This window comes from Paenibacillus chitinolyticus NBRC 15660, from assembly GCF_000739915.1.
Taxonomy (GTDB): Bacteria; Bacillota; Bacilli; order Paenibacillales; family NBRC-103111; genus Paenibacillus_F; species Paenibacillus_F chitinolyticus.
Map to the genome: position 1 here is coordinate 223,957 of NZ_BBJT01000006.1, position 115,343 is coordinate 339,299.

At 50.6% G+C, this 115,343-nt stretch carries 104 protein-coding genes, 1 pseudogene and 1 riboswitch (1 of these 106 running past the window's edge); of the genes and pseudogenes, 16 read left to right on the top strand and 89 right to left on the bottom strand.

Annotated elements, in window-relative coordinates:
* Nucleotides 1-223: 223 nt before the first annotated feature.
* A complete protein-coding gene (locus tag PCH01S_RS16490; protein WP_042230991.1) occupies nt 224-1,120 on the bottom strand; it encodes a phosphate ABC transporter substrate-binding protein in 897 nt (298 codons plus the stop codon).
* Nucleotides 1,121-1,395: 275 nt separating this feature from the next.
* On the opposite strand from PCH01S_RS16490, the gene PCH01S_RS16495 reads away from it, so the two are divergent.
* Nucleotides 1,396-3,123 carry a methyl-accepting chemotaxis protein gene (locus PCH01S_RS16495; protein ID WP_042230992.1) on the top strand — a complete coding sequence of 576 codons (1,728 nt, stop codon included), beginning with the start codon at nt 1,396-1,398 and terminating at the stop codon, nt 3,121-3,123.
* A gap of 518 nt (nt 3,124-3,641) precedes the next feature.
* The gene (locus PCH01S_RS16500; protein WP_042230993.1) at nt 3,642-7,625 is read left to right on the top strand and encodes a glycosyl hydrolase family 18 protein; all 3,984 of its coding nucleotides are present in this window, start codon (nt 3,642-3,644) and stop codon (nt 7,623-7,625) included.
* Nucleotides 7,626-7,708: 83 nt separating this feature from the next.
* Here the strand turns inward: PCH01S_RS16500 and PCH01S_RS16505 are convergent, their stop codons facing one another.
* Both PCH01S_RS16505 and PCH01S_RS16510 read right to left on the bottom strand, forming a co-directional pair.
* A complete protein-coding gene (locus PCH01S_RS16505) occupies nt 7,709-9,037 on the bottom strand; it encodes an ABC transporter substrate-binding protein (RefSeq protein ID WP_042230995.1) in 1,329 nt (442 codons plus the stop codon).
* 24 nt (nt 9,038-9,061) lie between these two features.
* Nucleotides 9,062-11,749 carry an EAL domain-containing protein gene (locus PCH01S_RS16510; protein ID WP_042230996.1) on the bottom strand — a complete coding sequence of 896 codons (2,688 nt, stop codon included), beginning with the start codon at nt 11,747-11,749 and terminating at the stop codon, nt 9,062-9,064.
* 129 nt (nt 11,750-11,878) lie between these two features.
* Nucleotides 11,879-11,960: riboswitch (cyclic di-GMP riboswitch) on the bottom strand.
* 397 nt (nt 11,961-12,357) lie between these two features.
* On the opposite strand from PCH01S_RS16510, the gene PCH01S_RS16515 reads away from it, so the two are divergent.
* The 6 genes from PCH01S_RS16515 to PCH01S_RS16540 all read left to right on the top strand — a co-directional run bounded on the left by PCH01S_RS16515 (nt 12,358) and on the right by PCH01S_RS16540 (nt 18,395).
* Nucleotides 12,358-13,986 (top strand): catalase, encoded by a 1,629-nt coding sequence (locus tag PCH01S_RS16515; RefSeq protein WP_042230997.1) that lies wholly within the window; start codon nt 12,358-12,360, stop codon nt 13,984-13,986.
* Between the two features lie 316 nt (nt 13,987-14,302).
* A complete protein-coding gene (gene trhO, locus PCH01S_RS16520; protein ID WP_042230998.1) occupies nt 14,303-15,202 on the top strand; it encodes an oxygen-dependent tRNA uridine(34) hydroxylase TrhO in 900 nt (299 codons plus the stop codon).
* A 169-nt stretch (nt 15,203-15,371) separates the two neighbouring features.
* Nucleotides 15,372-16,295 (top strand): Gfo/Idh/MocA family protein, encoded by a 924-nt coding sequence (locus PCH01S_RS16525; RefSeq protein WP_042230999.1) that lies wholly within the window; start codon nt 15,372-15,374, stop codon nt 16,293-16,295.
* 212 nt (nt 16,296-16,507) lie between these two features.
* A complete protein-coding gene (locus PCH01S_RS16530; protein WP_042231000.1) occupies nt 16,508-17,059 on the top strand; it encodes a GNAT family N-acetyltransferase in 552 nt (183 codons plus the stop codon).
* 126 nt (nt 17,060-17,185) lie between these two features.
* Nucleotides 17,186-18,193: a TIR domain-containing protein gene (locus tag PCH01S_RS16535; RefSeq protein ID WP_042231001.1), complete on the top strand. Its 1,008-nt coding sequence runs from the start codon at nt 17,186-17,188 to the stop codon at nt 18,191-18,193.
* 1 nt (nt 18,194) lies between these two features.
* A complete protein-coding gene (locus tag PCH01S_RS16540; RefSeq protein ID WP_042231002.1) occupies nt 18,195-18,395 on the top strand; it encodes a hypothetical protein in 201 nt (66 codons plus the stop codon).
* 262 nt (nt 18,396-18,657) lie between these two features.
* Here PCH01S_RS16540 and PCH01S_RS16545 read toward each other — a convergent pair whose 3' ends face one another.
* The 6 genes from PCH01S_RS16545 to fucU form a co-directional block, all read right to left on the bottom strand.
* Nucleotides 18,658-19,188, bottom strand: coding sequence for a DinB family protein (locus PCH01S_RS16545; protein WP_042231003.1), 531 nt, complete (start codon nt 19,186-19,188; stop codon nt 18,658-18,660).
* A gap of 163 nt (nt 19,189-19,351) precedes the next feature.
* A complete protein-coding gene (locus tag PCH01S_RS16550; protein WP_042231004.1) occupies nt 19,352-22,414 on the bottom strand; it encodes a glycosyl hydrolase in 3,063 nt (1,020 codons plus the stop codon).
* 362 nt (nt 22,415-22,776) lie between these two features.
* Nucleotides 22,777-23,439, bottom strand: a complete 663-nt coding sequence (locus PCH01S_RS16555; RefSeq protein ID WP_042231005.1) for a class II aldolase/adducin family protein — start codon at nt 23,437-23,439, stop codon at nt 22,777-22,779.
* On the bottom strand, nt 23,432-24,958 hold the full coding sequence (locus PCH01S_RS16560; protein ID WP_042231006.1) for a rhamnulokinase: 1,527 nt from the start codon (nt 24,956-24,958) through the stop codon (nt 23,432-23,434). The genes PCH01S_RS16555 and PCH01S_RS16560 overlap by 8 nt, the downstream gene beginning before the upstream one ends.
* 26 nt (nt 24,959-24,984) lie before the next feature.
* Nucleotides 24,985-26,775 carry an L-fucose isomerase gene (locus PCH01S_RS16565; protein ID WP_042231008.1) on the bottom strand — a complete coding sequence of 597 codons (1,791 nt, stop codon included), beginning with the start codon at nt 26,773-26,775 and terminating at the stop codon, nt 24,985-24,987.
* 59 nt (nt 26,776-26,834) lie between these two features.
* A complete protein-coding gene (fucU, locus tag PCH01S_RS16570; protein WP_042231009.1) occupies nt 26,835-27,260 on the bottom strand; it encodes an L-fucose mutarotase in 426 nt (141 codons plus the stop codon).
* A 138-nt stretch (nt 27,261-27,398) separates the two neighbouring features.
* On the opposite strand from fucU, the gene PCH01S_RS16575 reads away from it, so the two are divergent.
* Nucleotides 27,399-28,409 (top strand): LacI family DNA-binding transcriptional regulator, encoded by a 1,011-nt coding sequence (locus tag PCH01S_RS16575; protein WP_042231010.1) that lies wholly within the window; start codon nt 27,399-27,401, stop codon nt 28,407-28,409.
* 14 nt (nt 28,410-28,423) lie between these two features.
* Here the strand turns inward: PCH01S_RS16575 and PCH01S_RS16580 are convergent, their stop codons facing one another.
* From PCH01S_RS16580 to PCH01S_RS16600, 5 genes are all read right to left on the bottom strand, one after another.
* Nucleotides 28,424-29,479, bottom strand: coding sequence for a CotH kinase family protein (locus tag PCH01S_RS16580; protein ID WP_042231011.1), 1,056 nt, complete (start codon nt 29,477-29,479; stop codon nt 28,424-28,426).
* Nucleotides 29,480-29,599: 120 nt separating this feature from the next.
* A complete protein-coding gene (locus PCH01S_RS16585; RefSeq protein WP_042231012.1) occupies nt 29,600-30,085 on the bottom strand; it encodes a hypothetical protein in 486 nt (161 codons plus the stop codon).
* Between the two features lie 378 nt (nt 30,086-30,463).
* Nucleotides 30,464-31,330, bottom strand: a complete 867-nt coding sequence (locus PCH01S_RS16590) for a MetQ/NlpA family ABC transporter substrate-binding protein (RefSeq protein ID WP_042231013.1) — start codon at nt 31,328-31,330, stop codon at nt 30,464-30,466.
* Between the two features lie 56 nt (nt 31,331-31,386).
* Nucleotides 31,387-32,055 carry a methionine ABC transporter permease gene (locus PCH01S_RS16595; RefSeq protein ID WP_042231014.1) on the bottom strand — a complete coding sequence of 223 codons (669 nt, stop codon included), beginning with the start codon at nt 32,053-32,055 and terminating at the stop codon, nt 31,387-31,389.
* The gene (locus PCH01S_RS16600) at nt 32,052-32,837 is read right to left on the bottom strand and encodes a methionine ABC transporter ATP-binding protein (RefSeq protein ID WP_042231015.1); all 786 of its coding nucleotides are present in this window, start codon (nt 32,835-32,837) and stop codon (nt 32,052-32,054) included. Before PCH01S_RS16600 ends, PCH01S_RS16595 begins: the two co-directional genes overlap by 4 nt.
* Nucleotides 32,838-33,112: 275 nt before the next feature.
* Here PCH01S_RS16600 and PCH01S_RS16605 point away from each other — a divergent pair, with 275 nt between their 5' ends.
* A complete protein-coding gene (locus tag PCH01S_RS16605) occupies nt 33,113-34,459 on the top strand; it encodes an LLM class flavin-dependent oxidoreductase (RefSeq protein ID WP_042231017.1) in 1,347 nt (448 codons plus the stop codon).
* 252 nt (nt 34,460-34,711) lie between these two features.
* Here PCH01S_RS16605 and cysK read toward each other — a convergent pair whose 3' ends face one another.
* The 15 genes from cysK to PCH01S_RS16680 form a co-directional block, all read right to left on the bottom strand.
* Nucleotides 34,712-35,677 (bottom strand): cysteine synthase A, encoded by a 966-nt coding sequence (gene cysK / locus PCH01S_RS16610; protein WP_042231018.1) that lies wholly within the window; start codon nt 35,675-35,677, stop codon nt 34,712-34,714.
* A gap of 35 nt (nt 35,678-35,712) precedes the next feature.
* Nucleotides 35,713-36,276 (bottom strand): OsmC family protein, encoded by a 564-nt coding sequence (locus tag PCH01S_RS16615; protein WP_042231020.1) that lies wholly within the window; start codon nt 36,274-36,276, stop codon nt 35,713-35,715.
* 192 nt (nt 36,277-36,468) lie between these two features.
* A complete protein-coding gene (locus PCH01S_RS16620) occupies nt 36,469-37,794 on the bottom strand; it encodes an LLM class flavin-dependent oxidoreductase (RefSeq protein ID WP_042231021.1) in 1,326 nt (441 codons plus the stop codon).
* A gap of 24 nt (nt 37,795-37,818) precedes the next feature.
* A complete protein-coding gene (locus PCH01S_RS16625; protein ID WP_042231022.1) occupies nt 37,819-38,301 on the bottom strand; it encodes a DinB family protein in 483 nt (160 codons plus the stop codon).
* Between the two features lie 20 nt (nt 38,302-38,321).
* Nucleotides 38,322-39,482, bottom strand: coding sequence for an N-methyl-L-tryptophan oxidase (solA, locus tag PCH01S_RS16630; RefSeq protein ID WP_042231023.1), 1,161 nt, complete (start codon nt 39,480-39,482; stop codon nt 38,322-38,324).
* A complete protein-coding gene (locus tag PCH01S_RS16635) occupies nt 39,479-40,672 on the bottom strand; it encodes an amidohydrolase (protein ID WP_042231024.1) in 1,194 nt (397 codons plus the stop codon). Before PCH01S_RS16635 ends, solA begins: the two co-directional genes overlap by 4 nt.
* A gap of 99 nt (nt 40,673-40,771) precedes the next feature.
* Nucleotides 40,772-41,833 carry an LLM class flavin-dependent oxidoreductase gene (locus PCH01S_RS16640; protein ID WP_042231025.1) on the bottom strand — a complete coding sequence of 354 codons (1,062 nt, stop codon included), beginning with the start codon at nt 41,831-41,833 and terminating at the stop codon, nt 40,772-40,774.
* Nucleotides 41,834-41,963: 130 nt separating this feature from the next.
* Nucleotides 41,964-42,716, bottom strand: coding sequence for an amino acid ABC transporter ATP-binding protein (locus PCH01S_RS16645; RefSeq protein WP_042231026.1), 753 nt, complete (start codon nt 42,714-42,716; stop codon nt 41,964-41,966).
* On the bottom strand, nt 42,713-43,423 hold the full coding sequence (locus PCH01S_RS16650) for an amino acid ABC transporter permease (RefSeq protein ID WP_042231027.1): 711 nt from the start codon (nt 43,421-43,423) through the stop codon (nt 42,713-42,715). The genes PCH01S_RS16645 and PCH01S_RS16650 overlap by 4 nt, the downstream gene beginning before the upstream one ends.
* Entirely contained in the window at nt 43,413-44,195 is a 783-nt protein-coding gene (locus PCH01S_RS16655; protein ID WP_042231028.1) for an amino acid ABC transporter permease, read from the bottom strand. The genes PCH01S_RS16650 and PCH01S_RS16655 overlap by 11 nt, the downstream gene beginning before the upstream one ends.
* 33 nt (nt 44,196-44,228) lie before the next feature.
* Nucleotides 44,229-45,098, bottom strand: a complete 870-nt coding sequence (locus PCH01S_RS16660; protein WP_042231029.1) for a transporter substrate-binding domain-containing protein — start codon at nt 45,096-45,098, stop codon at nt 44,229-44,231.
* A 101-nt stretch (nt 45,099-45,199) separates the two neighbouring features.
* Nucleotides 45,200-45,739, bottom strand: coding sequence for a GNAT family N-acetyltransferase (locus tag PCH01S_RS16665; RefSeq protein WP_042231030.1), 540 nt, complete (start codon nt 45,737-45,739; stop codon nt 45,200-45,202).
* A 297-nt stretch (nt 45,740-46,036) separates the two neighbouring features.
* Nucleotides 46,037-46,561 (bottom strand): GNAT family N-acetyltransferase, encoded by a 525-nt coding sequence (locus PCH01S_RS16670; RefSeq protein WP_042231031.1) that lies wholly within the window; start codon nt 46,559-46,561, stop codon nt 46,037-46,039.
* Nucleotides 46,562-46,602: 41 nt separating this feature from the next.
* Nucleotides 46,603-47,394, bottom strand: coding sequence for a phosphotransferase enzyme family protein (locus PCH01S_RS16675; RefSeq protein WP_042231032.1), 792 nt, complete (start codon nt 47,392-47,394; stop codon nt 46,603-46,605).
* Nucleotides 47,395-47,558: 164 nt separating this feature from the next.
* Nucleotides 47,559-48,119: an AAA family ATPase gene (locus PCH01S_RS16680; protein WP_042231033.1), complete on the bottom strand. Its 561-nt coding sequence runs from the start codon at nt 48,117-48,119 to the stop codon at nt 47,559-47,561.
* 202 nt (nt 48,120-48,321) lie between these two features.
* On the opposite strand from PCH01S_RS16680, the gene PCH01S_RS16685 reads away from it, so the two are divergent.
* Nucleotides 48,322-48,996 (top strand): SIMPL domain-containing protein, encoded by a 675-nt coding sequence (locus PCH01S_RS16685; protein WP_042231035.1) that lies wholly within the window; start codon nt 48,322-48,324, stop codon nt 48,994-48,996.
* 379 nt (nt 48,997-49,375) lie between these two features.
* On the opposite strand, the gene PCH01S_RS16690 is transcribed toward PCH01S_RS16685, so the two are convergent.
* The 4 genes from PCH01S_RS16690 to PCH01S_RS16705 form a co-directional block, all read right to left on the bottom strand.
* Nucleotides 49,376-50,293, bottom strand: a complete 918-nt coding sequence (locus PCH01S_RS16690; protein ID WP_042231037.1) for a TauD/TfdA dioxygenase family protein — start codon at nt 50,291-50,293, stop codon at nt 49,376-49,378.
* 78 nt (nt 50,294-50,371) lie between these two features.
* Complete coding sequence (locus PCH01S_RS16695) at nt 50,372-51,127, bottom strand: ABC transporter permease (RefSeq protein ID WP_241688886.1); 756 nt, start codon at nt 51,125-51,127, stop codon at nt 50,372-50,374.
* A gap of 130 nt (nt 51,128-51,257) precedes the next feature.
* Entirely contained in the window at nt 51,258-52,274 is a 1,017-nt protein-coding gene (locus tag PCH01S_RS16700) for an aliphatic sulfonate ABC transporter substrate-binding protein (protein ID WP_042231039.1), read from the bottom strand.
* Nucleotides 52,275-52,568: 294 nt separating this feature from the next.
* Entirely contained in the window at nt 52,569-53,162 is a 594-nt protein-coding gene (locus PCH01S_RS16705; RefSeq protein ID WP_042231040.1) for a TetR/AcrR family transcriptional regulator, read from the bottom strand.
* Nucleotides 53,163-53,334: 172 nt separating this feature from the next.
* Here PCH01S_RS16705 and PCH01S_RS16710 point away from each other — a divergent pair, with 172 nt between their 5' ends.
* Nucleotides 53,335-54,603: an ATP-binding protein gene (locus PCH01S_RS16710; RefSeq protein WP_042231041.1), complete on the top strand. Its 1,269-nt coding sequence runs from the start codon at nt 53,335-53,337 to the stop codon at nt 54,601-54,603.
* 123 nt (nt 54,604-54,726) lie between these two features.
* Here PCH01S_RS16710 and PCH01S_RS16715 read toward each other — a convergent pair whose 3' ends face one another.
* The 19 genes from PCH01S_RS16715 to PCH01S_RS16815 form a co-directional block, all read right to left on the bottom strand.
* Nucleotides 54,727-55,674: an aminopeptidase gene (locus PCH01S_RS16715; RefSeq protein WP_042231042.1), complete on the bottom strand. Its 948-nt coding sequence runs from the start codon at nt 55,672-55,674 to the stop codon at nt 54,727-54,729.
* Nucleotides 55,675-55,703: 29 nt separating this feature from the next.
* Entirely contained in the window at nt 55,704-56,375 is a 672-nt protein-coding gene (locus tag PCH01S_RS16720) for an AroM family protein (protein WP_241688832.1), read from the bottom strand.
* An 86-nt stretch (nt 56,376-56,461) separates the two neighbouring features.
* Entirely contained in the window at nt 56,462-57,394 is a 933-nt protein-coding gene (locus PCH01S_RS16725; protein ID WP_042231044.1) for a DUF1177 domain-containing protein, read from the bottom strand.
* A gap of 53 nt (nt 57,395-57,447) precedes the next feature.
* Nucleotides 57,448-58,509 carry a DUF917 domain-containing protein gene (locus PCH01S_RS16730; RefSeq protein WP_042231045.1) on the bottom strand — a complete coding sequence of 354 codons (1,062 nt, stop codon included), beginning with the start codon at nt 58,507-58,509 and terminating at the stop codon, nt 57,448-57,450.
* A gap of 10 nt (nt 58,510-58,519) precedes the next feature.
* A complete protein-coding gene (locus tag PCH01S_RS16735; protein WP_042231046.1) occupies nt 58,520-60,130 on the bottom strand; it encodes an OPT/YSL family transporter in 1,611 nt (536 codons plus the stop codon).
* Nucleotides 60,131-60,523: 393 nt separating this feature from the next.
* Nucleotides 60,524-61,447, bottom strand: a complete 924-nt coding sequence (locus tag PCH01S_RS16740) for a DMT family transporter (protein WP_042231047.1) — start codon at nt 61,445-61,447, stop codon at nt 60,524-60,526.
* A 9-nt stretch (nt 61,448-61,456) separates the two neighbouring features.
* Nucleotides 61,457-62,116: an aspartate/glutamate racemase family protein gene (locus PCH01S_RS16745; protein ID WP_042231190.1), complete on the bottom strand. Its 660-nt coding sequence runs from the start codon at nt 62,114-62,116 to the stop codon at nt 61,457-61,459.
* A gap of 161 nt (nt 62,117-62,277) precedes the next feature.
* A complete protein-coding gene (locus PCH01S_RS16750; RefSeq protein WP_042231048.1) occupies nt 62,278-63,822 on the bottom strand; it encodes a PucR family transcriptional regulator in 1,545 nt (514 codons plus the stop codon).
* A gap of 620 nt (nt 63,823-64,442) precedes the next feature.
* On the bottom strand, nt 64,443-64,898 hold the full coding sequence (locus PCH01S_RS16760; protein WP_042231050.1) for a hypothetical protein: 456 nt from the start codon (nt 64,896-64,898) through the stop codon (nt 64,443-64,445).
* 24 nt (nt 64,899-64,922) lie between these two features.
* Entirely contained in the window at nt 64,923-65,294 is a 372-nt protein-coding gene (locus PCH01S_RS31410) for a hypothetical protein (protein WP_241688831.1), read from the bottom strand.
* Nucleotides 65,295-65,351: 57 nt separating this feature from the next.
* On the bottom strand, nt 65,352-65,636 hold the full coding sequence (locus PCH01S_RS16770; protein WP_042231051.1) for a hypothetical protein: 285 nt from the start codon (nt 65,634-65,636) through the stop codon (nt 65,352-65,354).
* Nucleotides 65,637-65,666: 30 nt separating this feature from the next.
* Entirely contained in the window at nt 65,667-66,008 is a 342-nt protein-coding gene (locus PCH01S_RS16775) for a hypothetical protein (RefSeq protein WP_042231052.1), read from the bottom strand.
* Nucleotides 66,005-66,430, bottom strand: a complete 426-nt coding sequence (locus tag PCH01S_RS16780) for a hypothetical protein (RefSeq protein WP_129112466.1) — start codon at nt 66,428-66,430, stop codon at nt 66,005-66,007. Before PCH01S_RS16780 ends, PCH01S_RS16775 begins: the two co-directional genes overlap by 4 nt.
* A gap of 19 nt (nt 66,431-66,449) precedes the next feature.
* Nucleotides 66,450-66,983: a hypothetical protein gene (locus PCH01S_RS16785; protein WP_053228733.1), complete on the bottom strand. Its 534-nt coding sequence runs from the start codon at nt 66,981-66,983 to the stop codon at nt 66,450-66,452.
* A gap of 1,075 nt (nt 66,984-68,058) precedes the next feature.
* Entirely contained in the window at nt 68,059-68,745 is a 687-nt protein-coding gene (locus PCH01S_RS30495; protein ID WP_129112465.1) for an RHS repeat-associated core domain-containing protein, read from the bottom strand.
* Between the two features lie 93 nt (nt 68,746-68,838).
* On the bottom strand, nt 68,839-69,117 hold the full coding sequence (locus PCH01S_RS16800) for a type II toxin-antitoxin system RelE/ParE family toxin (RefSeq protein ID WP_042231056.1): 279 nt from the start codon (nt 69,115-69,117) through the stop codon (nt 68,839-68,841).
* Nucleotides 69,114-69,395, bottom strand: coding sequence for a hypothetical protein (locus PCH01S_RS16805; protein WP_042231057.1), 282 nt, complete (start codon nt 69,393-69,395; stop codon nt 69,114-69,116). Before PCH01S_RS16805 ends, PCH01S_RS16800 begins: the two co-directional genes overlap by 4 nt.
* Before the next feature lie 36 nt (nt 69,396-69,431).
* Entirely contained in the window at nt 69,432-70,673 is a 1,242-nt protein-coding gene (locus PCH01S_RS16810) for an IS110 family RNA-guided transposase (protein ID WP_241688830.1), read from the bottom strand.
* 187 nt (nt 70,674-70,860) lie between these two features.
* A complete protein-coding gene (locus PCH01S_RS16815) occupies nt 70,861-71,082 on the bottom strand; it encodes a hypothetical protein (RefSeq protein WP_042231058.1) in 222 nt (73 codons plus the stop codon).
* 310 nt (nt 71,083-71,392) lie between these two features.
* Between PCH01S_RS16815 and PCH01S_RS16820 the strand changes: the two genes are divergently transcribed.
* Nucleotides 71,393-71,602, top strand: coding sequence for a helix-turn-helix domain-containing protein (locus tag PCH01S_RS16820; RefSeq protein ID WP_042231060.1), 210 nt, complete (start codon nt 71,393-71,395; stop codon nt 71,600-71,602).
* A 308-nt stretch (nt 71,603-71,910) separates the two neighbouring features.
* Here the strand turns inward: PCH01S_RS16820 and PCH01S_RS16825 are convergent, their stop codons facing one another.
* From PCH01S_RS16825 to PCH01S_RS29860, 15 genes are all read right to left on the bottom strand, one after another.
* Nucleotides 71,911-72,390: a hypothetical protein gene (locus PCH01S_RS16825; protein WP_042231061.1), complete on the bottom strand. Its 480-nt coding sequence runs from the start codon at nt 72,388-72,390 to the stop codon at nt 71,911-71,913.
* Between the two features lie 77 nt (nt 72,391-72,467).
* Nucleotides 72,468-72,779, bottom strand: a complete 312-nt coding sequence (locus tag PCH01S_RS16830) for a hypothetical protein (RefSeq protein ID WP_042231062.1) — start codon at nt 72,777-72,779, stop codon at nt 72,468-72,470.
* A 70-nt stretch (nt 72,780-72,849) separates the two neighbouring features.
* Complete coding sequence (locus PCH01S_RS29350) at nt 72,850-73,464, bottom strand: hypothetical protein (RefSeq protein ID WP_053228734.1); 615 nt, start codon at nt 73,462-73,464, stop codon at nt 72,850-72,852.
* A gap of 724 nt (nt 73,465-74,188) precedes the next feature.
* A complete protein-coding gene (locus PCH01S_RS16845) occupies nt 74,189-79,417 on the bottom strand; it encodes an RHS repeat-associated core domain-containing protein (protein ID WP_053228735.1) in 5,229 nt (1,742 codons plus the stop codon).
* Nucleotides 79,418-79,526: 109 nt separating this feature from the next.
* Nucleotides 79,527-79,910, bottom strand: coding sequence for a hypothetical protein (locus PCH01S_RS30500; protein WP_129112464.1), 384 nt, complete (start codon nt 79,908-79,910; stop codon nt 79,527-79,529).
* A gap of 112 nt (nt 79,911-80,022) precedes the next feature.
* Nucleotides 80,023-80,778 carry a GBS Bsp-like repeat-containing protein gene (locus tag PCH01S_RS16850; protein WP_053228736.1) on the bottom strand — a complete coding sequence of 252 codons (756 nt, stop codon included), beginning with the start codon at nt 80,776-80,778 and terminating at the stop codon, nt 80,023-80,025.
* A 420-nt stretch (nt 80,779-81,198) separates the two neighbouring features.
* Complete coding sequence (locus PCH01S_RS16855; protein WP_084706626.1) at nt 81,199-83,469, bottom strand: LamG-like jellyroll fold domain-containing protein; 2,271 nt, start codon at nt 83,467-83,469, stop codon at nt 81,199-81,201.
* Nucleotides 83,470-83,700: 231 nt separating this feature from the next.
* Nucleotides 83,701-84,075 carry a hypothetical protein gene (locus PCH01S_RS16860; RefSeq protein WP_053228737.1) on the bottom strand — a complete coding sequence of 125 codons (375 nt, stop codon included), beginning with the start codon at nt 84,073-84,075 and terminating at the stop codon, nt 83,701-83,703.
* A gap of 265 nt (nt 84,076-84,340) precedes the next feature.
* Nucleotides 84,341-86,653: a M4 family metallopeptidase gene (locus tag PCH01S_RS16865; RefSeq protein ID WP_042231066.1), complete on the bottom strand. Its 2,313-nt coding sequence runs from the start codon at nt 86,651-86,653 to the stop codon at nt 84,341-84,343.
* Nucleotides 86,654-87,031: 378 nt separating this feature from the next.
* Entirely contained in the window at nt 87,032-87,289 is a 258-nt protein-coding gene (locus tag PCH01S_RS16870) for a hypothetical protein (RefSeq protein ID WP_042231067.1), read from the bottom strand.
* Nucleotides 87,290-87,452: 163 nt separating this feature from the next.
* On the bottom strand, nt 87,453-88,112 hold the full coding sequence (locus PCH01S_RS16875; protein WP_042231068.1) for a hypothetical protein: 660 nt from the start codon (nt 88,110-88,112) through the stop codon (nt 87,453-87,455).
* A 27-nt stretch (nt 88,113-88,139) separates the two neighbouring features.
* The gene (locus PCH01S_RS16880; RefSeq protein WP_042231069.1) at nt 88,140-88,502 is read right to left on the bottom strand and encodes a hypothetical protein; all 363 of its coding nucleotides are present in this window, start codon (nt 88,500-88,502) and stop codon (nt 88,140-88,142) included.
* A gap of 40 nt (nt 88,503-88,542) precedes the next feature.
* Nucleotides 88,543-89,004, bottom strand: coding sequence for a hypothetical protein (locus PCH01S_RS16885; RefSeq protein WP_042231070.1), 462 nt, complete (start codon nt 89,002-89,004; stop codon nt 88,543-88,545).
* 21 nt (nt 89,005-89,025) lie between these two features.
* Nucleotides 89,026-89,379 (bottom strand): Imm64 family immunity protein, encoded by a 354-nt coding sequence (locus tag PCH01S_RS16890; protein ID WP_241688829.1) that lies wholly within the window; start codon nt 89,377-89,379, stop codon nt 89,026-89,028.
* 27 nt (nt 89,380-89,406) lie between these two features.
* On the bottom strand, nt 89,407-89,697 hold the full coding sequence (locus PCH01S_RS29860; protein ID WP_084706627.1) for an immunity 53 family protein: 291 nt from the start codon (nt 89,695-89,697) through the stop codon (nt 89,407-89,409).
* Between the two features lie 377 nt (nt 89,698-90,074).
* On the opposite strand from PCH01S_RS29860, the gene PCH01S_RS16895 reads away from it, so the two are divergent.
* A complete protein-coding gene (locus tag PCH01S_RS16895) occupies nt 90,075-90,440 on the top strand; it encodes a hypothetical protein (protein WP_042231071.1) in 366 nt (121 codons plus the stop codon).
* A gap of 176 nt (nt 90,441-90,616) precedes the next feature.
* Here the strand turns inward: PCH01S_RS16895 and PCH01S_RS16900 are convergent, their stop codons facing one another.
* From PCH01S_RS16900 to PCH01S_RS31420, 17 genes and pseudogenes are all read right to left on the bottom strand, one after another.
* Nucleotides 90,617-90,997, bottom strand: coding sequence for an Imm8 family immunity protein (locus PCH01S_RS16900; protein ID WP_042231072.1), 381 nt, complete (start codon nt 90,995-90,997; stop codon nt 90,617-90,619).
* 380 nt (nt 90,998-91,377) lie between these two features.
* A complete protein-coding gene (locus tag PCH01S_RS16905) occupies nt 91,378-92,094 on the bottom strand; it encodes a hypothetical protein (RefSeq protein WP_042231073.1) in 717 nt (238 codons plus the stop codon).
* A gap of 319 nt (nt 92,095-92,413) precedes the next feature.
* On the bottom strand, nt 92,414-92,641 hold the full coding sequence (locus PCH01S_RS16910; protein ID WP_042231075.1) for a DUF7336 domain-containing protein: 228 nt from the start codon (nt 92,639-92,641) through the stop codon (nt 92,414-92,416).
* Between the two features lie 23 nt (nt 92,642-92,664).
* Nucleotides 92,665-92,997, bottom strand: coding sequence for a putative toxin (locus PCH01S_RS31750; protein ID WP_407670216.1), 333 nt, complete (start codon nt 92,995-92,997; stop codon nt 92,665-92,667).
* 798 nt (nt 92,998-93,795) lie between these two features.
* Complete coding sequence (locus tag PCH01S_RS16925) at nt 93,796-94,122, bottom strand: RHS repeat-associated core domain-containing protein (protein ID WP_042231078.1); 327 nt, start codon at nt 94,120-94,122, stop codon at nt 93,796-93,798.
* Nucleotides 94,123-94,362: 240 nt separating this feature from the next.
* Nucleotides 94,363-94,629, bottom strand: a complete 267-nt coding sequence (locus tag PCH01S_RS16930) for a hypothetical protein (protein ID WP_042231079.1) — start codon at nt 94,627-94,629, stop codon at nt 94,363-94,365.
* A 47-nt stretch (nt 94,630-94,676) separates the two neighbouring features.
* Nucleotides 94,677-94,859, bottom strand: a complete 183-nt coding sequence (locus PCH01S_RS30505; RefSeq protein WP_129112463.1) for a hypothetical protein — start codon at nt 94,857-94,859, stop codon at nt 94,677-94,679.
* A 177-nt stretch (nt 94,860-95,036) separates the two neighbouring features.
* Complete coding sequence (locus PCH01S_RS16935) at nt 95,037-95,318, bottom strand: hypothetical protein (protein WP_042231080.1); 282 nt, start codon at nt 95,316-95,318, stop codon at nt 95,037-95,039.
* Between the two features lie 61 nt (nt 95,319-95,379).
* Nucleotides 95,380-95,526, bottom strand: coding sequence for a hypothetical protein (locus PCH01S_RS30510; RefSeq protein WP_156972829.1), 147 nt, complete (start codon nt 95,524-95,526; stop codon nt 95,380-95,382).
* Nucleotides 95,527-95,568: 42 nt separating this feature from the next.
* Nucleotides 95,569-95,946 carry a hypothetical protein gene (locus PCH01S_RS16940; protein ID WP_042231081.1) on the bottom strand — a complete coding sequence of 126 codons (378 nt, stop codon included), beginning with the start codon at nt 95,944-95,946 and terminating at the stop codon, nt 95,569-95,571.
* Between the two features lie 182 nt (nt 95,947-96,128).
* Nucleotides 96,129-96,773 (bottom strand): hypothetical protein, encoded by a 645-nt coding sequence (locus PCH01S_RS16945; protein ID WP_129112462.1) that lies wholly within the window; start codon nt 96,771-96,773, stop codon nt 96,129-96,131.
* A 549-nt stretch (nt 96,774-97,322) separates the two neighbouring features.
* Nucleotides 97,323-97,703, bottom strand: a complete 381-nt coding sequence (locus PCH01S_RS16950) for an Imm8 family immunity protein (protein WP_042231202.1) — start codon at nt 97,701-97,703, stop codon at nt 97,323-97,325.
* Between the two features lie 26 nt (nt 97,704-97,729).
* Nucleotides 97,730-98,764: pseudogene (locus PCH01S_RS31415) on the bottom strand (polymorphic toxin-type HINT domain-containing protein).
* Nucleotides 98,765-99,148: 384 nt separating this feature from the next.
* Nucleotides 99,149-99,685: a hypothetical protein gene (locus PCH01S_RS16965; RefSeq protein ID WP_042231085.1), complete on the bottom strand. Its 537-nt coding sequence runs from the start codon at nt 99,683-99,685 to the stop codon at nt 99,149-99,151.
* A 9-nt stretch (nt 99,686-99,694) separates the two neighbouring features.
* Nucleotides 99,695-104,794, bottom strand: coding sequence for a polymorphic toxin-type HINT domain-containing protein (locus PCH01S_RS16970; protein WP_053228739.1), 5,100 nt, complete (start codon nt 104,792-104,794; stop codon nt 99,695-99,697).
* A 32-nt stretch (nt 104,795-104,826) separates the two neighbouring features.
* The gene (locus PCH01S_RS29875) at nt 104,827-107,301 is read right to left on the bottom strand and encodes a Kelch repeat-containing protein (protein WP_164977115.1); all 2,475 of its coding nucleotides are present in this window, start codon (nt 107,299-107,301) and stop codon (nt 104,827-104,829) included.
* 390 nt (nt 107,302-107,691) lie between these two features.
* The gene (locus tag PCH01S_RS31420) at nt 107,692-107,817 is read right to left on the bottom strand and encodes a hypothetical protein (protein WP_255246844.1); all 126 of its coding nucleotides are present in this window, start codon (nt 107,815-107,817) and stop codon (nt 107,692-107,694) included.
* 476 nt (nt 107,818-108,293) lie between these two features.
* Between PCH01S_RS31420 and PCH01S_RS16990 the strand changes: the two genes are divergently transcribed.
* Nucleotides 108,294-109,115 carry an SDR family NAD(P)-dependent oxidoreductase gene (locus PCH01S_RS16990; protein WP_042231094.1) on the top strand — a complete coding sequence of 274 codons (822 nt, stop codon included), beginning with the start codon at nt 108,294-108,296 and terminating at the stop codon, nt 109,113-109,115.
* A 104-nt stretch (nt 109,116-109,219) separates the two neighbouring features.
* Here PCH01S_RS16990 and PCH01S_RS16995 read toward each other — a convergent pair whose 3' ends face one another.
* Nucleotides 109,220-109,909 (bottom strand): GNAT family N-acetyltransferase, encoded by a 690-nt coding sequence (locus PCH01S_RS16995; RefSeq protein ID WP_241688828.1) that lies wholly within the window; start codon nt 109,907-109,909, stop codon nt 109,220-109,222.
* Nucleotides 109,910-109,991: 82 nt separating this feature from the next.
* Nucleotides 109,992-111,440 (bottom strand): MocR-like pyridoxine biosynthesis transcription factor PdxR, encoded by a 1,449-nt coding sequence (gene pdxR / locus PCH01S_RS17000; protein ID WP_042231098.1) that lies wholly within the window; start codon nt 111,438-111,440, stop codon nt 109,992-109,994.
* 110 nt (nt 111,441-111,550) lie between these two features.
* Between pdxR and PCH01S_RS17005 the strand changes: the two genes are divergently transcribed.
* Nucleotides 111,551-112,729 carry a DUF4272 domain-containing protein gene (locus PCH01S_RS17005; RefSeq protein ID WP_042231100.1) on the top strand — a complete coding sequence of 393 codons (1,179 nt, stop codon included), beginning with the start codon at nt 111,551-111,553 and terminating at the stop codon, nt 112,727-112,729.
* Nucleotides 112,730-112,992: 263 nt separating this feature from the next.
* Here PCH01S_RS17005 and PCH01S_RS17010 read toward each other — a convergent pair whose 3' ends face one another.
* From PCH01S_RS17010 to lepB, 3 genes are all read right to left on the bottom strand, one after another.
* Entirely contained in the window at nt 112,993-113,571 is a 579-nt protein-coding gene (locus tag PCH01S_RS17010) for a DinB family protein (protein ID WP_042231103.1), read from the bottom strand.
* Nucleotides 113,572-113,636: 65 nt separating this feature from the next.
* The gene (locus tag PCH01S_RS17015) at nt 113,637-114,584 is read right to left on the bottom strand and encodes a helix-turn-helix transcriptional regulator (RefSeq protein ID WP_042231107.1); all 948 of its coding nucleotides are present in this window, start codon (nt 114,582-114,584) and stop codon (nt 113,637-113,639) included.
* Nucleotides 114,585-114,860: 276 nt separating this feature from the next.
* Nucleotides 114,861-115,343: the 3' portion of a signal peptidase I gene (gene lepB / locus PCH01S_RS17020; protein ID WP_042231109.1), read on the bottom strand. The gene runs 750 nt beyond the window's last position; 483 of the gene's 1,233 nt are visible here — the last part of the coding sequence; the start codon falls outside the window, past its right edge; it ends in the stop codon at nt 114,861-114,863.

A 115,343-nucleotide genomic window follows, 5' to 3' on the forward strand; every position in this document is an offset into this window, starting at 1 on the left:
CTTCGTTGTTTGCTGAGCGTAAGTGTTCACAAACGGGAAGCCCCCTTCAATCGGAATGCGTGCATAGTCGGTAAGCACAAAGTACTAAATGATTCTTCTTAATCATAGGCCCTGTTTGTAAATACAAAATTAATCAATTGTAAAGCCCGTGTAAATTTTGCGGCAAAAAAAAAGATGCCCCGAAGTTAATAAGCTTCAGGACATCCCACGGAAGTAACGCTTTTTATTTTTTCAGAAGGTCAGCCGGAAGGAACTTCAGCTCTTCAACTTTTTTCGATTGGAAATCAGGGCTCATGATGTAGTCAAGGAAAGCCTTGGTCGCGCCGGTAGGCTCGCCTTTCGTATACATGCGCTCGGTTCCGAACAGCTTGTAGCTGCCGTTTTTGATCGTCTCTTTGGAGAAAGCGACGTTGTCGAATTTCAGAGCTTTAACCGTGTTGTCCAGGTACGGCGTATCAATGTAACCGATGGAGCCGGATTGGCTGCCTACGGCTGTTTTAACGGCACCCGTGCTTTCTTGAACGACGCCTTCTTTTGTGAAGTCTTTGCCTTCAAGAACGATTTGCTGGACAAGCTTGCGGGAACCGGAGGAATCCGGACGGTGAACGACGTTAATCGGAGCGTCCTTGCCGCCTACTTCTTTCCAGTTCTTGATTTTACCCATGAAAATATCGGCTGCTTGTTGTTTCGTCAAACCTTCGATATTCACATCAGGATTTACGATAAGTGCGAATGGAGCGATTGCAACCACGTGTTCTTTCAGGTTTTTGTCTTTGTATTCATCGCCAGCGGCAACGTCGGAGTTCCCGATATTCGAAATGCCGTCCGCTACGTCTTTAAGACCTTTGCCGGAACCGCCGGCCGTCGGGTTGATCGTAACTTTCGGATTCTTTTCCATGAACAGCTTCGCCGCTTCTTTCACGAGCGGGAGAAGAGCGCTGGAGCCGGAAGCCGTAACCGTTCCGGAAATTTCTTGAGCCGCCGTTGTTTCGGCAGGCTTGTTCGATGTTGCGGGGCTGCTTGCGTTTGTGTCTGTCTTTCCGCAGCCAGCCAATACCCCCAGAGTAAGTACTGCAGCTAGCGAGATGGATAATCCTTTTTTCGACATGAACTTAAACATGTTGTACATGTCCTCCTTTGACGTTTCTTTCTTTGTTTTGTGTTTCCTAGGACATCGTAACAAGCGAATGTAAACTGCAAGTCGTCCAAACGTAAATTTCATGTAAAACTTTCACGAACCGTCCGGAAACGTTCCATCCCCCTTCGAAATGAGCCTTTTTTACATTACCTTTACAAAACCCTTCACCTCATCTAATACTTTAGACTTACAATCAAGGAGACTATAGACCTATTTATAAGTCGTTTTCTAAACAAAGAACCTATCGGAGGGTGAACATGGGGAAATTCTTCTATTTGAGCACAATGAAACGTAAATTGATCGCCAGCTTCGGGGTTCTGATTCTGCTGTTTGTGGCCATGGCTTTTTTTCTAGTACATCAAATCAGTAAGATCAGCTCGCAGATCGCGCTGCAAAACGAGCGGGTCGCCATGAAAACGACTGCGCTGGAGCTGAAAGAAACGGTTCAGGAACTCAGCATTATCGCTTCCGGCCTCGAGCTTTCCAAAGATCCTTCCTATATAGAAGGTTACGAGCAGACGAGAAAGGTCTACAGCCGTCTTCTCGACGTCATCAAGGAAACTGCCCGGACCGAAGAGGAAAAAGCGTGGCGCGGGGAGCTTATCGTCGCTTCCGCGGATTACATAAACAATTTCGACGCGGCCGCCAAGCTCGTCCAGGAGAAGAAAGTCAGCCCCAAAGAGATGGAGCTGAGCATGCTTCATTATTACGGCGAAGGGCAAATATTGCGCGAAACGATTTTTAAGCTGGTCGACAAGTTTTATATCGCCTTCTCGGCCGATGCGCAGGCGGCTGTCGAGGACTCCCGGAAAGTCATTGCGCAGACCGTGACCGTCACCGTCGCCGCGGCGGTCCTCGTCCTTCTCGCTTCCGCGGTTGTCGCCGTCCTGCTGATCCGCTCCTTCCTCATTCCGGTGCGCAAGCTCCAGGAAGCGGTCGCGCGCATGGCGTCCGGCGATCTGCGGCATGAAATCGGAAGCCGCACGCAGGACGAGCTGGGCGAGCTCAGCCGCAGCTTCGACCGGATGACCGCCCAGGTCCGCGGCATGCTCGAGCATACGAGCGGCATCGCGACGGCGCTGGCCGGGCAGTCGGTCACGTTCCGCCGGGTGTCCACCGACACGGCGGCGGCCAACGCGGACATCGTCCAGGCGATGTCCGCCATTGCGCACGGCGCATTCGAGCAGGCGGCGGACTCCGAGCATGCGTCCACCTCCGTCGCCGGGCTCGAAAGCGAGACGCGCGAGATCGCCGAGTATGCGGCGGTGATGAGCCAGGCGAGCCGTGAAGCGGCGGAGGTCACCGTGCAGGGTTCCCGCTCCGTGCACTCGCTGGAGGAAGCCAGCGGCGCTACGCGGCGGGTGCTCGGGCAGGTGCAGGAAGCGATGGCGACGCTCGCGGGCGATTCCCGCCGCATCGGAGCGATCCTGGACGCGATTACCGAGATCGCGTCCAGAACCCACCTGCTGGCGCTGAACGCCGCCATCGAGGCGGCCGCCGCCGGCTCCAGCGGGCGCGGCTTCGCCGTCATCGCCGCGGAAGTGCGTCAGCTCGCTCAGCAGTCGAGCGACGAAGCCCGCCGCGCCGCGGGTACGATCGCATCCGTCGAAAGCCGGATGCTCGAGATGCAGGCCCGCGTCACGGACGCGAGGCGCCATGCGGACGCCCAGGAGCTGACCGTCCGCGAATCGCTCGGCTCGTTCGAGGCGATCGAACGTGCGATGGAAGTCGTGACGAATCAGATTCAATTCGTCAACGGCCGCATCGAGCGTTCCCTGCACAGCAGCGCGCAGCTCGTCGGCACCATCCGCCACATGGCGGAAATTGCCGAACAGACGTCCGCGGGCGTGCAGGAAGTCACCTCGGCTTCGACCGAGAACGACGCCTCCATCCGGAGCATCGCCGTGCAGGCCGACGAGATGAACGGACTCGCGGAAAGCCTGTACCGCGAAATCAACAAGTTCAAAATCGGCGAAGCTTCGTAAACGCCGGTAATAACCGAAAGAGCACCCCGTCATGGCGGTGCTTTTTTGCATGTCGAGAAGACATTTTTGTACGGCTCCCGCGGCTTTTATCCAGACACGGCTTTTCGCTCATGAGGCACTCCGTTTTAATTGACCTTCGTTCAGGTTTCGTGTCAGTTCCGTGTAAGAAAAGGGCGGAAAATAGAGAAAATTCTCCCTTATCGTCAAATGTTATCCCTTTTGCTTCCCACCATTTTCCTTGATACTGAAATTAGTTAACCGCTGCATCACGAGAGAAGAATCTTGCGCTTTCGCTTTTTCAAGCTCGTTCGCCTGTCGCTTATATCCAAGCCTGTCAAGGTTGGGCGTTCAACCTATCACCCTTCTTCTCCCATTCTGACGGTTATCTCATAAAGGAGGTGCATGCAGCCAGGAACCGCAACCCATGCGGAACACTCCGGATGCTGTTAAAGTTCTGTGGACTCTTATTAATGAAAGCGTTACCATAATTTCCCTATCCGAAAAGGAGGCATTACTTAATGAATCTGAAATCCCGGCAAACCGCCAAAATCCGGCGTTCCCACTCACCGGCCCGGGTCGCGCTCCGCATCCTGCTGATCGTAACCCTCATTGTGTCTTTATTCCCGTTCCTGGGCTTAAGCGCGCAGAAAGCGTCGGCGGCTGAATCTTATAAAATCGTCGGCTATTACCCTTCGTGGGCGGCTTACGGCCGCAATTACAACGTAGCCGATGTCGATGCCTCGAAAGTTACGCACATCAACTACGCTTTCGCCGACATCTGCTGGAACGGCAAACACGGCAACCCGGACCCGACCGGTCCGAATCCGCAAACGTGGGCCTGCCAAGATGCTGCGGGCGCCAACATTAACGTTCCGAACGGCACGATCGTTCTGGGCGATCCTTGGATCGACACGCAGAAAAGCTTCCCCGGCGATACTTGGGACGAGCCTCTCCGCGGTAACCTGAAACAACTGATCAAGCTGAAACAGGCCAACCCGAACCTCAAAACGATCATCTCCGTAGGCGGCTGGTCCTGGTCCAACCGTTTCTCCGATGTAGCGGCAAGCGCTGCGACACGTGAAGTGTTCGCAAACTCCGCGGTCGACTTCATCCGCAAATATCAGTTCGACGGCGTCGACCTCGACTGGGAGTATCCGGTTGGCGGCGGCCTTGCAGGCAACTCCGCTCGTCCGGAAGATAAGCAGAACTACACGCTGCTTCTTCAAAAAATCCGTGAGAAGCTGGATGCCGCAGGCACAGCGGACAACAAGAAATATTTCCTGACCATCGCTTCCGGCGCAGGTCCGACTTACGCGGCCAACACCGAGCTCGGCAATATGGCCAAGTATCTCGATTGGATCAACATCATGACGTACGACTTTAGCGGCGGCTGGCAGACGATCAGCGCTCACAACGCTCCACTCTATACCGATCCGGCCGCAATTGCCGCAGGCGTACCGAATGCGGACACGTTCAATGTGGAAAAAGGCGTACAAGGGCACCTCGACGCCGGCGTACCGGCAAGCAAAATCGTTCTCGGCCTCGCTTTCTACGGACGCGGCTGGAGCGGCTGTAAGAACACGGCTAACGGCGAATACCAGCAGTGCGCCGGGCTGGCGACTACCGGAACGTGGGAGAAAGGCTCTTACGACTTCTACGATCTGGAAGCCAACTATATCAACAAAAACGGATACACCCGCTACTGGAATAACACGGCGAAAGTTCCGTTCCTGTACAACGCTACGAACGGCACGTTCATCTCTTACGACGATGCCGAATCCATCGGGCATAAAACAAGCTTCATCAAGTCCAAAGGTCTTGGCGGCGGCATGCTCTGGGAATTCAGCGGCGACCGCAACAAGACGCTTCTGAAGAAAGTCACGACCGATCTGGCAGGTTCCGCACCGGTCGGCGATACGATCGCACCTTCCGTACCGGCCAACCTGACAGCAACGGCTAAAACGTCCACAAGCGTTACGCTTTCTTGGAGCGCTTCGACGGACAATGTCGGCGTGACCGGCTACACCGTCACTTACGGTACCAAAACGGTAGACGTTTCGGCGACCACCGCGACAATCACGGGTCTTACGCCAAGCACGGCCTACTCCTTCACGGTAAAAGCGAAGGATGCGGCGGGCAACGTATCCGCGGCAAGCTCCGCCGTATCCGTCACCACCGATGCGAACTCGGGCGGCGGAACAGATACGACGGCACCGACGGTTCCGGCTAATCTGGCCGTAACGGCCAAAACGTCGACCAGCGTAACACTCGGTTGGACGGCTTCCACCGACAACGTGGGCGTAACCGGCTACACCGTATCTTACGGCAGCACGAGCGTCAACGTCACCGGTACAACCGCAACGATCAGCGGCCTTACGGCCGGCACCGCTTATACGTTCAGCGTAAAAGCGAAGGACGCGGCGGGCAACCTTTCCGCAGCGGCGACCGTTTCGGCTACGACGGACAGCGGCTCCGGCGGCGCCGGTTGCCCGGCGGCATGGGACACAAGCAAATCGTATACGGGCGGACAGCGCGTCTCCTACAACGGCAAAATCTATGAAGCAAAATGGTGGACGCAGGGCGAACGCCCGGATTCTTCCAACCAATACGGCGTGTGGAAATTAATCAGCGATTGCGGAGCGGGAGCGGGTTCTCCCGCTTCTGTTTCTTCCGGCGGCGCGGCGCTTGCCTCTAATCTGATCGCAGGTGCTGGCGCGGCTTTACCCGCCATCGCTCCGGGCAGCTCCGCTGCAAGCACATCTTCGGCCCTGGCTCCGAGCACCAAAGTGCTCGTCGGCTACTGGCACAACTTCGACAACGGTTCCGGTTTTATTCGTCTGCGCGACATCTCCCCCAAGTTCGATGTCATTAACGTTTCCTTCGCCGAGCCTGTAGGCGGATCGACGACAGGAACGATCGGATTCACACCTTACAACTACACAGATGCGGATTTTAAAGCCGATGTCGCTTATCTGCAAAGCCAAGGCAAGAAAGTCATTATTTCCATCGGCGGCGCGAACGGCCAGGTTCAGTTAACTACAGCCGGCGCGCGCAATAATTTCGTAAGCTCCATGAAATCCATCATTTCCAAATACGGCTTCGACGGCCTGGATATCGACTTCGAGGGCCATTCCCTGTACCTGAACCCGGGCGATGCCGATTTCAAAAATCCGACCACACCGGTCATTACGAACCTGATTTCCGCTATCCGCGAGCTGCATGATTCGTTTGGCGACAAATTCATGCTGACTATGGCTCCGGAAACGTTTTTCGTCCAGCTCGGCTACGCCTTCTACGGCGGCACTTGCAGCGGCTGCGATACGCGTGCCGGTGCTTACCTGCCGGTGATTTACGGCGTACGCGATATTTTGGACTGGCTGCAGGTTCAGCTCTATAACTCGGGCCCTATCACGGGACTGGACGATCAGTACCACACGATGGGCGTAGCCGATTTCCACGTGGCTATGACCGACATGCTGCTTACGGGCTTCCCGATCGCCAAAAATCCGAACTCCTTCTTCCCGGCCCTCCGTCCGGATCAAGTCGTGGTCGGCCTTCCGGCTAACGGCAACGCGGGCGGCGGCTTCACAAGCGTCTCCGAAGTGCATAAAGCGCTGGACTATCTGATGAAAGGCAAAGCTTTCGGCTCCTATACTCTCCGCGGTTCCGTTCAACCTGGACTGAGAGGTCTGATGACCTGGTCCATCAACTGGGATAAATTCAACAACTTCGAGTTCTCGAACAGCCACCGCGCCTATTTGGACAGCTTCGGCCCGGGAACTCCCGTAGATACTCAGGCTCCTTCCGTTCCGGGGAATCTCCGTTCATCCAACGTAACGGCTACAGGCGTCACGCTTACGTGGAACGCATCCACGGATAATGTCGGCGTAGCTGGTTACGAAGTCTATCAGGGATCGGTCAAAATTGCCGATACGGCAAGCACGACCTACAACGTCGGCAATCTAACGGCAAACACCTCCTACACGTTTACCGTAAAAGCGAAAGACGCGGCCGGCAACGTATCCGCGGCAAGCACGCCGCTGGCCGTCACAACCGCTAACGGCGGCGGCTCCGGCGACACGACGGCACCTACGGCGCCAACGGCCTTGAAAGTAACGGCGAAATCTTCGAGCAGTGTAAGCCTCGGCTGGACCGCTTCAACGGATAATGTCGGCGTAACGGGCTACACCGTTTCGTACGGCGCCAATACGGTGAATGTCACAGGTACGACCGCCGTCATCACGGGACTGACCGCGAACACGGCTTATACGTTCACCGTAAAAGCCCTGGATGCGGCGGGCAACGTATCCGCAGCCGCTTCCATCCAGGCAACGACGGACCCGGCATCTCCCGGAGGTCCTGCCGCATGGGCAGCCGGCGTCAGCTACAAGCTTAACGACGAAGTCACATACAACGGCTCGACTTATATTTGCCGGCAGCCGCACACCTCCCTGCAGGGATGGGAGCCTTCCAACGTGCCGGCGCTCTGGACTAAAAAATAAGGACTGATTAGGCAGTCATGCCGATCGGACCGAAACAAAAAAACAGCAGCTCCGCCCCGTATTGACGGGCGGGCTGCTGTTTTTTATTTTTTCTTCATGGTATTCAGTAAAATCTGCTTTTCTTTCGCAAGGGACTGTTCGATTTTATCTCGTGCGTCCGCGATAATCTGTTTGGTAGCCAGTCTTTTCTCAATGCCGCTTGCGATCTCACTCTCCCAGATTTCCTGGGCCTTGACGTCCAGCGGCGTGGTAGGAAATTCTCTCACCCGGGTCATCAAATCCTCATGAAGCGCATAGGTTTTCTGTCCCCCCAGGAACTGATTCGTGGCCGCCAATTCCTTCGCGTTGCCCCGGGCGGGCAAATACGCCGGAACCGCTCCGCTGAGACCTTCCTTGCTGTATTCGGTAACGGCGAATTCAATGAATTTCCAGCCCATCTCCTTGTTGGCACCGTCCGAAGGGAGAAGGAAATTGGTGCTGTTTTGCCAGCCGTACAAACCGAAGGGAAGTCTCGTTTCTCGCCATTTGCCGGCCGTCTCGGGCGCCCATTCTTTAATCTGTTCGACTCCCCATGTCCCAAAATACATCATGGCGATCGTTCCGTCTTGGACCGCCTTCCGGCCCATATCGCCCCATACGTCCAGGTGGGCCTCCAAGCCGAAATCGTTCACTTTCTTGGCGATCTCGACCGCTTTGTGGAACGCTTCATTGTAGCGCATAAAGTTCAGCTTGCGGTCGAAAATGCCTTCCGAACGCTCGAAGAGCTGGACCGTTTCGTTCACCCACTGCGTCAAATAAATGTTGTGCTCGCGAAGCTCCTTGGCCATATGCAGCCAATTTGCGGGATCTTCCATATACTTGGCAAGCTCCTCGGGCTCCGAAGGGAACCCGTACTGCCTCATAATGTCCTCCCGGTAATAGGTGACGGTAGGCGTCGTGGACAGCGGAAAGGCAATCAGCTCATTTCCGTCCGCCGACATGGCGCTTTCCCAGATGGAAGGACTGAAATCGTTGCGGTATTTCCCCGCCTGATAAGGGGGCTGAAGCAAATCTTCCAGCCCTTCAATCGCGGAGAAATTGCCGAAATCGGCGCTGTCGACCATCATGACGTCCGGCGGCTTCCCGTCCGCCAGTGCCTGCAGATAAGCTCCCGTATATTCAGAGTAAGGAATGACCTTTATGTCTATGCTTAGATCCGGATAGCTTTCTTTGAATTTGGCCGCCATGGTCTCGATCCCGCCGTAATGGGTCCATATCGACAAATAGTTCGAAACAGCCCTTTTGTCCCCGGAGGGAGCCGGCTTTTCGGCGGGCGGCGATGAAGCGGGAATGAGCGGCTCGGACCGGAAGCAGCCCGCTGTGGATACTATGAGCAGGAGCAGCAGCACGAAGATTTTAGTTAGTTTGACCACAACTCGTTTCCTCCCATCGACTAGCTAATCTGTACGTCCCCCGGCAAAAAGTCCGGCATAATTTCCTCTTTGGAGAAGACGGGAAAATTCCGGGGCCGGCAAAGGTCTGCTGAAATAGTAGCCTTGGAGCTCGTCGCACCGGCACCGGGTAAAATATTCCGATTCCTCGGCCGTTTCGACTCCCTCCGCCACGACGGTCATATTCATGCTGTGAGCCAGCTCGATGATCGCCTTGGCCACGGCGGCTTTTTTGGGCTCCCCGCCGATATCCCGGATGAAAGAACGGTCCAGCTTCACATGTGAAATCGGCAGACGCTGAAGCTGGTTAAGGGAAGAGTATCCGGTCCCGAAATCGTCGATCGAAATATGGATGCCCCGCTCCCGGATCCGGCTTATGATTCCGATGACCAGTTCGACATTCTCGATAAATACTCCTTCCGTTATTTCCAGAGTCAGGTAGGATTCTTCCAGTCCCGATTCTTCCAGCGCGCCATGAATCATATCCAGTAGATTCGTCTGGGAAAAATGCAGGGCCGAAATGTTCACGGCAACCGGAACTTTGGGAAGTCCCTCATCCTGCCACGCTTTATTTTGACGGCAGGCTTCCTTCAATACCCATTCGTCGATTTTGTAGATGATCCCCGATCTTTCGGCCAGCGGAATAAATTTATCGGGTGAAATGCGCCCCAGCTCGGGATGCTCCCAGCGCACCAACGCCTCTATTCCGCTTATTGCGCCGGTAACCGTATCGACCTTCGGCTGATAATGTAGAGTGAACTGATGGTTCGAAAGCGCTTCCTGAATACCGTTGTCGATCATCATTTCTTCGGAGAAACGGATCTTCAGCTCTTCTTCATAGAACTGATAGCTGTTACTGCAGCCTACGGATTTGGCGAAATACATCGCCATATCCGCGTTTTTGACGATGGTCTCCATCGTTTCGCCGTCTCGCGGAAACATGCTGATACCGATGCTGACCGAACTGTACAGGGGCGATTCCATCAGCCGGATGGGTTCTTCAAGGGCCGCAAACATGCTGCGCGCCACGGCTGCCGCTTTGGCGTCACTGGCATCTTCAATGACGATGACGAACTCGTCTCCGCCGATCCGGAACAGCTTGCACGATTCCTCAACGCTTCGGGCAAATCTCTCGCCGATCTCCTTGAGCAGCAGATCGCCGATATCGTGTCCCAGCGTATCGTTAATCTGCTTAAAGCGGTTTAAATCGGCGAACATGACCGCCACTTGCTTGGGTGCGTTAACCGCTTCCAAAAGCAGGCTCTGCAGATAGGTTGTGAAATACAGGCGGTTGGGAAGCCCCGTGAGGATGTCGTAAAAAGCGAGCTGATGAAGCTTTTCCTCCGAAAGACGAAGCTTGTCCGTCTGCTCCTGCAGGCGCTGATTCATATCCTGGGCTTGGTGAAACATGCTCATCAGGTTCAGCGACATCTGCCGGAAGTTATAAGTCAGCGAGGTAATCTCCGAAACGCGGCTGCTCGGCCACTCGATTTCTTTCATCTGCTTCAATTTTTCCGGCAGGTCCGTTGTCGAGGTCGCCAGTTTGGACAGCCCGTGAACCAGAACACGGCTTAAATATAATGCGGTGGCGGCTGCCGCTGCTGCGAATAAAAGCAGGTACCAGAGCTGCGACAAGTACTGGGCGAACACACTGACCTGATAATGGCGGATCGGAATGTCGATGTATACGTGCAGGGGCATCCTGGCGACCGCATTTTCGTAGATGTAGCTGCCCTCTCTCCACTGTTGAGCGGGCAAGGCCGCTGTCTCCCGGTCGGGCAGGACCTGGTAAAAGTTGTCGTCCAGTCCCACGACATTGTTGCCGCTCTTCCAGTCATAAATCTGGTTCAGCTTGTAGCTCTGACGATCGGCCGCCAAAACATTATTGGACCTGTCCGTAATGACGATCCGGAACAACTGCTCCGAGGTGTATTTATTCACCAGCTCCTGCAGATAACCCACTTGTATCCGCCCTTTGAGCCTGATGCCGAGAATATCCTCGGCTCCCCATTGGTTCAGCTCCTGGTTGATGCTGTTGGCCGTGTTTACCGCAAGCTGCTTGGAGTTCTGGATGGACAATTTCTCGGAATACCAGCTATTCATCACGATATAAAGGAGCGACGGAAGCGCCACGGCCATAATCGACAGGTGAAACAGGACCTTGCTGTAGGAATAGGTTCTTTCCCGCTCTTTGACGAGGCCGAACCAGTGAAAAAGAGGAAGGTACTTCAGCAAAATATCGACGATTAGCGCATTGAACAGCCCGTTCGAGAGCGCAAACAGGAGCATCAGAATCAGCTCGTCCGATACAAATTTGTAGAATCCGTAATAAATGGCGAACATCAGCGGAAGCCCGATCAGCAGCCAGTAAATACTGTCCCAGACAAGCAGCCTCCCCGGTTTTTTCCGGTTAAGGAGTCCGACCCCGGCAATTTCAAGAAAGCCGATCCATTCAAATGCAGGATGGTGTAGAAAAAAGAAGGAGAAGAGTTGGGTAATGACGCCGGCCAGGAGGCCCAGACGGACGCCGAACAACGATACGGCAAACAGGAGAAAGATGCTGGAAAACGAGAAGGCGATTCCGTAGATAAGATGAAGCTCGCTGGCTTCGAAAAGAAGCGCCAAAGCGATACAGAGCAGGTATCCCAGCGTAAGGCGGGCTTTATTTTGTAAAAGGGACTGAATAGTTTTCATACGCTGTCCTCCATTTCTGCCGAAAAGTACGAATGTGAGCACCGCCCCATGTCCGAACTTACTTAATGGATACCGGCAAAAATAAAAGACCGCTTACAAAACAGCAGCCTCCACTTCCACTCATCCAACTTCGGTAACCCGGCTGTCTAGCTGCGCTTTAGACCCGTGGCTTTGCGTCCTATGCTTTCGCGATAGTTTGCCTTTATCGAGTTATTCAACTAAAGATTCGTTAGTTAATAATTTCGACGCACTAGTTCTCTTTCCTCTTTTTAACAACAATATAATAGGGCAAAAGTCGCATTTTTTTAAAAACTTAATAATAGCCGAATGAAGGAGGGAAATTAAGTCTTTTGGTGCCGCTTACATTTCATCCGTAAAAATCGTGCCTCCCCTAGGGGTGTGGCTTTCTTTTATTATATAAGTGATTTCCAATAATTACCTCATTTTTTGGCCGCTTGGTCCGGAAAATTTCTCTTTGCGCCATCCGATCGATAATCCGCCGGAAGCTTACCCTGCTCCCTCCCCCGCTGACTTTCCGTTACATGCATAGTTTCGACCCCCTCTGAAAATAATGGAAACAGCCTAACAAGAACAGGAGGAATCGGGTTATGAAAGACGAGATCAACAACGGGACGGCCGTAACGGGAGTCGGCGGCCCTGCCGATCAAAGACTCGCCGAAGGCGAGCAGGAAACGACGCTGACCAACCGGCAGGGTCATCCGATCACCGATAATCAGAATATCCGCACCATCGGAAACCGCGGTCCTTCTACCCTGGAAAATTACCATTTTCTCGAAAAGATTTCCCATTTCGACCGCGAGAAAATTCCCGAGCGCGTTGTACACGCCCGCGGCGCAGGCGCCCACGGCTATTTTGAGGCGTACGGTAAAGTCGGCGAAGAGTCGGTCGCCAAGTATACCCGCGCCAAGCTTTTTCAAGAGGCCGGTAAAAAAACGCCGGTATTCGTCCGGTTCTCCACAGTCGTGCACGGTGTTCATTCGCCCGAAACGCTCCGCGACCCGCGCGGCTTTGCCGTCAAATTTTATACGGAAGACGGGAACTGGGATCTCGTCGGCAACAATCTGAAAATCTTTTTTATCCGCGATCCGCTCAAGTTCCCGGACATGGTTCACGCCTTCCGCCCGGACCCGGTTTCAGGTGTTCAAAATATGGAGAGAATGTTCGATTTCCTCTCCAATTCCCCGGAAGCGACGCATATGGTGACGTTCCTGTTCTCTCCTTGGGGAATCCCGGCCAATTACAGGGAAATGCAGGGGTCCGGCGTCAATACGTACAAATGGGTCAACGCAAACGGCGAGGGAGTGCTGATCAAATACCACTGGGAACCGATAAAAACCGGCATCCGCAACCTGACCCAGAACGAAGCGAACGACATACAAGGGAAAAACTACAGCCACGCTACCCAGGATCTGTATGAAGCGATCGAACGCGGCGACTATCCCGAGTGGGAACTCAGCGTTCAAATTCTGAGCGACGACGAGCACCCGGAGCTGGATTTCGATCCCCTTGATCCGACCAAGCTGTGGGATCACGAGAAATTCCCGTTCCTCCCGGTCGGCAAAATGGTCCTGAACAAAAACCCGGAGAACTACTTCGCCGAAGTCGAGCAGGCGGCTTTCGGTACGGGCGTCCTCGTGGACGGCCTGGATTTCTCCGACGACAAGCTTCTCCAGGGCCGTACCTTCTCCTACTCGGATACGCAGCGCCACCGGGTGGGGACCAACTACCTGCAGCTGCCGGTCAACGCTCCGAAAAAGCATGTCGCGACGAACCAGCGCGACGGCCAGATGACGTACTTCGTGGATCGGGCGCCCGGCCAAAATCCTCACGTCAATTACGAGCCTTCTTCGCTCGGAGGACTGCAGGAAGCGCCGCCGCGCGGACGGGAACACGAGCCGGCGTACAACGCCAAGCTTGTCCGCGAGAAAATCGACCGGCCGAACGATTTCGGACAGGCGGGCGACACGTACCGGAAGTTCGAGCCATGGGAGAAAGACGAGCTGATCTCCAATCTCGTCAACAACCTCAAGATTTGCAAGCCTGTCATCCGCGACAAGATGGTGGAGTATTTCACCCAAGCGGATGCGGAATACGGTCGCCGCGTAGCGGAGGAGCTGGGCAAGGCAGTTGCTTCGTCCGAGCACATGGGGACGGTTCAAAACCGGGAAGGCGCCGGGAAAGCGGAACAAGCCGGCCGCAAAACGGACGGCTATTAAAAGCCGCCGACGCCTGCACCTCGAAAACGGAGAACAGGGAACTGATTTCCTGTTTTCCGTTTTTCCGTTTTCGCGTTTTTGCCGACTATTATTAATAGAAGCTTCTGATATCCGCCGCCGCAAAATATCCTATCACTTTCCATTCGCTATTTAAGAAGCCAAAATGTTTACTAAGTCCGGGATATCTTCTATAATAGATGCATGAATCCTCAAGTTACTCCTCGATAACGGTAGGAAAGGGCACTCCCTTTTCTACCGTTGTTGATTGAACGTAGCCTTTTCTCCCAAAACTTTAGATAGACAGGTGGTACTGACCATGAACGATACGCAGCAGCCTTACCGCATTTTGCTTTACTATAAATTCGCCCCGATCGCTAATCCAGAAGAATTCGCGGCCGAGCACCGGGAATACTGCAAAAATCTCGGCTTGAAAGGCCGCATTCTGATTGCCGCCGAAGGCATCAACGGGACCGTATCCGGTACGGTCGAGCAGACGGAGCAGTATATGTCGGACATGCACGCCAATCCTCTTTTTGCCGATATGGTATTCAAAACCGATCCGGCCGAAGAGCATGCATTCAAAAAAATGTTCGTCCGCTTCAAACAAGAGTTGGTCACTTTCCGTTACGACGAAGAGCTGGACCCTAACGTGATCAGCGGAAAAAGATTGTCTCCGGCCGAGTTCCACGAACAGCTTCAAAACGAAGACGTGATCGTCCTCGACGGACGCAGCAACTATGAATTCGATCTGGGCCACTTCCGAAACGCGATCCGGCCGGACGTGGAAGCGTTCCGCGAATTCCCGGAATGGATCCGGGAAAACATGGCCGACCTGAAAGACAAGACGATCCTGACGTATTGTACGGGCGGTATCCGGTGCGAGAAGCTGACCGGCTTCCTGATCAAGGAAGGCTTCAAAGATGTCGCGCAGCTCGAAGGGGGCATCGTCACTTACGGGAAGGACCCGGAAGTGAAAGGAAGACTTTTCGACGGCAAATGCTACGTCTTCGACGAACGGATTTCGGTGCCGATTAATCACACCGAAGAAGATATCGTCGTAGGTAAATGCCATCACTGCGGCAAGCCTGCCGACACGTTCATCAACTGCGCGAACGACTTCTGCCATCTCCAGCACATCAGCTGCCCGGAATGCGAAGAGAAGCACAGCGGCTGCTGCTCGGACAAATGCGAGGAGCTCGTTCTTTCCGCGCGTTAAGCAGCTTCGCTTGGCGGCGTGCGCTTTGCCTAAAGCGGCTGTGATCGTCCGCCGCCGAGAATCCCCGGACCCTCTCCGATAAGGAGATCGGCCCGGGGATTTTCTTTTTGCGGGAAAGACCGGCGAAGTTCCGCTATAATGGAAGAAGAACATTCGAGGAGGAGACTTTATGCGCATTGGTATTATCGGGCTCGGCGACATCGCCCGCAAAGCTTACCTGCCGGTGATCACCGCAAGAAACGACGTGGAACTTATCTTCTGCACGCGAAATACCGCTACCCTGGAGCAGCTTGCCTCCGTTTACCGGATAAGCGAAACCGTTACGGAGGTCGGCGAGCTGATCAGCCGGGGCATCCGGGCGGCATTCGTCCACTCTTCAACGGAATCCCACGCGGAAATAACGAAGCAGCTTCTGCAAAACGGCGTTCACGTCTATGTGGACAAGCCTATTGCCTATACATACGAGGAGTCCTTGGAGCTTACGGAGCTTGCGGAAAAAAACGGCCTCATTCTGATGGTCGGCTTCAACCGGCGTTTCGCTCCTCTCTACGTTACCGTTAAAGAGAAATCATCCCCGAACCTTATACTGATGCAAAAAAACCGCCCCCACTCCCCCGACTTTGCGCGCCGGTTCATCCTCGACGATTTCATCCATGTCGTCGATACGCTGCGCTATCTTGTGCCGGGAGCCGTCCGGGACATTAACGTCACGTCCCACCGGCAGGACGGCAAGCTGTACCATGTGATGCTTCAGCTCAGCGGCGACGGCTACACGGCCGTCGGCATCATGAACCGGGACAGCGGCGCCAGCGAAGAAACCGTGGAAACGATCGGAGGCGGCCGCAAATGGTCGGTGAAGGATCTCAATACCGCGGTAGAGCTGGCGGACGGCGGCGAGCGGCATTACAAATTCAACGATTGGGACCCTGTTCTGCACCGCCGGGGTTTTCATGCCATCATCGATCATTTTATCCAAACGGTAAAAGAGGGCGGACAGCCTCTGCAGTCAACGCGGGATGCCCTCGAAACCCATCGCGTCTGCGAGGAGATTGTCAAGGAGCTTGAAAAACAGGGAGTATCCGCCTGGGGATAAGTGAGACCTTCTCTCCCGGCCGGTCACCTGAAAGGCGGTCTTTCAAAAGGACTGCCTATTCTCTTGCCCGCCGGCCGGCCCTTCTTCGTTTGAAAGGGCCCGTTTTCGCTTAAACTAAGAAAGAGTGCTTCACGTTTCCGTGGAGTCCGCTCTTTCTTTTTGTTTTCGTTTCGATTGGCTTTTTGCCCATCCATACCAGACCGGAGGTACCGATGAAAATCATCACGACCGCGCAGTGGGACGAAAAGCTTTGGCGGGAAGCGGAGCCCCTCTACAATGAGGCTTTTCCGGATCACGGAAGAAAGCCTATCCGGATCATCCGTCAGATGTTCCAAAGGAAGCTCTGTTTCCTGCATCTCGGGATTGTTGAAAATACGGTCGCCGTTATGGCGATTACCGGTGAACTGCCTTCGGTACGGGCGCTTCTGATCGACTACATCGCCGTCCGTCACGATTGCCGCGGACAAGGCACCGGGCGGCATTTTATAGAAGAGCTTAAACATTGGACCCGCAGGGAACGCGGCCTCAGCGGAATACTGATCGAAGCGGAGGCGGGCGACGGACCCGGCCATCGGAGCCGGCGGCGTTTCTGGGAAGCCTGCGGGTTTCATTTGACGGACTACGTTCACGAATACAGCTGGGTGCCGGAGCGCTACCAGGCGATGTATGTGAATTTAAGCCCCGAAGGGAAGCTCGCGGACGACGGCCGGCTTCTTTTTGAGTCGATCACCGACTTTCATAAAAGGTCCTATCAGCGCACCTAGTCGAAGGGAGTCGGATTACCGCCCTTTCTTCCTTTTCGCATCGTCCTACTTCTGCCGCATGGACAAATAAGCTCCCTTGCGCTATTTTTAAAGAAGCAGGCGACTTTTGGAAAAAAAGGAGTACGTATGGACCAACAACGGAAACCGAAAGTGTTTATCGGCTCTTCCAGGGAAGCGATTCCTATCGCGGAAGGTGTGCTGGAAAATCTCTCCCCGGCCGCACAGGCGAACCCCTGGTTTGCCGGCGCCTTCAATCCCGGGCGGTATACCATGGAAGATTTGGATAAACAGGTGCAGAACAACGATTTCGCCCTTTTCATCTTATCGACGGACGACGTCGTTCAAATCCGCGGCAAGCAGTATGCCTCGGCCAGAGATAACACCATTTTTGAAATGGGGCTTTTTATGAGCCGCCTGGGCAGGGAACGCGTCTTTTTTCTTATGCCGGATCATATTCCTGAAAGCGTTAACGAAACGGCCGTCGGCGGGCTGCGGACGCCTTCGGACCTGTTCGGGGTCAATGCCCTTACGTTCGAAATCCGTTCCGAAGCCGATGAGTGGGTTCAAGCGACGGCCGCGGCTTGCAGCACCGTCAAAAGAAAGATGCGCGAATTGGGCTGCCTTTCGGAGCAGCCGACGATCAACCAGCTCGCACGCATTCTGCGTCTTTTTCGTACCCTGTTAAAGGGGGTTCCCTTCAAATCGGAGGAAGAAAATTCCCTCCAGACTCTAAGCGAAGGAATTCGGATCTCCTACACATGCCCGCCCCAGTATACGGTTAAGGGCGTCACGATTCACAGGGCGGAGCAGGACGAGTGGATCAAGCAGGTCGCGGGCACCTCGAACATCGGCACGATGAACCGGACTTATCCCTTAACGGCCAATGAAAATCTGGTCCCCGGAGACAAGCGGATCCTCGTGGTGGACGCTCATTTGAACAACAGAGTCACGATGAATCTGCACTCTTCCTCCATTGAAAATGAATATTTGATATGTTATCCTTTAGCTAAGAAGTATGTGTTGACCGTGCATATGATCGGCCAGGACACATTGAGTTCGGAGCAGTTGAATAAGATAGCCGGCCTGAACGGGCAACTGATCAGTTCGGTAAACGATTTGTTGGGAGGGGAATAAGATGAAACCGGTCAGAAACAGATCGAACAGCGGATTAAAGCGTCGTCGTTCCGCCAAATCTGCTGGCAAAGTCTTGGCCCAACGGGATTCCTCGGGTCCAATTTATTCCATCGGTCCTTCCGTAGACGGGAAAGAACAGTCTTTCCAGCTCGTTTTGGAGAAAGAAGCCGTGTACGAAACACCGGTCTATCTTCAAGGCTGACGCCCATACAGAATGATAACAACCCGCTTCCTTTCGCAAGAAAGGGGCGGGTTTTTGCTGTCCAGGCACCAAGGTATCCGTATATCCGCATGTTCGGCTGCGGTTGGCGGGCAGTATGGAGGTGTGAAAGCATGAAGAGACGGAGGAGTGAAGAACGGAGAGACGCAGGACGGGAGGACGGGCATACGGATACATCCGAGTTTGGATTAACGGAAGCGTAGAAGCCCGCTTTCCACCCCCTCGTCCGGTCCCCTTTATTCCGCTAACCCGAGTGAGCCCGGCGAATCCGTTTCAGCTGGTGAATGTGACCCCATTCGTGAAAAGCGCTGAATTGCAGCCACTGGCAGGCATTCAATTCCACGCCGAGGGGATGGCAGGACATCAGACGGTTCGTCTCTCTTGCGGCCAAAAGAGGCAAAAATGCTTTCAGGTTGCCGCGTACTTCCGCAAGCCGTTCCAGCCCGTCCTCATACGCCACTTTTCCGGTCGGAAATGCGGAAGGCGGAGATTTTTTCGGCGAGCCGAGCAGCCCTTTTTGCTCGAACAGCGCCGTGATGTCCACCAGCTTCCGTTCCTCCGGCTCGGATGGCCGGACCGCTTCGCCGTTCAGCAGCCTTCCGATTTCGGCGATGACCTGCTCCTCCACGATGCTCAGGTGCTCGACGATCTGAACCGGATTCCAGCCGCCCTCATACTCGGCCAGGTGCCGTTCCTCCGGTCCGAAAGCGTCCAGCGCCTCCAGAAGCTCCCGTCTTTTTTTGTCCAGAAAGGGTTCCAGCTCGGAAAAAATCATACGTCCCGCCTCCTTGTGTATAAGCGTCCTTCTCTCCCCATCATAGCGCGTTCCCGTGTTTTTTTCATCCTTAATTTAGGCATTCTCCCAAAATAATGGAGTCCGGCCGGTCCGGCTGCTGCCGATATCCGGCCAAGCATCCTGTGCAGTTTAACGCAAAGCCTCAATGCGTATAGGTATAGTGAGCCGAATCGTACTGCGGACCGGATTTCTCGTAGGTAAACCACAGCTCGACCTGCTGACCGGCCGACAGTCCCTGGATCGTATGCGTCCAACTGCCGCCGCTGGCGGACATCCGCACGTTTTGCTGGTTCGCTCCGTTCACCTTATAGTGGATGTCTACATAGGCCGCAGACGTCTTCGGAGCGAATACGACCGTTTCCGACGCGCCCGACTTCGTAACCGTAGCGGTATAGTCCGAAGCGGTATAGGTCAGTACGTTGTCCGCTGATGCGAACTGCAGCCAGTTCAGGTTGAATTGCGGACCGCTGATCGCGACCCGCAGCTTCTGCGTACCGGCCGCTAGCTGCACCTGCGCCGAGACCGTCGTCCAGGTCTGCCAGCCTCCGGTGTTTGGGACGTTCACCGTCGCCAGCGTATTGCTGCCGGAGCGGAGCTGGAACTGGCCGGTTCCGTTCGGACTGGCCACCCGCGCCTGCAGCGTGTAGGTTCCGGCCTTCGCGACATTGACGCTGTAATCCATCCAGTCCCCCGTATCCAGATAGCCGACATTGAGGCCGCCTCCCGTGTCCGTCGTCGTTTCCGTCTGGACGCCGCTCATCGAAGCGTAGCTTTCGGCTTCGATTTTGCCGGGAATCGGCGCAGACGATGGAGCCGGCGTTGGTGTTGGTGTTGGTGTAGGCGTCGGTGTCGGTGTTGGTGTTGGTGTTGGTGTAGGCGTCGGTGTCGGTGTAGGCGTCGGTGTCGGTGTCGGTGTTGGTGTAGGCGTCGGTGTCGGTGTCGGTGTTGGCGTCGAACCTCCGGCCCCTTCCGTGTTCGAACCGTTCGCAGGCACCGACATCGACTTGCCGTCGGAGAACGTAACCCTAATCGCGGAGCTGCCCGCGTTGTATGCCGTGTAGGTGCGGACGCCGTTCTTCACGAATACGGCGTAGAGCGGCGTATTGGCTGTCACGGTGCGGTCTTGGACACCCATTGCGTCCAGATTGTAGATCCAATGGTACGCAAACGCCTTGGAGTTCCCGGCTTCGGCCGAAAGCGCATTGCCGCGCGAGGACCAGAAGCTTTTCGCTTCAGCCGGATTTGATATCGCCCGGTACATGTAGACGAGGTCTTCCCAAGCGTCGAAATTCGTGCCGCCGTTCTCGGATACCAGCGCGTTATAATTTTTGGCGGCATAGTCGGGGTATTGCGTCAGGTAAAGCGAAGCTCCCGTGAAAGGCAGCCAGTTGATGCCGTGAACCTCTTCCGGATTGCCGGTCCACCAGGTTCCGTCGCCGACGGTTTTGCCGCCCCAGACCATGCTCGCCGTCGAACGGGTGAAACCTGCGGGACGGTTTGCGCCCGTCACATCGAACCAGTATTCGTTGATCGCGTTCATCTCTGTCGTGTACAGAGAGATGCCCGTGTCGCGGATCGCGGTGTCGCCAGTCGCCTGTCCCCACAAAATCATGCCCGCCCAAGCGTTCATGCCCTCGGAAGACGATTCGTTGTTGTTGCCGTCTCCGAACCGTGCATGCCCCGAGGCCCATGAGTGGCCGGCATACGGGTCAAAGTTGCGAAGGTAAGGGAACATCGTGTCCGTGCGGCTGCTGCCGGCGATGTCGCGGATCAGCAAATTCACCATCGGCCCCCAGGCGGAAGCCCAGGCTTTGTCCACACGTGCGACCTCCGCGGCAGCCTTGATGAAATAGCCGTAGTGGAAATGGTGATCGTTCAGCTCGTTGTTGGAGCCGTAGCTGGCCGGATAGCCGATCACGGTGCCCCAGTTGCGGTTGTAGTAAAACACGTTGCCGCTCTTAATATTACCGTTGCCGTCGCTCGCCTTGAACCAGTTCTGCAGGATGCTCTTGATCTCGGTGCGGAACTTGTTCGCCGCCGTCGTATCGCCGATCTGGTCGGCGATCGGAGCCAGCGAGGCGAGCTTGCCGAGGCGCTTGCCGATCCAGTAGGTGTCGCCGTCGCCGGTGTACGTTTCGGCCTCCGCCTGGTCGATGTACCGCTGCAGCTGCCCGCGGTCGTAGGAACCCTTGTCCGGCAGCGCCGGGAGGACGCCGTTAAACTTCATGCGGGTCTGGAAGGAACTTCCCTCGCCCGTCTTCATCAGGCCTCGCACCGAGCCGTACGTATAGGACAGAAGCGGCGTCGGGCTGTTTTTCCATTGATGCGGATACAGGGCGAAAATCGTACCGCTTTGCGTGCCCTGCTTAGCCTGCGTCGTGAAAGTGAAAGTCGATGTCACCTCGCTCGCGGCGGCATTGTAGCTGTAGGACACCTGCGTGCCGGTGACATGAGAGTAAGCGTACTGAGCGAACTTGTTCAGCGTCGACTGGCTTGGGTCCGGCAAGACCGCGACGGAAAAATACGAGCTGCCGTTGTTCGTCAACGTGCCGCTGCCGATCCCGCTCCATGTGCTGCCGTTCGCCCCGAACAAACCGTAGTGAGCGCCCGCGACCGTAATGCCGAGCACCGGCGTGTTCGCGCCTCCGGACCATACGGCAGGCGTGTCGTAGAAGCTCAGCTTGGGATTTCCGCCCGCATAAGTGAAGTAGACGTACGGCGAACCATGCCCGTAGCTGACGTTCATTTCGCTGGCGCCGCTCTTGTACTGCGACTTCACAAACCAGTCGCTGTAGCCGTCTACCTTCGCGTCGGGAAAAGCGGCCACGCCCGAGTGGCCGACTGTGAAGTCGTGAATGTCGTTGATCCAGCCGCAGACGCAGCTGGAATTCGCCGTGATCCGGTTGCCCGGATAATAAATGCGGATGCCGCCGGAACCGTTTTTCATCGCCAGCGGATGCGGATACTGGGCTTCCGAGAAACTATCCCAGGCGAGATTGCTCCACCAGTCGTTGGTCGGCATCGCTCCGGTGACGTTCGCGGTCTTGTAGATCATGCTCTGTGTATCGACAGAGCCCGGAGGCAGCACGGTCGAGTAAGAGCCGGAACCCAGAGCGACCTCGCCGTTAAAAGCGGAAGTGCCTCGTTCGGGAAGCAAGGAAACGAGCAGGATCAGTGCAAGCAGACCGGCAAAAAGTTTTTTCATTTCATTCCTCCTTAAAAGTTAAGTCATTGGGAAACGTTTTCATTTTGTCAGGATTCGAACCCCTCCTCCCCTTTTTCTTTTAGGATGAACGGACGGAGCCCGTACGTCTTTATCGTATCAGCCTATCGAAGGCCTCGAACAGGCGCCTCATTTCGGATCGACTCCCTTTTTTTCTCCTTCCCCCTTCAACGGAATAAAAGAGACACCGAAAAACGCAGCCCCGATGGACTGCGCTTACAGTAGTACGCTGGTACGATTAACGAAAAAGCAGATTTTTCCTTGAAACCTCTGAACCGCCGGACACCTCAGCATGCAGCCGGAGTCATCCGACAAAACCGCCATACAGCGACCATCACCCGGAGCTACTCCTTCATATTTTGAAGCAGTTGAACCCGGTAAGCTTCGCTCTCCAGCCCCTGAATCTCTTTGTATTCCTCTTCCGTCAGCCTTCTGGGCTCCCCGACCGATTTGGCGATCATATAAATTTTCGCGCTCTCTTCCATCACTTCGGTCCGGTAATACGCTTCCCGGAGATTTTTGCCCGTGGTCACCAGACCGTGATTTTTAAGCAGCATGGAGCTGTAACGGTCCGCCTTCTCCGCCACCAGATGAGCGAGTTTGTCCGTCGTCGGCACGACATAAGGGATAAACGCGACATCCCCTACGAGAGCCGCCTGATCCGGAAAAAGCATGGGCAGCTCGTCGTCCACAAGCGTCAAGGCAATACAGTAGGCGGGATGCGTGTGCACGATAGCCTGGAGCAGGGGGTTCGCCCGGTAGCAGAACAGGTGCATCAGCACCTCGGATGAAGGGCGGAAGTCGGTATCTCCGATTTCACCGGTAGGAATGTGGACCGGCACCCACTGATGCGGCTCGATATCTTCCAGCGCAAATCCGCTGGGCGACAGGTACATAAATTCTCCGGACCTTGCGCTGATATTGCCTCCGGGGCCGACGACCAGACCTTTCGCTACGCTTTTGGCGGCGTACTTCGTTAATTCTTCTCTTATTTTCCGTTCAGTCATTTTCGTTGACGCTCCTTTCGGAATGATGGGCGTTTGCGTTGATCTTCCTGTAACGCGCATAAGCTTCCTGCCACCGGCCGGTATCCTCCGGAGAATACAAATCCGGCGGGAACGAGGCCAGCACGACCTGCCTCATTTCGTCCCGGGTATGAAGCTCGCCGCGGGCCTTCGCCTGCATAAGCAGGCTGCCGACGGCGGTCGCTTCGACCGGCCCCGCGATGACGCACCGGCCGGTAATATTCGCCGTCAGCTGGCAGAGCAGCCGGTTGCGGATACCTCCGCCGACCATATGGACGGCGTCCAGCCTCCTGCCCAGCAGCTCCTCGATTTCGTGGAGGGTCTGGCTGAATTTCATCGCCAGGCTTTCCACGATGCAGCGGATCATCTGCGACTTCGTCTGCGGGACGGGCTGGCCGGTCTGCCGGCACCGGCTGCGGATGCGCTCCGGCATGTTCCCCGGCGCCAAGAACACGGGGTCTTCCGGATCGACGTAGGCAGCAGCCGCCTCTTCTCCCGCCGCCATCGCCTGCATGTCCCCGAAGGTAAGCGTCTCGCCTTCCAGCTCCCAATACCGGCGGCATTCCTGCAAAAGCCACAGGCCCATGATGTTCTTCTGCAGCCGGATGCGGCCGTCCGCTCCGCCTTCATTCGTGAAGGCGAGCTTCCGGCTCTGTTCGGTGATGACGGGTTGCTCCGTCTCCACCCCCATCAGCGACCAGGTGCCGCAGCTGATAAACGCATAGCTGCCGCCTGCTTGCGCGGGGACGGACACTACGGCCGAGGCCGTGTCATGGGAAGCGGCCGCCACGACCGGGAAGCTGCTCATCTGCAGCTCCTCGGCCAGTGCGGCGCGGAGACTGCCTGCGGTGGTTCCCGGCATCACGATGGAAGGGAACATCGCCCGCGGATGCGGAAGCAGGGCAAGCACTTCTTCATCCCAGCCTCGCAGCTGAGGGTCGAGCAGACCGGACGTGCTGGCGATGGTGTATTCCGCCGAAATTTCTCCGCATAGATAGTAGCGGAACAAATCGGGCATAAACAGCATCCGCACATCCTCGCCGGCCTGGGAGGCCGCCTCTCCTTCCGCTTCGAGCTGAAACAGCGTGTTGATCGATTGGGTCTGGATGCCTGTGCGCCGGTACAATTCTTCTTCCGGTATCCGGTTCAGCACCCGCCGCATCGCGGGCTCGTTCCGTGAGTCCCGGTAGTGGTAAGGATTCCCGAGCAGCCTGCCCCTGCCGTCCACAAGTCCGTAATCCACGCCCCACGTGTCCACGGCCAGCGAAGCGGGAGCCCCCGCCGTAAACGGCTTGCAGGCCCGGATGCCCTGGAGCATCTCGTGAAACAGCCGCAGAAAATCCCAGTGAAGACTGCCGCCCAGGCGGACGGGATCGTTGGAGAAGCGGTGGATTTCCTCGACGGCCAGACGTGATCCGTTGTAAGTGCCGAGCACCGTCCGCCCGCTGCTCGCTCCGAAGTCCACAGCCAGCATGTGAAGGCCGTTCTTTTCTACGCTCATGAAAAGTCCCTCTCCCTGTCCGGCTTTTAGTTATACAACGGGCCGAAGTTAGCGCACGCGCGGAAGTCCGCCGCTTCTTCATCCCGGGTCCCGAACGAACTCCATACGCGCGGCCGGAATATATTCTTCTCATCGACATTGTGCATGGAGACGGGAATTCTCAGCATCGCCGCCAGCGTAATGAGATCGGCCCCGATGTGCCCGTAAGAGATGGAGCCGTGATTGGAGCCCCAGTTGTCCATCACCGAATACACGTCGCGGAACGAGCCCTCTCCCGTCAGAATCGGCGCGAACCAGGTCGTCGGCCACGTGGGATCGGTCCGCTTATCCAGCGCGTCGTGCACGTGGTCCGGCAGATCGACGGTGTAGCCCTCGGCAAGCTGAAGCACCGGACCGAGACCCTTCACCAGGTTGATCCGGGTCATCGTGACGGGCATCCCGCCCTTCGTCAGGAAGTCTGACGAGTAGCCGCCGCCCCGGAAATACTCCACGGCCGCGGGCCGCCAGGACGTTTCGCCGAGGCATTTGTCCACCTCTTCCTCGGTAATCTCCCAATAAGGCTTCATGACGGGCGCGCCGTCCCGGGACTGCTGCCCCGTACCGTCCAGTGCCGCCGGGCCGGAATTGATGAGATGGAGAATCCCGTGTTCCGCGGCGCCTTCCAGCGTATAACCCGTCACCCGATTCACCGATTCGGGGCTCCAGTACGTGCGGACGTCGGCGAAAATTTGGGCGGTGTGCGTCAGAAGGTATCCCATCAGCATCGCTACGCCGTTCAGGCTGTCGTTCTCGGTAGCCACGAGATAAGGCGCCCTTCTTCCGTTCCAGTCGAAGGAGCTGTTCAGGATCGCTTCCATGAAATCCCCGTTCGGGAAGTGATCCGTCCAGTGGCGCTGCCCCTGGAAGCCGGACAAAATCGCGTTATGCCCCAGCGCTTCCTCGCCGAAACCAAGTTCGGCCAGCTTCGGATTCCCGGTCATCAGGTCGCGGACGATCAGCGCCATTTTGACGACGGTTTCCCAGTCCTTGTCTTTACGTTCCCGGGACGTCTGAATGGCTGCAGGATTGTTGTCCGGGCCTTCCTTGCAGTTGTCCTTCACCCAGGCGAGTGCGAGCCCGTACTCCTCCTTGTCGTAAATCTCTTCTTCCATCCGGCGGACAAGCTCCGACATATCCACGTATTCGTTGCGCATGCCAAGGTAATTCTGGAACAGCTCCTCGCTGACGATCGAACCCGCAATTCCCATAGAAACGGAGCCGACGGACAAGTAGGATGTTCCTTTCATCACCGCCACAGCCAGAGCCGCCCTTGCAAAACGGAGCAGCTTCTCCCGCACGTCTTCGGGAATGCCGGCCGCGCCCGCGTCCTGCACATCCTTGCCGTAGATGCCGAACGCCGGAATTCCTTTCTGCGCATGGGCCGAAAGCACGGCGGCCAAATAAACGGCGCCCGGACGCTCCGTCCCGTTGAAGCCCCAGATGGCATTCGGAATGGAGGCGTTCATATCCATCGTCTCGGTTCCGTAACACCAGCACGGAGTCACGGTGACGGATACGCCCACGCCCGACCGGGCGAATTTGTCCGCAGCCGCAGCCGCTTCCGCTACGCCGCCGATACAGGTGTCGGCAATGACGCATTCCACCGGCGTTCCGTCAGGGTAGCGCAAATTGCCGCTGAGCAGGGCGGCGGCCGCCTTAGCCATGTTCATGGTCTGTTCTTCAAGCGATTCGCGCACCCCTTTGCGGCGTCCGTCGATGGTCGGACGGATGCCGATTTTCGGGAAAGGACGGCTCCATCTGTGTTCACGGTTGTTCATTTGTCTTCCTCCTCTATGAGTTATCGATAAACCTTCTCGTATAAATAGACCTTCTACAGTCACGTAACGACGCCTTTCCTTAAAATAACGTTCGCATATAAAGCGCTTTCACTTGTGGCGACAATGGCGTAAGCTTCTTTGGCCCGTTTGTAGAAAGCGAATCGTTCCAGCTGCCCCACCGGGACGCCGGGCAAATGCCTTCCGATCACTTCGCCGTAAGTCTCCCAAATCACCGGCTGAACCGGATCGCCCGGAACGACCGCCATAAGCTGGGCCGGCTGATCACCGTATGTATCGAGCGGGAACAAGGCAAGAACCGCTTCCAGAAGCTCGGGCACGCCGTGACCGTCGCAGCGGATCAGACGTTTGGCATGGCTCGCCGCCGGAAAGTTGCCGTCCCCCAGGACGATTTCGTCTCCATGGCCCATTTCCATCAGCACTTTCAGAAGTTCCGGCGAAAGAATGGAGGGAATTCCTTTCAGCATCAAGTCGTCTCCTCTCTGTATTCCAGCTAGAGCTAAAATTAGAGTTATCGATAACACAAAATTAACAGCTCCCTCTCTTGCTGTCAACGGTTTTCTTTTATACAATAAACTCACTCAAGCATGAAAAGGTGATAACGATTGATTACAATCTATGATATAGCCGAAAAAGCAAATGTCTCCGCCATGACCGTTTCCAGAGTTATCAATAACTCCGGAAGAATCAGCGAGGCGACCCGCAAGCGCGTCCGCAAGGTGATGGAAGAGCTGAATTATATCCCCAACTCCATGGCCCGCGGCCTCGTTCTGCAAAAAACGAAGCTGTTGTCGCTGTTGATTACGGATATTACGAATCCTTTCTACACCACGATTGCGCGAGGAGCCGAGGATACGGCGAAGCGGTCCGGCTACAAGCTTCTCTTCGGCAACAGCGACGAGGATTACGTCAAGGAAAAAGACTACGTGGAGATGATCCTCTCCACCCGGGTGGACGGCGTCCTGTTCGCGCCTACCGGAGACGCTTCTCTTGAGCAGCTCCGGCAGCTCCAAAAGCACGGGATTCCGTTCGTGATCCTGGACCGTGAAGTGCCCGGGATCGAAACGGATGTCGTTCTCGGCGACAGCAAAGACGGGGCGAGAAAGCTGGTCGAGCACCTGATCGGCCTCGGCCATCGGCGCATCGCTCTGGTCAACGGCTCGCCCGATGTATCTACGGCCCGTCTCCGGTATACCGGCTACCGGGAAGCACATCTGCTCGGCGGACTGCCCCTGGACGAGAGCCTGGTCGTGTCGCTGAACTACCGCGAGTTTCAGGACGAGGCCTCGCTGCAGGCGCTGCTCTCTCTTCCTTCTCCGCCGACGGCGATTTTCGCGGCAAACAACCTGCTCGCCGTGGGGATTATCGGGGCGCTCCGACAAAGAGGCTTATCCGTTCCGGAAGATGTGTCGGTTGTCTGCTTCGACGATTTCGGTCCCGCCGAGACCGTCAATCCTTTTCTGACCGTAGCCTCCCAGCCCGCGTATCAGTTCGGCGCCCTCGGCATGCAGCTTCTGATCGAACGGATCGAGAACGGCCCCGGTTCCGAAAACCGCAAAATCATGCTGCCCTCCGAACTTCTCATCCGTTCCTCGACCCGCACATGGGACAGGTGAGCTGCCGGACGGACTTATAACAGCCGGATTTCTTCTTGGATATCTTTCCGCCGGTCCTCGATATACTGCCCGATCACTTCGGGCTCCGACCGGAACAGGGACAGACTTTTTTGACGGCCGGGGTCCTTATATACATCCCGGGCAATGCGTTCGTGCATCTCATACACAACGGGCATGATCCGGTCCTTCGTAAACGCCGTGCCCGTCAGGTGTTTCAAAAGAGCCTTGTACCGCTGCCGAACCTCCTTGCTTTCCAGCACTTTTTCGGTCAAGTCGTTATACCCGGTGATCCTCACGAGATTACTGTTTACTCTCTTCCCGTAACAATTCCGCCCCCAACTGCCTTCGTAATCCCACGGAATCATCCGGTACTTCCCAGTCGGTTTATGCTCGTAGATCGCATAGTTATGCTCGAAACCGTCATAATTCCCCGTCATCACGGCCCCGGCCAGCCACCGCAAGTAATTGTCGAGATCCACGTGCTTGCCCAGAAAAGCCTTCAGCCGGTCTCCTTTAAGCGCATGCATGGATTGGATGAACGCTTTCATCTTGTCCCGGTCCCGGCCCGTTCCGATCATGAGATCGTAGCCGGCAAACAAGGTCTTTTTGCGCTTGCGGGTATCCGGATCTTTCAGTGAAAAATTCGCGCTGTCGTTGCTTGCATATAGGAGAGACTTCATAAGAATCCCCCTCCGCCGGAAAAAAGAGCGCTTAACCGCCTCGATCAGCACATACACGCCTTCGTTTCTGCCGTTGATCGACAGTACGACATGGCGGGTATGCGGACTCGGCACGCCGATCATCCGAAAAAAACGGAACGACAACGCGTTGCGGATCAGCGAAGGATCGTCGTATTCGGCATTCAGATGATAGGTCCTGCCCTTTATCCGGATTTCATACGATTTCTTCGCATATTCGCGGGTATGCCCGCCCCGGTATCCGATCCGGATAGGCACGCTGCTGCTCCCGTCCGACAGAATGGCCGGCACGAATCGGCGGCTCCACACGTTTTGCCGCAGTTTGCGGTCCCCACCGGTGCCGATTGCCAGTTGAAAATGAGGAAGCGACATCAGATTCCTCCGCCTTTCGCTATAAGAAAACAGCCTATCCGTCAAGATAGGCTGTTCTTGTTACGTTACCTTATGCGAAATGCAGGCGCCGCGGCACAATGCGGACCACCAAAGTTCAACCTAACGTTTTTGGGTCGGTTTCGTTGTGAATACGGGAGCGACCAGGCGCGCGGGGAACCCGTGCGTCCGGCGGCCACCCGTACGGTTTCCTCCCGCACGGCCCCCTTCGGTTCGGTTGCCTCCCGTACGATTGCCCTCGGTACGGTTGCCTCTCGTACGGCTGCCTCCGGTATGCCTGTCCCGGGTACGATCTTCCCTCGCGAATTCCCCCTCCGGTCGATCTGCAGGTGCGTTCCAGGGACTCGGCCAGATTCCTCCGGGAAGGTTTTGCGGGTTCTGCCAGCCGTAATCGTCTCTCCGCCCTTCCGTCCGGTTACCCAGCGTACGGTTTCCTTCGTTCCGGTTTCCATCGCTCCGGCCGCCTGCCGTACGATGGCCAAAGGTCCGACTGCCGCCTGTGCGGTTACCCGAGGTCCGGTGATCTGCGGGACGGTTTCCCCTTGTCCGGTTGTCCCTTGCCGTATCTCCTGTCGTACGCCGATCCAAACGATCCCCTAGAAAATCGGGAGGTTCTTTTATACCATCAACCGACTGAGCTCGTTCATCCTTTGTCCACCAACTTTCAAATAAATCGGGATACTCGCTCATTTGAACTACCCTCCATCTATCAAGATAGTATATACATATGAGCTAACATGCACATTGGTATGGTCATTGGTGTACTCTTGTCTCGTTTTTGAAATATCCGCCGTAACTAAAGCAAGAAACATTCGGCATCTTCGTTCGTAACGCCGCGCTTCCTTAAGTTCCGTTCGTCCGATTCACATGTATTCCCTTAACTCTAATATCGCAAAAAGACGCCCCAGCCCCGAATTCGGTCTGTGCGTCTTTTTTTCAGACATACGATTAGAGCCTTAGCCTTGTTCAAAAAGCCGGGACAACGGCAACGCCGTATTTGTCCTGGATAAATTTCTTCACTTCCGGGCCGGTAAGCGCCGCATCCAGCTTTTTGATTTCTTCCCGGCTCTCATCGCCTTTGCGGACTACGATCACATTCGCGTAAGGAGAGTTGGCATCCTCCCGGAATAAAGCCGATTTGGGATCAAGTTTGGCTTCGAGGACGAGATTGGTATTAATTATCGCACCGTCCAAATCCGGCAGCGCCCTCGGCAGAGTGGCGGAGTCCGTTTCGAAAAACTTCAGGTTTTTCGGATTTTCCACGATATCCTTCGGCGTAGCCTCGTATGTGGTCAGCCCTTCCTTCAGCTTGATAAGCCCCTGCTGCTGCAGGAGGACCAGCGCCCGGTATTCGTTGGAGGGATTGTTCGGAATGCCGATCTTCGCGCCTTCTTTAATCTCGTCCTTCGATTTCAGCTTGCTCGAATAAAATCCGATGGGTTCCACATGAACCTTGGCGGTCACCGCAAAGTCAAACCCTTTCTCTTTCTTGACCGAATCCAGGTACGGCACGTGCTGAAAATAGTTCGCGTCGATCTGTTTGTCTTTCAGAGCCGGATTCAACTGGCCTTCGTCATCGAACACTTTAATGTCCAGGCTGATTCCCTGCTCTTTCAATTTCGGTTTTACGACTTCCAGGATCTCCGCATGCGGAACGGCCGCCGCTCCTACGGTAAGTTTCACCTCTTTGACGGGTTCTTTGGACGCTGCCGGCGTACTGCCGGTTTTCTCCGAAGCGGTAACCTCTCCTTTGCCTTGGCTTCCGCATCCGGCAGCCGTCAACGTAACAGCCAGCAGAATGGCTGTAAGTGCACTTAATCGTGTATGTGCCATGGAACACGCCTTCTTTCTTCTATGTAATGTAAAAACAGATAAAACGGTCGGATCGTTTATTCCATTTTGAAGCGTTTGCGGATGACCGATTTGGCGATGGAGTCGCCGGACCACTGGATAATCTGGACGATCAGAATAATAAGAATAACGGTGGCAATCAGGATATCTTCCCGGAAGCGCTGGTAACCGAACCGGATGGCCAGGCTGCCGAGGCCTCCCGCACCGATGGCGCCCGCTACCGCCGTAAATTCCGTGATCGCGATAACGCCGATCGTGACAGCCCGGATCAGGGCCGGAAGCGCCTCCGGTATCAGCACGCGGAGGATGATGGTCCACGGCGAGGCGCCGACCGATTTGGCCGCTTCGATTTTGCCGGAGCTGACTTCTTTCAGCGAGTTTTCGATAATCCGTCCCAGAAAAGGAGCGGCTCCGATCGAGAGGGACACTATCGCCGCCGTCGGTCCCAGCGTCGTGCCGACAATGAGCCGGGCCAGCGGGAGGAGCAGCACGATCAGAATAATGAACGGCAGGGACCGTACCGCATTGATCGCGGTCCCGATCACTTTATTCAGCTTGGGGGCCGCAAGAATGCCGCCTTTTTCCGTAACCACCAGAGTGATGCCGAGCGCGCTGCCCAGCAGGAAAGCGAACAGGGAAGCCCAGACGACCATGAACAGCGTCTCCTGCAGTCCTTCGACCAGCAAATCGACCAAATCGTCTCTCATATGCCTGCCCCCGCTCCTTCCAGAACCGTCCGCTCTCTGCGGTAATGGTCGATAATACTGACGAATCTTCTTGCGGTATCGCTCTCCGGCTGGAGAAAGAACTTATCCACGGTTCCGGTCTCTACAATTCTACCTTTTTCTATGACCGCCATATTGCGGCAGATGTGCTGGAGAACGTCCAGCTCGTGCGTGATCAGCACAATCGTCAAATTCAGCTGGCGGTTAATGTCTTTGAGCAGCTCCAACGTCGAATACGTCGTCTGCGGGTCGAGCGCCGAGGTCGCTTCATCGCTCAGAAGGACGTCCGGTTCGTTCACAAGCGCCCGGGCAATGCCGACCCGCTGCTTCTGGCCTCCGCTGAGCTGGGACGGGTAGACGTTTTCTTTGTCCCCCAGCTGCACCAGATCCAGAATCTCTCTTACTCTCTCGGCAAGCTGCGGTTTGGGAACTCCCGCCACTTTAAGAGGAAACGCCACGTTCTGGAACACGGTTTTGGAATCGAGCAGATTGAACTGCTGAAAAATCATGCCGATTTTACGGCGGGCCATCCGCAGCTCCTTCTCGTCCAGGTCGGTGATGCGCAGCCCTTCGATTTCCACCGTGCCCGAATCGGGCTCCTCCAGCCGGTTAAGGCAGCGGATTAATGTGGATTTCCCCGCCCCGCTAAATCCGATGATGCCGAAAATATCCCCCTTTTGTATGCGCAGATTGATGTTTTCCAGGGCCGTTACGGGGCCGCCGGCGCTTTTGTACGACTTGGTCAGATTTTCTACGAGAATCATGTGCTACACCTGCCCGGAAATTTTTTCAATAAAAAAACCAAGCCCATCTTACCGGCCGTCCGGTAAAGAGCTTAGTTTCCAGCGATCTGGTCAACTAACGACTTATGAAGTTATTTCCGACTAAACCAATGTCTTTTGTTTAATTTATATCAGCTTTTCCCTCTTGTCAACCGCCTTTTGAGAATAAAAAACGAGGATTGACGGCCTCCGGCGCTTAATGTTAATGTTTAACATATTATTCCTATGAAATAACTAGGTTATAAGGAGGAATCCCTTTGGCAGCCAACAGACAAATCAAGCTATCCGCCTACCTCGTGGGCACCGGAATGCATGTCGCCTCGTGGAAACATCCGAACGCGCAGCGAAGCGCCAGCATCTCCGTCGACTATTACAAAGCGCTCGCCCAAACGGCCGAACGCGGCAAGTTCGATATCGCTTTTATCGCGGACAGTCTCGCCATCAATGAGGATTCCCATCCGAATATCCTGAACCGTTTCGAGCCGGTTACCCTCATTACCGCGCTTGCGGGCGCCACGTCCAAGATCGGCGTCGTCGCCACCGCTTCCACGTCCTACATCGAGCCGTTCAATCTGGCGCGTTCCCTGCTGTCCGTCGATCAGATCAGCAAAGGCCGGGCGGGCTGGAATATCGTGACGACACGCGACCTGTCCGGCAGCACGGCCCGGAACTTCGGAGCGCAGGATCATCTGGAGCACGGCTTTCGTTACAAACGAGCGGAGGAATTCGTTGAGGTTGTGACGGGGCTTTGGGATTCGTGGGAGGACGATGCCTTCGTGCAGGACAAGGAAAGCGGTGTTTTCTTCCATCCGGATAAAATGCACCGCCTTAACCACCGGGGCGAATTCTTCTCCGTCGAGGGGCCGCTGAATATCGCGCGTTCACCTCAGGGGTATCCGGTGCTGGTGCAGGCGGGAACCTCGGAATCCGGCCAGCAGTTCGCCGCCAAGCGGGCGGAAGTGATTTTCTCCATCAAGTACAGCAAACAGGAAGCCCGGGAGTTTTACGACACGTTCAAAAGCAAAGTCGCCTCTTTCGGCCGGTCGCCCGACGAGGTCGTCATTTTGCAGGGGATTTTTCCGGTAATCGGTCGAACGCAGGAAGAAGCGGACGAGAAATACAGGCAGCTCGAATCGTATATTTCCGAGGAAACGGGTTTCAGCTTCCTGAAAGACTATTTCCCGGGTGTCGATTTCGCGGGCTTAACGCTGGAATCCCGTGCCGCCGATGCGGGTCTGGACCGACTTCAGCTGGACAAATCCGATTACAGGAAGCACCAACCCGTCATCGCCGGGGAAAATCCGACGCTCCGTGAAGTCTACTCGCTTCTTACGGGCTCCTTCAGCCGGGAAGACTGGGTCGGCACCCCGGAGAAAATTGCGGATACGCTCGAAGAGTGGTTTACGGAGCGCGCAGCCGACGGCTTTATGCTGATGGCCCCGCTGCTGCCGGACGGACTTCACGATTTCGTCGAGGAAGTCGTCCCGCTTCTCCAGCAGCGCGGACTGTTCCGCACGGAGTATGCGGGCGATACGCTCAGAGAGCATCTCGGTCTGCGCGTGCCGGAGAACCGCTATGCCCGGGAGGAAGTATCCCGCCCGTAAACGGGCACTCGCGAGCGCGAGACAAGGCGGCCGCTTGCTTCGTGGCGCGCTTTTCAAGCGGGTAAGCACCGCCGCAAAAGCACACAGAAAAGGAGCCCGGATTCCCCGGGCTCCTTTTGGCGCGTGCAGGCTCGCCGCCGCTTCGGAGCTTACATGCTGCGCACAATATTTCCCTGCGTGCCGACATTCGCTGCGTTCAAGGCCCGTTTTCCGGCGATACAGCGGCGGTCAACGGTAAACAAAGGCACGGTTTCAAGCATCGTAAAGCCCCGTGCTTAAATAACGCTCCCCCGTATCGGGAGCGATGCAGAGCACCTTCTTACCTCTCCCGAGCCTTTCGGCGATCCGGATTCCCGCCCATACGGCCGCTCCCGAGGAAGGCCCCAGAAGAAGCCCTTCCCGGCGGGCCAGCTCTCTGGCCGTCTCATAAGCGTCCTCGTCCCCGATCTGCAGCACCTCGTCGTAGAGCTGCGTGTTGAGGACCGGCGGAATAAAGCTGGGACTGATTCCGGGGATACCGTGAGTCCCCGGCTCGCCGCCGGAGAGTAAAGGCGAACAGCGCGATTCGACGACATAAATGCGCAAATCCGGCAGTCTGGATTTAAGCGACTCCCCCGTACCCGTTATCGTGCCTCCGGTGCCCGAGGTACACACGAATGCGTCCAATTTCCCCTGCATCTGCTCCCATATTTCCGAAGCGGTCGTAAACCGGTGAACGTCGGCGTTGCCGGCATTCTCGAACTGGACGGGAACGAAGCTGCCGGGAATCCGCCTTTCCAGCTCCCTGGCTCTGCGGAGGCCGCCTTCGATCTTTTCTTCCGCCGGGTAGAGGACGACTTCAGCCCCATACGCTTGCAGAATTCCCGTACGCTCCGCCGACATGTTATCGGACATGATTACGATAAGCCTGTATCCCTTGACGGCCGCCACTAACGCCATGCCGATGCCCGTGTTTCCGCTGGTCACTTCGATAATCGTTCCGCCGGGGAGCAGCCTGCCGTCCCGTTCGGCCTGCTCGATCATATGCCGGGCCGCACGGTCTTTCACGCTTCCGCCGGGGTTGAACGACTCCAGCTTGACGTAAAGCTCGGCGTCGTTCGTACCCGACAGCCGCCGGATACGGACGACCGGAGTATCCCCGATCAGCTCCAGTACGCTGCCTGCCATTGCGGGACTGTGTCCGGCATCTTCAACCTCTTCTCCGTCTCTTGCGGACATGAGATCCGCCTCCTCCCGGCTCCCGGATCGCGATGTCAGCTTCCGACCGTTACTTCCCCCGCTTCACCGCTGCCGGAAGAATGCAGCACCTTGCCCGTTATTTCCTGAGGTCTTTGAAGCAGATTTAAGATAGGACAGACTTCCTCGACTCCCCGGTGAAGCTCGGCGATTTCTTCCTTGGAAGCGGCCGACTCGATGTGCAGGGTGTAGCGGATGTTGTGAGGCCAGAAGGGGATCTCTTCATAGCCGTCTTTTCCGGCGAACTTGTGGAGCTCGCCTTCAACTTCTACCTCCAGCGATTCCAGCGGTACTCCGCGCAGGGCGGCCTGAATCAGCGTGATGTGCGTCAGGCAGCTTCCGAGTACGCCGAGCTGAATCTCCGCCGAATTCGGACCGAGGTCGAATCCCGCGAAATCCGGCAGACTATCGCTAAGAATCTGGAAATTGCGGATACGAATTTCCCTTACGCCGCTCCGGTCCTTGGCTCTTACCTTGGCCTTCAGCACGTCCGACGGCTGATTGGCGACTCGTTCGCGCTCTTCCTCGCGTTCCTCTAGAGACTTCTTTTTGGCGGCCAAATAATCATTTAACTGGCTCATATCGCTCACTCCGTTCCCATGGATTGAACTGCTGCTCCTTAACTAGTCCCGCCCGCCCCACTTTAAAGCAACCCCCTCAGAACAGGTGAGGCAGCGATTTCCCGTCGAGCGTGATCTACGCACACGGCAATAGACTCACGCGCATGCTATACGCGACAGCGCCACGGCGCTGCCAAACCGTATCAACCCGGCTCACACCGTCTCCGGCTGTTTCGCATACCGGTTGGCCGGTACCGGCAGCCCCAGGTTGCCCCGGAGCGTATCGCTTTCGTACTCCGTGCGGAAAATGCCGCGCTGCTGGAGGACCGGCACCACGTGATCCACGAAATCCTCCAGCCCGCTCGGAACGGCGGCGGAAAGCATAAAGCCGTCCACGGCACCCGCTTCGAAATACTCCTGGATAAGATCCGCGACCTTTTCGGGCGTTCCGATGAAATGTCCTTTCGGCGTTGCGGCCTGCAGAGCTACCTGACGAAGCGTGAGGTTTTTCTCCTTCGCTTCCTCCTTGATTTTGTCGGTCCCGCTTTGGAAGCTGTTCTTGCCGAGATCGCCGAGATCCGGGAACGGTTCATCCAGGGGATACTGCGAGAAATCGTGATGTTCGAAAAACCGGCCCAAATAATCGAGCGCCGTCTCGATCGTCACCAGGTTCGCAACCTCTTGGTACTTGCGCTCCGCCTCCTCCTCGGTCGATCCGATAATCGGTCCGATGCCCGGGAAAATAAGCACGTCGTCCTTCGAGCGCCCGTGCGAAACGGCCCTCTCCTTCACTTCCTTGTAGAAACGGACGGCGTCTTCCAAGTTCTCCTGCCCGGTGAAAATGGCGTCCGCCACTTTAGCCGCATAGTTTTTGCCCACTTCAGAGGAACCCGCCTGGAAAATAACCGGCTGCCCTTGTCTGGAACGGGCAATGTTCAGCGGGCCCCGGACGGAGAAAAATTCCCCCTGGTGATTCAAGGTGTGAAGCTTCCCGGGATCGAAAAATACGCCGGACTCTTTATCTCGCACGAAAGCGTCGTCTTCCCAGGAGTCCCACAATCCTTTCGTCACATCCAAATATTCTTCCGCGATTTTGTAGCGCAGATCGTGCTCGGGATGCGATTTGCCGTAGTTTAACGCGGACCCTTCGAGCGGTGAAGTGACGACGTTCCACCCCGCACGACCGCCGCTGATGGCGTCGAGGGAACCGAACTGCCGGGCGACCGTAAACGGTTCGCTGTACGAAGTCGACAGGGTTCCGACGAGGCCGATGTGTGTACTCACGGCAGCCAGAGCGCTCAGAATCGTAATCGGTTCAAAACGGTTCAGGAAATGCGGGATCGACTTCTCGTTGATATACAAGCCGTCGGCGATGAAGATCAGATCGAACTTGCCCGCTTCCGCCTTCCGCACCCATTTTTTGTACAGCTCGAAATTCACACTCGCGTCCGGCTGCGAGTCCGGGTGTCTCCACATCGCCGGATTACCGCCGACACCGTGCAGAAGCGCGCCCAGCTTCAACTGTCTTTTTTTACTCATGATCCTTCTCCCCTTCCGCTTTTGTTACACCGCCGCTACCACGGTTTTGATCCGTTCGATTTGCCCCAGATGAGTTTGCACGTGCGCCGTAAAAGCATTCACGACGGACGCCAGGGTGACGGTCTCCCCTTTGAAATTGACACCGGTTTTCTCCCAATCCGCTTCTGTAAGCCGCCGGAACAAAACCGCGTTATATTGCAGCAGCGCCGCATAAGCGTCCAATAGATCGGAAACGCCGCTTTCGTTCGCCCGCTGTCCTTCCACCCACGGGTCCTGGGCGAATCCGGGCAGGATCTTATCCGAGCCCGCCAAAATTTCGCGGATGCGGAAGGAGACCACGATATTGTGGTCGGCCAGATGCGCCAGCACTTCCGTAATGCTCCATTTTCCCGGGGCTTCTTTCCGCTTGAGCTGCTCTTCGTCCAGTCCCGCGACCGCCAGTTTCAATTGATCGTATACCGATAAGTAAAGTTGGATATCTACGTTTAAAATGCCGGAACCGCTCATTTCTTTTCCTCCTTATGTAGTCATCCGGAGACCATGGGACCCGGGGACCCTTGTGTAAAACGCGTCAAAGCAAACGGCCCGATATCGAACGGCGTCCGTCCGTACAGCATCAGATCGGCGAGAATCTCCCCGACGACACTCGAAAATTTGAACCCGTGCCCCGAAAATCCTCCCGCCAGAAGAACGGACGGATGGACCGGATGACGGTCGATCATAAACTGTTCGTCGGGTGAAAGCTCGTATTTGCAGACGGCTCCACGGTTCAACGGGCCTGCCGCCTGAGGCATATAAGCTTCCAACGCCCGGCGCAGATCCCCTTCATCCTCTTCGTAGCGGCCGAAGGGCTCCAGCGCCTCGCCCGCCGTCCATTCCACGCCGGTGTCGTGTCTGCCGATTTTGACCCCCGCGCCGCCGATGTCCGGAAAGCCGTAGTAGCCTCCGTCGCCGCCGCCGATGGTGAAGCCCGGGAATCGGCCCGCACCGAACAGGGGCTGTTTCGGCTGAAACCAGCCTACAGCTTTGCGGACCGCCCGGACGGGCAGTTTCACGAACGGCTCCAGCGTCCGGAACCAAGCGCCGGTGGCGAGAATGGCCTGCTGCGCATAGTACACGCCCCGGTCCGTATGAACGGCGACGCCGCCCTCCCGGGCGTTCAGCTGGCGCACGGGCGTATCCGTCAGCAGCCGGGCTCCGGCCTCTTCGGCCAGCCTCCGGTAGGCGGCGACGCACTTCTCGCTGAACAGATAGCCGGCGTCCGGCTCATACATCCCGGCGAAATGCTCCGGCAGCTCGAAGCCCGGCCACCGGCGGCCGATCTCGGCCGCGTCCAGCAGCTCCACGCTGACGCCCAGCTTCCGGGCGTCTTCGGCCCGCGTGCGGAACGCGTCCGCCCCCGCGATATTGATCACCCCGGACGGGACCATCAGCTCCGTGCCGGTCTCCGCCTGGAGCTCCTCCCACAGCTCCTGGGCGCGCAGCGCCATCGTGATGTAGGCGGGCCCTCCGCTGTATGCGTGGCGGATAAGCCGGGGCTCTCCGTGATGGCTGCCTTCCCCGTGCGGCGGGTTGAAGGAGTCGATGAGCAGCGTCCTCACTCCCTGCTTCGCCAGGTGGTAGCCTGCGCTCATGCCCATCGAGCCCGCTCCGACCACGATGACGTCATACGTCATCCCGCCATTCATCCGTTTGCTCCGCCTGCGGGCGGATCGGCCAGTTCCAGGAGCGCTCGCAGGGCCAGCTCCGAGAAAAATCGCGCGCTCACCGGAAGGGCCGCTTCATCCAGGTCGAACGCCTGATGATGCCACTCGTGCGGTCCGTCCGTTCCGACGAAGACGAAAAGCCCGGGCACTTCCCGCTGATAGAAGGCGAAGTCTTCGCCTGCCGGAGACGGGAGCGGCGTAACCGCGCTGTAGCCGAGAGCGTCCGCCGTGGTTCTCGCAAGCTCGGCCAGCTCGGCGGAGTTGTTCACGGGAGGCGGCCCCTGAATCCAGCGGAGCGACGCTTTCGTCCCGCTGGCGGCCGCCACTCCCTCGACGACCTCGCGGAAGCGCGCCAGTACGCGGCTCCGTACGCCTTCGTCGAAGGTGCGGATCGTGCCCTCCAGCAGCGCTTTCTCCGGAATCACGTTCCAGGCGGTCCCGCTGTGCAGCTTCGTCACGCTGACGACGGCACTGTCCAGCGAGCTGATATTGCGGCTGACGATGGACTGGACCGCCGAAACGATCTGCGCGGACGCCACGATAGGATCGCTGCCGGCTTCGGGCAGGGCCGCGTGCGAGCCCCGGCCTTCTATCTCGGCGACGAAGCCGTCCGCAGCCGCCATCAGCGGACCTTCTTTGATGCCGAGCGTCCCGACCGGCAAATCCGGCTTGTTGTGCAGCCCGAAAACGGCCCGCACGTTCTCCAGCGCTCCGCTGCCGATCACTTTGAGAGCGCCGCTCGCCTTCTCCTCGGCCGGCTGGAACAGGAAGCGGACCGTGCCCGGAAGCTCCTCTTCCTTCTGCTTGAGCAGGTAAGCGGCTCCGAGAACGGCCGCCGTGTGAAAATCGTGGCCGCAGGCGTGCATTTTCCCCGGAACCTTGGATGCGTAAGGAAGGCCGGTCTCTTCCCGGATCGGCAGCGCGTCAATGTCTGCCCGGATGGCGACCACTGGTCCCGGACGCAGTCCCCCCACTTCCGCAACCAGCCCGGTTCGCAGGGAGTAAGGGGCGATACGGATGCCGGCCTCCTCCAGCCAGGCTTTAATAAAAGCCGTCGTTTCGAATTCTTCGTGAGACAGCTCCGGATTTTCATGCAGATGGCGCCGGGCCGCAACGAGTTTTGCGGCCAGTTCTTCCAACTGCTCTTGCTGCGCCAGCGTTTCGCTAGTCATGGCTCTCGCCCTCCTTTTGACTGAGACTGCTTAGGATTGTTTAAGGCTGTTTAAGAAGCGCAATGCGGCGGCGGATTGCCGCCCGCCATTCGCGGCAGCTCAAGCCTCTACCGATACGCGCCGACCGGCCGTTTCCGCTTCCGGTTCAGCCGCCGTGTCCGCACCCGACAGCGCTTCGATCAGCAGCTCGAACGACCGCAGCCGCTTCGCAAAATCTTTGACCGCGGTCAAAACGATAAATTCGTCCACACCGGTGACCCGCTGCAGCTCCAGCAGCTCTTTTTTCACGGTTTCGATCGTCCCTTTCGTCACCGAGGGCTCCTTCACCTCGATCGTGAAGTTCTCGCTGCTCTGCTTACCGAACTCCTCCGCATGCTCCAAGGTGCTGACCGTAATCGTCCGGCCGCTCTCCAGATGGATTTTGACCAGCTTGTGGTCTCCGGCCAGTTCCTCCGCTTCTTCCTCACTCCCGGCCGCAATGACGGACAAAGCGAGTATGGCCGCCGGCTGCGCGCCGCCCGCGTAATTGAACTCGCGCCGATACGTCCCGATGGCTTCCACGGCCGTCTGCGGATCTCCGTTGATAAACAGCGAGAACACGTAAGGCAGACCCAGTTCCGCAGCAATCCGGGCGCTTCCGGTGCTCGCTCCGAGCACGTAAAGATCCGCGGGCCGCTCCGGTACCGGATTCGCACGGAGACCGGCCAGCGGGTGATCTTCTTCCAGCCGGTTGTGAAGAAATTTGCGCAGCTCGACGATTTTGTCCGTCAGGGAGTCGGCATCCACGACGTTTTTTTGAAGCGCCTGCGTCGATCTCGGCAGCCCGCCGGGAGCGCGGCCGATCCCCAGATCGATCCTTCCCGGTCCGAGCGCGGACAGCACGTTAAAGTTTTCCGCGACTTTGTACGGGCTGTAATGCTGGAGCATGACGCCTCCCGATCCGAGCCGGATGCGTTCGGTTTTGGCCAGCAGATGGGAGATCAGCACTTCCGGCGAAGATCCGGCGACGTGCGCGGAATCGTGATGTTCCGCTACCCAGAAGCGGTGATAACCGAGCTCCTCCGCCCGCCGGGCCAGCGCAACGGTCCGATTGAAAGCCTCCGTCCCGGTGTCGCCTTCGTAGATAGGGGTCTGGTCCAGAATACTCAGTTTAATGGCCATATCTTGGTTTCCTCCTTGTAAAAAAACGAATTCCGGCCGTACAGACGGAACCGTTTTTGCAGTTGGTCTTTTGTACTTGCGTTCTTTGCAGTTCCGTCATTACAGTTCCGTCTTTTTCCGGCTCCGCGTTTTAAATGGAATAGTTCAGTTCGGGAGTGATCCGCTTCAGAAACTGGCGGGTCCGCTCTTCCTTGGGTGCGTTAAACAGCTCGCCCGGCGGGCCTTCCTCGACGATGGCGCCGCCGTCCATAAAGACCACATGATTGGACACTTCTCTGGCGAATCCCATTTCATGCGTCACGACAATCATCGTTATGCCCTCTTTGGCGATCTTGCGGATAACCGCAAGCACCTCCCCGACAAGTTCGGGGTCCAGAGCCGACGTCGGTTCGTCGAACAGGATGACTTCCGGATTCAGCGCCAGTGCCCGCGCGATTCCGACGCGCTGCTGTTGACCTCCGGACAATTGGCTCGGATAGGCGTCCAGTTTCCCGGAAAGCCCCACTTTCAGCAGCACTTCCGCGCTTCGCGCGCGCGCCTCGTCTTTCGGAAGCTTCTGCGCGACGACCAGTCCTTCCATCACATTTTCCAGAACGGTCTTGTGCTTAAACAAATTGTACTGCTGGAAAACCATCGCGGTTTTCTTGCGCAGCGTATGAATCTCTTTGCGGCCCGAGCGCTTGCAATCGACGGTAAAATCCCCGATCGTCACTTCGCCGGCGTTCGGCTTTTCCAGAAAATTGATGCACCGCAGCAGCGTCGTTTTGCCCGATCCGCTCGGCCCCAGGATGACGACTACTTCTCCTTTATGCACGGTCAGGTCGATGCCTTTCAGCACTTCCTGCTTCCCGAACGATTTTGAAATGCCGGTCAGTTTAATCATGCCACTCCACCCCGATTGTAAAGAGTAAACCGCTTTTCCAGAGCGGACGATGCCTTTTCCACCAGGACCGTAATGCCCCAGAACAGAAGAGCGGCCGCGATATAGGCTTCGAAAAACTTCCAGTTCGTAGACGCCACGATGTTGGCCTGAGCGTTAATTTCCACCACCGAGATGGTAAAAGCGAGCGTGGTCGCATGCAGCATGGAAATGACGGAGTTCGTCAAATTGGGCAGGCTGACCGCAAATGCCTGGGGAAACACGATGCGCCGCAGCGCCTGCGCAGTCGTCAGGCCGACGGCGTAAGCCGCCTCGATCTGCCCCCGGTCCACCGCCCCGATGCCCGCCCGGACCACTTCGGACATATAGGCCCCCGCCGTGATGGAGAAAGCGATGATCACGAAAGCGACGAGCGGGATGGAGCCCGAGTTAAAGGACCAGCCGTAACGGTCCGCGAGCGTATCCAACACGGCCGGAAGCCCGAAATAAACGAGGAACAAGTGCATCAGCATCGGCGTTCCCCGGATAAAGGTCACGTACGCAACCGCCGCCGGATACAGAACCGGCACCCGGTAAATGCGCACCAGCGCAATGACTGTGCCGATCAGCAGCCCTCCCAGTACGGAGACGGCCGTAATATACAGGGTCACCGGCAAAGCCGACAGCAGACTCAGAAAAGCCGTGCCGATGAAGGAAGGATCAAGGTTCATAGCCCGGCGCCTCCTTTTTGATTCCCGGCTGGAGCCGTCTGAAGATGTTCGGGCGCGCCGCCGTTTTACCGGACGTATCCGCAAGCGGCCTGCTGTGGCGCAGCAGTCTTTTCTCGGCGGCATCGAAGCCTTTCTGCAAAATAAAGCTGACGACGAAATAAATCAGCGACAGCGCGATATAAATTTCTATAAAATGCTGCGTCGCCGTGCCCAGCGTCTCGGATTTGCCCGTCATTTCCATGACGCCCAGCGTGAAGGCGAGCGAGGAGTCTTTCAGGTTGCCGATGACCAGGTTGCCGAAAACGGGCAGCGCGATCCCGAGCGCCTGCGGCATGACGATCCGGGTGAATGCCTGGTACCCGTTCATGCCGACCGCATAGGCCGCCTCGACCTGCCCCCGGTCAACGGCCGCCACCGCCGACCGGATCATCTCGGAGACATAGGCGCCGGTGTGCAGCGAGTAGGTAAGAATGACGAACAGGAGCACCGGCGTTTTGGACACGTCCACCTGGACGATTTTCAGCAATTCCGGCAGTCCGTAATAGATCAGGAACAACTGGATGAGAATCGGCGTCCCCCGGAAGAAGGACACGTAGACCCCACTGATCCGCCTCAGGACGGGCACGTTATAGAGCCGGGGCAAAGCGATAAGAAACCCGATGATCAGCCCCAGCAGGATGGAGCTTCCCACGATCAGCAGCGTAATGTGCAGATAGGAAAGCAGCTTCGGAATAAAGAAGAAGATATAGTCCGCCTCGAATCTTCTGCCCATGATACCACCTCTCTCGTACGAACCTTCGGGTTCTTATTTCTTCTGCGTGCCCACGTTCGAGAAATCTTGGCCGAGCCACTGAATGCTCAGCTTGGACAGCGTTCCGTCCGCTTTCACTTCCTTGATGGCCTGATCGATCCGATCGGCCAGCTTTCCGTCTGTTTTGCGGAATACATACAGCACATCCGACTCCGTAAGCGGCTCGCCGACCGTTTTCAGCGCGACCTTGCCGTCTTTGTCCGTATAGTTGCGAAGCGCGAAATCCGACGTCACCGTGGCGTCGATGCGCCCTTTGCGGATTTTATCCACCAGATCGTTGGCCGTCGCGTTGTCGTACACGATCTCGATGGCGTTATTGTTCTTCTTGTTGTACTCCTGGAGGATGTACGCTTCGTTGCTTGTCGCTCCGGTGCGGACTTTTTTGCCTTTCAGATCGTCGATGGTTTTGATGGTGTCGTTGTTGATCTCGACGGCGACTTTGTTCAGGAAAATGCTGTACGGTTCTTTATTGAACAAATATTTCTGCTCGCGCTCCGGATTTTTTTCCATTTGATGGGCGATGAAGTCGATCTTGTTCGTTTCCAGGCTGAGCAGCAGACTCTGGAACTCCATCGTTTTGAATTCGAATTCGTATTCCGGTATCCGCTTATCAAGCTCTTTGATCAACTCCACGTCAAATCCCGTCAGCTTACCGTTCTGGTCGATAAAGCACACCTGAGGGAACTTGGTCCCCGTGCCGACTATGACCTTCCGGGCTTGGCCCGCCGGGCTTTCCCCCGGTTTGTCCGTGGCCGCCGTCGTCGTCCCTCCACCCGTTTCAACGGCTTTGCCGCAGCCCGCAGACACTACCGCCAACACTAAAATTCCCGCTCCCGCCAACCATTTGTTTACTTGTTTCTTCATTAGACTCGCTCCCCCGCTTCGTTATGGATAGTTGAACATGTATCGCGCTTTTTCTTGCCGCCCGCCTTACCTGCCTGCGCTCTCCTATGTAAAGATTTTCTCTACGAGGCCGTAAAAAAGGCGGATTCGCGCAGCTCCAGCCGATAGCTTTTGACAAGCACCTCGCCGTTATGGAACTCCTTGTCAAACGCGCGCTGGAATCCCAGCCGCTCATAAAGGCTCACGGCGGAAGCCATCATATCGGACGTATGAAGATGAAGCGTCGAGGCCCCGAGCTCCAGGGAGCGCTTCGCGCTTTCTTTAATAAGCTCCGTCGCGACGCCTCTGCCCCGCGCTTCCGGCGAGACGGACAAATAGCGGATAATCGGCGTATGGATCTCCAGCTCCGGTCTGCCGTAAGCCGCCTCCGAGGAAACGAACAACTGGACGGTTCCGACGATTTTCCCGTCCGCCTCGGCGACGAGCCGTGCGACGGGATCGCCCTTGTCGGCGGCGGCGCCGATATCTTCCCGGTACTGCTGCCACCTTTGCGCGGACATGACGTCGGCATACTGCAGATAAGCTTCAAGCATCACCGCGCGAACCGCTTCGCGATCCGCCTCTGCCGCTTCACGGATGACGATGGAGGGTGAGCTTCCCATAGATCTGACACTCCTTTTTCTCCTAGGTGTGGAACTGCGCGTAACAACGCAAAAAGCCAGAGAGGTCACTAGAAGCGACTTCTCCGGCTGTCCGGTCGATACTCGACAATTCAAAGCGGAATACTAAGTTTTTAATACTGTACCACTAAAGCGGGACGTTATCAACCATTTTTTGTTGTTTTTTGAAGGAAGCTGCATTCCCCGCCGCTTGCGGTTCCGGCTGCTCGGCCGTTACTTCGCGGTCCCCTCTCACGATAAACGGACCGCGCAAAAAAAAGGCTGCATGCCGCAGCCGTCTTACAGCTTTTTCTCATACAGGTTGGCGCTCCATCCGTCTCCCGTCACGGTTTCCAGATAAACGAATCCGGCGTTCCGGTAATACGCGTTGAGCCTGGCGTTCTCCGACATGCAGTCCAGCCGGAAATACGTTTTGCCCGTCTGCCTGATATAATCCTCCGCCCATTCGAGCAGCCGGGTACCCAGCCGAAGTCCGCTGCGCTTGCGCGTCACAACGAGCCGGTGCAGATAGCCCGCATCGCCTCGGTCCCTCTCTCCCCACAGGAGCTTGTCGCTCCACTGGAGCGTGAAGCAGCCCACGGCTTCTCCGCCCGAATAAGCGATGAACAGTTCACAATCGGCCATCAGTTCCGCGAAATATTCCGGGGTGAACGTCTTCTCGTCCCAGAGCAGAATGCCCCGCGAAACTCTCCAGCGGGCCGCTTCCACATACAGCTCCTGCAAAAGAGGCGTTTCGGCCGGAACCGCTTTTCTGATTTCCAGGTCAGCTCCCGCCCACGCTTCCGCTTCCCGACTCGTGCTCACCGGCAAAACCTCCTTTAAAGCCCCTTTGACGGAAGAAAAATTTAAGTCCAGTCATTCCTATGCTCGGAAATGAAATGAATATCCTTTCGATAATGCTCAAGATGTCCTTCATCCAGCATCTTTTGAAAAGCCAGGTCACCTTCACTCGCTCTTCTTGTTATTGTTTTACACAATCCTTCCAATCGCAGCAGTACCATGTCTATGTAATTTTCCGCAAATCCTTCACCGTAACAATCAAAAAACAAGTTCACTCTGTTTTTAATGCGGGAAGCATCTTGAAAGGAATCATAGTAAACGATTTCGCCCGTTTCAGTAAGATGCAATCGGCTTAACGGCACACAAGTGTAAAGAGTGTACGCTATGTCCCAAAGCCGCGGACCCGGTCCGGCCGCATCAAAATCAATAATGCCTATCGGTTTTTCATGCTGAAAAATAATGTTGTATACGGCAAAATCGTTGTGGCATATGACCTCCAAAGGTTGTGGCGTATGGTCGAATGGCTGCCAACTGTCATCAAATGAAAAGTCGCTTACAGCATCATGATAGAGACGGAGCATTTTCGCAATTTCCTGTAAGACATCATCCGACCGCATGTATTTCTTCAAAGGATAATTACCGGCTTCCCCTTCGATAAAGGATAAAATTTCTCTTCCTTTTTCATCCGTACCCAGGTATTTAGGGGCATAACCGTATCCTTTGTTGTCAAGATGGTTTAACAGGGCATGAATGTTGGGGCTATTCGGCTTTAACTCCCTTCTGACCGTATTACCCGACCTATATACCTTTGAGACGTTGCCGCCGGCTAACAATTCCTCATTTGAACGATTAGACATGTAAGTACCTCCTTTTCTTGTTCAAAAATCGCGTGGGGTTCGCTCGCCCCGCCCAGGACTGCAACGCGCGCCGGGCATTCTAGCCTGCTCTCTTTAATGAAAGTTCAATAGAATTCCCTAACATAGCCATCCAAAAGAAGTACACTCGGCAGATTCGTGCTTTCCTAATCCCCGAAATCCTGGGTCCGGACAATCCCTTCCTCCCATACGCGCTCCAAAATCGCATCCACGGTTTCCTCCGGCGTCAGACCGGTCGAGTCCAGCCACAAACCGACCCGCGGGGTTTCCCCGTGCAGCACGCCGTTCAGTGCGGATACGGTCCATACGCCGTATCCCTTCTTGGACCGGGCCGCTTCTCTGCTCGCGACTTCTTCCTCGCCGGGGCACAGTACGATCACGTACAGGGGCCTGTCTTCCAGCAGCGAGAGGAAATCGCTCAGCACGCGGCCTACGACGACATCCTGCATCACGACGGTGAATCCGGCTGAATAATAGGTGTCCGCGGCTTGTGCGGTCAGCCTGTACCGCAGCAGAAGCTGCTCCATTTGATCGGCTTCCGCGTCCGGCTGAACTTCCTTTCGGTCGTTGACGATCATTTTACGGAAATGATCTCCCCGGAGATGAACCGATTTCTCGAACCGCTCCGCCAACAGCTGCGCGACCGTCGATTTGCCGCTTGCCATAATGCCGGTCACCAAAAACATCGCATGAATATCCCGAATCATGCCAAACCCCTCCTTTTGCGGACGATTTCTCATGTTTCCATTGTAGCCAATCGCCGGCAAAGCGCCGTAAGGAGAGTTTCGTTATAATCAAACCTGCCGCCGTCCGTCCGTCGACCCGCGTATCCATGCTGCCGGCATGCGGAAGGCCCGGATTCCATACACTAAGATATAACACCTCTCGCATCCAGAAAGGAGACCGGCCATGTACGGTTTTGCACCCCCGCCGTCGCTTCCTCCGTCACCCGGATACCGGGCAGGCAAACCGGCTGTCATTGAAGTTACGGGCGACGGAATCGTCTCCGTCATTCCCGACCAAGCCGTGATCGTGCTGGGAGCCGTCACGGAGGGAGAAACCCTCTCACCCGCGCAGGCCGAGAACGCCCGGATCATCTCGGCCGTGATCGACTCCCTGCTGCAGCTCGGAATCCCCCGGAGCAGCATCCAGACGGATGAATTCCGGATCGATCCCCAGTACGACTTTCAGGACGGCAAACAGATTTTCCGCGGCTACCGGGTCACTCATCTGCTGAAAATTACGACGGATCGGGTCGGAGAAACCGGAACGATTGTCGATACCGCCGTCTCCAAAGGGGCCAACTCCGTTTCGGGAATTTCTTTCCGGACGTCCCAGCCGCAGAAATACAGCAAGGAAGCGCTGACCCTCGCCGTCCGGAACGCCCGAGAGAAGGCGCTGACGATAGCGGCGTCCCTCGGAGTCACCCTCGCGGCGGTTCCGGAGTCCGTCCGGGAGCTCAGCGGCCAGAACGAGCCCGTCCCGTTCAAGGCCTCCATGCTGGCCGCCGGTCCGGCCACCCCGATTCAGCCGGGTGAGCTGCATGTTTATGCCGCCGTGAGTGCGCGGTACACCTTCAGCTAAGCCCGGCCGGGCAGCACAACGAAGAAGAGAGCGTATCCCCGCTGACGGGATACGCTCTCTTCTTCGTTGGGAGCAGGGGCGCGGGAGGTACGCGGCCGTTCCCTCGCAATGCCGGAACGCGCACCCGTGCTTCGCTGGCGGGACAGGCGGCTGCGCGGGAACGGTGCTTGGCTGCTGCCGCCACGAAGGGCTCGCGCTGAAGTCGCGGGCCGGGTCAGGCGCTGTGTCCGCTCCTTTCTACGGCAGCGCTCCCCATCAGCACTCGCTTGACTGTGCTCCCTCTACGGCTGCGCACCCGTTCGGCTCCGCCTACGCTCCAGTCGGCGTTCCGGCTTCCGCCCGGGCCAGCCCTGCGCAGGGCTGAGCGTCCGCAGCCCGCTTACGACGCGCTAGCCGCAGCCGCTGGCGCGGGCTCCGAGACGATGCGCGTTGCACTCTTGCGGCCGTCCACGCCGATCGGGACGTCGCCGGCAATCGTGACCCGGCGTACGACCCGGTGCTGATCGCCGTAATCGTTCACGGCGTAATGCTGCGTGGCGCGGTTATCCCAGATCGCCACGTCGCCTTCGGCCCAGCGCCAGCGCACGGTATTTTCCAGGCTTGTGATATGTTCCTGGAACAAGGCGATCAGCTTCTGGGAATCGGCAACGGAGAAGCCTTCGATTTTTTTGGCGAAGCCGCCCAAAACAAGTGTCTTCTCTCCCGTTTCCGGGTGAACGCGGACGAGCGGATGCTCCGTTTCGTAGACCGTGGAAGCGAAGCTCTCCCGGTATTTGCGTGCCGCTTCGCTGCCCAGGGCGTTAACCGTTCTGATTGTGGCCGCATAATCGAATTCATTGGTGTGCAGCACCCGCAGCTTGTCGGCCAGCTCGCGCAGCTCCGCAGGAAGCAGTTCATAAGCCGCGGCCGTATTCGCCCACACCGTATCCCCGCCCGCTTCGGGAATCACAATCCCCCGGAGAATAGAAGCCGCCGGATATGCATCGACAAATGTCACATCCGTGTGCCATACGTTGGCGCGGCCCCCGTGGGTCGAATCCAGCTCCAGCACGTAATCCGTGCCGTCTTTGGGCTTAATCGTCGGATGAGCGACCGGGCTGCCGAGCAGCTTTGTAAACTCTTCCTGTCCAGCATTGTCCAGGTGATTTTGTCCCCGGAAGAAAATAACCTTATGCTTGAGCAGCTTTTCGCGGATAAAACCTACCGTGCTTTCATCGAGATTGCCGGACAATGAAATCCCTTCAATAATGGCACCAATTCTTCCTGAAACCGGGATTACCTTCACTTGTTCACTCATGTTCTTTTCCTCCTTTAAAATGGTTGATTTATCGTCAGCGGCAAGCCCGGACCGGCAGCGCGTCTGCCCTTACCGGGACTATCCCTTGTAATTGTCGCGCCATTTCAACAGCCGCTCTTCCAGCAGCCGCACGACGGAATCCACAAGCTTGCCGACAACAGCGAAAATAAGGATGCCCACAAACACGGCGGTCGTTCTGGAAAACTGCCGGGCATCCTGGATCATATACCCGATGCCCTCGCTTGATCCCATCAGCTCCGCCACGACGAGCCCCAGCCAGGCGACGCCCAGCGACAGCCTGAGACCGAGCAGGACATTCGGCAGCGCCGAGGGGAGCACCAGCTTCGTAATTTGCCGGAAGCGGCTAAACTCCAGCACTTTGGCTACGTCAAACAGCTTGGAGTCCACGTTCCGGACGCCCAGGAATGTATTCACGTACAGCGGGAAAAAAGCTCCCAGCGCGATCAGCAAAATTTTGGACAACTCGTCGAACCCGAACCAGAGTATAAAAAGCGGCGTGATCGCAAGATGCGGAACGGTGCGGAGCATCTGTAAAGTAGGGTCGAGCATGTACTCGGCTCTTTTTCTCAACCCGACCAGCATACCGGTCAGGAGACCGAGCGAGCCGCCGAGCAGAAATCCATAGGCGGCCCGCTGCACGCTCACCTTCAGATGATGGAAAAGCTCTCCGGATTGAACCATTCCTGCGAATTCCTCCGCAATGCTGAGCGGTGAAGGAAATAGCGTCGCGGAGACCAGCTTCAGCCCGCTTGCCGTCTGCCAGGCGGCAAGCGCCGCCAGCGGCAGCACGAGCCCGAGCAGGGCGATTTTCAGTTTGCCTCCGCGTCTGGCGGATGCTCTTCCTGCGGCGGCTCGTCTTCCTTCCCCCTCATCCAGGCCCTTGGCGGCCGGGGAAGACGGGTTTAATTGTCCCAAAGCTGACACGGTCTTCGCCTCCTCCTCCTTATTTAGCCGCTTTCACGGCTTCAATCGCTTTGCTGTCCGTGTTATGCGTCACGTCGATTTTCTTCTTGATAAAGCCCGCTTCCAGGAGAATGTCTGCCGAGGCCTGCTGGACACCGAAAATCTCTTTTGAAATCGGAACGTTCGAATACTCGGTATTTTGTACCACCAGCTCGATCGTCGCCCGGTCCGCCTTCTTCGCCTTCGCTATGAACTCGACGACCTCATCCCGGTGCTCCTTCTGAAAAGCTATCGCTTTCTCGAATCCTTTCAGGAAAGCTTCCGCCGCCCCCGGATGCTCCTTGACAAAATCGGTCCGGCCGATCGTAAGCACCGGCGCTTTGATGTTCAGAGCTTCCCCGCTCGTCAGGACGCGCGCGCCGTTTTTGGCGATCTGGATGCTCGTATACGGGTCGAGTCCGACCCAGGCATCCACCGCTCCCGATTCGAAAGCGGCGACAGCTTCTTCCGCCTGGAGCTGGATAAGCTGGAAGTCGGATTCTTTCAGCCCCGCCTGCTTAACCGCTTTGATGAAAAAAACATGAAGCGTAGTCCCCTTGGCAATCGCGATCTTTTTTCCTTTCAAATCCGCAAGGCTCTGGGCGGTGCTTTTGGCCGGGACGATCACGATGTTGAGTCCTTTCAAGCCTTCGGAGAGCAGAGACAGCGTCGTGACCGGCAGGTTGTTCGCCTGAGCGGATATCGCCGCCCCGTCCCCGAGCCAGGAGAAATCGACGCGTCCCGCGGCCAGCGCCTCCAGAAGAGCCGGTCCGCTAGGAAACTCGGACCATTTGACGTCTCCGCCGATTTTGGCGAATTCCTCCTCGAACCAGCCTTTCTCCTTGGCCAGGAGGAACAGCCCGCCGCCCCCGTTGTTTGCGAGGTTGACGGTATATGCGCCCTTGGGCGCATCCGTCCCGGAGGCGGTTGTCGCGGCCTGTCCGGCGCCGCATCCCGTAAGTCCGGCCAAGCCTATGGCGAGCGCCGCAGCCGCTAGCGATGCTTGAAGTTTGTTCATCCGCCGTGCCCCTTTGCACAAAAATTTGGAGTACAAAAAAAGACACCCGACAGCGCGCGTTAAGCGGGCCGTGCAAGGTGCCACCAGTGGACCGGTAGGATACCAGAGTTATCGCGATTCACTCCTAAAACAATTAAACCTTATATTCGCATAAAAATAGTCGGTTTTAAGAATATACTAACTGACTAGTCAGTCATTCCTTGTTGGAATGATTCTATCAGCCCTTTTTTGGGAAGTCAATACTTTTTTAACAATACTTGAAAAGAAGGCGTCCCCTTGTCCATAGCCGCCGGCTTATTTGCAAAGCAGCCCGACCAGTTGCTCTTCATCCGGGCTCGCTACGGCGCCCAGTCCTCTGCGCCGGGCCCCGCTGACTCCGTTGAGCAGAGCGAAGTAAAGCACCGCCAATTCTTCGGGTCTTCCTTCCCGGAACGTCCCCTCTTCTTGTCCCTGCTTCACGATCGCGATAATCGGCTGGAGGTTTTCGACGGCCCTGCGCGGTATCTCCCGCTTTTCCTCCGCGGAAATACCGGCGATCGTCTCCGCATGCAGAACGACATGCATGCCGTTCAACGCATTCTCGTCCTCCCCGATTTTCCGGGCATGCCAAAGAAGCTTATCGCGCGCATTTCCTTCCCGGCCGCGGGCCTCTTCGCAGACTCTGCCGTATCTTTCCTGAAGCATCTTGACCAGGCTGACGAACAGCTCTTCTTTGGAGGAATAATAGTTATATACATGGCCGTGGGAAATGCCCGCCGCTTCCGCAATATCCGATATTTTGGCCGCCGCGAGGCCCTTATTCGCGAAAATTCCGATGGACGCATGAAGAATCTGCGACCTGCGTTCTTCTCTCTGCCGCGTTACTTTTTCCGGGTTATTCACAGACATAACGGGTCCCCTTTCTCCGATATCGTGGATTATAACACATTTAGGAAATCAGAAAACTGCGATTTCTCCCGTTTACTGGAAATATTCATTTTGAACCCCAGGAAATTCCTTCCTCCTGCCGAATAGTGTTAGGGATCGGATAAAGATAACCACGTCCAGAGGGTGAGCGATATTGGCGCAGATCAAAGATCTTTTACTACAGCTCTTTTTTTCCCTTATGCCTTTCGTACTGTACAGCTTCTATTACCGGGACAGGGACACCAATTACACCAAAAAATTTATTCTGATTACCTCCATGATCTGCCTGTTTCTTTCCATGACATTCGCTTCCAGCGTCGAAAAAGGCATCCAGTTCGATGTCCGCTACGTCATCCTTTTTTTCGCGCTTGTGTTCGGCGGGTTTCGCATCGGCCTTCTGCTTATGCTGGAGTTTGTTCTGTATCGCCTTTATTTGGGAGGTCCCGGGACCTCTTCGGCCATGGGCATGATGATGGTTATGTTCCCCCTGTCGGTCTTGCTGTGCAGTGTCTACCACAGGACAAGCCAGAAGTACCTGGTCGCCGTTATGGCCGGACTCTGCTATTCTTTCTTTCCCCTTCTTCTCTTGTATATCAACCGGCCCGATTATATTTTGACACATTTGACTTACCATATTCTGATCATACCCGTTCACAATTCGGTCGGAGTTCTGCTGCTGATCTACTTGTTTGAAAAGTCCGCCACGGATAAGGACATGTACCTGAGGTACCTGCAGAGCGAGAAAATCGAGGCCGTCGGCCAGGTCGCCGCTTCCCTGGTGCATGAAGTGCGCAACCCGCTCACCACCGTGCTCGGTTTTTTAAAGCTGATCCGTCAAGATCAGGCGATGCCTCCCGAAAAACTTCACCGGTTCATTGACATCAGCATCGAGGAAGTGAAGCGGACGGAAGCGATTCTGTCGGAGTATTTATCCATGTCCAAGCCTTTAACGCAAAAGCGCGAAGTCATCGATCTCGCCCATGAGCTGGAGGCTGTCGCGGAGGTTATGACTCCCTATGCCACAATGAACAATGTGTCGCTGATCCTGCATGTCCCGTCCGAACCCGTACGATTATCCGCTAACAGAGCCGAAATGAAACAGCTCCTTGTCAATTTCGTAAAAAACGCCGTCGAAGCCTGTTCCGCCATACAAAAAGGAAACGTCACGCTGCGTATGCATACGGACGGGCTGCTCGTGAAAGTACATATCCGGGACAATGGGATCGGGATGAATAAAGAACAGTTGAGGCGGCTCGGCTCCATCTATTATTCCACCAAAAATACGGGCACCGGCCTGGGCCTTACGTATTCTTATCAAGTGATCCGTTCCATGAACGGAACGGTCTCGGTGTTCAGCGAGCTTCATAAGGGAACGGAATTCACGCTCTCGCTTCCCCTTGCTTCCAAAGATCCCGATGGATGATAAAAAAATCGCCAGTCCTCTTCACGCTCTGTCGGAGCATAAAGAGGACTGGCGATTGATTTATGGGCCGCGGACGGCCCGGATTGTACAGAGTACGGGGCGGGTACCGACAGAGTGTTACGCCTAAAGAGCCAGCTTCCCCTTCTCCATGAGGAGCTTGCCGTCCAGATATACGGTCGGCTCCTTAACGAGCCCGTCGATATGGACGCCGGCCGTGATCGTTCCTCCGAACGTATTGTTGCTGCCGAAGGCCACATGTATCGTGCCGTACACCTTCTCGTCTTCCAGGATGACGCCGGTGATTCTCGCTTTATCGTTCGTTCCGACTCCGAATTCGCAGAGGAGCCGGCCGTCTTTGTCTCCGAGCATGCCCAGGAGCTGCGGACCGGCTTCGCCTTCCGCTTTTACGATACGGCCCTGTTCGATGGTGAGCAGAAGAGGCTCGCTCAGCTTGCCGATTCCGGCAATGGACCCGTCGATCAGGATTTGCCCTTCCGCCGTTCCTTCCAGCGGCGCGATGTAGGCTTCGCCGGACGGCAAATTCCCCGACTCGCCGGGATTCAGATACAGCCCCGTGCTCGGCACGCCTTTTCTTCCCTCCACAGGGAAAGTGAGCGTGTAGCCGTCCTTCTCGATGCGCACCTCCCGGGCCCCGGTTAAGAGCTTCGTCACTTGATCCGTCAGACGCTTAACCTCGGCATAATCGGCCGAAATGGCGCCGTGGAGGAACATATCCTCCGTGATGCCCGGCATCGTGGCCAGCCTCGCTCCGGCGGCAGCCGCATTTTTGCGGGCCTGCGTATGCGTGAGAGACTGCTTCGTGATGCAGACGACCACGTTTGAGGTGATCATGGCTGCCGCAACTGCGGAAGGAGGCTCTTCGCCCGGTCTGTACCGGTCCTTCATGACCATAAGCACAGCCTCCGCGCCAAGCGCTTTTCCCGCTTCGTATAGCGGCTCCGCAAGATGTCTCTTATCCTCGTCCGAGACGACAAGGAATGATTCCCGGGCCTGCAGTCCCAGACTGCTTTGCAGCACGTGTTTGCCGACTTCGATGAGTGATTCGTTCATAATCTTCATCCTTTCGAATTTGGCTTCTTCTATATCATTTCCGATACGAGCTTGCCCATCAGGGCATTGGAGAGAACCACCGGCTTGCCCGAAGCCTCCGCCATGAACTGCCGCGCTTCCTCCGTGTACCCCATACAGTCCAGTACGATGATGTCGCTCTTCTCTTTCAGTTCCTCGGCGGCACGCCGGAATTCGGCTTCATCCCGTTTGTACGGCGACGCGACGGCAAAAACCGGGCTCAAGCCGTAGGGCTCGTACTTCTGCGCAAGCGTTGTACACTGCTCCTGCAGCGGTACGAGCACGCCGAGCCTGCGGCCGCCGGCCATCGCTTTGACAGCGGGAGGGATAAGATGGTCGGGCTCGATCAGATACGACCGCTCTGCCCGGAGACCGGGGAATACGCCTGTGCACAGCAGCAAAATGTGCCGGATTCCGGCCTTCTCGAACTCGCTAATCCGCTTCTGCAGCAGAGGCTGCAGCTTCTCGCGCGACATCACGACGGATTCGCCGTTCGCCAGACGCGAGGTCAGTACGTACTGCCCTTCTTCCGGAAAAAGCTCCCTCTCGATATGCGCTTTATCCAGCCCGTCCAAGGCGCCGCCTTGAACGAGTTCCGCGCGTCCCTCCAGGCAGCGCTCTATAATCGGCGCCACGTCCGTCCGGGGCGCTTGACCGATTGTGATCATTCCCAGTTTTCCCATGTTCTCCACCCCCATGTAAGATCCGCCCGAAGCGGCTGAAAAAAAAGGACAGGGGAACCTCCCCTGTCTGCTGTCCGGTTCCCCGCTTACTTGCCGCTGGTCTGCAAAATTTTCATGGACCCGTACAGCTTCGTGATCAGGCTAAATTCCTCCGGGTCGTAGAAAGCGCACGTTCCGGACGTCGTTTCCTTGGCCGCTTCAATGGCGAAACGCGCCGCTGCCGCGATGTCCGTCTCGTGGCTCGCTCCCGTTCCGCAGCCCGGCACGACGGATTGCGCCGTTACCGCGACGCCGACGACGGGAGCATCCGTCGCTACGCACGGCTGAAGGATGGAGTTGATGTGATACAGGTCGTTGCCGTACGGCGTGATGTCCTGCATCGTAACCGGGAACGTCACCGCATGCTGACCGGTCGTCATCTCCATAATGCGGAGCAGATCGTCGCTGACGCGGAGAATGTACCCTTCCTTCACAGTCGGCGATATCGCGATGCCTTTGTGATTGATCACGCGGTTGCCCTTCGTCGTGTCGATGGACAGAATCGCGTCCATTTCGGGCACGACTTCCTCCCGGTTCATCGTCAGGATATCGACCGGCGAATCCATAAAATCGACCGGTTCATGCGGGCGGGTCGGCGCGTCCGGGCAGATGTGAGTCGTGACGATCACATCTCCCGGGAGCGCATCGCCCTTCGTCTGCATATCCGCCAGCTTCAATGCGGCCGCGACAGCCGCAACCGCTCCGTCCGCATCGGATACGAGGCCGATGCGGCTCGGGCGCGCTCCGATGCCGCCCAGACGGCCGATAATGCCGAAAGTCGGCGCGCTGCCGCCCTTGCTTTTGCCGTCCGTGCCGGGGATTACGACTTTGACGAAATCCGTGCTTCCTTTTTCTCCGCTGACTTTGGAAACGGTCACCGATATGCCGGGATAGGCGTCGAACAATTCTTTGACCTTCGCTCCGCTTGCATAAATACTGTCCAGTGTATCGAGAACGGTCATCGTTTGTTTAAGGGTCATATTAACTTCCTCCGTATGAATTCACTTTGATGTCGAAATGAATGAACCCGGATTTAATCCAGATAAGAAAGAACCGGCTTCTTGATAATGTCTTCCACCGCCTGCAGCAGCTTGCGGTTTCTCATCGTCGTGCTGAGCAGCAGCTTCTCGGCGGGCACCGCAATGACGGCGATGTGCTGCCCTTTCGCGATGGCGGCCGATACGATCGGCTTCGCCGTTTTCGCGTCCAGCGTCATGATCAGATCCGGGAAGGTGGCAAATCGCTCCCCGTCTTTCTCCAGCGTCATGTACTCGTTCCAGAACGTCATCTCGTACGCGTCGTCGATCCGTACGGTTCCGGCATCGAAACCGCCCGCCGTTTCCAGCGAGAAGTCCGTTACCGTACCGGCGGTTACGACCTTGCCTCCGAGCTGCGCGACCACGGCCTCGATGGCGGCTTCTCCCTTCGCGGAGAGCAGCGCCCGGCCGACTTCGATCGCCTGCGTAATGGCCCCGGCCGCGCCGTTGGCTCTCGCGTAAGCCGCCGTTACGGGGTTCCGGGCGACGGCCACGAGACCGCCCGCTTCGATGGAAGCCTTGCGGATCATCGTCGACGCCTTGTCAAGCGACCCGGAGATGCTCAGCTCGATGTAGCGGTCGCCACGGCCGCCTGCGGCCGCTTGATGGGATACATAGTCCTCCACCTCGGACAAGTTCATCGAACCCATGGAACCGGTCGGGTGGGCCCGGCCGTTGCAGGCGAAATCGACGAGCGGCACGCCGGTGATCGCCGACTGGAACCAGCCGTTGACCGTCGTCCCGGCCCCGTTCTCGTTCGTGTGCAGCCCCTGGATGGGCCGGCCGATTTTGGCCGCGAGCATCTCAAGCGCCTTCGCATAATGAACGGGCTTCACAAACTGTTCTTTGGCCGCGGGAGCGCCGACCATGGAGACGGTGACCAGCAGGTCGTCGTCCCCGAATTCGTCGAGAGAGATCAGCTCGGGCTCGCCGACTTCCAGCGCCAGGCGTCCCAGCTTCAGCCCTTCTTCGATCCAGCCGCCGCCACCGCCGCCGAGAACGGCGCCGCCGTATACGGCCTGCTCTACCATTTCTTCGTTCAGCTTAAGTCTCGTCATGGAAGTCACCTCATTTTTTCAGTTTGAATACGGAGCTAAAGAAGCTGTACAGGGCATCCCCCGCGATAAAGCCGGCGGCGAGAATGCTCATCGGCGTTTCGGCTTCTTTCTTGAAAATTTTCAGAACAACGATCCGGATCAGAATACCGGCGAGTACCGCCCAGCACGCATTCGGCGAAACGATCAGAAGACCCGTTGCGAAAAGCACCCCGATCTGACGGGACGGTCCTCCGAGCAATTGGACAATCGCGCCGGGAATCGCCCAAAGCAGCAGTTGGCGGGCAATATCGGCCGAAGCTCCGGCCTGGATGGTCGACACGTACACTTTATCGATAGGCGGAACGAGATTTTGCGCAAAATAGCCTTTGTACGAGAGCAGCACGGTCAGCAGCGCGACGCCGAAAGCGATCATCGCCGTGATGTACTGCTGTTTTCTCCCGTGAAGCTCAAGCTCGGGATCTTTGCCGTTGCCCCGGAGAATGTATCCGGCTTTCAAATCGTAGCCCATATCCGCAAACGCCGGGCCCGTCGCGGCGCTGAAGCCGGCCAGAAGCGCAAGCGCAACCGGCGGAAACCCGATCAGCATGCCGAACAGCAGCGTAATAAAAGCGACGGCAAACGCCGGGAACCAGCCGGAATGCATGGCGGCGATCCCTACGATGATCTCGTGCACGAAGGCGGCGAAAGCGGCGAAAATGATGAAGCCGATCAGCATGCCGAGCGACATTTTCGTCATAATGCCGCCAATGATGGCAATGAGCAGGGCGATGACCAGGTAAGCGGCAAAGCCGAGGCTGAGGGTGCGGCGGGCTTCTTTATCCGTCCTTGTCAGCCTGATGTCCCTGACTTCTTCCTCGCTCTCCGCTTCGGAACCCGCCGTTTTCGGGCGCTTGAAAAGGAGCATCCCCGCCTGGATGAGCGCGACGATACCGGCGCCGATCATGACCCCGTGGGCGATGTACAGCTGATTGACGTCGATATCGAACCACGGCACCGAATACTGCCGGATCATCAGGCCGATGCCAAACATCGTCAGCGCCCAGATGTTTCCGATAAACGCGACACCGAAAGCGGACATCGAGATTTTAAAATACGAGCCGATGAGCCCGATAACGGTTCCGACACCGAGCAGCAGCGCGCGCTTGCCGCCTTTATCCCCCGCCAGGATCGATTCCGCGGTAGCCACGCCGGGCGCCCAGGTTCCTTTTGCCGGGAATAGTTTGGAGTCAAAGAGCTTGTACAGCAGCGTCGCGTCGACGAACATCGCCAGCGCGGCTCCGATCAGCATCGGCACGATCAGTTCCGTCGCGCCCATCGCAAACGGAATCCCGATCGGAATGAGCAGGCTGTTGGCCGCTCCGAACGTCGCCGAGGAAATAGACGTCTGAACCAGATTCTGGCGGTGGATCGATTTGTATTTGCGGAATATCATCACGGGAATCCGGGCGATCAGCATCGCGACAAGCGCTCCGATAATCGCGGTATTCGGGGTTACCCCCAGCGTCGTGACGAGCTGCATCCCGATAATGGCCCCGATCACACTGGTGACAATGTTCAAGATCAGTGCGAACGGCTCGAAAATACTCGGGTGCTTCTTTTCCTTTTCCTCTTTCTCTTCCATGGACAATCCCCCTAATCACTTGATGTAGAACCATTCTCCCGTCATCTGTTTCCTTCAGGAAACTTTTTTTCTGTTACGGGAATGAAGCCGAAGGCAGAGGTGCAAGTATTTTTTATACAAGTAGTATGTGCAAAATGGAATGTTCCGACAAACGAAAGTGCAATGCGGTAAAAATCGCCTTATAAACCTCGTGATAGAGGCAACCCTCACCGTCGTTCCGGCCGTGCTCTCGCAACATGTATAGGCTATACCTACCAGGCGTGTCCCATTCGTCACGTGTACGGCATTCATCGTAAACATCCTATTCCATCTCGCCCATACCGCTTTAAAGCTTTACTAGAATATAGCCCGAGGGTATGACAAAACCGGCTCGCGGGCGCTTTCCGAACGAAATTACTTTCCGGCCGAATCCGGCAAAACTTCCGGTAACGTCCGTTTCTTTTTCATGGAAAATATACGCAGTTGAACCGTTCCGAGGAGAACCCCGGTAAAAACAAGCGCAGCCCCGAAAAGCTGCGGAGCCGTAACGGCGCGGCCGAAAAGAAGAAATTCCAGCAGCATCGTCATCAGCGGCTGCAAATTCAGCACGATGGCCGCTTTCGCCGCGCCGAGTGTCTGCATGCCTTTGTTCCACATGACCCCCGTAAGCCCCTGCGCCACGATCACCGTCACGATAACGAGCGCCCACATCCCCGCGGGATGTATCCAGGTGGCCTCTCCGGCCGCCAGAACGAACGGATCGAAGAGCACAGCGCTGAGTGCGAAGCTGTAAACCGTCACGATAAAGGGAGAAAGCCGCCTCGTCAAAATGCGGACAAAAATCAAGTTGCACGAAAAGGTAAACGTCGCGCCTGCCATAATCCAGTCCCCTGCATTAAACTGCAAACCGCGGACATTCAAGGCGAAAGCCAGACCCGAAATGGCGATCACACTGCCCGCCACCATGCGCCAGGTCACCCGTTCTTTCAGGAAAAGAGCGGCCAGACCGGCCGTAAACAAAGGCGACAGTGTAAAAATAAGCGACGCGTTCGTAGCCGTCGTGAGCTGGAGTCCCCGGAACAGCAGGATCTGGTTCGCAATGAGGCCGATTCCGGCCGAGCAGCAAAGCCAGAGCGCGTCTTTTCCCGTTATTTTCACAAAAGCGCGCGTTCCCCACGCCCACAGCAGAAAGGTGCCGGACACGATCGTCAAGCTCAGCGCCGAGAGAAACATGGGAGGAAACTCCCGGAGCAGCACCTGTCGGACCATGTAATTCAGCGCCCAAACGAAGACGCAGAAGATCAGAAGCAGGTACGATCTGGCCGATGTCCAAGTCACGAGCTTGACTTAATTCGGCTCGCGGACATCATCGAGCTGCTTGTAGTAATGGGAGGCGAACAAGCCCTCCGCTTCGACGGCGTCGACGACCGGAACATGCAGTTCGCTCCGGAGGACGGCGGCCAGGCCGATGGTCGAGAAGCCCGTGCAGGCGAACACGATGACCTTCGTCCCCGCATCCAGCAAGGAGCGGGCGGCTTCGACCGCTTTCTCGCGTCCGGCCGGTGTCATGAGATCCGTCGTGTTGGTGACGCCTTCGGGACGCGTGTAGCGGACAAGCTTATCGCCGAGCAGATCGCGGATGACCGCAGGCGCTTCCTCCGTGATACCTAGTACGCCAACGGGCCGGCCCATGGACAATGCCGCGTACGCCGCGGCGCTTCCCGCTCCGATGACCGGCACCGAGACGCTATCGCGCAGAGGCCCGATCGCCGGGTCCGCCGCGCAGGAAATGACCAGCACCGTGCAGCCTTCCGACTCCATTCGCTTGCCCAGCTCGACAATTTTCGGAACGGCGATGGCTTCCGTCTCCCCGTCATAAATGCCGAGGGGCTGATCCGGAATGCATTTGCTCACAACCGGCAGTCCATACGTCTCTTCCAGTAATTTTCCGTGCTGCTCGAGAACCTTCGTATCTTCCGTCGTTAATACGCGGATCACTCCGATCATGGCTTCCCATCCTTCCTCGTTTTCGCTTGCTTTTGTAGACTTCGTGTGGCTTGTTAATGCTGGATTGGTAATATTGTATTCGTTTCCAAAGAGGCGGACCATGTTCTCGACTACCAAAAATAACGAAGGCCCTTTGTGCTCGGAGCACAAAAGGCCGGATTTCATTCCAAATTTTTCAATAAATAAAACGACGTGCACAAATAATATATCAGCCGTTTCGACGTATCTTCCATGTCTATGTCAGCTATGTCTTTGATGCGGTCCAACCGGTATTTCACGGAGTTTCGGTGGATGTACAGCTTGTTCGCCGCTTCGATCAGACTGCCCCCGGCCGCCAGGTAGGCATGGAAGGTGGGCACAAGATCGGTTCCGTTGTCCCGGTCATACTTGGAGAGCTTGCCGATCTTCTTCTCCGTGAACGCATCGAACCCTACATAGGCCGACGATTCCAGCAGCAGATCGAACATCTCGATCTCGTCGTAGCTGAACGTACGGCGTTCCTTGTCCAGCCGGCAGCCGATGGTCATCGCTTTTTTGGCCTTCACGTAGCTGCGGTACACTTCCCAGAGCGGAGCTTTGCCGCCGAAGCCGGTCCGGATTTGGCTGTGGGAGTCCAGCAGCGGGGCCAGAACATCGGCCCACCCGGCCGTTCTACCGGCGACCGGCTGCTTCGTGCTCGGCTCCGGCACCGCCGGCGAAGCCAGCAGAAGGACGAGCCGGTCCCCCTGCCGGAGCAGATGGGACTTGACCTTGCGGGCGGCCGACTCGCTGTCCGTCAGCTCGCCCAGGGCGGCCGGCAGGGAGGCGTGCTCCTCGAACAGGTGCGGCTCGCCTTCGACGATGCAGACTTCCCAGCACCAGTCCTTCTGGAGGCCAAGCTGCCTTCCCTTGTTCTCGGCGTCCTGCCTGGACAAGGGCAAGCCCATCAGCAGCTCCTCGAAGAAGTTGCCCTGCAGCCGCTGCTCCGTGTCGTAGGCGATCTTGCGGCGCATCAGCTCCAGCGAGAACACCAGCCGCGCATGCTCGATGCAGACCAGCTCGAGCTCGTCGAGCTGGTCCTTCCCGATGATGAGGCGCCCGGCGAACTGCTTGTCCACCGACACGTCCCAGCTCTTCGTCCGGCCGGCCGGCGGATCTCCCGCATCAGCGGGCGACGAAACGATGACGCGGCCGTGTTTGTGGATCACCCAGATGGGCGCCTGGACCAGCTCCGCCACGCTGTCCGCCACCACCTGGATGCCTTTGTTGTGCAGCACAAGACCGGTCAGCGTCTTGTTCACTTCCTCGGATCTGCGCAGCAGAGCCGCTTGTGTATTCAAAATCTGCTCCATCACCGTGTGCGTGATATCGATATACGGAATTCCCGGCGGAATCTGGATCACCGGAATCCGGTACCGGTTGCTCAGCTCCACCATCTCGGCGGGAATGCCGCCCATGAACCGCTCCGGTTTGATCGCAAGTGCCGCGGCATCCGCCCTTCTCAGCTCTTCCATCAGCTCCAGCACCAGGCCCGGATCGTTGCGCATGGAGTAGCCGGTGGTTAGAATAAGCTCGCCTTCCCGTAGCCAGCCCTTGATATCAGGGACCTCCATAATGTCGATATAGCGTACAACGCGGTCCAGCCCTTCCTCTCCGCTGATCAGCGACGCGTCTTTCAATATCGGAAGCTGGAGCAGCTCCCGGACCGTCATCCCTTTGAGATTCATCGTGTTCACCCGATTTCAGACAGTTTGTGCGTTTCTTGGTGCGTGGGGTAAAGGTAAAAAAACTTCTGCGTCTATTGTATCATTTCTGCGTTTTTTTGTGGGGAGGAAGGGGCGTGGCGGGAAAGAGAAAAGAAGGATGCCTGTTAGGAGGCTCCTTCTTTTTGGAGGAGTGGCTTGGATTTTAATTGGACCAGAAAAGGGGCGACAATTATAATCACCTTATCCTGTTGTAATATTTTTTTTGAAACTAATCATAAAATTCCCTCTATATTTAATTCGGCCTTTATCTTGTTCTTGCATTGCATTAAAAGTTTGCTGGTCCAATACTCGCAACTCAATAATCTTATCCTCACATAAGATTACAATGTTACATATATGGACCATCTTCCCGTTCATCCCTGCAAACTTTTCAGACTTCTTCTCCAAAATTTTGCAATCGCAACAGTGAGCAGGATTCTTTTTAATCCAATAATGAATCAGTTGAATAACTACACCAATAAATAGAAGGAGTAGTAGAACATTAAGTAAAGTTTGATTCATGTTGATTTACCAATAAGAGCTTTTCCAAATGTGTTATGCTTTCTCATTTTGTCCGACTCTCCTAATTAAATTGAATACAATCATACTTTTCCCTTTCTTATAGGAGGTAAAAGTTCAGAACGGCTGTGGATCATGATCAAATCATCCAAAACCGTTATTTCATGCAAAGCGGATTCATGCTGTAAAGAGGTACTTTCGGCATCACCATGAAAATGGCTCACTTCCATATGCTCAGGCAGGCACACAAAAACAGCGCGGCAAACCGATAACGAGTCCTCCAGCATTTCCTCTATTTCCTTAAGAGATAGCCAGAGAAAACCTTCTTCTTGGAATCTTTGGATCGACGTAAGCGAAACCCTCTGCGGCGGTTCGACTTTCCCGCTTGGGTGATAATCCCCGATGTAAGTTGGAACCAACTCCAGATCTCCTATCAGCCAAGATACATTCCGGCTTAAATTCGTATAAAATTGCAGCAATCCCAAAATTTCTTTGCTGTTATTATTGGAATCTTTTGATTCATAAGTAAACGAATGCATAAGTGTCCTCCACTGAACGTCTATCTATCCTTCTTGTTGATCCTTCTGAACATCATTGTTTTCAAATTCCCTTCGGGAGAATAATCTTCGTTCATACTCCGCGAACCAATCATATCTGTGTGCTTTTATCAAAGAGAGGGCTTCATGTAAAGCGGCCTCCTTCAGAAGCAATAATTGGTTGTAATTGATTTCCGATTTTCTTAACCATATGAATGCTAACGATTCGCCACAGCTTGCAGCAACCATTTCACCTATACCGTCTTGATTAGATACCTTCAGCAGGATAGCGATTGTTTCTTCATCTTCAAAATGTTCGCCCAGATCTATCACCGCGTCATCTTTTTCAGCTTCGGTTGAATAAGGATCCAGTAAAATGTCGATTAGTGCTTTTTTCATCCTCGTTCTCTCCTAGATTTCAGTTAATAGATAGTTAAGATAAGGATAGGACTAATCTTAAGTGAACAATTCACTTGAATTTTCTCTCACTACACGCTCTACATCCTCTGTTGTAAAGTACACCCCCGGATATTTTTGGTGATCCTCTTCAAACGGAGAGAATCTCGCCGCTACTGCAGCAATTTCTCTGAAAAGAACTCTTTCCGTTTCAGTTACTTCCTCGTCATTAAGCTCATAATGGTAAGTCATATGAAATTCATCACAGAACGTTTCTGCCTCTATTTCTTTGTCCTTGTATAGTCTTAGCAGCCAACAGAGGCGCTCTTTGGGTGTCCGTTCCATGTGAGATCCCCCATTTTTCCCTAGCGTCATCTAGCTCAAATCAATCGTAGTCCAACCGGCCGAGACAATTTCTCTTTTCCATCGAGATAACTCGATTTGCAAATCCTTTTCGTCTGCGGAAATTTCGAACTCTATTCTAGTAAAGGGTTTTGTAAAAAATTCAATATAAGGAGGGCTGGCCGTGAAATCTCTTTGTCCGATGCAGAAGTCTTTTTTTCTGATTTCATCTGTCATCTCATCCGTTAAATTCTCGGTTCTCCTCCGGTATTGGACCCAGTGTTCATGGCATTGTTTAAAATCTATCTTTTTATTTTCTCCGTTTTCATCGGTATAGACAAGACCATCAACTGTAAGGTTTTCAATGATTTTCATGCGACTTCCCCCTTTCGGCTTTCATAATCCTCCAGTTTGCTTATCCGCTCAGCCAAGATACTAATAACAAAAGCAAACACCAAGAAAATCATGCTCATAACCAACGGTTCCGTTATTTCAAACTTATTTTCATAATAAAGAAGAAGGGCATCCACAATAAAAACAGTTAAAGTAAATAAAAAGAAAACAAGGAAATGTCCCGTCTTTGATGGCATCGGTTCCGAGCGAACGTACTTCACGATCCCCAAAATCATATATGTACCGAAAATGTAAAGAATATTATCAACCTGTAGGTTCTCATTAACCAATCTTCGATAGATGAGATTAAAAATAAGTAAGACAGCAAGAACACCCGCATATTTTAAAAGAGTCAAAAATCTAATGTGCATAAGCAATTCTCCATGCTTGATAGATTTTTCCATTCCTTGTAAAATCCTAAACTCACACTTTCCATTCTTCTAACAAAGGATCTTGAATTAAATCGCTACACAAAATTTCGCCAACTTCAAGAAACCGATTATACAAGTCCTCAAATATCCTTGAAATCTGTTCTCTCTTCATATGAATAAAAACAGGGTCAGGAGTCCAATGAGTGCGGCTTGAGCATGTAAGCTTTATTGCATCCTTATCCGGGCTGAATGCTACCTGTCTCTCCATTCCTTGCTCGTAAAAATCCAAAATAAAATCATACTGGTTTAATTCAATTTTCTTAAGGATTTCGGGTACCTGCTCCATAACTGTCGATAAATCGGTTCTACAATCCACCGGCCAGTCTTTCTGACCAAACCCCGAAACTTTAAATCTGACAGCCCCCGAAATTTCGAAAATATCGCAGACCATGCTAGTAACCGCCAATGCACAGTCCTTTTCAAGATCAAATACAAGTTCTTCTTTATTTAATTCTTTTCTTGTTAAAGGCTCGTTTACGAGCAATTTCAGATCAAAAATAGGAGCACTCCCTTTTTTAATATTCAATAAATTAAGCTTATCTATTTTCCTATTATCTACTTTATTTTTAATATATCCAATGAGTTTCGCAGAATGAAGTTCTTTTTCCTTTAAATCAATATTTCTTATCGTAAAAGAGCCACGTATCTACAAAACAAAAAGCAGCATGTGATGGGCTAAGGTAGCGATTCTATAACCCTTGTGACATCCTGTAAAGTTGCTTTCCTTGACAACCTCGTCCATGTTACACGTTGGCGGATTGATTACTTTTAATTAGCCAGAAATCAGGTGTCCCTATCTTCATTTGACGTACCTTCATCTTCGATTGTAGTACCTCCGCGCGGTGGCTGTGAAGTCAGGAAGAGGCTAGCCTGAACGTTACCTTACCTGTTCTATTTCAACTGGTCTCACCAGACTGTCTTTCTGCTATAACCATCGCTTCAAATGGTCAGATAGTTGCGGATGATTTTAAAATTGTTCTCACTATTCGTAGTCTGCTTATGTCGAATTGCAATTACAAAAAGCATTTCATTTGGAAAAACCGCGAGAAAGCAAATGTTAAGAATCCTGCATGAAATATGGAGGTAACAAGGAATTTGGCTGAGGTTAAGAAAAAGAACGGCAGTACGGATAGGTTATATAATTCAAGCCAAATACTGTACGTATATCGAAAATGGCGGAATTTTAATGCGGGGATAACAAGGGTTAAGTTCGACTAAACAAGGTTAGAGGATTCATTCGGCACTGGGTGGGGGCTATTTAACTTGCCGCCGAACAAAAAGAAAACCACAATACGATGGTTAGTCGCATTGTGGTCAAAGTCACTCTGATTTCGATTTTTCAACTTCAATCGAGTGCCAGTTTATACTTCCTTTTTACTCACTTCAGGTTTGAATCCATACCTCATCTATTATCTTAAATATAACTGTCAATAATAAAATTAATATCAAGACAAGTTTCTTATTGGTTAATTTTAATATTAAAAATAATAATAAAAAATATGAGAGAATTATTCCTCGTTTTATCCAATCATTATTAACAAATAGAAAAAATAAAATTGTACAAGAAAAGAACAGATAAAACATTCTACTGGTAATCCCTCTCATTTATACACCTTCCAGTAAATCCAATTTTTCAAGTTGTAAGAGTTAGTATTAATAATCATATTCTCAGTAGTTCCAGTTTTTTTGTTTGTTCTGTATACCATTGTTTTAACGTCGCTAACATCAGGAACTGAACCAAGATAATTATCAGTTACCCATGCTCCCCCTAATCCCGATCCATGGGTAATTACTTGTTTACTTGGATCAATTTTTTTACCTATAATTACACCGACATAATAACCAAATGCTGCTTTTGCCGCTCTTCCCATTAAATTTTCTGATTTTGATTGAATATGTACTTGTTCTGAGTAGTCATAAGTCACAAAATCTCCTTCATAAAATACGGTTCCCATACTATTAACGGCTATCGTCATTTCTTCTCCCGCGTCAGTAACAATATCATGATAAGCTAACATTGTATCATTTGCTCCTAAAATCCCTACAGTAGCTCTTCGCGATTGGTAGAGACTATTAGCTAACACCATATGATTATCTCGTAACTCTTTGGATTTTTGACTAGCCACATCCCGCGCTTTTATATCTCCCGAAGAATTATATCGTTCCCATTCTGCCTTAAGAGAATTTAATTGTTTGTTCAGTACCCACACTATTGAATCTAATGCAATATGCCCACTAGGATCCACATGCGTAAGCGGATTATTCATCACATAAGTATACAAATTCAAACTCAGCGGATTACCCAGCTGCCCTTCATACGTATCCTAATTTATAAAGCGTTCATTACAAAACAAAAAGACGGGGTTCTGCTCCCGCCTTGGCTAGTCTGACTTTTGATGTTGGTGTCGTAGGGCTTCGATATAAACGGTTTGATGATCTGCGGAGAAGGAATAATAGACTTTGTAGCGGTCTATAAAGATGCGGTATGTACCCGCCCACGACGGCTCGTTTGTCGGTATCGCGGTGGACAGAAGAAGAATTTTATGTTGGATTTTGCGGACAAGTTCAATCTGATAGCGTTTCGTCTCTTCCCGCGTGTAGTGCTGACTCTGGATTTGCTTTAAACTATCCCTGGCTGCTTGGGTCCATTTGATGTTCATAGGTCGCCCTTTTCAATGGCCTCCAGGATTTCTTCGGTTGTGTATGTCTTGTTGCCTGCAATGTCCATTTTGGCCTGCCTGATCAGCATCTTTAATTCCTCATCGCTCTCGATTTCCTCCTGAACGATGTTATGCAGCGGCTTCACTAAGTAGTGCTTTCCCTCGATATCTACAATGGTGGAGTCATCCTCCTGTACCCATGTTTTAAATAATTCGGCATTCAAGCCTTCAAGCTTTCTGAGCATTTGAAATCCTCCCTGCTTGATATAGATATCCATTAGTATACCACCTCCGTTAAGTTCTTGATACGTACATTACGGCTTAATACCCATGCTCATCCCGGCTTGCAAATTGGACGAAGAGGGCATGTTGTATTCACTTTTATTTTTCATGAGTGAATAGATGATGTTGGTTAGCTTCCGCATGAGGCAAATAATTGCCTGAATTTTGGTTTTTCCTTCCGATTGTTTCCGCTGGTAATAGGCATAGAAATGGGGATTATTCGGCTCCTTGCTCCCTCTCTTCACTCCAATCTGCCGACACGCAAGCTGGTAAAAAAGCTGATGCAGTTCTCTGTTTCCTTGTCTGCATTTGTGATCCTTGTGTTTATCTCCGGAACCGATTAGAACGGGAGCAATTCCTGCAAAGCGGGCTAATTTATCACTGCTGCCAAATCGTGAAATATCCCCGATCTCCGCTACAAAATTAGCTGCCGTTACCGTATCTATGCCGTACATCGTTTCTAATCGATAGCCAGTTTGAGGAAGCAGCAACGCAATTCTGTGTTCGAGAGATTCAATCTCTTTCTTGTTCGACTGGATTCGCCTTATCGTGCTTCGGACGACGTAATCCCTATCTTCCTGATAGTCTCTTTTGGTTGTTCCATCCGAATGAATCAGTTTCAGGATCTTTTCTGCCGTTTTAAGTGAACAAGCGAAGTTACTTGGTTTTAGCAGAAATTCCCTTAATTCTTCTACAGAGGTTCCCAGTATGTGATGAGGAGCCGGATATCGTTCAAAAAAAGCAAGTGCCGTCTTCCCATCTACTTGGCTGAAAAATTTCCTGTAACTTGGATAATGATATGAAATTTGCACATGAAATTGATTGATCAGGCCGATATGTTCACGAACAAGTGAATTTCGTGTCGTAACTAACTGGCTAATCGCCCAGTAGTGATCGATAGGATTAGCATCCGGCAACTTCTCTAGTTGATCAACCAGCACATATCCCACGCACTCCGCATCCCAGGAATCTGACTTATGAACGATAGGATTCGCTTTTCTAAAAGCGCTTGCCAGTGACGGGTTAACCTCTTTCACCGCTTGGTTGTGATCCACTAGGAAAGCGGCTAAAGGCCGACCGTAGCCTCCTGTGTCTTCCAGCCCGTAAATAACCCCCTTACCCTTGGAAACCTTAGCGGCTGCTTTTATCAAATCAGGAAAAGCACTGGGCCGATTATCGAATTTGAACTCCCCTAATTTGCGTTTAAACCCGTTCAAAAAAACGGCTGTATGATGTCGTTTATGTAAATCCACCCCTACAAAAATATGATTCAATCTTCTTTCTTCAAACGCTTCCTGCTGTAATAGATAATCCAGTCTATTAGCCCTCCTATAGTTTCTTTTTTATCAACGAAAAGGTTTATAAAGAGAAGGCTTGCACCCTCATTTCAAGCAGTCTGTGCTGCATCCATACGCCAGCAATACCTTTCTCTTCATAAAGGTTTTCATATGTAACGTTGGTTTAATGCTGTCTTGCTTGGGCAAATCGGACATGGAGAAGTTCAGTCTGTAGATCAAGTCCAATGGCGTGTATCGCGAGTACGATCTCTTCCTGCATCAGTTTACAGGCGCTATCTTCATATTGCCGGATGACCTCAAATACCGCCGTCTGGCAAGCTTCAATCGTTTCAATTTGTATTTTGAGCCTTTGCTCTTCAAGAACTAACGAATCGTCGATAGTCATAAAACAATACCTGAAGGCATGCTGCCGACTATAGCCTGATTCGATAGGCACTTCACTTGTAGGTTGGTAAAAAGCTTATCGTGCTGATAGTTGTAATTTTCAAGGATCAATTGTAAGGCTCTCATTGGATATACCCTCCACCAAAGAAAAGTCATTGCTAGACTCTATAAATATAAACCGTTAAGAGTAACACCCCTAAACTTATTGTATTACCTTTAAGAGTATAGGTCAATGTTTTTCTGCATGGATTATGATATATTGAAGAGTAGGAATAGCATTACCCTTAAAAGGAACCCGTACGGAGGTTACCATGATTATTAAAATTCGTCTAAGAGAAATACTGGCTGAACGCGGTATTTCACAAAGGCAGTTTGCATTGTCCATGAATATGCGTTTGGCGACCGTTAACCACCTTTGCTCAGACAACGTAGACCGGGTATATATTCGAACCCTGGAACAAATCTGCGAAGCTTTGCAAATTGATATCAGCGAATTAATCGTTTCTCAGCAAGAGAACTAGCGCCTATCGTCATTCCCCTAACCTTCACGTCTTTCCAGAAGAGCTTAGGGGGCTGCGGTGAAATAAATCGGTTTACTTTATGTAAATATCCCCCCTGATAAAAGAGACCATTTTAAAGCTTTTATCGAGAAAAGTAGTCCTTACCTCCTCGTTTCATTCTTTTCTTCTCTATTACTCCTCATTACGCTAATTTTACTATTCATCATTGTTGGTATCGTTAAAGCTTATACCTGTTGGATTTTCATCGTTTTTTCGTTCTTTTTGTATCGCTATCGCATCGTAACAAAACGATCCGGGTACACCACTTCTCAACCCAAGTTGGCATAATCGATATGTAATTCAAGTTTTGTTTGGTTCTTTGGCAGAGGTATACCTTTGACTAAATTTTTCCGATTCACATATGTAGCGGCTGTATAAAATTGCTTTAATACGCCTTCCGGCACTTCTTGTTGAAGCAGTTGGAAACCAAGCAATGTCTCTATTTGAGAAATTTTTGACGGCTGGGATCTTAACCAAGCAGGACTGATTCCGTCCGGCTCATTCGGGAAAATGATTTGGTTCATAACCTTTCGGGTTATCTCCGTAAAAACATCGACCTTTAGAAGATCAATCACTCGTTTACGTCTCGAAAACTTTGTCCAATCATGATGACTTGGACGTATTTCCATCCGAAGCAATCCATCCGCTTGCCCTATGACTTCTTTACTCTCTCTGCTATGTATAACTTCTTTTTGCTTATTGTAAAAAATAATCTGGCTGCTCTTGTTTTTAAAAGCTACCGTCTCCAAATACCCCGTAATAACAGTCTTCTTGAATGAAAGATGAAGCCTGCTTAATCGGTTTAAATAATCGTCGATTTGTCCGCCTACCGAAGAGGTACCCCAAATAATTCAAATAACCTCTCGTGTAGACATTGGAAAAATAAAAAGATGTCATTCTCTTGTAGAAGCCTAACATTATTACCGTAAAGAAACTTGGGAATAGAGACTTGAACAATTAAACTTTGGCTCCATTCCTGATAAGTGATGTACGGAATCTTCTCATCATGTAGAACAAACGAACGTCTGCACAATCCCGTTTCTTCATCCAAAAATGTTTTAATAACGGGCTTTAAGTTATTCCAATATTCATTAGCAATAAACACATGACTAGCTTTCATGACAATCGTATCGAACATTCAATTCCCCCTTGAGTTAAATAAATGCTAAAATTTTAGATCAAATTAAACATGTTATAAGAATGCTTGCTTACCTGATAAATTTATGCTTTTCCAGAAAGGCGTGAAATTCTTTGTAGGTTTCATTTGGCTCGCCAACATTCCAGAATACCGAGTCAAAATCTGATTTGTGCTTATCTTGGAGATAGTATAAAACCATATCCAGTAGTTCAAGAGACCTTGGTTCATTTCGTTCAATAACGGAAGCGAAATCTTCCAGTAAATTCATTCTGCTGTTACCCATGTCATTGTCTTCGATCAACTTTTCATACTTTTCCAGTAAGCTTACTTTTTCATGTTCATGTTCAAGAAAACTGATAAACCCCTCATTTTCACTTACCGTTTCAGTAAACCATATTTCTTTTCCCGTTTCCGAATCAATATGTTGAGACCGAACCGACTCAAACTGATCCGTTACAGTAAAATAGATTTGTTGGATAGACAATTGTTCCGATTTTTTTAGTTCTTTGTTGAATAATGGCTTCGGGATTTGAGGAAATATCTTTTTCAAGTCCTGAATGCGAGCAGCAGGAATCTCCTTGTTTTTAAGCCACATGGAAATATTGGCTCGATTAATCTCAAGTTTATTTGCTAAATCTGCGTTCGACATCCTATAAGTTTCCAAAATGTATTTTAGACCGAACATAACCCTACTCCTTAACTTTGTTAAATCAACTATAATCATTTAACATTGTTAAGTCAAGACAAAAAACCACAACACAACGGATAGTTCGTGTTATGGCTTTGATAAAATTAAATATTTAACATCTTATTTATACTTAACGATGCTCTATTAAAATGTACTAAAATTAAAGCTCAATATCTAACACTTCATGAAAATCGTCAAAGTCCCTTACAATGCCATATTCCTCCCTAAAGTAGGATATCTTATTAAACTCACTTAAAAACACCTAATGTTTTAGTAGTTACTTCCACATTGTTTTCACCTTATTCTCTTTTTCCAAATAAATAATCCTAACATACAAAGTAAACTTCCTAGAACAAGACCTAGCCAAAATAAAATCATTATAATTATTAGTAAAAAACCAATTCCCATGTCTTCTCCTCTTAAAGGAAAGATTAACCCACGTAAAAGAATGTATAAGATCCAGTAGATAAAATAAGATAATGATATAATGGGTAGTGATTTCCAGTTGAATTTAATGTGTTTATTAATAAGTAATATAGCAGTCACCGCAACAAACGAACTGAAACTGATAATATATTCCGTTTTAAGCAACCATTCTAAGTCAGTATTTAGATAAGTAAATTCAAAATACAAACAACTTATAGCACTATAGTAGAGACTTAACAATAGTATTAAGATTATCTTATTCCTCAAAACCACAATCCTCCTTCTGTTTAATTTATCAATGCCACGACTTATACAAATCAATTCCCTGCCAAATCCTTGCTTGATCCCTTGGATCATCAAAATAACTTTTGTAATCTTCAACTTTCCAAGTACCGGCAAACATTTGAGCTAATCCTGCTGCTTCTAAAAGCATAAAATCTGGTATTTTCATCACCTTACCAAAATAACCATATGAAATATTACCGGGAACATCTTTGTCAACATACTCCCCGCTATAGATAAAATGTGAATGTTGCCAATCAGGTTGATTTTTTAAGTCAAGTTCAGCAGTTCCTCTCACTGTATTATAAAATTTCAAATATACATCTTTTGTAGAATTATTGTCTGAAAAATCTTTGTACTTTTTTTCGTATGAAATCATTAAATTATTTAATTTATCTGTTACATCATAAATCATATAATAATCTAGATCCTTATCATACCTGACAGTGTATCCGCTGGGATTATTTTTCTCATCATAAGAACCTGCGGAATTTCTCAACCTCCATGCTTCACTAGCTACAGCAGCTTTTCCACTTTTTGTTATCATGGGACTTTCTGCTGTTTGTTTAAGACTAATTAGTTTTGTGTCTACCTCATTACAGTTGTATAACCCTCCACCAGATTTAATACCACAATGCCCACTCGGATCAACATGCGTCAGAGGATTATTCTCCACATACGTATACAAATTCAAACTCAGCGGATTATCCAACTGTCCTTCATACGTATCCTCGTTAATAAACCGTCCCATGCTCGGATCGTACCAGCGGGCGCGTAGGTACTGGAGTTCCACGCTTTCATCCCAGTACTCCCCGCTATACAAGAATGGATTGTCTACCCCTTTGAGTACTGTTGTTGGATTACCCCATAGGTCATAAGCGTACTGATTGATTACGTTACCATTTGCATCCCTCAGCTCCACAACATCTCCATGTCCATTATGGACATAGTACGCTTTACTGCCATTTGCATCAACACGTGCTACCAATTGATTACCACGCAGATAACTGGCTTTATGAGCGGCCACCCCATTTGTGACTGTACCTTCGGCAATCATCTGATCGCCGTCATAATAATAACGGGTCGTGATTCCGTTCTCTGTCCGTTCTGTAAGCAGGTTATCCCCATTGTACTTGTAATTTACATGACTTGATTCATCCAGTTGTACGGCATTCAGCCTGTTCCGATTGTCATACGTATAGCTGGTATCTACGGGATTTATAGGCTTGTCGCTTTGCAAGGTAAGTCTATTGCCCCGATTATCATAGCTGTAATTTTCGTTGTAGTCCGACGAAGTAGCAATCCGGTTTAAAGCATCATACGAAAAGGATTGGGTAACTCCATTCTCCACTTTACTTGTTTGGTTAGCATGAAGGTCATAGCCATAAGAGAAGGACTGAACCGCTGCTCCTGATTTAGCTTGAGTTAGCGCAGTCAGGTTTACACCTTCATAGGTAAATGCAGCATGGACCCCGTTCTTCGCTTGAGTTGCAGCCAGCAATCCATTCTTCTTGTATTGATAAGTAGCATCCCACTCGGCCGGTTCCGTACCGACTGCGGTTATCCGGTTCTGTGTATCGTATTCATAATTTGTAACGACACCGAACGGGTCTGTCATCTTCGTGCGTTTTCCTTGCTGGTCATAGGCATATTGCAGTGTCCGCTGATCCGGATATTTGACCTGCGTCAACCAACCTGTTGAAGGTTCGTAGGTATACCCCGTTGTACCGATTCCATCCTGCATAGACAAGCGGCGGCCTGCAGCATCATAACTGAAGGATATTTTTTCATCCGTTGTCTCACTTGCCGTGAGCAAATTGACTGCATTGTACGTGAAGGTATGAATATTACCCTTCCTATCGATACTTTTCGTTAAATTACTGTTTGTATCATAGAAGTAAGTTTCAATCTGACCCAGTGGATCTGTTTCTTGAATAACTCTTCCCATCTGGTCATAGCTCTTCAACTTTTTATTATGATCGGGATACTCAATTTGGATCAAATTGCTCGCTTTACTATACGTGTAGCGTGTCGTATTGGCTTCCGCATCCGTTACAGATGCCAGCCTGCCCATAGCATCATAGCTGTACTGTGTGGTTTGTACATCCCCTGAATTACTTCCTGCCCCATCACTCTTTGTGAGAACTTTGCCTGCAGCGTCATAAGTAAACTTGACAGAACCGATCAAAGCTCCGGTGGCACTAGAAATATCCCGTTGAGTGGCTCGTCCAAGCAAATCATAGGTCTCTTCGGTTCTATTGTTCTCGCCATCTTTGCTTATCACCTTACGGTTAATATCGTCATAAGAGACGGTCGCTTTAGCCTGTTCTGCTCCAGGATATGTGGTCGCAATAAGCCGATCCCATTTGTCATACTCATAAGACGTACGGTTACCTGCCCCATCCTGGCTCCAAGTCTGACGGCCATACACATCGTAGCCAAACTCTTGTGAGGCTTTTCCGCTAATGCCGGACTTGATTTTCCATCCGAGCGGATTCCATTTCGTAATCTGTGTGACTCCTGTTGGATCTACGGTGGTGACTTCATTTGCCGCATCGTTATAGGTATACGTATACGTACTTGAATCAGGCTGGATAACCTTGGTGGCTCGGCCTAATACATCATATTCGTACTTAGTCATAAGGCCTTTGCCGTCTGTAAACTTCGTCATAGCACCAGTTGACGGGTTATACTCAAACCGCTGAGTCACCGTCATGTTTTGCTTGGCTGCATCCGTAACTTGTACGGATTGTTCAGCCGGAAACGCGGAGTGGTATTGAGTGCCGTACCCATTGTTCACAACAATATCTTGCGCGTCGTCTTTAATAGTAATGCTTATCGGATTCCCGTGAGCATCATACGTATAACTTGATTGGGCTTTCAGGGCTCCTGCCGAATTGTTCTCCTTCACCCGCACTTCCTTAATTCCATTCGTCCCTGGGTAACGCTCCAGTTCCATGTAGCTGTTTAGCCCACTCGTAGCCGGTGCTGTTACACTGCTGAGCAAATGAGTGGTTGCATCATACTGATACGTGCTCACCGTGTTGGCAGGATCAGTCTCTGTTAACACATTGCCGTATTCATCATACGTACGCTGGCTCACTTGTTCCGTCGAGCTGGAAGAACCCTGCACCTTTTTCGTGGTGGTTTTCGTTGGAGACGGCCAACGGTTTGTCCTGTTGTATTCCATCATCGTAATACTTTGTGTGGTACCGTCGTCTTGCTTAATTTGCGTGTTATAAAAAACTTCAGGTGTATTATCGTCAATATACACTCTGTCGTAGCTGTAGGAAGTTTGAGTCCGTCCGTTATTAACTATGGTTGTATAAGAAGTGTTTTTATTCTGAACCGATCCGCTATCTCCTGAATAGGTGTAATCTACAGGATTAGACCGGCTCTCGGTGCCATCTGCAAAAGTCACGACATCTTCCCTGGCTTTTACTCGGTGAACGGTTTCCTGACCAAAATAACCCAAGCTCCGATTAAACTTTTCATAAGTATAGTCAGTTCTAGCTTTAGTGGGATAATAAACTTGTTTCAACAAAGCAACATAATTGTCTTTCATTTTTGGATCACGTACCAAATCAAACGGAGCCGCTTCAACGTTGTATACATATTGTGTTTTACGTCCCGCCGGATCGGTAACCTGAGAAAGTAGCTCTTTATTACCTTGCGGATCCTTTATCTTGTCATATTTAACGGTGCGCTCACCAGAGGTCAGCGTCACTTCCTTTTCCGTATAAGCAATGGAAATTTCATTTCCTATGGCATCCTTGATCTTTGTAAGAACTTGTCCGTAAGGAGTAACGTCCTGATATTCAAACTGAATTGTGTTTTGATAAGCATCCGTTATTTGAATAAGTTCTCCGTTATGAGCAAAATACTGCTTTTTTCCATCCAGTGAATCCAGCCTGAAGGTAGACAGTAAATTATTCACTCTAACACTTGAATCATAATACATTGTTAGGTCTTTCCAAGGGTACCCTTTCAGAGTTCTGTCATCCAGCTCGTATGTTGCCCCGCCAAAAAGCCGGATGTAGGTTTTATTATTGTCCTTTCTTTCAATGTAAGGAAGATCCCAGCTCCATCCTTTTCCGATCGGATAACGGTTTTCGTTTTTGATCGGTTTGGTTTTATTGGCATAGCCGGTTCTTATGTATTGCGGCTTACCCTCCTTGCGAACGTTACCCGTCGTGTAAGCTTTCGCAATAAATTCCAACCCATCAAGCCGAATATCCTCTTTCTGAATAAACGGCTGCGTATTGGGATTTTCAGGATCCACGTAAGGCCAGGCCTTTTTAAAAGAGTCATATTGCTCATTGTTAAACTCTTCTACGTAGGGAATTTCGAAGGGTAAATACCAATAGGTATAGTCATTTTTAAATCGAATAACAGAACGATACCCAGGCCCGAAGGTGAAGTCCGTAGCGCCTCCATCTTCCGTGACCATCTCGTTGGAGTATTTAAAATATAGTCGGGTGGTGAGCTCCGGATAATATTGGGTCGTATAAACAGAATCATTTAGAACATCTTTTTCATAATATAAGGCGTCCGAACTGTCATACTTGCGCTTTAATTCAAAAGAAAGTCCGTTTCTCCCCGGTAGGGTCATATCTGTCGTTTGTATTTGCAGAGAACCGTTCAACGTAGATACATCTTCACTAATTGGGAAAGCCCAAGGAGCCCGATCCGCTTTAATATCAAGGCGTTTTACCGCTAGCTCATCATAACTGGTAGGATAGTTGGAAGATGAAAGTAGGGACACTCTTCCGTAAGTAGCATCCGTTACACCGGATGGATAAAGCAATGAGGGGTCAGGTATAATCGAATCTCCGGACGACTCCACATAGGTTCCATAAGTTTGCTCGGAAACAGTAGGAGCCGTCGGACCGGGCTGAGACTGCTTCTCTGCGAATCGTTCAGCCGAGTAGTCTTCCTTTTTCAACTGTTCTTCAATCGTTGGATTCATTTGATTTAACACTTCTCCAAGCGGTTGGGAAGGGTCCTGCCTTGTTTGCAAGGCGGATTGAATCTCCAACAGTGAGTATCCTTTGTTAAGTTCGGACAATAGGTCCGTTTCCGGTACTCCGTAAGTTTTGCTCAGGCTTTCTACCGTTAATAACGGCTGGGATATTTGCTGCGGATTGCTTGCGGATTGCTCATTCGCATGAATTACATATAAGGGAGCGAGCATTTGAACCATTAAGCAAAATAAAACCAAATAATTAATTTTCTTCTTCATGCCGTCGTTTCACCATTCCTTTGTAATAGTACATAAAACAGTTCCATAGGCCTTTCTATTGGTGGCTTCTATATTCTTATGGTTAAATTAAGTTTGATGACATGCCCTACTATGTATCGCCTAATATCTCATTAAATGAATTATATGGATACTTTAAATAAAGCAAATCACCTGAGTATCCTTCTTCATTATCAATCCTGTTATAGATGGATTCTGATATTTTATAGAGTCTAGCTCCATCAACTTGCACCTTACTTACGCCGCTATCAAGATATGCTCCAATAATCGTAATCGGATTACCTGTTGCTTGAAATTTAATATGTGATCTTCTCCAAGTATCATCCGTTTTAAAATACTTATAACCTAAGTTTAATCCCCAATTTGTTTGGGTATCATTTACTCGCATGGACACTGTAGTGGATGAAGTTGCTTTATAAGAAACAAGAAATAAGTAATAACTACCTTCAGTTAACGTTCCTAGTTCTTGATTCAAAGAAGCCCATTCCCCATCAAGTTCTAGTTGCTGACTTGTATTTCCATAGACAAACTTCACCATTCCTTATACTAGTTAAATTGCAGACACTTCGAGAAGAGCTCTAAGAAGTTTACTTATATTCCTTCCAAGTAAACTGTTTTCGTATCAAATTACCATTGGCATCGTAGATATATTTGGTATAGGACACCATTCCAGTTACCTCTGTTACTCCCCCGCCAACAAATTTCTGCTCATCTTTATCGTTGTACTTATAAATATGAGTAATATATTTCCCCGCCTCGCTATTGTGCTTCACAAACGGTATCACAACTTTCCATTTCCCTTCCCCCATAGGTATACCTTTATGCCAAATTATGTCGTCTTGATCGTCTGATTCTGTCCATGTAGGAAACGCAACTTTCGACGCAAACACATTGGATACATATATTTCGTAGTATCCTTTGGAGATATCTACAGTTGTTGGATACTCAATAACGGGCTCAGGATCTTCAGCTATAGTTACTACCTTTTCAACTAATATATTTTCTTTTCCTGTAGAATCTGTTAAGTATATATGGGTTACATAGCTCCCGGTTTCATTATTGTGATCGGATAGCGGGATTTTAACTCTCCAATTATTACCTTCCATCTTCTCGCCTTCATACCATATTAAATCATCATATCCATTTTCAAGCGTCCAAGTCGGAAATCGCACTCTCGTTGCATTAGAATTCAATACTTTAATTTCATAACTCCCATTGAACAAATAAGCCCTGCTTGGTGCTTCAACGATATTTTCTGCTTGAGCGGAAGTATTACTAGGCATAATCATCAATAAAAGAATAACCCCGCAGATCGTACTCAATATTTTAAATAATTTGGTCACTTGTCTCTCCCCTTATCGTAATACCATTTTTTAAATAAGCTTTGAATTTTAAGCCGTGATCGTTTTAGCGTTTGTTAAGTTGGAAAATTTGTCCGTATGATCTTCGATCACTCAGATCTTTAGAGATGAATCTAAGAACCTCCAGAAATATTTTTACGTTTTTTTCCAATAAAAATCACTACTTTCGCTTTATTATCAGATACTAGGTTAGTATAGACTATTAGCTCCTTAAAATATTTAGATTTTTGTGTCGTAATTTGTCACTTAATGATGTAATTAATAAAGATAACTTAATAATTCCATATAGTTCATCTTGTTTAGGTTCCCATATAAAAGGCACCCCAAAAGGGATGCCTTTTATCTTCACTCGTTTAAGTATTACTCTCCTAGTTCACCCGGAACTAATATCACTTTTACCGCTCAATCTGCAAGTCTCCAATTCCCAACCAATCCTGGTTCATTATTCATGAGAGCCCTGTACATATTGCTTTGAATCTCCGAACTTGTTATGGCCCGATTCCATACGTGTACATCCGCTAACTTACCTTTGAATTTATAGTTAGCTTTATCCACTCCAAAGCCCGATACGTATGCAGTAGGGGTAACTGTTACACTAGCTGTCGTTACATTCTGCACCTGCGAAATACTTTGTTTCACTCCGTTGATATACAATTCACTATTGGTTGCATCAGGCACACCGTTGTAAAAGACTGCGGCTACATGCACCCACTTGTTCTTTAATTCTGCTGACGGTATCCCATATATATCTGCATTTCCCGTGTTAAAACCAAAGTAACCGTTATTGAACCATAAATCATAACTTCCGTTCCAGCCGAATGGCATTACATTTTCAGTTCCATCCCAATTCATCCAGAACTCTACGGTGTTCTTAGCCCCGCTTGTTGTATTCACCGCAACATTGGTATATTCCAATTGTTTCGTTCCGTCAAAGCTTGATGCTTTTAAGATCGGGTCAGACACTCTCCAATTACCAACTAATCCCGGTTCATTTACATTTAACGTTCTATACATATTGCTTTGGATCTGCGAACCCGTTAAGGCCCGATTCCATACATGTACGTCCGCTATTTTTCCTTTGAATTTATAGTTTTTATCCACTCCATAACCTGACACGTATAACGTCGGAGTCGCTGTCACACTGGAAGAAGTTATACTTTGGACCTGCGAAATGTTCTGTTTCACTCCGTTGATATACAGCTCACTATTGGTTGCATCCGGCACACCATTATAAAAAACTGCGGCTACATGTACCCACTTGTTTTTTAACCCTGCCGAAGAAATTCCGTATAGATCTGCATTTCCGGTATTAAATCCAAAATGACCGTTATCGAACCATAAGTCATAACCGCCGTTCCAACTGAATGGCATTACATTTTCAGTTCCATCCCAGTTCATCCAGAATTCTACGGTATTCTTCGCTCCATCTGCTGTGTTAACAGCAACGTTTGTATATTCGAGCTGCCTTGTTCCATCGAAGCTTAAAGATGTTAAAGCCGGATCTGTCAGCTTCCAATTTCCGACTAATCCCGGTTCATTTCCATTTAGTACTCCATACATATTTTTCTGAATCTCCGAACCCGTTAGAGCCCGGTTCCACATGTGTACATCCGCTATTCTGCCAGTGAATTTATACTTACTCTTATCCACTCCGGAACCTGACACGTAAACCGTCGAGGTCGCCGTCACGTTAGAAGCCGTTATACCTTGTACCTGTGAAATATTTTGTTTCACTCCATTTATGTACAATTCGGAGTTTGCCGCATTCGGCACACCATTATAAAAGACTGCGGCTACATGTACCCACTTGTTTTTTAATTGTGCTGACGGTATTCCGTATATATCTGCGTTTCCGGTATTAAAACCAAAGTACCCATTATCAAACCACAAATTATAACCGCCATTCCAGCCGAATGGCATCACATTTTCAGTTCCGTCCCAGTTCATCCAGAATTCTACGGTATTCTTCCCTCCGCTATCTGTGTTTACCGCAACATCCGTAAATTCCAGTTGTTTTGTCCCATCAAAAGATAGTGACTCCCCGTTAAATTCTGAATTCGGTATTTCTACCGAATCTTTTTGAACCTGGAACCAACCACTGGATTTATTACTCCATTGTTCTCCGTCTGTTACCCTTACTTCAACCCGATACTTTTGGCCAACTTCCAAGTCTCTATCGAGTTTCCAAAACCCGTCGTTTGTTCTTCCATAGTAATCAAAAACTGGTTTTGAGGAATTGAGAGAATATAGTTTTATATTGAATGCATCAAAAATATTTTTATCATCTGTCTGCGTCCAAGTAATTGTCGGTCTTGTTGAATATACCAGTGTTGGCGATACTTCAACCCCATTCGGGCTATTTAGAGTTAGTTGGGGAGATTCCGAATTCGTCAAAGGAGTATACGTCTTTTTCAACAAATTTCCGGATAAATCATACTGATAATTAACCGTTCTCCCGGACGGTAATATACTAAACTCTAACCTTCCCGTTTTATCGTATACATACCCATAATCAGTTGATGTCCCATTCGTTTCAGCGCTAACCTGTTCTACAATAAACATAGTGATTAACAAAGAACAAATCCAAACTCTTGAAGATAGCTGCAGAAATCTTTTAAAATTATTCCTATTAAGCCTTGAACTTAATTTGTTTCTACTGCATACATAAGCCATGTAATGACCCCTTTTCTGTTTTCTATGACCAATAAAACTCAATATAACCCATGAATGTTCTTTTCCTCATTAGCATTAAAAGTCGAAATAAGTCGGATTTAATAAATTTTTGATAAATGTTATAAATAATAAGTTTTTATTTGGAAAATTAGAAATTAAGAATTTGATAATAACCTTGTTAAGTCAATATAAAAACCACAATACGAGGTTAGATCGCATTGCGGTTTAAAATTATTTCAATTCAGATTGGAATATCCATTTTTCCTCAAACCCACCTACAAGTGTAGCCGGGTTCTTTCCGTGAATATCATTTGGAACGTTTATCCCTCTATACCAGGCTAGAAGTTCGGAATCAACGTTATTTTTATAGATTATTCGGTAAATAACATTACTCTTATTAAAATCATTTTTAAATGCACTAGTTTCTGGCTCTACACGCTCAATCTTTAGTACAATACCACCCTTTTTAGAAATAACCGTCTTAATTTCTTCTTCATGCTGCTTTTTTAGGGTATTTAAACCAATGACTAATACCACCGCAACTATTCCTAAAAGGGATACGATAATAATTGCCATCCACCTGGTTAATTTACTTTTAATGATCATAAAAAAATCCCGCCCTTTCCTCCCAGCATATTATCCCATTTTGCATAGCTTGATGCTCCGTTATAGGAAGGATATATTGTAATACTATCATTAGGCAACAAAAATCTCGCAGACCCTTCGAATTTAACAGACACAGAATTTGCAACTTTGTGACCGGATCTGATTTAAGCACTCATTATAATGAACGAAGCAAGCAAAGAGCACGCAAAAAAGCGCCCCGTCCCCGGTTTAACACCGGGAACAGGCCGCCTTTTAACTTTATATCTTAACTAACGACTGCCCACAAAGCCGGAACGTTAGCCGGTTCCCAGCCTGGCATAGCCGTGTGACCCTGGAGAGCTCTGTAAGTCTTCCCTTGATAGGTGACGAGATCGTTGACTTGGTAAGTGGTATACGCAGCCCAAGCAGCAGCGCCGGAGCCTGTATCCGTCGTAACGGTCACCGCGTTGCTCGCTGGAGATACGTTGCCTGCAGCGTCTCTCGCTTTGACAGTGAAGGTGTAGGACGTTCCGCCCTGCAGTCCGCTGACGGTCGCGCTCGTGCCTGTTACTGTAGTAGCAAGCGTCGAGCCGTTGTACACGTCATAGCCGGCTACGCCCACATTATCCGTCGATGCGCTCCACGACAGGGATACACTGCTGGACGTTTTGGCTGTCGACACCAGGTTGCCCGGAGCCGTAGGCGGCAGCGTATCCGTCGGGTCGGTCGACGAGCTGGTTGTCACCGTCACCGGGCTGCTCGCCGGAGATACGTTGCCGGCCGCGTCCTTCGCTTTCACCGTGAAGGTGTAAGCCGTGCTCGGGCTCAGACCGCTGACGGTCGCGCTTGTGCCGGAGACGGATGCCGCCAGTACGGAGCCTCTGTACACGTCATAACCGGTCACGCCCACATTATCCGTCGATGCGCTCCACGACAAGGTTACGCTGCTCGAAGTTTTGCCTGTCGAGACCAGATTTCCCGGTGCCGTCGGCGCTTGGGTATCTTGAGCCGGCGGAGGACTTCCGATGCCGACAGCGGCATAGGCCGCTTTTACCGAGTTAACCTGGGCTGAGTTGGCACCGAAAAGATCGGTGGCCGAACTGATCGCCGCTTGACGCATGGCCGCAAAATTGGATGTGCTCGTCAAGTAGTAAGTAAGGGCTTTATAGACAATCTTGGCAGCATCGCCGCGGCCGATTCCGGTTACGCTAACGCCGCGGTGCGTGCCGCCCTGGGCAAGCAGGTAGAACGCTTTGTTGGGAATGCCGCTGTTTTTATGCACCCCGCCGTTATCGTCGGACCCCCGGTAAATGTTGCTGTAATGGTCCGGCTGATTGAACAGCGTCGGATTCTCCATCGAACGCAGCGCATCGCCTGGGATGGACGGCGTATAGATGTCATCGCCGATCAGCCAATTCGTTCCTTGGATGGTGTTGCCGAATACGTCCGAAATCGACTCGTTAAGCGCACCGGACTCTCCTTGATAAATGAGTCCCGCCGTTTTCTCGGTAATTCCATGCGTCAACTCATGGCCGATGACGTCGAGATCGCCGGAGAACGCGCGGAATGTCGAGCCGTCGCCGTCACCGTACGCGATTTGCGTTCCGTTCCAGAAGGCGTTGTTATAGCGGCTTCCGTAATGCACTGTCGACTTGATCGCCATTCCTCTGCCATCCAGGCTGTCGCGGTTAAAAGTATTTTTGAAGTAATCATAAACGACTGCCGCATAAGCATGCGCATCAACTGCCGCCGGGTCCGTCCACACGTTGTCCGCGTCCCTCATCAGCGTTCCCGGAAGCGATTGGGTGTTGCCCGCCGAATAAGTAATGATACCGCCGCCCCGCGTCGTATCCTGCATCACGTATTGGGTGCCGCTTTGCGTTGTTGTAAACGTTTTCGTATCACCTAGCACGCCGACGCCCGTACCGGTCGCATGGTCCAGCATGCCGTACTGGTTCACGATTTTGCCCGTTGCCGCATCGATAAAATACGTCTCGCGCTGCGGGGAAGGCTCAAGCACATTCACTTCCGTGATGTATACGAGCACGTTCTGCCCGTTGACCGGATAGAAGTTCAACTCTGCCTGCTGCTCCCGCTCCTGAGCGCCCAGTTTGCCGATCCGCTTCTCCATATCTTTGTTCGCGATCGCGATCGCCTTCTCTGCGCTGATCTTCGGCGAGATTGCAGTGAGAGACTGCTGGCCGCTGTCGGCAACCGTACTGCCCAGATACGCCGAGACGTTGCCCTGTTTGTCAAAATGAAGCGTCTGATCCGTGCCGAACACCGGAATTCCCTGGATGTACTGCTTCAGACGCACGTGCTGGGTTCCTGTCTCGGCATCCGTCGCCTGATCCGTGATCCGGATGCTCTGCTCCGCATCGCCCGCCAAATTGAGGAGCCCCTTCTTGGCGTTCAGATAACCCCATACCTTCGCTTCCAGAGAAGCATTCTGCGGAGCAATCCACTTCTCCCCGATAAAACGCGGAGCGGCCAAATCAGCCGGCGAACCCGACGCGGAATTGCCGGAGGCTGCGCCTACCGGAATTGCGGACAACGCCATTATCGTACTCAGCACAATTACGGATAAACTCTTTTTCATTCATCATTCATCTCCCATCATTTTTTTACTGCAAGGCTTTTCAACCCCGTTGTGATAACGCTTTCAAAACACTCCCCTTTCAAAAAACTCATTATCTCAAATCTCTATGTTAGTTAAACCGGATGCACGCATGGAATGGCACAAAAAAACAGCCATTTTCAGATCGTTAGTTAATCTTGGCTGCGATTTCATTGGTAAATATGTAATTATTATGTTATTTTTACAATTTCATAATACTATCGGTTTTGCGAGTTGTCAATTGACCGCGGGTTGAATTTGAGAAAAAAATTTTTTAGTTGAGAAGGAATATTTTTAAAAGAGAGCTGCCAATTGAGGCTGTAGAACCTGCCGGATCTAGAAGATACACGCTCAACCGGCCTACAAACAAACATGCATAATCTTTTTCGCGATATCAAGTGTTTGTTCGCTTTGTGTATAAAAACGTTCAAATTCTTGGTTGAATACTTCGTTTATTGTTTCCCTTAATGCAAGAAGGGTCAGGCCCGTTTTTTGTTCGCTTATAAATTCAACAATATATTCCACTTCAAAAGAATACTCATCATCCAGTAAGGGCTCAATTTCAATGGGATTCCATTCATTAATGATCTCTTGGATTTTGTAAAAATTCGCGGTCACAGTTCTCCTCCTTGAATTTTTTGATGACACCACTTATTTGCTGTACATTTCCAGCCTATCTCTATCGAAGAACGGCAAGGCAGATACGCTCATTGCTCCAAATTCCAAAAAATTATCCCGAGCTTGTGTAAGTGTAACCGGACAAATGTCGTAACCAAAATAGTTATGGCTTCATCTTGATGAGTTTAGTTGCTTTATTAAATAAAACCGTCTTTATTTTCTTATTTTTATCCCCTTTATTTGGAAGTCTAAATAGCGGTAATGCGCTGCACTCTATCAATTCTTGGGCAAGGGCATCCTCAATAAGTTTGTAATTCTCATATTCGAACAATTTTAATAGTTCACTTTCTGATAGCGGAAATTTGCCTTTGATTTTTGATCTTATCCTGTTAGAATAAATCTCTTTCTCAATAATTTTACTATCAAAACTTCTCTTTAATTTTTCGAACTGGTTCTCGCTTATTCGATCCTCTTTTAACATTTTCACAATTAGGCTCTCAAGTGCCAAAAACGATGTTTTCTTGTAATCTTCAAGAATTTGTTCCACTAAGCTGCCTTCTACCGACTCGTTGGCTTGCTCTTTAATTTTTAGACCGTAATATTTGTAGATAATATGTTCCTTAGCTTCATTTGTCGTTTTCAGCTCATCCAGTACAAGGTAGAGACCGAAAATAGCCTCATTTGATAAATCGCCGAAAATTCCAGCGGCATCTCTAACTGATAAATTTGAAAACAGGCTTTGTACTTTGTGATAAATTTGTTTATCAAAAATTTTATAGGTAAATAAATGATTAATTGCTTTTACCGTTTTCGCATATTCCAATAAACATCCTCCTCAATTTCTTTTCTTTTACGTAGGATCTTTTAAATCTTTTTGTGCCAGATCCATAGCGACCGCTAATCTGATTTTGCTTATTTTACTCAACCCTTTGCTATATTCAGAAATAGATATAGTTTTTACTATAGGTATTGCTTCGCGGTTTACCCTATTAATCTCAATATCTACAATTATCGAATCATCAATAAGAATTTTATAGAGGTCTTCCCCTTGCTCAGGTATCCAACTAATCGTATAGGCAGTTTTCAGTTTAGGAAAGTTCACTTGTAACACGTCAAATAATTTATTGTTGCTCTTTCCCTTAAATAAGGATTTTTTGGAGTTAATAAGTTCTTCCCTTATATCTAATTCCGTTTTACTTCCAACAAGTTTCAAAACCCAGCCCTTCCTTTCAGCCAAGAGAATTCCAACTCAACTAAGCTTTTTCATCAAACTGTTTGATATCAAGGATCATTTCAACTTTTTTAAATAAAGATACTAACAGTGAAATCTCTTCTTTACCGATCATAATATCCGCATCTGCGCCGCGCGTTAGAGATACTACGAGAATAATCGAATGTTCAAAAACATTGACTAATATAAATCCCTGTCTTTTTAATGACTGCCCGCTTACTTTTATAAAATCGACTCCATACCTTTCTTGATGAAAAATATCGCTTAAAAGGATGTCATTTGCCTTATCTACTGCTTTTAAAACTCTCTCATACTCTTCGAAAGTTAAATCTATCTCAGCAGTCATTCCATGCTCATAGCTCTCAGAAATACTAACCTCTACATAACCCATCTCGTTCATTGATACTTTTATAATTCCAGATTGTTCTTCAAAAACAGAATGAATGCTTAAAGAGCCTATTTCTTTGTACGGTTTCTTTGTCATTGAGCACCTCTCGCCTGATAATTACTCCTGTCTTTCCGTTAATCCGTTAATATGCCAGCTACTTTTTGTTACCTTCAATTCACCATTCGATAAGTCCGGCCAAAAAGATAACGAGTATCTTTCCGGTTTGAATTCTCGTGGAGAGAACTCGATCTGTGCTTCAAGGTCACAAAACGCATAATCAAATTGCAATGTAGGGTAAATTTCTGCAACAAGTTTTACAATGGTTTCGGTAGCTGTCTCTAATGACTCTTCTGAGTAATCCGGAAGCACTTCACTCTCTCTAAAAGAAACCAGAAACCCAGAATACTCCTCACACTTTTCTATCTCTATTTCAACATTCAAATCTTTATATGGAACCAGATCGGCAGACAAATAATCCCTCCTGTTCCGTTGTGAAACTTAATCATTAGTTGCCCAGTGATAAAAAGTCCTTAAGATCTCCTCAAGATTTCCTGGTCCTCCGGCACCCGAAAAACAACCATCTTCTATTTTACAGTGAACCCAATCGTCATCCGTTCGTTCAATCTGAACCACATCTACTTGCCTGCTCGCCAATTCTGTCTCCCTTAGATTTATGGAAACATGCCATCCGGGATTATCAATGGTAGTTATTCGAATGCCACTTTCATGTTCCCAATCTCCATTACAATGTGATGTGAACCACTCTTGTAACCATCTCAAAATCTCCAATTGTCTACACTCCTATGATTTGTTTGATTTCGCAAAAGAAAAATTCATAAAAAATCTTTGTTTAATTGCTCTAACCAATCTGATAATTGAATACCTTTCGTTTCTAATTCGCTATAAATAAAACATTCATTAACAAAACATAGTAATTTCATTACTATTTCTGGTAAACAGATAACAAATCACCTAGCAATCGTAGAAATATAAAAAATGTAAATGTATAATCAAACTGTAAAACAAACCAAATATAGGAATGAGAGGAAGTGGTTAGAAGTAAATAGTAACAGCCTCTGTAACCACTATTTTTCATCAACCTTGGCAACATGTGAGAAATTGTAAACTTAAGTTCATTCCAATAATATCTTACAGGAGGTTTTTTTATGAGAAAAGCATTTCGCGTCTACGGACTTGCAGCAGTGATCTTAACTATGACTGCAACCACTGCATATGCAGCCAACCAAGAAAGTACCGCTTACGCTAAGAGCGGAGGAAATGATGCCAAATCCTCGTATATTACCGGTCAAGGTCAAATGGGTAGAATGAAGTTTAATTCATCCGGCGGTGGCTATGGCTTCTATGAGAAAGTTTGTTCAGGAAGTACCACATATGGCCCTGCTTCCTATATCCCGGCTAGCGGCGGTTCAGTTGATGAACTTGTGCCAATGCCGTCCAACTGCCAGTTCAAGCTACACATTACCAGCGGATTGAATTTTCCGGTAGCCGGCACCATTCAAAACTACGAATAATACACATGCAAGCGCTCTTCCCATTAGGAAGAGCGCTTAGACTGTTGCGAAAGTCTCGACAGTCTATTTTTATACCGTATCTTTTAATTTTATGCTTCGCTCAAACAACGGTAAGCAGAATACCCACTGGCTTCAGAACTACTGTAAACGTGGTCATAAAATCAAGGTTTGAGATATCATTTAATCTTATTTAATCTATCCATTGCTTCTTCCAGAGTCTCATACTGAATGTTGTCATACTCCCAATTCAAATAACGATTAATAGCCTTTGCCACCTCATCCCATGTTGAACGGATGCAATCTTCCAAAATTTTATTGATTTCCTTCTCCACTAATGCCAAGTTAAATTCTTTTACAATAAATGTTGCCCTTCCATCCATAATTTTATCTTCATTTAGAATAGAGAGCATTCTCTTCGGGGTCATTATTCTGAAATAGAAATAATCGACTCCGTCTACATCTCTAGGACCAATATCTGCAATGGCAGGAACAACAAAGTCATCATCAGATTGCGGTTCACTACTTATTAGAATTCTTTTAAGCTGCGGTATGACCAAATCCAATTTCTCCTCTAAGTTGTTCTCTTCATCTCTTAACACTACTTTGATACTATTTACCTCAATGATTTATCAACTCTTTATACGTCATTGGGTTGCTTGGTCTATTTCGAGGCATCACAAATAACCTGCGAAATGATTATATTTCATACGGGGATGCTCAGAAACCTCAGCGCAATATAACGCTTTAGCTATTATACCGATTGGTAAGCCGAATGTTGAAAAATCCTCGCTTTCCTTTCTTTAAATTCAATGGGATTCCATTCATTTATTATTTCATGAATATAATAAACATGTTCGTTCACTCTCTCCTCCTTATTTTTTATGAAATGTTAACTTTGACTAGAATCATAAGGTAATAGTAAGTCATTCAGCATCGATTAGTTTTCTCTGGAGAGGAGCTCAAATTTAACGATATCGTCCTGACTGTTCACATTATCAAGCGAGTTAAATTCGAAAGTTTTTCCAGTCGGCGAATCCTTTTGCTCCCCTTTATAACTGAACGAAATTTGTTCAAACTTGTACCCTTTAGCTTTAATAAATTGGATAACTTTATAAACTTTATCATATTCATCTTCTGTGCTCTCTTTTTTAAATGCGCGATCTATATGTATATAAATAATGGAATCTTTAAGTTCTTGTTTAATGTCTTGGTAACTCGGTACCCCTCCATATGGAATTGTAGAGTACTTATCTACTGCTGATCTAGCATTTCCCAAGTTAATTCTAGCTGTACCCTTCTGGGCATACACACTCTTTACAAACGATTCCAGTTCTTGATTAACTTCGAACCTCCAGGATGCCGTTAAAAAATCATCCCATAAACCTCGATCATTCCATGACTGGGATATTTCAAACGAAAGCTCTTTGTTGTTCTCAGGATGTGCAAGAATCCAGTAAATATCATTTTTAAAACTATACTTAATATTTTCGGTCATGATGTTTTGTGAAAATTTTTCCTGAATATAACTGTCTAGTTCTTTTTTGAATTTGTACCTTTGTATTGGTGAACCTTCGCTGACATAATAAACCAAGCTAAATAGAACAAAAGCGACAAAGCTTACTAATACGAGAGCAATCTTTTTATTTCTTCCCACTTTTATCCCATTTTCGATTATAGAGACATAAAGACGGGTTATTTAAACCCATCTCATTTTTAATAGTATACTACCTATCTGGAACGCTAACTTAGTAAAGATTTCAAACTTTTGAGAATGTTCTTCGATAAATCTAGTACCGTGTGACATGTAAGCCTCCCCATCTTCTGCTTTTTATAGGGTCTCCTGTTCACCCGCCCGTTACAGCGTCAAATTCACCCACCGTAAAGTTACAATAGACATCAAGGACCACAACCTCCGTTGTTGTCCTTGGTGGGAATATAAACTCTCCTTGCATAACTTATACTTATAGCAATAATCAATCTTCAAATGCGCTAGAACTCAAGAAGCCTTCCTGCCACTCATTTTTGTCCACATGGTATTCATCAATATAAAAATCTTCCGGGTATTCTTTGAAACCAGGCAATTCTTTATATTTATTGATTACATCTTGTGCTTTATCTCTTGTAGAATAGATACCAATTGTTTTTGTATATTCAATTTGGTTTATTTCATAACTATGTTGTAACAAAAAAACTGTTTTCATGGTTATTCCCCTTCGAATTTTATTCAATATCTCTTTTCAGCTATATACCTGATTTTGATTGATTCACCTTTTTCATAAATAGCATCTTTTAACGGTTTGGATATGTTAGCTCTCGGAGAAATAATCAAATCAATGGGCATTCCACTGTCTAAATAATCTCTGAATTGTCCGCTTTTGTAGATATAAGCCTGATTCTTAACTTCAACAATTCTACCATTTACAATGGCGTCGCATTCTCTTCGCCTTTGCTCTACAAAAAGAAACCCCGACCGTTTAAAACCATTCAGGGAAAGGTTACATAATTTAATTCCATTTAGATCATTCTCTTTTAAATCCTCCCTGTTAAGATACTCCACTGGCCGATAAAAGTTTTTTAAGTTAATCAAAAATGCTATATAAATTGTGCGGTTGTCCTGAAAGCAATCCGTGAATAATCATTCGGCACTGGGTGGGGGTAAAAGAAGACCTTGAGGATTTCCGCCCCAAGGCCTTGGATTTTTGCCTATATTCTCTTGCTTAATTGTGCAGCAGGATTCCAATTTTCAGGGGATGTCCTACCTTCTGAAAACCAAATACAACCGTTTCCTATCCAATTATCTCTCCATTTTCGATAGGAATCCTCATTATTGCAAAAACCATCATCATCGAAACCGTATTGAAATCCGCAGCAAGGACATATTTCGTCAGATGGTACACCTCTATGGTCATAAGGTGCTTCATACAAGTCCTGATAATTGCACACTAAACAAATATGTTCCATAAAATCCTCCCATCAATTTCCTGGTTGCCTATTCCAGTAAGCCTGTCCACCAATCGGTTTAAAGTATGTTTTCGCAGTCCCAGCAGCGTTATATGAGCCCAATGCATTAGTTGCCGGGTTATACACTCTAAATAGTACCATCTGTATCTGTTTTAACTTGATATTGACTTCTATTATTATAAAAAATTGTTAGCCTTCTGTGCATAATCATTCGCATTTGTCGCCCAACACCTCTACCATGCCGATCATAATGGTCCTGTAATGTGCTGTTATTACCCCAGTTACAAGGTCAAGTATTATGCACCCAAATTCCAACTCACTGACGAAGTAGGCGTGGAACTCATCGACCGTCATATTGTAAACCGTGACGTGCTTCTGTTCCAGTTCAATCGTTTTATCCCCACTCTTCATGGTAATCCAAATCTTGCCGCCCTTGACTATTTTGCCAATTGGGATAAAACTCGCCGCTGTCAAATTTTGATGAGTTCGGATCAGTCAAAGTGGTAATATCACTTACCACCAAGAAGTCAAGTATTTCTCCGGCAGCTTTCATACCGCCTAAAACTCCATTTGCCATCGCGTCTGTTACGGGATTTGTGACTACCTCGCCAAGGTATCCGATTCCGTTGACACCTTTGTAATTATCCGTGGCCTGTTGAATATGCCCACTCGGATCTACATGCGTAAGAGGATTATTCATCACATACGTATACAAATTCAAACTCAGCGGATTATCCAGCTGCCCTTCATACGTATCCTAATTTATAAAAGCGCTCTAAGCAAAACAAAAGACGAGGTTCTACTCCCGTTTTTCTAGTCAGGTTATTTTCTTTTATTTATTCTTTTCTAAGAGTACTGTTTAACTTTGGGTATATTTTATCAAAGAACTATTGTCAAATCGTTCTATGTTATTCCGAAGTTCCTTGTACCCCATCTACCCCAACTCCTTATTTAGTAAAGACTATAGCGAATCAACTAATTCATTTCTCATTCTATTAATTAGTTCATTCTCACCTAGAGATATTGGGTATAAATCTCCGTCTTCATATAAATTTTTTTCAGCTTCATCATAACTATCTGCATACTCAATCACAAATGATTCTAATTTTTTGATAAAAGTAACTTTCCTATACTTCCCATTACATACAAAAACAAATGTATCGTTGATTAATTCCTTCTCAAATTTCAAATCTCTAAATATCCGCTCAATTTTTTCAATTAGCTTCATAACTCACCTCAAGATTTAATCAATCAGATTCTCATCCATATCATATCTTATTGCTCCAATCTTACCTGAGGATAATTTGGATTATACCCATTATCCATTAAATATTTATAAAGTTCCTCGGGCTTATTCCCTTTTAATTTACTAGGTACATTCAATACATCATCTAATCCTTTAATATTACGTAAGGCATTGCCTGGCCGCTTAGCCCTTCCACCTGAAAGAACTGCCATTGTATTAATCCCATCCCCTGTTAGTGATGCATCATAGTAATCTAACAACTGACCTGTAGCCCATTGTGCATTACCTTCTGAATTTCCGTTCGCACTCTTGATGGGGGTAAAAAAAGACCACCTTACTTATAGCAAAACGTAAGGTGGTTAAATCTCAAACATGATGAAACTTTAAAATTATATTATAGTTGATACTGACTCGTAGTATTCTTTTTGGTTATCCCTCCATAATTCTTCAACTTCTGAACCGCCAACATTTATACCCAAAAACGAAGGGTCAAAAAATATCTCTTGCTTATTCAGTAATACTAATTTTAGAGCATCGCATACTAAGCCCTCTGTGTTTTTCTTCATGTTAAATAACACGATTTCAGACACTTTATTATCTAGCAAAGGATTATTAAATATAACATTACTTATTCTTGATTTTGCAGGAACAACATCATCGAGATCAACCATTATTTGAATATCATCCACCACAGCAAGTGAAATTTTCGAATACTGTTCAATTGATTCAATTTTAATTATCTCCAAATTCGAGAAAAAGATAGTTCATACTAGCAACGAACTCAGCAAGTCCATCTTCTTCTGAATCTATGAATCCTACTAAATAAATATCATCTAAACGGTTATTTTGTATAGTGTGTTTGATTTCTTTTAGAGACATATACCAACCTCCCATACAATACTAGTTATTTAAAGATAATGTTTAGATCCATTCCTTTACCTGGCTCCAATAATGTAACCCACTCACCGCTCGGTTTATTCGGCACTGGGTGGGGTAAAGAATAGACCTTGAAGGTAGTCCCTCAAGGTCAACAATAGTTACGAACAATAAATTGAAATAAACTCTATTGGTGCTAATAACTCGTCCCCCCAGGAATTTCCCTTCGTATTCACCAAACACAGTTATTTGGGTTATTTCCCCTTGTTCCTTCTCTACCCAAAATTTAAGGGTATTTGTTGTTATGGTATAGTGATTGTCTAACTCCTCCTCAACAAAACCACTAATGCTTATTTTTTCCTTAAGCTCTTGAAGTCCCCATCCAAGTTCATAAGGACCAACGCTAACACCGTTAATAATCATGATATTCTAGTATCACCTCTTTCTTATTGTAATGTAGTAACATTTTTGCTTCCTCCTAATAAAAAGAAAGGCAACAATTGAAACCAATTGCTGCCTCATTTTCTTTCATGCCTATTTAGCTTCTTTCTTTGGCAAGAAACATCTCTTCGCCAAAATGCTGTCTGGCATTCTCTTCTAGAGAATTAGGCTCTACCAACTCTCCAGGGTCTTCGCTTAGGAAGGTCATCGTTCCTTCTTCCATGTCCTCTTTCTTCCATGTCCTCTTTCTTCCACCACTCAAATGATTCCACTTGTTCTCTGCAATTCATTAATGCTAGATACTCGTTTGAATAATAATTGCACCAAAACACGCCAGGCAATCTCAAATCCGGAGTACCTGTGACATGCTGTCTTTTTAAAGCATCAGAATGTGTTATTTCTCCATATAAGGCCTCAAAAAGTACAATAAACTCTTTAAACAAATATAGGACCTCTTGTTTTTTTGAATCCAATACATCAACCGAGAAGGTGAGGTATATATAATTTAGCTTTTTCTTATTCGGGCAATGCCACCATTGGCTCCCCATAAACAATGATTTTGGGCCTTTAGCCATAAAGTTTCCGGCCTTCCCCACCATTTTTTCTAATTCTATGTCATAGCATCCTTCTGTCTCCGAGCACCACAAAGAAATGGCTTCTTCTCGTGAATATCTAACTTTGAGAGGTTCTGTCACTCCCATCTTAGTAAATAAAAATCCATTCTCACTTAAAGAATCAAATACACTTTTCGCTATATTCTGTTTATTGAAGACTTGGTAGGTAAATAGGGTAAGAGATATCTCCTTCACATGTTTTCCACCTTTCCGCATCATTAATAATTTTTGTAAGTCCCGTTTGTATTTCGGACTTTTATAGTTCCTCCAGCACGTGTAATATCGTTTATTAAAGCCAGTATAAATTATCGTTTCTAGCATTCTCGATATTAAACCTTGCATTCGTCCCGTCTCTGGCATCCCCATTCGATCAACCATGCGTGAGCGGATTATCCAACTGACCATCATACATATCCTAATTTATAAAAGCGCTCTAAGCAAAACAAAAGACGGGGTTCTGCTCCCACGCTATGTTATTGATAAGTTGCAAATCTGATTCAACTTAAAAAGACCGCTCATGGCGGTCATCTACTGACTCTATTTATTTTAGGAAATTTAGGTAGTAACTTGTATAGCTAGGGTATAATCGTCAACACTTGAACGAATACGTACATTTGCATTTGAAGAAATATCATATGGGTCTGATGAGAGTAAAGTTCTATTTGAGATTGCCCCTCGATTCATTCGGCACTGGGTGGGGGAAAAGAAAAGACCTTGAAGGCTTTCCCCTCAAGGTCTTAGGTATCAGTTATCCTTATTTAATCTTGCCATTGCTTCTTCAAGTGTCTCGTACTGGATATTATCATACTCCCAATTCAAATGGCGGTTAATAGCCTTTGCCACTTCATCCCATGTGGGACGGATACAATCTTCCAAAATTTTATTAATTTCCTTTCTAACTATGTCTAGATTAAATTTTTGAACTATTAAATAGCCTCTACCATTTAGAACTTTAACATCTTCCAATTCCTTAATTATTGCTTTGGGTGAAATCACACTAAAATAGAATTGGTCTGCACCATCTGAATTTAAAACTCCAATGTCAGCCACTACAGCTATACAAAAATCATCCTCAGTTTCAGGCTCAAAAAATGTATGTGTTGCTTTTAGTACTGGCACAACCATTTCCTGCTTACCCCTTTCGAAAGCTATCATTCAATTTCCACATGAAAATTACCAATTTTATCTTTTTCATTAAATCCTTTATTAGAAAAGGTCTCAAAATTTGCTTCATAGGCTCCCTTACTTTTTTGTCCTGTTCTTACCCTTCTTAGACCATCTTTGCTGACGTACCACATACCGCCATCAATTTTTTGCACTTTAGCTCCTTTACCAACGAAATCAATAGCAGAATCATGTATTAAATCGGCTGAAACTTTCACACCTTGTAACCCATCAATCTTCTTGGAGTTCTTTGCTAAATCTGCTAAGTCGGAAGCAGAACCACAAAACAAATTAATATTATGAACCCAAATCCCCAAATCACTTACAAAATACGTATGGAAATCATCAACAGTGAAGTTGTAGACCTTTACTTTCTCATAGTGATGTACGATTTCAATGTTGTCAATTTTTAGATGATTTCCGTTACTTTGTACTAACTTATCGCCCACCTTCAAATCAACAGCAAGTACCTATCCCTTGCCCTCAACCCAGAATGGATGATTGTCAGTTGTCTCAATAATTTGATTACCAACCGATAACTTATATGTTGTATCTTTCTCGTTACGATGAAGAGCCGTAACTTCCTTGTAATCCTGCTCTCCAGTCTCTTCATTCTTGGAAAGAACCTTATCTCCGACTTCAATGTCTTCGATATTCTTCTCCCCTTCGTCTGTAATCACTTTGGTACCAGCACTAAAGCAATTACACATAAACTTTAAGTTTCGTGCCATTCCTCTAGTAGCGAAAGATGCTATAACCTCAACGGTAATGTTTCTTTTGTAAGCGTCCCATATTCCTAATAACTCCTCGCCGGCCCACACGGCATTATCAAGGTTATTCAATTCTTTGTATGGACTTTGCATAGATGCCACATCGAATAAAAATTGAAATTGGTTATTATTTTGATCTCTTATTATATCTTTGTACATTGTTCCTAAACTACTTCTTAACGCCCAATATCTTGCATTACCATTGTCCATCCTAGCTTCAACAATGAGGCTTTGCATTCTTTCATTGGACATATTGAAGTCAAAATTAAAAAGTTTAAAATGCCCACTTGGATCTATATACTTCAGCGGATTATTTTCCACATACGTATACAAATTCAAACTCAGCGGATTATCCAACTGTCCTTCATACGTATCCTAATTTATAAAGCGTTCCAAGCAAAACAAAAAGACGGGGTTCTGCTCCCGCCTAGCGAGGACAAAGGGGGTTAATTTCAATCAGAGCCACATTCTCTAAAAGTTCACTCTTATATAAAATGTCTAAAACTCCATCACTTTATAAGATAAGTCTTTACCTCCAACGTACGCTTGACTGCCGCCCGATTCATTCGGCACTGGATGGGGGAAAAACAAATCCCAAGGGAAATAGAAACTTCCCTCAGGATTTGCTAAATATCGTTATTTGATTTTGGAGAGCAATTCATATAAACTCACTATTCTTTGACTCTGAGGAAAGTGTTTATTAATCCTAGAAAGTTCATCAATAAAGTTCCTTGTTCTCTGGATCACTATATTTCTGAATTCTTCCTTAGGTATTAAGACATACTTCCACTCAGAATAAGTTGAGTTATTCAAAGGTTGTAAGATGATAAACTCACTAGTAAAACTTTCTGATTTCATTAAACTAATCGATATTTGGTCTTCTTTAGGGATAAACTCAATCCAAGTGTTGTACGTTTCAATATCTTTGAGCGCTACATACTTAGAAGTCTCTAATATCAAACATACTTCCAATAGGTTGTCAAACCAAGTAGATATAATATCGAAACCTTGTTCATCAGGAGCAAGTTCCTTGCTATGATAGTACCCGTATTCCTCTGTATTAAAGATTAATTGAAAAAAACCTTCTATTCCTCCTTCCTTATCAATTTGCTCTAAATCATAATTTCTCCAACGGTTAACATCAATGATAATTCGGTAATTAATATCAAACAATTTCTTAACCTACCTCCCGAAATCAGCCGGAGTCAACACATGACTTCCGTAGGCTGTATCATATTTTCCGTTCTTAAAGAAGATAGTTATAGTTTCATTATTATATTTGTACTGATAATGTCCACTTGTAAATCCTTTATCTATTGCTTCATTAATACCATTTTGAGTAGCTATCTTTATATCGTCCATTGACCAATTAGGGTTAAAGAAAGTATTCCCATTTAGTTTACTCTGTAATTGTTTATCATTTAGATATGGAACTTGATTAGAAAATTCACTTTTAGTATGTTTACCGAGATGTTGAATGTTATCTGCACTTAGAGTATAGGTACAATTGATGTTATGAACCCAAATACCCAAGTCACTTACAAAGTACGTGTGGAAATCCGCAACGGTAAAATTGTAAACCTTAACCTTTTCATCATGTTTTACTATCTTGATGTTGTCAATCGTTAAGTTATTTCCGTTACTCTGCTGTAGCTTATCTCCCACCTGCAAATCAGCGGCTAGCACCCAAGCCTTACCTTCAACCCAGAATGGATGATTGTCAGTTGTCTCTATGGCTTGGTCACCTATAGTTAGTTCATAGATGATCTCCTTATCATTTCGATACAGATGCGTGACTTCCTTGTAAGCCTGCTCTCCAGTCTCTTCATTCTTCGAGAGAACCATATCTCCGACTTCAATGTCTTCGATATTCTTCTCCCCTTCGTCTGTAAGAACCTTAGTTCCTGCCGTAAAACAGTTACAAGGAATTTTAGATGCTTTGGACCAGTTTGCTTCCGAATAAGCAACTGCTCTTTCAATCTTTCTCTCCCCATTTTTCAGGGTAATAAAAATTTTGCCGCCCTTGACTATTTTGCCAATTGGGATAAAACTAGCCGCCGCCAAAGCTTTATCAAATTTTGATGAGTTCGGATCGGTCACAGTGGTAATATCACTTATCACCAAGAAGTCAAGGATTTCTCCGGCAGCTTTCATTCCACCTAAAACTCCATTGGCCATCGCGTCTGTTACAGGATTTGTAACTACTTCGCCAAGATATCCGATTCCGTTGATACCTTCATAATTATCCGTAGCCTGTTGAATATGCCCACTCGGATCTCTATACTTCAGAGGATTATTCATCACATACGTATACAAATTCAAGCTCAGCGGATTATCCAACTGTCCTTCATACGTATCCTCGTTAATAAACCGTCCCATGCTCGGATCGTACCAGCGGGCGCGGAGGTACTGGAGCTTGGTTGCGGAATCCCAGTATTCCCCGGAATAGCGGAACGGGTTGGAGATGTTTTCCTCGCTTACGGTCGGGTTGCCCCAGATGTCATAGGCGTACTGATTCAACCGGGTGCCGGTTTCGCTGCGGAGCTCGACGACATCTCCGTGTCCGTTGTGGAGGTAGTAGGCTTTGCTCCCGCCGCTCTCCCGGGCTACGAGCTCTCTTCCCCGCACATAGCGAGCTTTGAGGCTGCCGCTGCCGTCGCCTTCGGCGATGACCTGGTCTCCATCGTAATAATAACGCTCGGTTCCGTCTTTGTCTGTGCGCTCGTACAGCAGTCCGTCTCCGTTATATTTGTACGAAACGGTGCTGCCATCTTTCATTTTTACGGCGGAGAGCCGGTCTTTTTTATCATAGACGTAGTCGGCGTCCGGGCTGTTCACTTCATGGTTGGTTTGGAACGAAGTCCGGTTGCCGCGGGCATCATACGCGTAGCTTTCCCGGTATTGGCTGGATGAAGTGATCCGGTTGAGCGGGTCGTAGCCGAATTGATAGGTTTGGCCGTTCTCGGTTTTGGCGGTTTCGTTCTCGTTGGCGTCGTACTCGTAGGCATAGGTGTTGAGCGCGGTTCCGTCCGCCTGCTTATGCGTCAGCGTTTGCAGCTGCAGCCCGTTGTAGGTATACGCGGTCGTAATTCCATTGCGCTGCCTGGTCTGCTTGATAAGATCGTTGCGGTAATAGCTGTAGGCCGCTTCCTCGTCCGCGAGGGAAGAAGACACGCTCGACAGACGGTTGCGCGAGTCGTACTGGTAGTAGGTATTTTGGCCGGACGGATCGTTCAGGGAGCTTCGCAGGCCCAGCGCGTTGTAATCGTACGCGAGCGTTTTGCCGTCCGGGTAGACAACCTTGGACAGTTGCCCCGTGGACGGCTGGTACGTGTACTGCGTCGTGCCCGTGTTATCTGTCATCCGGGTGCGCCGTCCGGCAAGGTCGTACGCGTAGCGGATCGTTTCGTCCGGCGCTTTCTTCTCGACCAGGAAATTGCGCGCATCGTACACGTAGCTGAGCTCTGTGCCGTTCCGGTCGGTCGCCCGGATCTGGTTGTTGTTGCCGTCATAGTAGAGCTTCTCCACTTTACCGTTGGCATCGGTAGTCTGAATGAGACGGCCCAGCTCATCATATTTCTTCTGCGTCGTGTTGTTGTCGGGATACGTGATGCGGATCATTCGTCCCAACTGGTCGTAGGTGTATTTCGTCTCTTCCTTCTTGGCATTGATTACGCCGGTCAGCTGCCCCAGAGGGTCGTAGCGGAATTCGGTGGTGCCGCCGTTCGCATCCGTGCTGGCAACGACGTTCCCGGCAAAATTGTACTGATACGTTCCGAGCACCTTGGCGGTTGGAGCAACCTGCTCTTTCTTGACGATTCTGCCGAGCTTGTCAGCCGTCTGCCTGAATATGTTGCCTTCCGGGTCGGTTGTCGTCTGGGTCAGATTATAGTCGTCCGTCGCGATTCTGGAGACGGCCTGATCCGCATAGGTGATCTGGTTCTGCCGGTTCCAGGCGTCATAGCCGATCTGCGTACGGTTCCCTACGGCGTCTTCGATCCAAGTTTGGCGGCCGTACGTATCGTAGCCGTATTTGGCTTTGGCTTTGTACGTGCCCTGCATGATGCCTTCTTCCGTTTTCCAGCCAAGGGGGTTCCAGGTGGTGACGGTTTCCACGCCGGTTTCGTCTTTTTGCCGGATTTGATTCTGCAGGTCAAGATACTGGATACTAACCGAGCTGTTGTCAGGCTGAACGGCTTTGATCACACGGCCCAGCGCATCGTACTGGTAGGTGGTTACGCCTTGGTTGCCGTCAGTCTGCCTAGTCAGAAGCCCTCTAATGGCATCATATTCGTATTGATTGACAATGGAGGACTTGTTCCCGTCCGCATTCGTTACCGCCATGGTCGTTTTGGTCGGAAAAGCTCCCTGATAGTCGGATGAATATTCCAGCTTCATAACGGTTTCGCCGGCACTGTTCTTATTGCGTATCTGAGTGACGTTACCGTACGCATCCGTATTCTCATATGCGGTTTCGGAAAGTTTGGCGCCCGCTGCGCTGCCTTCAAACATTTGTTTCAAGATAACGGTATGCTTGTTCCATGTGTACAGCGTATACTTGCTCTGACTGGAGCTCCTAGGCTCCAGAATACTGGTGAGCAGATGGTTATCATTGTATCCGAAGGTTGTCGTAACACCCGCCGGATCTGTTGATGAAGTTATATTTCCGTAATCGTCATACACCTTAGAATGAGTGAAAATGATCGGAGCCGCACCGTCAACGGATTTCGTAACGGTCGTTTTATCGGGCGACGGCAAATGTCTTTTCTCATCATAGACATGGTCCGTGGAAGTACGGTGAGTCTTACCGTCCACAGACGTTATTTCCGTTATGTTGGTGTTGTAGTAATAGGAAGGCTTCTCCCTTTCTATAAAATCCTTTTTCGTTCTAAATGTGGTCTGGTTCAACTTGTTATCTACGGTTACGGCAAACTCCATATCCTTATCATACGAGCTGCCCATATCTCCGTCATACGTAATATCTTTGCGGTTATAGGTCTGTATCGAACCGTCTTGCAGCGTAACTTGATCTTCTCTGGACTTGATGCGGTAAAATCCGTTATACCCGTAATTAAAGTTCCGGATCACTTGGTTATCTTCATACTTGTATACACTTTTTGCACCTGTCGGGTGCATAACCCCGGTAAGCAGGGAATACGGATTTTCCGCTTCAACTACAGATATATTAGTTGCATAAGATTTGGCCGATTTTAAGGCATAATCGTAAACCGTAGTTCTGCCAATAGGGTCGATTACAGAAGTTAAGACTTCGATGTAACTTTGAAGCGACTTGTTGTAGGTTACGGTCTGGCTGCCGTTGGTCAGGACGACAGCTGTCGGACTGTAGCTGATCGTAATGGCATTGCCTACGTCACTAGAGATCGAAGTTAATACGTTTTTGTAAACCGGATCATCGCTGTACCTGAAATAGATCGCATTCTTATAGTCGTCCTCAATTTTAACTAATTTTCCATCATAGTTGAAATACTGTTTGGTTCCATTAGTTGATTTCAAGACGTATCTGTTTTCAAGATTGCCGCTTTCCTCGGTAATGGTCAGATCTTTCCAAGGATATCCTTCCAGACCGCTGCTCGTAATCTTATAAACTCCCCCGCCTGCAAGGTGCAAATACTTTGTATCCTCGTGCCTTTCCACCGAAGAAATGTCCCATGACCACCCCTTGCCGATCGGAAACATTTTCTCTTCATAGGGAATGGTCCCATTCTCACCGGTACTTCGATAAGAAGCCATCTGGTTAAATTGAGCCGAACTGCTGTCGTAACTGCGTGTCAGGGAAAAGTTAAGTCCGTTCCGCCCGCGCAATACCATATCCATTTCCCGAACGGAGAGACTGCCGGAAAGTGTCGAGATCGTTTCGTGCTCCAGGTTGACACTGTACGGAGCTTCATCCGGTTTGGTATTCACGACAACAATATCGGGCACCGGTTCCGGACCGGCTGCCGCCGCCTTCATTCGAAAAGAAGGAGCCGGTTTCTCTTTGACTTCATTAATGATGGTGCTTGAAGCCTCTTTGGATTTATTTACGGGCTTACTTTTGGTTAACGCTTCTTCCAAATCCGCTTCCTTGATGTTTTTGCTTAAAGCCTGCTCAACCTCCTGGGAGTTAAAGCCTTTATCCAGGTATTTCTGAATCTTGTCCTTTTTAGCTTTAGCTTCGTCGCTTTTGGCATAGGCATGAGGAACGAGCATCCCTTGGGCGCACGTTAAAAGGATGGTCAATACCATCACAAGCGCGAAAATTTGTTTATTTCTTTTTTTCAATTGAATATCCTCCTGCCTTTATCGGCTTTTTCCTATTGGCTCTGCGCCGTTGAGGATTTCTTGATCAGATTGCCGTTGTTGTCATACTCGTAGCGTGTATCGTTTCTTAAAGTCAGGCTGCTTAGAAAGAACGAGTAACTGGATCCGCTGAAACCGCCGTTGACTCCGAAAATTTTAAAATAATACGTTTGTCCCTCTGTCACTTCATAAAGAACATTTTCCGGTATATCGGTTTCTTGGATGCCTGCCGCAAGGAGCCGTTTACTGCTGTCGTAGATGTGTACATTGTAGTTCTGTCCTTTCGGTACATTCAGGGTTAACCGGTCCACTCCATTAGCCTTTGCCGTATATTTGTAGAAGTCGACGTCAGTGGCCGTGGTAATTGCGGATGCGTAAGATTCGTTCATTTTGACGAAAAATGCCTGCTCGAACGTATCGTTGGGTTCATACGCGTTGGGCAGCATCAGATTGTTCCGAAAAGACCATTCCGACCATTCCGTACCGTCCTTCACTCGCACCGCAAAATTCCAAGACCCGCTCGTAATCGGTCCGGCCACATGGGAAGTTGAGCCGGATTTTATTTCTCCCGAGTTGTAGGCCCAATTTTTCCATCCGTCATTCGTTCCGACAACCTGATACTCGGTTTGCGCCTGCTGGTCCGCATCCTTGTACTTCCATGTAAAGGTCAACATGTTATCTGTCAGCGTCTGCCCGTCGGTATATGAAGTCAGCTCTGCAGAAGGCATTGTATTTATCCGTACATACGCTAATGGAGAAAAATTCGAAACCGCTCCTTTGCTGTCTTTCACCCTCACATACCAACCGGCGACCGATCCTCTGTTAATAAGATTAGCGGGAACGGTAAACGTGTTTGCGCTTGAAACGACCCACTGCGAGTCATAGATCTGTGACTTACCATCTGCGCTTAAAATAACAACCTGAAAAGCGGTTTGGATATCTCCCGCATCCGGATCGTTAAATGTCCAGCTTAATACAGACGCGCCTGTAGCGATCATCTGAGGATTGCTGGGTGAGAAACTACCCGGCTGTATATTCGTCGGTGCATTCGGTGCATGATTGACTGTAATCAAGCCTGTATAGGTAGAGGTGACCGCTTCCGCAGAATCGCTTGCCGTAACGGCAATATTCGTGTACGTCCCGCCCGGTAATCTGTCGCTGTTCAGATCCCACTGTAACGTCCAGGACGGGGAGGAAGACGTATTGGACACAATCGTTGTCTTGGTGATCCCTGCTATAGTCGCGCTTATGGTAACCGGATCGTTGTTCATATCACTTACTTTACCGGAGAGTGTAACGACACCTCGTCCGTCTTCTTTCCAGACCGTTTGGTCGGTGTTATCTATGCTGAGTTTGGGCGGTGTGTTGAAGGAAATGAAGTAAACAGCGTTTCCTCCCCTGCCGTCAGGTCCCGAAACGCATATCCTACCATCAGGGAGCAAGCTCTGTTCCATTGGGTAAAATCCAGTCGGTATAATTTCTGCTTTTGTCCACTTGTTTGTCGATGGGGTGTAAATATAACTTCCTTTCGAGTTATTTAATACTCTACCATCTAATAAAGTACTTTGCGGGCGTCCTGCATTATCACCAAGAATAGGTATATTCTCCGCATATGACCATGAATTGGTTGTAGGGTTATACAGTAAGCTTTTTTTAGAAGAAGGTCTCCATTCCCTATCCACAAGTGAACTTCCACCTACTACCATAACTCGTCCATCCAGCAGTGTACTTTGTCCAGCACCTGCAAGATCAAACGGGAGATTTGCTACCTTCGACCATGTATTAGATACTGGGTCATAAATATACGCTGTATCAAGTGTTTCTCGCATCGCTTCTCCTCCAGCTACAAGCACACGTCCATCACTTAGAACACTTTGCGAATGGCCAGCTCTTCCTTGGGGCATGTTAGCGGCTTCAGACCAAGTATTGGTTTGAGGATCGTACAAATAGGCTTTATGGCTAGGAGAATAATCTTCTAGTGGTAGAAAACCGCCCGTAACAAGAACCCTTCCGTCTTTAAGCGTACTTTGTTGATGACGATTTCTTTTAACAGGCATTGGGGCTGCTGATTCCCACGTATTTAGTTGCGGATTATATATGAGATTATAATTAGCGTTATATTCCCCTACAGTCACCATAACCCGCCCATCGTTCAAAGCACTTTGTCCATATTGACTAATCTGAAATACCGGGATAGGCGCAGCCGGCGTAACCGTAAAAGATGCCCCTAACGTTTTGGCAAAACCATTCAAATACACGTTCCCGTACACACTGCTTTGGACATCTGTTCCAGGAAGCACCGCCTTGTCAGTAAGATTCATCGGATTCGTGAGTGAATGATCGGGCAAACTGGCGGCCCCCTCAAACCCAACTGTGCTCATACTTTGTGAATATGCTGCAGTTGCTCCAAGGGTTAAAGCGTTCAGCAGCAGAACAAAGCTAGTCAGCACCCTCAAAGTTCTGTTTTTTTGTTTACGAATCCAACTCAAAATTTCCACCATCCTTAAATTAAAAATATTTTGATTATCATTTGAGATGTACACCCCTATGTACCTTGGATCTCCTCTTGTTCCCCACCGCCTCGAATAAAATAAAGAACCAACAACCTACAATGTTAGTGGACAATGCTTCATTTAGCATTAGGAACTTTTGTCGTATTTTGTAAAAAACAATCATTTTTGACGAAACACAAAAAAAGCCAGCCGGACTTCCCGGCTGACTTCAATTCCCTAACACCCTACTGAATTTTAAAGACACACTCTCAGCCAGCCGACTATCAAACCAATCGACATCCGACCAGAAATGAACATATTCGTTCATCTGAAGCTGCGTAGTCTGTAGTCCTTCCTTTGGAAAGTCTTCGAACTTGACACGATTGTTCAATCCGAAAGCACCTTAAAACCGACAATTTCAGCTCCGTCGACGGTCATGCCCTCACAAAGTTCTTTTAGAAACTCAATTTCCTCGATTTCTTCCGCTGAAAAATCGATACCGTTCAGTTGCATGGATCTAACCCTACTTTTCCAATTTGTATTGGTACAACAAACTCACACCCTTAAATACATAAATGCGTGCACATTCGGGACAGCGCCATACGTCATATTTAGGCTCAAAATCATAGATATCTGCTCCTTCGTGCACTTTTTCTTGTATGGAATCCCATTCGTAATCCGTAAAAAGAATCAATTCGATGTCGTTAGGACATCTCGAATTGGATAAACCTTTACCGCAATCGCATCTAAATACGGCCATATGCTGCTCCCCTTTTCTAAAACGTCCGCTCTCCCACGTCTCAATGTTCTTCCACCTAGTATAGCATCCCGTGTCACAAAACCGTTTCCTTTCGTACATATTTCTGCCAATATTCCCTTCTTCAATTGTGAGCGTTATCATGGAATAATTTAGGTAACAGCATGATGACCGATCCGCTTCCGAAGCTTTTGAACTGTCCTTGTTCACATTTTACGGGAGGTGTTGGTTTATGCACAATCCGCTCAAAACGGCCATCGTAACGGGCGGGGCATCCGGTATCGGGCGCGCCCTTTGCAAGCAGTTAGCCGCGAAAAACATCTACGTGGTCATTGCGGACATTCATGCCGCGCAAGGAGAAGAGCTGGCGAAAGAAATCGCCGGTAAGGGAGGTCTGGCACGGTTTTTTCCGCTGGACGTAACGGACGCTTCCCAGGTCCGCAAGGTTATTCAAGAAACGGCCGGTGAGTTCGGGCGGCTGGATTATTTGTTTAACAACGCGGGAATTTCGATGTACGGGGAATTTCAGGATATGAGTCTGAATGACTGGAATAAAATTGTGGCGGTCAACTTCTGGGGTGTCCTTTACGGCACTCATGCGGCCTATCCCATTATGCAGAAGCAGGGCTTCGGCCATATCGTCAATACGGCATCGGCTGCCGGACTCGGTCCGACTCCAATGGTGTCGGCTTATACCGCTACCAAGCATGCGGTTGTCGGCTTCACGACCTCGCTGCACTACGAAGCGGAAATGCACGGGATTAAGGTCACGACGCTCTGCCCCGGACATGTCGATACGGCGATTTACGAGAACGGCTACGCCATCAAGCTCGATAAGGAACGGATCAACGCGTCGGTGAAGCAGCGCAAAATGATGAGTCCGGACCAATTCGCCGCGCTAGCTCTAAAAGGGATCGAGAAGAACAAAGTTCTCGTCTGCCCGGTCCCGCTCCGCATCACGACGAAAGTGTTCTTCCACCTCTTCCCCGCCATGGAAAGAAAGCTGATGCGGCTGGTATGCAGAGTAATGAGAGAGGCAAAGCCGGCGAATTAAGCCGTTAAAAAGATCCTTTTCCACCTAACCTCGGGTTAGGAGAAGAAGGATCTTTTTTTGCGTAAACGGGGTGAGGACTCTATAGGAGCAGCCCCGCCCAAACTCTACAGTCCGTGAAGTTCCCGGTACTCGTGTTCGAGGATCGCCATCAGAATCGAGTCGTGGTACTTGTGATTATAGTAGAGGGCATCTTTCTGCACGCCTTCTTTTTTGAAGCCGATTTTCTCGTACACGTGGAGGGCACGCTCGTTATAGGCAAATACGTTCAGCTCGATCCGGTGCAGATTCACGATGCCGAATCCGTAATCCAGCATAAGGTTGAGCGCTTCCGTGCCGCAGCCTTTGCCCTGGTTTCTGCTGCTGTCGATGGAGATGCGGATGCCCGCGCTGCGGTTGTAGCTGTCGATATCCTGCAGGGCGATGTCCCCGATCACTTCGTCGGTTTCGGTCAGGGCGATCAGCAGCAGAATGCTTGACGTATCCTGCGCTTTTCCTTCGATATATCGCTCGATCTGGTTTCTTGTAAAATGTTTCTGCGTACCCGTCAATTTGCGGGTTTGCGGCTGAAACAACTGCTGGAAATACGTCTCCGTGTCCCCGGTATCAATGGGACGCAAATAGACCTTTTCCCCTTCCAGAAAACGTACGGGCACCGGGGCTCCGGCTTTGTTCGAGCAGTTGCTTTTTTGCCGGTCCGGCTCGGTACTCCCAGGTCCTTTCACGTGTTCGTTCACAGGATTAATCACGGCTCTATTCACAGGCTCGCTCACTGATTCATTCACTGATTCATTCATTGCTTTCAAAACCTCCATAGATCATGTCTATCTCCGTTATACCAGCAAACTATCTATTTCAAAATGAACAGATTTGTAAAATTTAAGACGACAGATTAGCATCACCGAACCACGCTTCTTTCAGTTTCCGCATACCCGGCTCGATGTCCTCTTCCGCAATCCCGCTGAATCCGACCATAAAATCTTTCTCGCCATCCGGCGGAACCGTCCCCGGCCAGTAAAACGCCGCCGATGACACATGAACGCCGTCCGCTTCCGCCAGCCGGAGCAGTTCCGCCTCCGGCCGTTCGTCGCGCACGCGGAGCACGATGTGGAACCCGGCGTCCCTGCCGATCACCGCAGCCCGGCTGCCGAAAATACGCCCGACGGCTGCCGTCAGCCTGTCGTGCTTTTTCCGGTAAAGCTTGCGCATTCTGCGCACATGCTTCTCCAGATAGCCCCGCTCCATAAAAAGAGCCAGCGTATGCTGATGCAGCCTGGAGGCGGACTGTTCGAACATCATCTCTCTGCGCAGCGCGTCGAAAAGCGGCACGAGCTTATCCGGCAGCACCATATAACTGACGCAGAGAGCCGGGGCCATAATTTGGCCGAAGCCGCCCAAATAAATGACGGGAGCGCCGGGAACGAGGGCCTGTAGAGCCGGAACGGGACGCCCGTGGTAGCGGAATTCCCCGTCGTAGTCGTCTTCGAGGATGAAGCCGTCCGTATCGCGCGCCCACTGGAGCAGCTTCAGCCGCTTAGAGACCGGCATCACCATGCCGCGCGGAAACTGATGCGAAGGCGTGACGGTGACGAGACGGGCCCCGGCGGCGTGAAGCCGTTCGACGTCGATGCCGTCCGCTTCCAGCGGCACAGGCAAGATCTCATAGCCCGCCCGGCCGAAAATCGACGGGATAAGCGGGTACCCGGGGTTCTCTACGGCGAGCCGCGAACCGTACCGCTTCAAAATCTGGCTCAAGACGACGCCCAAATTAAACTGGTCGGCTCCGACGACAACCTGCCCCGGGGAACATTCCACGCCCCGCATCTGCCGGAGGTAGGCGGCGATTTGTTCCCTCAGCCTGCGCTCGCCTCTCGGATCGCCGAAGAACAGCAGGTTCTCGTTGTCCGGAGCGAGCATTTCGTTCGCAAGCTTTTTCCAGGTCCCGTATGGAAAAGCCGTGAAGTCGTTTCGCGACAAATGAAAATCGTAGCGGAACCTGCGTTTCCTGGCCGCGTCAGGCTCCTCTTCCTGAACTAGCGGGAGCTCCCCCATGTGTAATGAGCCGAGTTTCCCATAGGGCTCGGGGAGCTTTTCCACGTAATAGCCGCTCTTGGGCCTGCTCGCGATATAGCCTTCCGAAAGAAGCTGATGGTAAGCCGATTCGACCGGCGTCGTGCTCAACCCGAGAAAACCGGCCAGTTTGCGGATAGACGGCAGACGGGTATGTTCGGCGATCTCGCCCCGGATAATGCCTGTCTTAATATGAAGGTAGAGCTGCATATACAGCGGCTGAGGATCCCGCTCGTCCAGCTTAGGGTAACCAATCACGTGAATCCTTCCTATCTTTCTAGGTTTAATGCTAGAATACCACATTTTACAACTTTACCGGTTTTTCGGTATGATGATAGGGTTAACGACGCGATGAGAGGAAGTGCAGCATGAATCAATGTACGCTTTATATCTCGATAAAAGGGTATGAAAAAATAACGGAAGCCATCCGCACCGCCTTCGGGGACAAGCAGGTTCAGATGTCTCCGGACGGGAACCAGATTACCGTTGTGGATAAAAAGCTTTTCAGCAAAACGACCGTTACGTTTTCCCTGATGACGCTGGACGGCAATCCGGGCGAATTCGAGCCGATGATCCGGGGCATGTACGGCTTTTTCAGCCAGATCGAAACGCCGCACGAACACATTCAAGCCAAAGTGCTCAAGCAGATTTCCGCTCTTAACGCGGCTGTCGGCATCGTCTCTTCCAAGGAGATCGACCCGAACACCCTGAACCGGATATTGGAAGCGGCGTCCCGCGTGCATGCCGTCTTGTTCCTGCCGACCGGCCAACTATTGAACCCGGAGGGCCAGGTGGTGTTGAGCGCACAGGGCGAGTCCGAGGTAGAAGATTTCACCGTCACGGTCAGCACGGATCTGATCGACGCCCATATTCAGTCGTCTCCGTCCGCGGAAGCGCGGAAAGAACGGAATATGGCTCTGCTGACGGAACAGGGCGTGCCTGTCATCGAGCATTTGCCGGTCATCGACGGGGATGAATTCGCCGCTGTCCGGACCAAAGAAGAAATCGCCGCGCGTGCAACCGCTCTATGCATGGTCGCCATGTACGGCGCGGATGTTGCCGAAGACACGGACACCAAAGAAGCGAAGGAGTTTATCGAGGGCGTTATCGAGCTTTACGGCGCTTCCTCTTTCTTTACGGAGAAGGAACGGGCTTTCCTTGAAAGCGATTCGCCCGATCCGACGGATGCCATCCAGTTCGCCTGGATGTACGAATGCTACTGGGTTCTGCTTTGGTCTCTCGGGTATGCGGAAGAACTGGGCTATCCCGATTCCGTATGCGACGTTCAAGCCGCCGTGGACGCTTTGAGGCTGGCCGGGAATTTTGAAACGTTCCTTGAGCAGGCAAAAGTCCGGTCGAAAGCAGACATTCTCGAGGAAGCGGACCGGATTTACCGCTATGACTGGGCCTGCGTAGATGCCCGGATCAAAGGTAATCCCGCCCCGGCCGGACTGAACGACGGCGTCGTTCTGGAAAGGCACCGGGCTTTGAACTGGCTGGTCCGCTATATGGATGCGGAGTGGGATGACGTAAGCACCGATACGTAGGCGCGGGACGAGGCAGCATGCATGGTTGACCAATCACGCCGCCCTATACAAAAAGGAGCAGCTCTTTATGAGCCTGCTCCTTTTTGGGCTGCACTGCACGACTGACAGGCCGCTTTTGATCTTATCCGGCTTTCCGGTCATCGTCTGTCCTTGGCAGATGCAGGCGGCCGCCTCTTATGCGAACCCCGGGTTCCCCATTGCCTATGAATTCCCGGCGGGAAATTCGGTTTCGCATGAAGGCGTCTTGCCTCCCTCCGCACCTATCAGGCCTCGGAAGCTTCCTTTGTCCCCCGCAAAAAGGCGTCCAAACGCTCCTTCTGGCGCAGATGGTGGCGGTAGTGCATCTCCACCAGCGCGAACCATTCCACCGCGTTCAATTCACCGAAGCCCGGGTGCGTCACCGTATTGGCGGTTGGAATATCGGCCAGCGTCGGCTGGATAGCTCGCATGGCGCGAATGACGTCACGAAGGCCGCTTACGAGCTGCTCTTTGCTTTCCGGTTGAAGCGGCGTGTATTCCTTGGACGGCGGAACCTGAATCCGGATCGGCGGGTAGCTGCCTCGGGCGTAAGCCTCTACGCCGCTCTCCGTTTTCCCGGCCGCTTCTTCCGAACCGGACGAATTGCGGCAGGCCTCCATAATAGGCAGATGCCGGTACAAAACCGATTGGATCAAATGCACGTACATTTGCCCCAGCGACCACTGATCTTCATCGGGCTTGCGGGTCAGCTCTTCCAGGCTGTAATTCTCCAATTGCTGAATATAGGTTTCGGTCAATTGTTCGAAGCGGTTCAGGATGTCGATCGTGTTGAGCCTCTGGCTTTGGTTCTGGTTCGTTTGCATGGGTTGTTCTCTCCTTTAAGATGAAGTTGAACCCAGTATACAAGAGCGCTGCTGACAACAGTATGTCAGTAGCGTTTTGCCATGCGCCGAATTTCTTCCCGCAGCCGAACGCGCAGCGATTCGGGCTCCAGCACTTCAACACCCGCTCCCCAGCTCAATACCCAATGGAGGATTTCCTCGGGCGATCTGACCTTTAACGTGACGAGCAGGCCCTGCTCCACATTTTGCGTTTCTTCTATATAATAGTAGTTCGTTTCCCGAACCCGGTTCGCAAGCTCGCGGCGAAAAAGCAGGCGGACTTCCCCCTGCCGGTCATCCGCCGGCTTGTACAACCGGAGGTCGAACTCTTCCGGCTTCTCGAAGACGGTCTCCAGCAGCGTAAGCTCGCTGATCCGGGACAGCCGGAAATGCCGGACCTCCTGCCGGAGCCGGCAGAAGGCGATCAGCATCCACGCGCTGTTCAAGTAGACCAGCCCGTAAGGATCGGCTTCGCGCACCGTCAGCCGTTCGCCTCCCGGCATGGCCGTATCCTTCGCCGCGTAGGCAAAGCGCACCGTGCGCTCCTGCAGCACCGCGCCGCGCAGCAGAGCCAGCGCCGCCGCTCCGTTACCGGCGGCGCTTCCCGGGCCCGCGAGGAGCTTCATGCCCTCGCGGTGCCTCTGGGACTCCCGGCGCACTCGATCCGGGAGCACGCCCTCGAGCTTGGCCCGCGCGGCACCCGCCTGGGCGCGGGAAGCCTCGTCGAACTGCTGCTCGACGAACTCGAGACCGAGCAGCAGGGTGACGGCTTCTTCCGCCGTGAAGCTGACCGGCGGCAGGAAGTAGCCTTCGACGAGCGAGTACCCTTGTCCCGGCGCCCCGACGACCGGGACACCCGCTTCGCAGAGCGCCTGCATGTCGCGGTAGATCGTGCGCACGCTCGTCTCGAAGGCTGCGGCGAGATCTTCCGCGCGCTGAGTGCCCTTGCGCTGGAGCCGCAAAATGATCGCCAGCATGCGGTCCGTTTTGTTCATAACGTGAAGCCCCCTTGTCGCTAACGTGTCGGATAGTTACTCCTATCGTAACCCCGGCGGCGGGAGTGTGCCAGCTTTTCTTACTTGCAAAGAAAGGAAGAAAGAGCCGTGGCCACTTCCGGCCGCCAGCTCTTTCCCTGTTTTGTTGCCTGTTCGCGGTAAGTCGAGTTTACGCGATTGATATCGGCAGAAGAATCGTTTCCTCCCGGCAGCTTATGGTTTACCGTCTCTCGGTTCGATCATTTATACCTGCTGCGCTTTCTATGATCTCCATAGCTACTCGGCGTTAACAAACAGACTTGCGAAAAATTTCCCGCCCAAATAAATATCGAGGCGCCACTGTTCGCTTTCGTCCAGCTTGATAAGCGAGGGCAGGCTCGCATCCGCCCCGTTTAACGGACCGTAAGCCGGCCCCCACTCGTATTCCCATATGACACTGCCGTCTTCCTGCAGCAGCACCGGTTTTTTAACGCCGTCACTCGTATGAACGCCTTCGATCCGCAAATTTTTGCCTTCGAACTCTTCCCGGGCACCCCAGAAATGCCAGACGATTTTATTAGGGGTGGAGGTAGAAATTCGACCGTTCAAGATGCCGAGCTTACCCGGAATTCCGGTAAACCACATATTTCCGGAGCCAAAGGTCTGGTGAGGACTGCGGGCTCCGGCTTCGTCGTATCCGAGTACTTTTCCCTGTATGTTCCCCTGCGTCAAGGCCCCGAACTCCCGGCTGTCATGGCTCTTCGACCAGAAATCTCCCAG

Bases quoted from the DNA above. Each gene is read 5' to 3' on its own strand.
- PCH01S_RS16490 (WP_042230991.1), bottom strand. From the start codon at position 1,120: ATGTTTAAGTTCATGTCGAAAAAAGGATTATCCATCTCGCTAGCTGCA.
- PCH01S_RS16495 (WP_042230992.1), top strand. From the start codon at position 1,396: ATGGGGAAATTCTTCTATTTGAGCACAATGAAACGTAAATTGATCGCC.
- PCH01S_RS16500 (WP_042230993.1), top strand. From the start codon at position 3,642: ATGAATCTGAAATCCCGGCAAACCGCCAAAATCCGGCGTTCCCACTCA.
- PCH01S_RS16510 (WP_042230996.1), bottom strand. From the start codon at position 11,749: ATGAAAACTATTCAGTCCCTTTTACAAAATAAAGCCCGCCTTACGCTG.
- PCH01S_RS16515 (WP_042230997.1), top strand. From the start codon at position 12,358: ATGAAAGACGAGATCAACAACGGGACGGCCGTAACGGGAGTCGGCGGC.
- trhO (WP_042230998.1), top strand. From the start codon at position 14,303: ATGAACGATACGCAGCAGCCTTACCGCATTTTGCTTTACTATAAATTC.
- PCH01S_RS16525 (WP_042230999.1), top strand. From the start codon at position 15,372: ATGCGCATTGGTATTATCGGGCTCGGCGACATCGCCCGCAAAGCTTAC.
- PCH01S_RS16530 (WP_042231000.1), top strand. From the start codon at position 16,508: ATGAAAATCATCACGACCGCGCAGTGGGACGAAAAGCTTTGGCGGGAA.
- PCH01S_RS16535 (WP_042231001.1), top strand. From the start codon at position 17,186: ATGGACCAACAACGGAAACCGAAAGTGTTTATCGGCTCTTCCAGGGAA.
- PCH01S_RS16540 (WP_042231002.1), top strand. From the start codon at position 18,195: ATGAAACCGGTCAGAAACAGATCGAACAGCGGATTAAAGCGTCGTCGT.
- PCH01S_RS16545 (WP_042231003.1), bottom strand. From the start codon at position 19,188: ATGATTTTTTCCGAGCTGGAACCCTTTCTGGACAAAAAAAGACGGGAG.
- PCH01S_RS16550 (WP_042231004.1), bottom strand. From the start codon at position 22,414: ATGAAAAAACTTTTTGCCGGTCTGCTTGCACTGATCCTGCTCGTTTCC.
- PCH01S_RS16555 (WP_042231005.1), bottom strand. From the start codon at position 23,439: ATGACTGAACGGAAAATAAGAGAAGAATTAACGAAGTACGCCGCCAAA.
- PCH01S_RS16560 (WP_042231006.1), bottom strand. From the start codon at position 24,958: ATGAGCGTAGAAAAGAACGGCCTTCACATGCTGGCTGTGGACTTCGGA.
- PCH01S_RS16565 (WP_042231008.1), bottom strand. From the start codon at position 26,775: ATGAACAACCGTGAACACAGATGGAGCCGTCCTTTCCCGAAAATCGGC.
- fucU (WP_042231009.1), bottom strand. From the start codon at position 27,260: ATGCTGAAAGGAATTCCCTCCATTCTTTCGCCGGAACTTCTGAAAGTG.
- PCH01S_RS16580 (WP_042231011.1), bottom strand. From the start codon at position 29,479: ATGTCGCTTCCTCATTTTCAACTGGCAATCGGCACCGGTGGGGACCGC.
- PCH01S_RS16590 (WP_042231013.1), bottom strand. From the start codon at position 31,330: ATGGCACATACACGATTAAGTGCACTTACAGCCATTCTGCTGGCTGTT.
- PCH01S_RS16595 (WP_042231014.1), bottom strand. From the start codon at position 32,055: ATGAGAGACGATTTGGTCGATTTGCTGGTCGAAGGACTGCAGGAGACG.
- PCH01S_RS16600 (WP_042231015.1), bottom strand. From the start codon at position 32,837: ATGATTCTCGTAGAAAATCTGACCAAGTCGTACAAAAGCGCCGGCGGC.
- cysK (WP_042231018.1), bottom strand. From the start codon at position 35,677: ATGTCCGCAAGAGACGGAGAAGAGGTTGAAGATGCCGGACACAGTCCC.
- PCH01S_RS16615 (WP_042231020.1), bottom strand. From the start codon at position 36,276: ATGAGCCAGTTAAATGATTATTTGGCCGCCAAAAAGAAGTCTCTAGAG.
- PCH01S_RS16620 (WP_042231021.1), bottom strand. From the start codon at position 37,794: ATGAGTAAAAAAAGACAGTTGAAGCTGGGCGCGCTTCTGCACGGTGTC.
- PCH01S_RS16625 (WP_042231022.1), bottom strand. From the start codon at position 38,301: ATGAGCGGTTCCGGCATTTTAAACGTAGATATCCAACTTTACTTATCG.
- solA (WP_042231023.1), bottom strand. From the start codon at position 39,482: ATGAATGGCGGGATGACGTATGACGTCATCGTGGTCGGAGCGGGCTCG.
- PCH01S_RS16635 (WP_042231024.1), bottom strand. From the start codon at position 40,672: ATGACTAGCGAAACGCTGGCGCAGCAAGAGCAGTTGGAAGAACTGGCC.
- PCH01S_RS16640 (WP_042231025.1), bottom strand. From the start codon at position 41,833: ATGGCCATTAAACTGAGTATTCTGGACCAGACCCCTATCTACGAAGGC.
- PCH01S_RS16645 (WP_042231026.1), bottom strand. From the start codon at position 42,716: ATGATTAAACTGACCGGCATTTCAAAATCGTTCGGGAAGCAGGAAGTG.
- PCH01S_RS16650 (WP_042231027.1), bottom strand. From the start codon at position 43,423: ATGAACCTTGATCCTTCCTTCATCGGCACGGCTTTTCTGAGTCTGCTG.
- PCH01S_RS16655 (WP_042231028.1), bottom strand. From the start codon at position 44,195: ATGGGCAGAAGATTCGAGGCGGACTATATCTTCTTCTTTATTCCGAAG.
- PCH01S_RS16660 (WP_042231029.1), bottom strand. From the start codon at position 45,098: ATGAAGAAACAAGTAAACAAATGGTTGGCGGGAGCGGGAATTTTAGTG.
- PCH01S_RS16665 (WP_042231030.1), bottom strand. From the start codon at position 45,739: ATGGGAAGCTCACCCTCCATCGTCATCCGTGAAGCGGCAGAGGCGGAT.
- PCH01S_RS16675 (WP_042231032.1), bottom strand. From the start codon at position 47,394: ATGTCTAATCGTTCAAATGAGGAATTGTTAGCCGGCGGCAACGTCTCA.
- PCH01S_RS16680 (WP_042231033.1), bottom strand. From the start codon at position 48,119: ATGATTCGGGATATTCATGCGATGTTTTTGGTGACCGGCATTATGGCA.
- PCH01S_RS16685 (WP_042231035.1), top strand. From the start codon at position 48,322: ATGTACGGTTTTGCACCCCCGCCGTCGCTTCCTCCGTCACCCGGATAC.
- PCH01S_RS16690 (WP_042231037.1), bottom strand. From the start codon at position 50,293: ATGAGTGAACAAGTGAAGGTAATCCCGGTTTCAGGAAGAATTGGTGCC.
- PCH01S_RS16700 (WP_042231039.1), bottom strand. From the start codon at position 52,274: ATGAACAAACTTCAAGCATCGCTAGCGGCTGCGGCGCTCGCCATAGGC.
- PCH01S_RS16705 (WP_042231040.1), bottom strand. From the start codon at position 53,162: ATGTCTGTGAATAACCCGGAAAAAGTAACGCGGCAGAGAGAAGAACGC.
- PCH01S_RS16715 (WP_042231042.1), bottom strand. From the start codon at position 55,674: ATGAACGAATCACTCATCGAAGTCGGCAAACACGTGCTGCAAAGCAGT.
- PCH01S_RS16720 (WP_241688832.1), bottom strand. From the start codon at position 56,375: ATGGGAAAACTGGGAATGATCACAATCGGTCAAGCGCCCCGGACGGAC.
- PCH01S_RS16725 (WP_042231044.1), bottom strand. From the start codon at position 57,394: ATGACCCTTAAACAAACGATGACCGTTCTCGATACACTGGACAGTATT.
- PCH01S_RS16730 (WP_042231045.1), bottom strand. From the start codon at position 58,509: ATGACGAGACTTAAGCTGAACGAAGAAATGGTAGAGCAGGCCGTATAC.
- PCH01S_RS16735 (WP_042231046.1), bottom strand. From the start codon at position 60,130: ATGGAAGAGAAAGAGGAAAAGGAAAAGAAGCACCCGAGTATTTTCGAG.
- PCH01S_RS16745 (WP_042231190.1), bottom strand. From the start codon at position 62,116: ATGATCGGAGTGATCCGCGTATTAACGACGGAAGATACGAAGGTTCTC.
- PCH01S_RS16750 (WP_042231048.1), bottom strand. From the start codon at position 63,822: ATGAATCTCAAAGGGATGACGGTCCGGGAGCTGCTCCAGCTTCCGATA.
- PCH01S_RS16760 (WP_042231050.1), bottom strand. From the start codon at position 64,898: ATGCATTCGTTTACTTATGAATCAAAAGATTCCAATAATAACAGCAAA.
- PCH01S_RS31410 (WP_241688831.1), bottom strand. From the start codon at position 65,294: ATGAAAAAAGCACTAATCGACATTTTACTGGATCCTTATTCAACCGAA.
- PCH01S_RS16770 (WP_042231051.1), bottom strand. From the start codon at position 65,636: ATGGAACGGACACCCAAAGAGCGCCTCTGTTGGCTGCTAAGACTATAC.
- PCH01S_RS16775 (WP_042231052.1), bottom strand. From the start codon at position 66,008: ATGAAAATCATTGAAAACCTTACAGTTGATGGTCTTGTCTATACCGAT.
- PCH01S_RS16780 (WP_129112466.1), bottom strand. From the start codon at position 66,430: ATGGAAAAATCTATCAAGCATGGAGAATTGCTTATGCACATTAGATTT.
- PCH01S_RS16800 (WP_042231056.1), bottom strand. From the start codon at position 69,117: ATGAACATCAAATGGACCCAAGCAGCCAGGGATAGTTTAAAGCAAATC.
- PCH01S_RS16805 (WP_042231057.1), bottom strand. From the start codon at position 69,395: ATGGATATCTATATCAAGCAGGGAGGATTTCAAATGCTCAGAAAGCTT.
- PCH01S_RS16815 (WP_042231058.1), bottom strand. From the start codon at position 71,082: ATGACTATCGACGATTCGTTAGTTCTTGAAGAGCAAAGGCTCAAAATA.
- PCH01S_RS16820 (WP_042231060.1), top strand. From the start codon at position 71,393: ATGATTATTAAAATTCGTCTAAGAGAAATACTGGCTGAACGCGGTATT.
- PCH01S_RS16830 (WP_042231062.1), bottom strand. From the start codon at position 72,779: ATGTTCGATACGATTGTCATGAAAGCTAGTCATGTGTTTATTGCTAAT.
- PCH01S_RS29350 (WP_053228734.1), bottom strand. From the start codon at position 73,464: ATGTTCGGTCTAAAATACATTTTGGAAACTTATAGGATGTCGAACGCA.
- PCH01S_RS16845 (WP_053228735.1), bottom strand. From the start codon at position 79,417: ATGAAGAAGAAAATTAATTATTTGGTTTTATTTTGCTTAATGGTTCAA.
- PCH01S_RS16855 (WP_084706626.1), bottom strand. From the start codon at position 83,469: ATGGCTTATGTATGCAGTAGAAACAAATTAAGTTCAAGGCTTAATAGG.
- PCH01S_RS16860 (WP_053228737.1), bottom strand. From the start codon at position 84,075: ATGATCATTAAAAGTAAATTAACCAGGTGGATGGCAATTATTATCGTA.
- PCH01S_RS16865 (WP_042231066.1), bottom strand. From the start codon at position 86,653: ATGAAAAAGAGTTTATCCGTAATTGTGCTGAGTACGATAATGGCGTTG.
- PCH01S_RS16885 (WP_042231070.1), bottom strand. From the start codon at position 89,004: ATGACAAAGAAACCGTACAAAGAAATAGGCTCTTTAAGCATTCATTCT.
- PCH01S_RS16895 (WP_042231071.1), top strand. From the start codon at position 90,075: ATGAGAAAAGCATTTCGCGTCTACGGACTTGCAGCAGTGATCTTAACT.
- PCH01S_RS16910 (WP_042231075.1), bottom strand. From the start codon at position 92,641: ATGAAAACAGTTTTTTTGTTACAACATAGTTATGAAATAAACCAAATT.
- PCH01S_RS16930 (WP_042231079.1), bottom strand. From the start codon at position 94,629: ATGAAGCTAATTGAAAAAATTGAGCGGATATTTAGAGATTTGAAATTT.
- PCH01S_RS30505 (WP_129112463.1), bottom strand. From the start codon at position 94,859: ATGGCAGTTCTTTCAGGTGGAAGGGCTAAGCGGCCAGGCAATGCCTTA.
- PCH01S_RS16935 (WP_042231080.1), bottom strand. From the start codon at position 95,318: ATGGTTGATCTCGATGATGTTGTTCCTGCAAAATCAAGAATAAGTAAT.
- PCH01S_RS30510 (WP_156972829.1), bottom strand. From the start codon at position 95,526: ATGTCTCTAAAAGAAATCAAACACACTATACAAAATAACCGTTTAGAT.
- PCH01S_RS16940 (WP_042231081.1), bottom strand. From the start codon at position 95,946: ATGATTATTAACGGTGTTAGCGTTGGTCCTTATGAACTTGGATGGGGA.
- PCH01S_RS16950 (WP_042231202.1), bottom strand. From the start codon at position 97,703: ATGGTTGTGCCAGTACTAAAAGCAACACATACATTTTTTGAGCCTGAA.
- PCH01S_RS31420 (WP_255246844.1), bottom strand. From the start codon at position 107,817: ATGCAACTGAACGGTATCGATTTTTCAGCGGAAGAAATCGAGGAAATT.
- PCH01S_RS16990 (WP_042231094.1), top strand. From the start codon at position 108,294: ATGCACAATCCGCTCAAAACGGCCATCGTAACGGGCGGGGCATCCGGT.
- PCH01S_RS16995 (WP_241688828.1), bottom strand. From the start codon at position 109,909: ATGAATGAATCAGTGAATGAATCAGTGAGCGAGCCTGTGAATAGAGCC.
- PCH01S_RS17005 (WP_042231100.1), top strand. From the start codon at position 111,551: ATGAATCAATGTACGCTTTATATCTCGATAAAAGGGTATGAAAAAATA.
- PCH01S_RS17010 (WP_042231103.1), bottom strand. From the start codon at position 113,571: ATGCAAACGAACCAGAACCAAAGCCAGAGGCTCAACACGATCGACATC.
- PCH01S_RS17015 (WP_042231107.1), bottom strand. From the start codon at position 114,584: ATGAACAAAACGGACCGCATGCTGGCGATCATTTTGCGGCTCCAGCGC.